The following is a 112933-nucleotide window of genomic DNA, read 5'->3' as shown; positions in this document are numbered from 1 at the left end:
GTCGAGTTGTTACGCGGCTTCTTCGAGCGCTGTCTTTCCGCCGCGTTCAAAAGCGGCGAGATCGAACGCATGATGTCCGCAACCGATGCCGCCACGAGTCTGCTCGCCGTGCTTCTCGGCGTGCGCGTGCTGGCGCGTATCGATCCTCAGCCGAAGCTGCTCGTGGCGGCTGTCGCTCCCACGCTCATGCTGCTGAAACTTCCGCCAATGCGTGCGAAGTTCGCCACGCGTTAGAACACACGTCACGCCATTCGCTCCGGGAGTCAACATCATGCAGGATCAAGCGTCGGCCTTACGCGCCGGTCAATCGGATTCACTCGACATGCGTTCCATCTACGCCATGCTCGCGGGCTTCTGCGCGAGTCTCGTCGCAATAGGTCTCGCACGCTTCGCTTATACGCCGCTCATTCCACCGCTTATCGAAGCGCATTGGTTCACGTCGTCGCAAGCCGTGACGTTGGGTGCAGCCAATTTCGCGGGCTATCTCGCGGGCGCGTTGTTCGGCAGGTCCATGGCATCGACGCTCGGCAACCGGCTCGCGTTGCGCCTGTTGATGGCCATTGCCACGGCCGCGTTTTTCGCATGCGCGTTTCCGTTGTCGATTGCCTGGTTCTTCGGCTGGCGCTTTCTTTCGGGACTTTCGGGCGGCGCGATCATGGTGCTCGTCGCAACCACGATCCTTCCGCATATCGCGCCCGCACGGCGCGGCTTTGCAAGCGGCATGATCTTCTTCGGGCTGGGCTTCGGCATCGCGGCATCGGGCACGCTCATTCCGCGGCTGCTGCATTACGGCTTGCAGGCGACGTGGATCGGACTCGGCGTGTTCTCGCTCGTGTTGACGGCTGTCGCTTGGTTCGGCTGGCCATCGACGAATCCTCCCGTGCCTGCCGTGACCAAGGAGGCGCATGGCGCGCGTCATGACGGCACGCGTCTGCGCCTGCTTTACGCGCAATACGCGGCGAACGCACTGGGTCTCGTGCCCGCGATGATTCTGCTCGTCGACTATATCGCGCGAGGGATCGGACGCGGCGCCGGCGTCGGTGCGAGCTATTGGGTGCTGTATGGCGTGGCGGCTATCTTCGGGCCGCTCATCTGCGGAAATCTGGGCGACCGGATCGGCTTTGGCCGCGCGTACCGCTACGCGTTGATCGTGCAGGCGGCTGCAGCCGCGCTGCTCGCGATGTCGGGCCATGCCTATGTGATCGGCCTTGCGACCGTGATTCTCGGGCTCTTCACGCCCGGTATCGTGCCGCTTGCACTGGGCCGAGTGCATGAATTGCTGCCGCACGATCACGCGGAGCAGCGCGCCTCATGGAGTCGCGCGACTTCGGCGTTCGCGCTCTTTCAGGCGGTCGGCGGCTATGGCTACTCGTTTCTTTTCTCGCATACGCATAACAACTACGCGCTGATCTTCGCATGCGGCGCGCTGGCATTGACTGCCGCATTCGTCGCCGATCTGTTCGTGAATCGTGACTAACGCGATGGGCCCGTGTCGTCCGATTCCATGTCGGGGTCGGATATGCGCAAGTCCTGGCGTCTGTGATTGATGACGATGAATACGCTCATCAGAATCAGAAAGCTCGCGACTAGCATGGCCGAGTTGAAGAACACGCGCTCGTAACCGAGTTCCGCCACGTTGATGAACCAGTAGGGATAGAAGTCGGATGCACTGCCGCGCCATAACGTAATGAAGAGATAGCAGAGCGGATAGACGAGCCATAAGGCGCAGCGCCGCAATGACAGATGAAAGCGCGGCACGAAGAGCACCCAGTAAAGCGCAGCGAGCGCGGGCACGACCGTATGCAGCGATTCATTGACGAGCGCACGATAACCCGATGGCGTCCATAGCCATCGCAACAACGCGTTATAGGCAATGCCCACGAACACGATATACACGACCACCGCCGTTACCACCGTCGGTTGACGAAAGAAGCGCGCAATGGGCGCGCTCGCGCGTATGGCCACGCAGGTGAAGCATAACGCCGTCAAGAACACCGTGAGGTTGGTGAGATAACTGGTGGTACGCGCAATGCCGTCGATCACGGTAAAGCCGCGTCCGACCATGCGCGCGATGGTGATATCCGTCTGCGCCGCCAGCGCGAGCCACGCAATCATGGCGATGGCCGCCGCCACGCCGAGCGATGCGGTGCTGGGCGTGTGCAGCGGCAGGTCGTGTTCGGGTGCGCGCGACGGCGTGCTCGAGGATTGTGAAGACGAGTCGGTCATGCACCCATTTTATCGACGCGCGTCGGCCCTTGCAGCGTTGCAAAAAGCGCGGCCGCCTGCCGTGTTCGTTGAAAACGGCAGGCGGCTCGTTCGTCGCTCGATTTCAATGATCCGCTAGCTTCCCGGAAATCGAACGCACCGCGAATGCGCCGATCACCATGAACACCGCAACCGCATAAAGTCCGATGCTGTTGTTATGCGTCGTGACATTGAGCCACCCGACCATATACGGCGACACGAAACCCGCGAGATTGCCTACGCAATTGATTCCTGCAATGCCCGCCGCCGCCGAGGTTCCCGCAAGAAACGCAGCCGGAATGCCCCAGAACAGCGACAGCGCCGACAAGATTCCAGCGGCCGCCACACTCAACGCAATGACCGCAAGCACGGGTTGCTGTCCCACGTATCCGCTTGCCGCAAAGCCTATTGCACCGATCACGAGCGCAATGGAGAAGTGCATGCGCCGGGAGCGGAACTTGTCGGCGCTGATGCCCGTGAGAATGATCGCGGGAATCGCGACGATATACGGAATCGCCGAGAGCCAGCCGATCACTTCGACGTTCTTGAGCCCTGTGTCCTTGATGATTGACGGCAGCCAGAAGCTGATGCCATAGAGGCCGATGATCTGGCAGAAGTACACGCCGGCAAGCTTCCAAATGTTGCGGTCGGAAAGGAACGCGCGGGCGTCGTGGTGCGCGGTCTTGTCGCCTTCCTCGCGCTCGACTGCTTGCGTCACGAGACGCTTCTCGTCGTCGGTGAGCCAGCGTGCCTTGCTTGGCTTGTCGACCATCATGAAGAGCACGGCGAAACCCACGATAAACGCTGGAATTGCTTCGATGAGGAAGAGCCATTGCCACGCCGACATCACGGCCGAATGCTTGAACGCGGTCAGTATCCAGCCCGACAACGGACCCCCCACGATGCCGGCAAGCGGAATGGCGATGTAGTACACACCATAGGCGAAGCCGCGTTTTCTCGCCGGGAACCAGTACGTCAGATACAGCATGATGCCCGGTGAGAAACCCGCTTCCGCGATGCCGAGAAAGAAGCGCACGAGATAGAACTGAAACGGCGTCTTGACCACGAGCGTGAGCGCCGAAACGATCGCCCACGTGATCATGATGCGCGCAATCCAGCGCCGCGCGCCCACGCGATGCAGGATGAGATTGCTGGGCACCTCGAAGATAAAGTAGCCGATAAAGAAGATACCGGCACCGAGGCCATACACCGCATCCGAAAAGCCGAGATCGGAAAGCATCTGCAGCTTCGCGAAGCCCACGTTGACGCGGTCCAGATAGTTGCAGAGATAGCAGAGCACGATGAACGGCATGATGCGCCACGTGATCTTGCGGTAGACGTCCGCACTGCCTGCTTGCGTAACGCCGAGAGTTTCGCTGATTTGGCTCATGTCTCCTCCGTCGCCCTTTGCCGGGCGTTTAGAGATGGCGAACGCCCGGACCATGAGATGGACCGGGCGTGCCGCGGATCAAAATGTCTTCATCGATGAACTAGCTCGCGAGCTTTTGCACCGGTAGTTCAAGCTTCATCTCGGCGCGAAAGAATTCTTCCATCTCGCGTCGTACCCGCACGGCTTCCTTGCTTGCGTCGAATGCCACATCGCTCCAGCGCACGGGTTGTCCCGCAGGCACGGCGCGTTGCAGCACCATGTTGTGCGCAAGGCCGATAGGCAACGCACCCAGCAGCAACGAGTCCGCAGCGGGCATCAGCTTGCCGTACACGGTGTGGCCGCCTTCGCCGTCGAGCCGCTCGCCCGCGCGCAGATCGCGCTTCGCGGTGGCGGCGACATCGCCATGAAAGCCAGTTGTCGCGCCGGTTGCTTCGCCACGCACGGCGATGCTCGCGATCGACTGGCCCAGTTCCAGGCCGATCAGGTGATACGGCTTGTACATGGCGGCGAAGCGCCCCGTGCTGTCGGTCTTGAGACCGTACTGCGAGAAGCAGTCGCGCACGTAGTCGGTGGGGGCTTCGATGACGACGTACACGCCCCAGCGCAGATCGCGGAACACGGGCCGCCCATCGCGTTCCAGCGACGACACTACTTCCACGCTACCGCGATGCGGCAGGATCCCGCCTTCCGATGCGGGACGCAGCACGCTTGGCAGATTGTCCACGCCGCACGCGGGGAACGCGAGGCCGTCGGCGGGCGGACGCAGATCGCATCCGTTGGAAACAGCGGCCATCTCGAGTGCGGACTTGGTGCCGTCGAGAAACGAGTTGAACATCTGCGCGTTGAAGTCGCCGGAGCCGACCTGTTCCTCGGTGAAGCCGTAATGGCCCCACACGGTATCGGGCGTCGACTGATGGTAGATTGGCAGATACTTCGTGCCCTTGCCCGCGCAAATCACATCGAAGCCGATGGTGCGTGCCCAGTCCACGAGTTCCGCGATGAGCGCGGGCTGATCGCCCGAAGCCATCGAATAGATGATGCCCGCCTCTTGTGCGCGGCGTGCGAGCAGCGGGCCTGCGAGCACATCGGCTTCCACGTTCACCATGACGATGTGCTTGCGATGCTTGCAGCACAGCAGCGCGTGATGAATGCCCGCGGCGGGGCTGCCCGTTGCATCGATCACGATATCGACATGGTCGCTTGCGATCATGGCATCGGCGTCGTCGGTGATATAGGTCGAGCCGTTGCCGATGGCTTCGTTCCACGATGCCGCCGAATAACGCGCCTCATCCCAGCCCACACGTTTGAGCGCGGCACGCGCGCGCTCGGGCGAGAGATCGGCCACGCCGGTGAGATGAATGCCGGGCGTGCGCGGCGCTTGCGAGAGATACATCGAACCGAATTTGCCCGCACCGATCAGGCCGACCTTGACCGGCTTGCCTTCCTGCGCGCGCGCCTTGAGTTTCGCAATGAGCGACATGCTGTTTGTCTCCATTCAGGCTTTAGTGTCGTGACGATCGAGCCGCATCGTCTGCTCCACGTTCGCAGAGTTGAAGAAAAGATAGCAGCGTGTTTCTTGCAATAGAATGGGCAAATCGGCAATCGCTCTGTGCAGAAATTCTCATGCGTGGTTTCGACTGGGACGACATTCAGGCATTTCTCGCCATTTCGCGCGCGGGCAGGCTCACCGTGGCCGCGCAGCAAATGGGCGTGGATCATTCGACCCTGAGCCGGCGTGTGGCCGCGCTTGAAGCCGCACTCGGTGTGCGACTGTTCGACCGCAGTTCCTTAGGGTTTGTGCTGACCCCCGAAGGCGAACGCGTACTAAGCGATGCGGAAGGCATGGAGAGTCTTGCATTGCACATGCGGCATCGTCTCGAAGATGCGTCCATTGGTCTGACGGGAAGCGTACGCATCGGCACGCCGGAAGGCTTCGGTACTTACTTTCTCGCGCCGCGTATTTCCAAGCTCTCGGCCATGCATCCGCAACTCGAGATCGAATTGATCGCGAATCCGCGCATGTTCAGTCTTTCGAAGCGCGAAGCCGATCTCGCTGTCAGCATGACGCGGCCGGCGCAAGGGCGCGTCTATGCGCACAAGCTCACGGACTATGCGTTGGGCGTCTATGCCGCGCGCGAATATCTCGCGACACATGCGGCAATCGTCACGCGTCGCGATCTGCTCACGCATCCGTGGGTCGGCTATGTCGAGGATCAGATGTGGTCCGCTGAACTGAACTATCTGCCGCAGGTATCGAGCACGCTCACGCCGACCATTCGCATCTCCAACGTGATCAGTCAGACGGCCGCCGTCGCGGGCGGCGTGGGTCTCGGCGTGCTGCCGTGTTTCATGGCGCGCAGGGAACCGAATCTGGTGCGGCTTTTTGCGGGTCAGATTGCGCTGAGTCGCTCTTACTGGCTCGTGACGCTTGCCGAAACGCGCGATGTCGCACGCGTCAAACTGCTTGCGGATTTCATTCGCACCGAGTGCCAAGGCACGTGGTTTCTCGAAGAATAAACGCCCGGCCGCACGCGCCAGGTGATGTATTCATCTAGACGTCTCATCAGCGTCACTTTCTCGTCATGTTGCCTTTCTAGAATTTGCCCAACGTTACAGCGGCAGACGAGGAAAGCCATGGACGCAATTCGTATCGAGCGTCTCACCAAGACGTTTCGCAATGGCCGCAAGGCGCTTGATGCCGTCGATCTGCGCGTGGAAGAGGACGAAATGGTCGCGCTCATCGGTGCGTCGGGCTCGGGCAAATCGACGCTCTTGCGCCATATCGCGGGCTTTATCGCATCGGATGCGGCGCCCTCGCATGTGACGCTGCTCGGCAGGCCGATTCAGCAGAACGGCAAGATCGTGCGTGAAGTGCGCGCCATTCGTCGCGATGTCGCCTTCGTGTTTCAGCAGTTCAATCTGGTGGGACGTCTTTCGGTAATCACCAACGTCCTCATCGGCGCGCTTACGCGTGTGTCGCTATGGCGGCGTCTCTCAAGGCGTTTTCCGCGCGACGAACGCGCGCTGGCGATGGACTCGCTTACCGCGATGGGTATTGGCGAACATGCGCTCGAACGCGCGAGCAACCTGTCGGGCGGACAGCAGCAACGTGCGGCGCTCGCGCGTGCACTCGTGCAGCGTGCGCGCATAGTGCTCGCGGATGAACCAATTGCCTCGCTAGATCCTGAATCTGCGCGGCGCGTGATGGAGCTCATGCAGTCGCTAAATCGCGATCACAAACTCACGGTGATCGTGTCGCTGCATCAGATCGACATAGCGATGAAGTACTGCACGCGCACGGTTGCCTTGCGCGATGGCCGCGTGGTCTACGACGGCGCATCCGCGAAGCTTACGCCCATGCTGTTGCGCGAACTGTACGGCGCGGCCGCCGCCGAATTGCTGGCCGATCACGACGAGCGTGAACATCCCTCCGCGACTTTTGCCTCTGTCGCCACATCCTGAATCGCAATCAAACTACGGACCGCATCTCCATGAAATCAGCCCGTACCTTCCTGGCCGGCGCGGCACTCGCGTCATGCCTCCTGAACTCGGTGGCCTTTGCCGATGCGCTCAGCTTCGGCATCATCTCGACGGATTCTTCGTCGGCGCTCAAGCAACGCTGGCAACCGCTCATCGACGATCTGAACAAACAGACCGGTCTTGATGTGAAGGCGTATTTCGCCACGGACTATGCGGGCATCATCGAAGCAATGCGCTTCAACAAGGTGCAGATCGGCTTCTTCGGCAATGCGTCCGCCATCGAAGCGGTGGACCGCTCCAACGGCGAAGTCTTTGCGAAGGTCAAGTACAAGAGCGGCGAGGCGGGCTACTACTCCGTGCTTATCACGAACGCCAACAGCAAGTGGAAGAGCGTCGATCAGGTGCTGAAGAACAGCCACGATATCAATTTGGGCTTCGGCGATCCGAACTCCACTTCTGGCACGCTAGTGCCTTCGTATTACCTCTTCGCGAAGAACGGGCTTTCGGCGAAGACCTCGTTCAAGAGCGTGTTGCCTTCGAGCCATGAAGCCAACATGCTCGCGGTCGTCAACGACAAGATCGATGTCGCGACCAACAACACCGACATGCTCGACACCATCAAGACGCAGCATCCCGAGCTATATCCGAAGGTGCGTGTGCTGTGGAAGTCGCCGCTCATCGCTTCAGACCCGCTCGTGTGGCGTCGCGATCTGCCGCAGACAACGAAGGACAAGCTGCTGAACTTCTTCGTTCACTACGGCGAAAAGGACCCGCGCGAACAGTCCGTGATGACGGCTATCTCCGGCTATTCGGGCTTCGCGGCATCGTCCAACGCGCAGCTCGTGCCCATTCGTCAGATGGCGCTCTTTCAGAAGAAGGAACAGGTGCAGAACAACGCTCATCTGGATGACGCCGACAAGAAAGCGCAAATCGCATCGCTCGATCAGCAGTTGTCCGCGCTCGATGGCTCGGCGGCGAAGTGATGAAGCCGCTCGATATCTCGACCTTTGCCGCGGGTGTGAGCAAGCCCGAGGAAGCGCCTGTGCAAGCGCCGCGCGGCAAGCGTAGCTGGGTGTCGATGCTCGGCTGGATCGTGCTTATCGCCGTACTCGGCGCGTCGTGGCAAAGCGCGGACATGCGTCCGCTCGATCTGCTCGGCGCATCCGGCAACATGAGTCAGTTCGCGCGCGACTTCTTTCCGCCCGACTTCACGGAATGGCGCACGTACGCGCACGAGATGATCGTGACGCTCGCCGTCGCTGTCTGGGGCACGGCGCTCGCGCTCATTTGCGCGGTGCCTTGCGGCTTGCTGTCGGCGCAGAACATCGCGCCGGTGTGGATCGCGCAACCAGTGCGGCGGCTCATGGACGCGTGCCGCGCGATCAACGAGATGGTCTTCGCGATGCTGTTCATCGTCGCGGTCGGGCTCGGGCCGTTTGCAGGCGTGCTCGCGCTGTGGGTGCATACCACGGGCGTGCTGGCAAAGCTCTTCGCCGAAGCGGTCGAAGCGGTGGATGCGCGTCCCGCCGAGGGCGTGCGCGCCACGGGGGCGAGCAGTCTCGACGAGATCGTGTATGGCGTGTTGCCTCAAGTGCTGCCGCTGTGGATTTCGTTCGCGCTGTATCGATTCGAGTCGAACGTGCGCTCGGCGATGGTCGTCGGCATGGTTGGCGCGGGCGGTATCGGTGTAGTGCTTTACGAAGCTATCCGCTCGTTCAACTATGCGCAGACCGCAGCGGTCATGCTGATCGTCGTGGTGATCGTATCGCTGATCGATCTGGCGTCGGGATGGGTGCGCGAGCGCGTGATCTAGAAGGCGTTATCGAAGCGACTTGAGCGCCTGCTTCATGCGGCGCTTTTGTTGCTTCTTCAAAGTACGCAAGGCTGGCTTCGCGGCGGCGGCATTGGGCAAGGCGTCGCTCTTGTCGAGGAGATCGCGGCTTGCAACGACATCGTTCAATGCGCCCAGATGCTTCTGCAGACGCTTCAGCTGTTTTAGTCCACCGCGTTCTCTTTCGGCAAGCAGGGGCATGAAGAACTCGATCAGGTAGCGCACTTTCTTGCCCGCTTTGCGCACTTCGTGCAGCGCGGCATATTCCGGGCGCTTCACTTGCCGCACGCGCTTGATGCGTTTCTTCAATTGTCTTCGCGCGTTTCGAACTCTGTCCGAAGCGAATCGCTCGATAGCCACGCGCTTTTTTGCAGTGTTGAGTTCGCGGTTGGCTTCCGCCACGGCTTCGCGCAAGACGCCCTTGATATCCGCGTTATTGAGTGTCGCTTTGCTGGTCCTCAATGCTGCATCGCGATGGCCGCGCAATGCCTGCGCGAGATCCGTGTCTTCATGCTCGCTCATCAATTCGATCAGGATGTCCCAATCGCGCGTGCTGCCGGCTGCCTGCGCGAGATAACGCAAGAGGGCGCGCTGCTTGTCGTCGAAGGCATCGTCGAGGATCGGGCGATACGCCCAAAAGAGACTGCGCAGACGCCGTAGCACTATCCTGAGCTTGTGCAGTGTTTCGGCATCATCGCTCTGTTCCAGTTCATGCGCGTGCTGCAGCGCTTCTTCAACGAGCGGTGAGGCATAGGTGCGAAACTGCGATTCGGCGGTGACGCCTGACAACGTGTCTTTCGATCGTCCGGATTTCATAGGTAATCTTTTATCGAAGGAATGTCGTGGGCGTTCGCAAGAAACGTTCCGGCGATTATGAGCCGGTCTCGTCTATGGCGCGGAGAAATTGCGTGCCCGCGTCGGCCAGAAGCCCAGAGTTGTCGATGTTCACCACGCGCGCATGCCTGGGCAGTTCGAGGGAAGGACGGCGCGCAAGACGCGCTTCGATCTGCCGGGCGTCTTCACGTCCGCGCCTTGCTAGCCGCGCGGCCAGCACGGCGGGCGCGGCATCGATATAAACAAAGCATGCATGCGGATAGCGGGCGAGGGCGGCATCCGCGTGTTGACGCGAACCGTTCACGACCACCGGTCTGCCGCGTTCGAGCCATGCATCTACTTCGATGCCAATGCCATAGCACAGGCCGTGACTTTCCCAATGCATCGAGAAAAGTCCATACGAAAGACGCGCCTTGAATTCTTCATGCGTCAACGCAATGTGGTTCTCGCCGTCGCCGACCGCACGCGTGATGTACCGATGCGCGAACATCACGCGTGCGCCGACGCGTTCGCGCGCGAAGCCGAGCAGCGAGTCCTTGCCCGCGCCCGACGGGCCCATGACATAGATGAGTCGTGCGCTATCGAGTGTGTCGTTCTGGCTCATGCCCCTTCCCGTACGTTGTTGAACGGCACCCGCTGCCACAAGGTGAACGGCGCGCCCGGTGCGCTTTCCACGAAAAGCGCCGCGCCACGCACAGGCAGCGCGCCGAGCGTGTCGATCTTGCGTGTCCATGCCGATACGACCGAACCGCGCGCGTGGGTGTCATCGAGCGAATCGCAGAGGGTCATGTGGAAGCGGTATTCATCGAAGACATAGGGATAGCCCCATTCACGTACGAGTGCGGTTTGCCGCTCGCTCATGCCATCGACAATGCGCCGCTCGATGTCCCCTGCCGATGGCATTGCGCGCACAGCTGCGAGCGCTTGCAGCGCGCTTGCGGCCATTGCGCGCAAGCGTTCGTCGTCGCTTTCCTCCGATGCGCGCAACGCCACGAAGCGGCCCATTTCCGCTACGCGCACCGGCATCTCAAAGCGCGTGACCGACGACGCCCAGGCTCGCGCGGCCGCAAGCACATCGGCGGGTTGCACGCCGCTCGCGCAATGGAACGGCGGCACGATGGTCGCATGCCAACCATAGCGGCGCGGCGCGCGTGTGATGTCGTGCGCTGCCGTTTCCATCGAGAGGCCGCTTTCCGCGTCGCGCCCGAGCCATTCGCAACCAGCACGCCACCATGCGGATGCGGCGGGCGGCGCGTAATACAGTGCGATGCGCGCTTCGTCACTCCATGCAGCGCTCATAGATCGTGCTCGACCATCAACTGCACGCGGTCTGCCGCGAAGTGAGTCACGCCGTACTTGACGGGCACGCCGCGTTCATCGACATCCACATTCTCGACCCACAGCACCGGCTGCTGCCGGTTGATCTGCAAGCGCCGCGCGACATCCGACGAAGGCAACACGCTGCCGATACGGCTCCACTTGCGCATATAGTCCTTGACGCCGAACTCCGCGAGCGCCGCAGTGATGCCGCCTGTCGCTTCGATTACCGTGAGGAGCTCGGGAAAACGCGCGGCGGGATACCAGTTGCGTGCGTAGGTCAGCGGCACGGCGTCGGAGTCGTGACGCGTTTCGAGCTGATAGACGAGCGTGCCCGCACGCAGAGTGAGCGCCTTCGCGACGGTAGGGTCGGCCTTCACGCGTTCGGAAGAGAGCACGACGCCCGTGGACGTCTGCTTCTGACGGCGAATGTTTTCCGTGAAGCGCGTGCGCCTGCCGATTTGATAGTCGATCGCTCCAGGCTGCACGAACGTGCCGCGTCCCTGTTCGACGCTCACGAGACCCGTTGCGGCAAGACGCAGCATGGCGCGGCGCACGGTATGACGATTCACGTCGAAGCGCCGCGCCAGTTCCGCTTCGCTCGGCAGGCGGCCTTCCTCGCCGAAGCTCTTCGAGGCGATCTCCGCCGAGAGTATCTGCTCGATCTGCCGCCAGACCGCGACCCCCGCGCCGCGTTCGACGGCGTGTCCCGGCGCCGCGTTTTCGTTCGATGTCATGTAGGTGTCATTCCCGTCGGTTTGAATATCGCTGTTGGGCATTGTAGTGCGCAAACGGTGATGGAAATGTGAAAGCCCACTTATCCAGACGTCTAGACGACCAGACGAAAGCCGCGTAGCTTAAGATGCCCGCAACGTTCAAATCATCAGGGAAAGCCATGAGTCAGAGAGAGGAGCCGCGCGACGAGGCTCGTTCGTTCGACCGCCGCGAATGGATGGCGGTGCTGGCGCGCACGCCGCGCGAGAGTTTGCAGGCGGCGCTCGAAGGCATGAGTGTGCCGCGCTTCGACTGGTTGCGCGCGCCGGATATCGGCTTGGCAATGGTGCGGGCGCGCATCGGCGGCTCGGGAGATGCCTTCAATCTCGGCGAGACTACCGTCACGCGCGCCACGCTGCGTTTGCATATGGAAGACGGCAGCGCGCCGGTCGGTGTCGCGGTGCATATGGGCCGCGACAAGGAGCGCGCGAAGCTCGCAGCGCTGATCGACGCGTTGCTGCAGACGCCCGCGCATGCGCAGCGCTTGCAGACGGAAGTGATCGCACCGTTGGCCGCGCGTCTCGCCGACGAACGGCGCCGCAAGGAAGCGGAAGCGGCTACGACCAAGGTCGAATTCTTTACGATGGTGAGAGGGGAATGATGCAGATCGACATGGCCGCTCTCGTGCCCGGCTTCAACGACCCGGTGCACGATGCCCAACGCGTCTTTCGCGCTTTGCTGGAAGCGTTGTCGCGTCCGGGCAGCATCGTCGCGATCGATGCCGCGTTGCCGAACAATCACGCCATGCGCGATGCGCTTGCACATCGCGTGCCGCTTGCAGCTTTCGCCTCGCTGCTCGCGCTCGCCGATTATTCGACGCCTGTATTCATCGACGGCGGGAACGCCGCATTCGGCGATGCCCTGCGCTTTCATGCCAGCGCGCCGCTCACGCCGAATCACAGCGAAGCCGCGTTCGCCTATCTCGGCGATGCAGCCGCGTTGCCCGCGCTCGATGCCTTCTCGTCGGGCGAACCGGAAACGCCGGAAGATGCGGCGACGCTTTTCATTCGCGTGCCTTCGTTGACCGAAGGCGAGCCGCTCGTGTGGCGCGGTCCGGGGATCGAAGACACGCGCAGTGTCGCCATTGCGGGACTTACGCGCGATTTCTGGCAACAGCGCGCGGCGCTAACCGCGCAGTCTCCATGCGGCATGGATTGTTATTTCGTGGCGGGCGGCGCGCTCGTCGGCTTGCCGCGCACGACGCAAGTGGAGGTGAACTGATGTACGTCGCGGTGAAGGGTGGCGAAAGAGCCATCGAACGTTCATGGGATGTGCTCGCCAAGCATCGGCGCGGTGACTTGCAGGTGCCCGAGCTGAGCGTCGCGCAGATTCGCGAGCAGTTGCGTCTCGCGGTGGCGCGCGTGATGACCGAAGGCTCGGTCTACGACGAAGAACTCGCGGCGCTCGCCATCAAGCAGGCGGCAGGCGATCTGGTCGAGGCGATTTTTCTGCTGCGTGCGTATCGCACGACGTTGCCGCGCTTCGGCTACACCTTGCCCGTGGACACGGCAGCGATGTGCGTGGAACGGCGCATCTCCGCTGCGTTCAAGGATATTCCGGGCGGGCAGATGCTGGGCGGCACCTACGATTACACCCAGCGTCTGATCGACTTCAGCTTGCTGGCCGAAGGGGAAGTGATTAGCGATGCAACGACTTCCAGCGACCACGCCGAAGCCACGAACGATATGCCGCGCGTGTTGTCGATGCTCAACAAGGAAGGGCTAATCGAGCAGGAACGCGCGCAGGAAGATTCACCGGAGCCGGGCGACCTCTCGCGCGAACCGCTTGCGTTTCCCGCTGATCGTGCAACGCGTCTGCAAAACCTTGCACGCGGCGACGAAGGCTTTCTGCTGGCAATGGGATACGCCACGCAGCGCGGCTACGCGCACAGCCATCCATTCGCAGGCGAGATTCGTCACGGTGAAGTGGCCGTGGAAATGCATATCGATGAACTCGGTTTTGCCGTGGAGATCGGCGATATCGACATCTCCGAATGCCAGATGATCAACCAGTTCGCGGGCAGCGGCGAAGTGCCGCCGAAGTTCACGCAAGGCTATGGTCTCGCGTTTGGGCATTCGGAGCGCAAGGCCATGGCCATGGCGCTCGTCGATCGTGCCTTGCGAGCGGAAGAGTTGGGCGAGAGCATCGGCTCACCCACGCAGGATGTCGAGTTCGTGCTCTCGCATAGCGACAACGTCGAGGCATCGGGCTTCGTGCAGCACTTGAAACTGCCGCATTACGTGGACTTTCAGTCGGAACTGGAATTGCTGCGGCGACTTCGTGCATCGCACGGCAAGGAGAAGACGGCATGAATAACGCGCTGACCGAAGGTTATAACTTCGCTTATCTGGACGAGCAGACCAAGCGCATGATTCGTCGCGCCTTGCTCAAGGCCGTTGCGGTGCCGGGGCATCAGGTGCCGTTCGCCTCGCGTGAAATGCCGCTGCCGTATGGTTGGGGCACGGGCGGTTTGCAGGTGACGTCGGCGATCATCGGCGCGGACGATACGCTCAAGGTGATCGATCAGGGCTCCGACGAAACCACCAACGCGGTCAACATTCGCCGCTTCTTCGCGCGCACGGCGGGCGTGGCCACGACCACGCGCACCGCGGACGCCACCATCGTGCAAACACGTCACCGCATTCCTGAAACGCCGCTCACGGAAGCGCAGATTCTCGTGTACCAGGTGCCGATGCCCGAACCGCTCTACAGGCTGGAGCCGCGCGTGACGGAGTGCAGGAAACTGCATGCGCTCGCGGACTACGGTCTCATCAACGTGAAATATTACGAGGATATCGTGCAGCACGGCAGCATTGCGACGACCTACGATTATCCAGTGCTGGTGAACGATCGCTACCTCGCGGCGCCTTCGCCTATTCCGAAGTTCGACAATCCGAAGATGCACATGAACGCGGCGCTGCAACTCTTCGGCGCGGGACGCGAGCGGCGCATCTACGCCATTCCGCCTTATACGAAGGTGAAGAGTTTGGATTTCGAAGATCATCCATTCAGCGTGCAGAAGTGGGACCATGCGTGCGCGCTGTGCGGGTCGCGTGAGAGCTTTCTCGATGAAATGATCGTCGACGACGAAGGCGCGCGCATGTTCGTATGCTCCGATAGCGACTATTGTCACAGCCGCCGCGACGAGCAAGAGGCAAAGGAGGCGGCGCAATGAAGACGCTCTTGAATGCGCGCGGACTCACCAAACGCTACGATGGACGCGGCGGTTGCGTCGATGTGGACCTTGCGGTCTATCCGGGCGAGGTGCTGTGCATCGTGGGCGAGTCGGGTTCGGGCAAGTCGACTCTATTGAACGCGCTTGCGCTCAGAAGCAGCATCGATGAAGGTGCGCTCGACTACACCACGCGTGAAGGCGAAACGCTGGATCTGCTCACGCTCAGCGAGCCACGCAAGCGACTTTTGTCACGCACGGAATGGGGCTTCGTGCATCAGAATGCACGCGATGGATTGCGGCGCAACGTGTCGGCGGGCGCGAACATCGGCGAGCCGTTAATGGCCATCGGCGCGCGCCACTATGGCCGTTTGCGCGAGACGGCTTCGGACTGGATGGGCCGTGTCGAGCTCGATGCGACGCGCATCGACGAATTGCCTTCGGCTTTTTCGGGCGGGATGCAGCAGCGCTTGCAGATCGCGCGCAATCTCGTGACCGGGCCGCGACTCGTCTTCATGGACGAACCTACCGCCGGTCTCGACGTATCCGTGCAGGCGCGTCTGCTCGACTTGCTGCGTACCTTGACGAACCAGCTGCATCTCGCCGCTGTAATCGTCACGCACGATATCGGCGTGGCACGCTTGCTCGCGCATCGGTTGATGGTGATGAAGGACGGGCGCGTGGTGGAGAGCGGTCTCACGGATCAGGTATTGGATGATCCGCAACATCCATATACGCAGACGCTGGTGGCGTCCGTGCTGCCGGTTTGAGGTGCAACAGATGACTATGACAGACGAAGAAGCGTTCGCCACGCGCACGGAGCTAATGCTGCGCGCACGCGACATAGAAAAGACCTTCACGCTGCATCAGCAGGGCGGTGTGCGCATCGTGGCGCTCGCGGGTGTATCGCTCGATGTGGAACGCGGCGAATGCGTGGTGCTCGCGGGCGCTTCAGGCGCCGGCAAAAGCACGTTTCTGCGTTGCATGTACGGCAATTATCTCGCGACGCGCGGCAGTATCGCCATTCGCGACGAAAGCCGCGCTTCGCGACATCTCGTGCTGACCGACGCCGAGCCGCACGACATCATCCGCTTGCGCAAAAGCACGCTCAGTTACGTGAGCCAGTTTCTCCGCGCCATCCCGCGTGTCTCTTCGCTCGATCTCGTCGCGGAACCGCTGGTCTCGCGCGGTGTCGATGAAGACGAAGCACGTGAGCGCGCGTGCGTCCTGCTTGCAAGGCTGAACGTACCGCGACGCTTATGGTCGCTCGCGCCCGCGACGTTTTCCGGCGGCGAGCAACAGCGTGTGAACATTGCGCGCGGGCTGATCGCGGCGCATCCTGTCTTATTGCTCGATGAGCCCACGGCGTCGCTCGATGCACAGAACCGCGATGTCGTGGCCGATCTCATCGTCGAGGCGCGCGAGCGGGGCGCGGCCATCGTCGGTATCTTTCACGACGAAGATACGCGTGAGCGCGTGGCAACCCGCATCGTGCGCCTTGCAACACCGGTAGTGGTCAACTCATCCGAAGACGGAGCATTGCAGACATGCTGATTACGAATGCGCGCATCGTCACGCGCAACGAGGAATTCACGGGCACGGTGCGCATCGAGGAGGGCTGTATCGCGGATGTATCGCCGGGAAATACGGCGACGCGCGATGCGTTGAACTGGGACGGCGACTATCTGCTGCCGGGCTTCGTCGAACTGCATACGGACAACATTGAAAAGCATCTCGCGCCGCGTCCCGGCGTGCTGTGGAATCACGAAGCGGCGATCATCGTGCATGACGCGCAAGTGGCTTCGGCCGGCATCACGACCGTGTTCGATGCGCTCGGTGTGGGCTCGCGTCCCGAAGACGGCGTGCGTGGCCGCGAACTTCAAGTGCGTTGCGCGCAGTCCATCGGCAAGTTCGTCGAACGCGGACTCTTGCGCGCCGATCACTTCCTGCACTTGCGTTGCGAAGTCGGCACGACGGACGTGGTCGAGGTATTCGATTCACTGAGCGCGCATCCGCTCTTCAGGCTCGCATCGGTGATGGACCATACGCCGGGTCAGCGCCAGTGGCAGGACCATGAAAAGTGGCGCAAGTATCAGGAACGTCACGGCAAGTGGAGCGACGAACACGCGAATGACGTGCTCGCGCAATTGGCCGAGCATCAGGCGCGTTACGCGGCGGCGCATCGTGCGGACATCGTCGCGCGTTGTCAGCGCTTGGGCATCTCGCTTGCAAGCCACGACGACACGCTCATCGAGCATGTGGAAGAAGCTGCGCGCGACGGCATTGCGCTCGCGGAATTCCCGACCACGCTCGATGCAGCCCGTGCCGCGCGCGAACATGGCATCGCCACGATCATGGGCGCGCCGAACGTCGTGCGTGGCGGCTCGCACTCGGGCAACGTGTCGGCGCTCGAACTCGCTCGCGAAGGGTTGCTCGACATCCTCTCGTCCGATTACGTGCCTTCGAGCCTGCTCATCGCGGTGTTCGATCTCGTCGAGAAGGCGGGATGGACCTTGCCGCGCGCGGTGGCCACGGTTTCTTGGGCACCCGCGCACGCGGCCGGACTCGCCGACCGTGGGGCCATCGTGACGGGCTTGCGCGCCGACTTCGTGCGCGTCGCGCTGGCGGACGGTCTGCCTGTGCCGCGCGAGACTTATCGCAACGGGCAGCGCGTTTCTTGAAACGCCGACAGCCCCGCGCAAGGCAACCGACATACACGGGTAAGCCCGCGTTGCGAAGGCATGCAGACTTCAGTACTCTCGCGCATGAATTAGTTCGCTATGTGAATCGCTGTTCGCCTGACGAACAATAGTCGAACGACGATTGCCAATCATCGACGAGGGAATGAAGTGAGCCGAAGTCCTGCTGTGAACGTGCAGACGTTCATCAACGAGCACCCGTTTTCGCCCTTCCAGTGGCTGATCTTCGTGATGTGCTTCGTCATCGTGCTGCTGGATGGTTTCGATACGGCGGCCATCGGATTCATCGCGCCATCGCTCGTATCCGAATGGCAGATCAGCCGGCCCGCGCTCGCGCCTGTTCTGAGCGCTGCGTTGTTCGGGCTCGCGGCGGGCGCGCTGCTTTCCGGGCCGTTGTCGGACCGGCTCGGACGACGGCTGATGCTGTTGTCCTCGGTACTGCTGTTCGGCGTGGCGTGCTTTGCATCGGCGTATTCGGCAAGCCTCACGCAACTCACGGCGTTGCGCTTCGTTACGGGCCTCGGCCTCGGCGCCGCCATGCCCAATGCCGTCACCATGATGAGCGAGTTCTGCCCGGACAAGCGCCGCGCGACGCTCATCAACCTGATGTTCTGCGGCTTTCCGCTGGGCGCGGCATTCGGCGGCTTTCTCGCGGCATGGATGATTCCGCATTTCGGCTGGCGCAGCGTGCTGCTGCTCGGTGGCGTGGCGCCGCTCGTGCTCGTCGTGCTGCTCTTCATCAGCCTACCGGAATCGGTGCGCTACATGGTCGCGAAGAACAAGCCGGCCGAGAAGATTCGTGCGACGCTTGCACGCATTTCATCGGCGGCGGCCAACGCAGGATCGTTCTTCATGACGGAGACGGCGCCCGCGGTGCAGGGGCAGGGCGGCGTGAGCGTGGTGTTGTCGCGCTCGTATATCGTCGGTTCGATCATGTTGTGGCTCGCATACTTCATGGGCCTCGTGATCTTCTATGCATCGATCAACTGGATGCCGATTCTCCTCAAGGAATCTGGCCTGAGTCCGCAGCGCGCGACGCTGATCTCCGCGTTGTTCCCGCTCGGCGGCGTGGGCGCTGTCTTGTGCGGCGTGTTGATGGACCGCTTCAACCCGAACCGCATCATTGCCGCGTGCTATGCGTTGACCGCGGTGAGCGTGTACTTCATCGGGCAGGCGGTGGGCAACGTGGGACTGCTCGTGCTGATCGTGTTCCTTGCTGGCGTGTTGATGAACACGGCGCAATCGTCGATGCCCGCGCTCGCGGCATCGTTTTATCCGACTCAGGGACGCGGCACCGGCGTGGCGTGGATGCTGGGCATCGGGCGCTTCGGCGGTATCGCGGGATCGTTTCTCGTGGCTGAACTGACGCGATTGCACTTCAGCTTCGGCGGCATCTTCGCGGTGATCGGCGTCGCGGGATTGATCTCGGCGGTGGCGTTGCTGATCAAGCAGGCCGCGCATCCGCAGGCCGCGTTGCCGAGCGATTTGAAGGCTACGGAGCCGGTCGGGCATTGAGGATGGGTTGTGCCTGGATGATGTCGAATCGCCCTGCGTGGACGTTGGTCGCGCGGGGCGATTTGTTTGGATGGTAGCCTTATCAACTCGACAGCACGAAGTTCTCGGACGACAACACCGACTCCCCGCTCCAACGATAAGCCACGAGCGGCCCATCTTTACCCGCGCTGTAGTCGACGCATGCCACATTCGGAGACAAGACTTCCGGCTTCCCCGTCATCCAGTAATGACCGACAAAGATCGGCTTCTCGGTCGGATAGTCGATCCTCGCTTCAGCAGGAATATCGCTATCAGGGAGTTGTTTTCGCGTTTGAGGAGGCACGAGCGCCGCTTGATGATAGGTGGTTGCCGTTCGATCCCACCATCGAATGCGAGCTTCGTGTCGAGTAACGCCCGACTTGTCGTGAAACGCGCAACCGGACGGAAGGCGAACTTCGACGCCTTTGAGCAAGCCTTCGACCGAACGATATTGCTCAGTGCCTTTGCGGCTGGCCGAGATGATCGTGACATCATTGAGCAGGCGTCCTGGTTTCAGTTGCGGCTCGAGCGTCGACATGAACTCGGGGTGCCAGCAAGCATGAATCACGCGCAACTCAGACAGGTCCAACCATAGCGGCAAAGAGAAGAACCATTCGATTATCTCCGCATGGAGCCTTGGCTTGTGCTCCACCTCAGCCAGAAACGCGGCATGCTGATGCCGATTCTTCTCGCCAATCTCGCCCTTGCGCGGACGCAGATACTCGTCACTTTGATCCGGGTCACGCAGATACCAGGCGATGGCGTTGAACTCGTGGTTTCCCATGACGGCAAGTGCGCTGCCGGTCTCGACCATGGAGCGAACGATGTCGATTGTTTCCAACTGATGCGGGCCACGATCGATGAAATCGCCAACGAATATGGCCGTTCGCTCGGGGTGTCGTAAGGCGCCATCACGCTCGATATAACCCAAACGTGTCAGGAGCGCTTCGAGCTTGCGCGCTTGCCCGTGAATGTCCCCGATGATGTCGTAATGCATCGCTGCGTGCTCCTTGTATCTTCGTTTCCGGGGGAGAAGTTACCAGAAACGCTTGGCGGGTATTGAGCACGGCCGCATCTACATTTTTCGGTCGCGCGCACCTTCGCGGATTTCAACCGACCTCGTATTCTCACCACCAGTCTTTCACTCATCGCACTCCTGTTTGCCAATCGTCAGACCGTGGCATGTCGTGTGCTGATGAAGAACATGCGACTTGCCGCTGCGTGTCAACACCGCAGCAGCAAGGAGGCACCACAAGCCGCACGACATCGCATCTTGCAACCGCAAAAAGGAGTTTTTCGATATGAAGCGTATCGCCATTTCATGCGCCGCTGGCGCACTCGCCCTGGTTTGCGCATCCGCATTCGCACAGGACAATCCTCCCAGTTCGAATACGGGCCTGCAAGCAGGCGACAACGCCCAAACGACCACGACGCACGCGCACAAGACTCATTCGAAGGCCACGCACAGCAGCCAGTCGTCGATGAAGCCCGGTCCGTCGACCACGCCTGGCGGCACGGCCACGCCGGGCACCGCAGGCGCACCGGTCAGCGCGAGCGGCTCGGGTAACTGAGGTCTGAAATAATCGGCGGAACAGCCGCTGGAAACATGAACGGGACGCTCAAGGGCGTCCCGTTTTACATGGTGATTCAATTCGAAGAGGAATCCGCCATCGAGAAGCGCGCGTATGAACGCGCTATGACAAATGCAAAACTGGCCATCATGTTGCGCGCTTCAGCTCACGCAAATCAAAGCCGTACCTTACTTTGCAAACAACGACGCCATATTGGCAAACGCCTTGATCTCGACCGCATTGCCCGAAGGGTCGAGGAAAAACATGGTCGCCTGCTCGCCCACTTCGCCCTTGAAACGGACATGCGGTTCGATGATGAAACGCGTGTTCGCCGCACGCAGCTTCTCGGCCAACGCTTCCCACTGCGGGATCGACAGCACGACGCCGAAGTGACGCACCGGCACGGCATCGCCATCTACGGCGCTCGTCGTGCGATGACCCACTTCCTCGGGCGCCAAATGCGCGACGATCTGATGTCCGTAAAAGTCGAAATCGACCCAGTCCGGTGAACTGCGGCCTTCGGGACAACCGAGTAGATCACCATAAAACTCGCGCGCGGACGCAAGGCTGTGAACGGGGAAAGCCAGATGGAAAGGCGGCATGGCGGCCTGAGTCGTGCTCATGGTGCAACTCCTTGTTGTGGGGTTCGACGGCGTTTGACCCAAATTCTATTCACAAATAAAAGTGCTGAAAAACGATATATTGCGGGAGTCAGCCCCAAATTTATCGATGAATGAATATGCTGCGCGAACTCACTACTTTCATTGCGGTCGCGCGCCACGGCACCTTTGCCGGCGCGGGTGCGCACATCGGGCTTACGCAGTCGGCGGTGAGCGCGCAGATGCAGCGTCTCGAAGCGCATTTGGGCTTCGCCTTGTTCGACCGCACCGGACGCTCCGCCACGCTCAACAAGGCGGGCCGCCGCACGCTAGAACTTGCCGATGAACTCATGGCGCTTTATACGCGCCTCGCCGAACCCGAGGGCGTCGACGGGCGTGGCGGCGCGTTGTCGGTCGGCGCGATCGCATCGGCGCATGCGGCGCTGTTGCCCGATGCCATCGGCGCGTTCAGACGCGTGCTGCCCGCGTGGCGCATCCGGCTCGTGCCGGGCGTGTCGCTGTCGCTGCTCGCACAGGTCGATGCCGGCGAAACGGACATGGCCGTCATCATTCGTCCGCCGTTCGCGATACCTTCCGAATTGCGCTGGCGCACGCTCGTCGCCGAACCGTTCGTGTTGCTTGCGCCCGCCGCCATGAAGCGCGCCGCCTGGCGCGAAGTAATCGAGACGGCGCCGTTCATCCGTTACGACCGGCGTTCGTTCGGCGGACGGCAAGTGGAAACGTTCTTGCGCAAGCAACGCATCGCGGTGCGCGACGCCATCGAAGTGGACGAGTTGCAAGGCATCGCGCAAATGGTCGCGCGCGGCTTGGGCGTTGCGCTCTTGCCCGTATCCGATGGCATCGGCCCGTGGCCTGCCGGCGTCGTCGCGCTCGGTCTGGGCGACGACACGTTCCATCGCGAGATCGGGCTGGTCGAGCGTTCGCGCAAGGGACGGCAGGACGCGGCGGCACAACTCGCGGATTGCATCGCCGATGCGGCCAGTCGCAAGCCGGAAACGCCGCTTCCGGCTCGCAAGCGCGCGCGTGTAAAAAACAGCGCCTAAAATGCGTTGCAGGCGCGGCCCTCGAGTCGTCTCCTTCGTTGTCCGCGCACGCTTTTCCTTTGTCCTTTCGTGGCGGATGTCCATGAGCGACGAGCAACACACTGACACCACTGACGCTGCACCCCTCGGCCTCTTGCGCGCGGGGCTTGCCTGGCTGGATCGCGTGGACCCGGGCACGCATCGGCGTATCAAGGGATTGCGGCTCGTGACCGCGTATGGGCTCGCGGCCGCGCTCGGCGGCTTGCACGACGTGACGCGCGACGTGCCTGCCAGCGTCTCCGTCGGCATGCTGGCCGCCGCCTTCGCGCTTTGGGCAAGCGTGTCAGAAGCGCGCAGCGCGCGCGCCGATTCGAGCCGCGATCTCGCCGTGTTGTGCATCGCGGCCGCGCTTGGCGCACTCAGCTTTGCGCTCTTCGGGCCGTGGCTGCACGAAATGGGGCGCGGCGGCGCGGAGTTCGTGCTCGTCACGGGCGCGTTCCTCGCGGGCTATCTCAAGCGTTTCGGCCTGCTCGGCGCGGGCGTCGGCTCACAGTTCTACATCGGTCAACTGGTCGCTTACTCGATGAAGCTGACACCGGGCGATTCATGGGCGATTACGCTCGCGCTCGTCATCGGCATGATCGCGGCAATCGTGCCGCGTGTGCTGAGCGGGCCGGCGGAGCATCCGGTGGTGTTGCCCGCGCTCGCGTCCGAGCCGGCTTACTGGCGGCAGCAGGTTTCTCCCGCGCTTGCCATGGGTCTGCAGGCGGCGAGCGGCGCGCTCGTCGTGGCGTTGTTGAACGCGGCGTTCGGTATGGCGGAATCGGCGTGGGCGATCACGGCCTGCGTCTACGTGGTTGCGACTTCGGCTGTCGGCACGGCACAGCGCGTGCGGCGGCGCATCTACGGCACGCTCGTGGGCGTGCCTGTCGGCCTCATTTGCCTGCCGCTTGCGGAACACGCGCCGCTCTTCATCTGGGCGATGGCCGCCCTCGCGATGATCGTCTACGCCATGGCGCTGCCCGAGCGCTATGACATTGCGTGCGGCGCTTTCGCCTTTACGCTCATCGTGACGATGGCCGCGAGCGGCATTCACTCGATACCGCTGCTCGCCGCGCGCGCGTGGGAGACGTTGCTGGGCGGCGCTCTTGGGCTCATTGCGGCGAAGTTGATCTTCCCGTTGCGCGAGGTCGGCTAACCATGCGCAGTGGCAGAACACAGCGACGAAGCGGCATGGCACGGGCCTCGCACGGCAAAGCGGTAAAGCACGGCAAAGCGGTAAAGCACGGCAAAGCATGAACCCGTCAGCGCTTACTCGCCTTCGCCACCACCTCGTCGAGCAATTGCAGGTCCACGGGCTTCACCAGATGCCCGTCGAAGCCCGCCTGCGCCGAACGTTCCTTGTCGCCTTCCTGACCGAAGCCCGTCATTGCGACGATCATCGCGCGGCCGACGAGCCGTTGCGAGCGTAGCGAGCGCAGCACCGCGAAGCCGTCGATATCCGGCAACGCCAGATCGAGCAGGATCAGCGCGGGCGGAAAATGCCGGATGACGTCGATACCTTCCGTGCCGTGATATGCAATGCGCACTTCGTGCCCCTTCATCTGCAGCAGCATGGCGAGGCTGTCGGCGGAATCGACGTTGTCATCGATCACAACGATACGCAATGTCCCCGATGCGGCCGGCGCTGCCAGCAAACCGGCAATGGGCACATCGTCGGCGGGCGCGTAGGGCAATCGCACGGTGAACGTGCTGCCGCGACCGGTGCCGTCGCTCGCGGCGGAGATGGTGCCGCCGTGCATTTCGACGATGGAACGGCACAACGTGAGACCAATGCCGAGCCCGGCTTCGCCCGGATTCAGGTAATGATCTTCCTGTACGAAGAGATCGAAGATAGCCGTCAAACCCTTCTGCGAAATGCCACGGCCGCGGTCGGACACTTTCAGCAGCAAGGCGTTGCGCTCGCGTTCCACGCAGATGTGGATGCTGCTGCCGTGCGGCGAAAACTTCGATGCGTTGTTGAGCAGATTCTGCACGACCTGAACGAGCCGCGTGCCATCGCCCAAGACGAAGATAGGCTCTTGCGGCAATTCGGTGGTGATGCTCTGCGCGCGGTCGTCGGTGAAAGGGCGCACGAGTTCCATGCTGCGTTCGACGATCTCGGTCACGCCCACGCGCGCCATGCGCAGTTCGATCTTGCCGGTGGTGATACGGCCCATGTCCAGCAGATCGTCGACCAGTCGGCCGAGATGCGAAGTCTGTCTGTCGATGATGTCGCGGCACGAAGCGAGTCTCGGCGAGATATCCGCTTCCATCTGCATCACGCCGACGGCATTGCGCACGGGCGCGAGCGGATTGCGCAACTCATGCGCGAGCGTGGCGAGAAACTCGCTGATGCGTCGCGACGATACTTCGAGTTGCTCCAGTCGCTTTCTTTCGCTCATGTCTCGCGTGACCTGGGAGAAGCCACGCAGCGTCCGGTGCTCGTCATACACCGCCGTGATCACCACGTTCGCCCAAAACAGCGACCCGTCCTTGCGCACGCGCCAGCCCTCGGTCTCGATGCGCCCCATGCGAATGGTGGTCTGCAATTGCAATGCGGGCACGTTCGCGGCGATGTCCTCGGGCGAATAGAAGAGGGAGAAGTGCTTGCCGAGAATCTCCGCCGGCAGATATCCCTTGATACGCACCGCGCCCATGTTCCAGCTTTCGATCTCGCCTTCCGGGCTCAGCATGCAAATGGCGTAGTCGCTCACGCTTTCGACGAGCAGGCGGAAGCGTTCTTCGGAAAGCCGCAGCTTGGTTTCCTCGGCGCGCTTCGCGGTGAGATCGCGCGTGTACTTTGCATAGCCGATGATCTCGCCACGCGTGTCGCGCGCCGCCGTGATGACGACATTGGCCCAGAAACGCGTGCCGTCCTTGCGAACACGCCAGCCTTCGTCCTCGAAACGGCCGGTGGCATACGCCTCCTTCAGCTCGTATTCGGGCCAGCCCCGCGCCACGGAATCCGCCGTATAGAAACGCGACAGATGCTGACCGATGATCTCGTGCGCCTCGTAGCCTTTGATCTTGCGCGCGCCCGTGTTCCAGGTCGTGATGCAGCCATTGAGGTCGAGCATGAAGATCGCGCAATCTTCGATGGCATCGACAAGCGTGTGATAGCGCTCGTCTTCGATAGTCGAGTCATTCGGCTTGTCGGACGCCGGTCCTGCTGGCCTGGCAGTGCGCAAGGTAGTCATGGTTCTGATGGGCGGCGCTCAGGTTGAGAAGTTGCAAACGCAACGACCGCGATGTGTTCGAAAATCCGCGTTCGTCATGCAGCGGTGTTTTCGACACATGAAAACGCCGCGTGCGCGCCAGCAGTTTAACCCTTCGTGTGCTGCTTCCGCTTCTTGTCGGGATTTCGTCCACCCAATATTATCCGCGCTTTAGAGGGGATTTCAGCACGGGCGTGCGCGCTTAGACTGCAGGCACATTTCAGGAGGCCGCGCGACCGTCAGGCAGTGAGAGAAGGCCCGTGAAGTGATTTCGGTAACCCTTCATGGAGCATTCACATGACTCGCAAACTCGGCATCATCTTTCTCATCGCGGCGTCGCTTGCCGCTTCTTATGCGCTCGCCAGGGGATTTGGCACGGCATCGCGGCAATGCGTCACCGTGCAGATGATCGCATCGGACGACGCACCCGCGGACAACGGCAATAGCGCGGGTACATCGCCCAAGGACAAGGAGGACAGTCCGCTCACTCGTGCACAGGACTGAGGACGGTTTCGCGCCGTGGGCTGATCTTCACGGCGGGCATGAAGAGCATGGAGACGACCGCGCCGAGCGCGACGAAGAACATCGCGGTGAAAGTCAGATGCAGCGCATGGTGCAGTGCAAGACGGATCTCGTTATTGCTTGCGAAGTCGCCCGGCACGCTCGTCAACAAACGCTTCAACTGATCCGCGTGGACGGCGGGCATGCCGGTCACATGCGTTAGACCGTAGTTCTGCACCGCGCCGAACACCGCCGCGCCGAGCGTGTTGCCGAGATTGCGCGCAAAGAGATTGGATGCCGTCGCGCTGCCGCGTTCGTGCGGCTTCACGATCTCCTGAATCAGGATGAGGCACGAGACGCTCGTCACGCCCATGCCGAAGCCGACGACCGCCGAGCCGATTCCCGCCCACACCGGGCTCATGTCCGGGTTGAGGAACACGAACGGCAGCGAGCCAAGCGGAATGAAGAACGCGCCGCCGATCAGAAGCCGCCTCAGGCCGATGCGCGCGAACGTCCGCGAGGTGAACGTGGCGCCGCTTGGCCAGCCGACCATCATCATGGTGAGCGTGAAGCCGGCTTCGACCGGTGAGCGATGCATCACGCCCTGCACGTACATCGGCAGGAAAGTGGTGAGGCCCATCATCGCCATGCCGGCGAGCAGGGTCGCCGCGTTGCCCGCTGCAATCGGGCGATGTGCCCAGAGGCCGAAGTTGATCATCGGGTCGGCGGCACGGCGTTCCTGCCAAACGAAGAGGAACGCGCTCGCAATCAGCACCGCCACTTCCACGGCCACACGCGTGTTGCTGGCGTGGCCGGCATCGGTCAGGGCCATCATCAGCGCGGCGACGGCGGCGGTGAAAAAGAACGCGCCAGCGAAGTCGATCGACGGGCGGCCGTGGCGTTTCTCTTCGTGCAGAAACATGACGAACAGCAGCGCGGCGAGAAAGCCGATCGGCACGTTGATCCAGAAGATCCACGCCCACGAGAACTGCCGGATGAGCAGACCGCCGACCATGGGTCCGAGCACGGCCGATACCGCCCACACGCTTGCCAAATAGCCCTGCACCTTGCCGCGTTCATGCGCCGGGTAAAGGTCGCCGACGATAGTCAGCACCACCGGCAAAATGGCGCCCGCGCCCACGCCTTGCAGCAAGCGGAACACGATCATTGCGGGCATCGACCAGGCAAAGCCCGCGAGCACCGAGCCGATCAAGAAGATGGCGATGCCCACGAGCACCGCGGGCTTGCGTCCATAAAGGTCGGCGAGCTTGCCGAACACCACGGTAAGCGCAGTCTGCGTGAGCAGAAACGACGAGAAAACCCAGCTGTAGAGATCGAGACCGCCGAGTTGCGTGGCGATTTGCGGCATCGCGGTGGAGACGATGGTGGCCTCGATCGCGACCATTGCCATCGACGCCATCACGGCGGCAATGACGAGCGGACGAACGGTTTGTCTGGCTTGTGGCATGCGTTTCCATGAAAGGAATGGCGCCGCCACGCGAGGCGGATACGGCGCGCGGCAACAGGCGGGCTTGCACGAAGAAGGCGATACGGCCAAGGCGAAGCTGCATCAGCCGTTGTGCGGCGGGGCGGCATCGCCGATGAAGTCGATGATGAAGCGGTCGACTGCAATGGTAGCGTCTGCTGAAAAAGCCTGCTCGCTTCGCCCGACTCTTCGTCCTCATTTTTCTCTAACTATCGGGGTATACGCTGGGTTCGTGGACAGAAGGTTGGTTCACATCCTCGTTCTCCTCAGCTTCGAGCGTCGGCTCCGACCCGGACCGGCGCTTCTTTTTTAGCACGTCGATGCCAGAACCCCGCGCCGAAAGATCGAAAAGTCCGAAGCCGCCGAAAGCCGCTAGTAGAATCGAGACGCCAGCCGGTCCGCGTCTTTTCATCTCGATGCGTCTTCACATGATCAAATCGCTGAGAAATCAACTGGTCGTCGCGCTCGGGCTGCTCGTCAGCGCGGTGGGCTTGCTGCAGGGCATCAGCTCGTATCATCTTTGCCGGACCGGCATGGACGCACTGCTCGACATGCGCCTCGAACAAGTGGCGACCCGCATGCGCGACGGTTTCGCCGAAGGCATTCCGCAGAATCCCGCGCGCGGCACGCAGGACGATCGCGATGTCGTGGTCGTCGTGTGGAAGCCGGACGAAGCCACGCCGTTTCGCACGACCGATCCTTCTCTGCGCTTTCCGCGCGATGCAACCGCGGGCTTCGGCAGCTATCAAGTCAACGACGAATCGTGGCGCGTCTTCACGCGTCAGGATCCGACCATGACCATTCAAGTGGCGCAGCGCAACGCCGTGCGCCGCGAACTCACGCGGGAGGCCGCGACGCAGACGCTCTGGCCCATCGTCGTGCTGTTGCCGCTCGTGTGGATCGCGGTCGCGCTCGTCGTGAGCCGCTCGCTGCGCAGGCTCAAACGCCTTGGCGCGAAAGTACAAGGCATCGATACCGCCAATCTCGAACCGTTGCCCACGTCCGGCGTGCCCGCCGAAATCGCGCCCTTCATCCATTCGATCAACACGATGATCGAGCGCCTCGCGCAATCCATCGAGTCGGAACGCAAGTTCATCGCCGATGCCGCGCATGAACTGCGCACGCCGCTCACGGCCCTGCAATTGCAGGCCGATAATCTCGCGCCGCACATCGCGCCGGGCAATCAGGAGCGTTTTCGCGAGTTGCGACGCGGCATTGGACGCGCGGGCAGCCTCATCACGCAGCTTCTGCGCATGGCGCGCGCCGATGCCCCGATGGGCGCGACGCCGCTCACGCGGGTGAATATCGCCACGGTCGTAACGAGCGCCGTGGCCGATGTCCTGCCGATTGCGCTGCAACGCGGCCTCGATATCGGCGCCGAAGAGATGGTCGAGGCCCACGTGCGCGCGGTGGAAACGGATATCGGCATGGCGGTGAAGAATCTCGTTTCGAACGCGGTGCGCTATACGCCGGATGGCGGCACCATCGACTTGCGTATGCGGCGCGAGCGCGACATGGTATGGGTCGATGTCGTCGATACGGGGCCGGGCATCGCGGAAACGCTATTGCCGCGCGTATTCGACCGCTTCTTCAGGGCTAACCCTGATATCGAGGGTAGCGGGCTCGGCTTGTCTATCGTGAAGGCGATCGCGCAGCGCTACGGTGGCGATGTGTCACTTCGGAATCGCGATGACGGGCGGTCGGGCATCGTCGCTTCGATTGGCTTTCCGGTCGAGGAAAGCGGCGTGGCTACCGAGGCAAACGCCGCGACAGCCACCGCTTAAAAGGAATGGCCGCGCTGTTTTGTGCCTATTACAATGGGATCGCGTGCTGCGCGTGGGTGATGACCGCGTCAGCTTGGTCGCGTCAACGCGGTGTGCGGACTCAACATGCGAATCCTACTAATCGAAGACGACGTACAGATCGGCACCAGCCTGATGCGCGCCCTCAAGGACGTCGATTACGCCGTGGACTGGGTGCGCGACGGCCAGGCGGGCCGCGAGGCCATGGACGCCGCCGAATACACGGTAGTACTGCTCGATCTCGGCTTGCCCGGCATGTCCGGCCTCGAAGTGTTGCGTGGTGCGCGCACGGCGGGCAACGCGACGCCCGTGCTGATCCTCACGGCTCGCGACGACCTCGACACGCGCGTGCAAGGGCTCGACCTCGGCGCGGACGACTACCTCCTCAAGCCCTTCGACACGCCCGAACTGCTGGCCCGCATCCGCGCGGTGCTGCGCAGAAAGGCGGGTTATGCCACCTCGCGTCTCGGCGACGAATCGATCAATCTCAACCTCGACCAGCGCACGCTTACGTGCGGCGAGACATCCGGCGTGCTGTCGGCGAAGGAGTTCGCGCTGATGCACGCACTCATGGAGCGGCCCGGCACCATCTTTTCGCGCGATCAACTCGAAGACCGGCTTTACGGCTGGGGCAAGGAAGTCGAAAGCAACGCTGTCGACGTGATCATCCATTCGGTGCGCAAAAAGTTCGGCGCAGCGGTGATCCGCAACGTACGCGGCCTCGGCTGGACCGTGATGCTGGGACAGGCGGGACGCGACGAAGCGAAGTGAGGGCGTGTCACGCGTAAGGGTCGTCGGGGCGACGGGGGATCGATCCGCAGAAGGTCATGCTGTACGCGTGGTCGCTTTCCTCGACCTGACGCATGCGGCGCTCGAGTTCGGCGTGATCGCCCGACGAGGCAAAGTAGTCGTCGTGCGAATGGTCGTCGGTGGCGGAAAAGAATCTGGAAAGACGTTCGAACATGATGCGCTCCTTAGGCGGACGGTTGGCGACGGCCTGCGCTCGGAATACAGTATGGCTCGTCGATGGAAACCAGAATAAGGCGCGCGAATTAGCGTTGAATGATGGCTCGCACATGCAGTCGCCAGCACAGAGTTGAGCCTGCGAAACATGTACGCCAGCGCACGCGAATGGGCTGCCGCGTCGCACCATCGCGTGGTATCTTCTTTCACACAGGTTTCACACAAGGATGGATGTACAGCAGCGCGTTTGCCCTTTCCGTCGAACGTCTCTCGTGAACGCCGCCATGAACGAAGTGCCTCGTACTCTCAGTGCCCGCGACCGCGTCGAACTGCTTTGCTGGCTGACGTGCGGCAGCCTCGGTGCGTACTATCTCAACGGCGACTGGCCCGCGCCGTCATTTCATGTCGAAGCCGCGCGCAAGTGGCTCGATCGGCATCAACGCGAAGCCGACTGGCTTGCTATCGCCAAACTCTCTGCCATTGCACGCGATCTTGCCGCGCGACATTGCGCTATCCTCGAATCCGACTGGGCGCGCGAAGCGGTCGAAGAGATTTTGGACAGCGAAGACCTCAACTTCAATTCGGGCGTGGTGCGGCCCATTCTGGAGGATTGCCGCCGGGCGTTGGCGGAGAAGCGGGTTTCGGAGTAGACGATTAACGTACGCGAGTCGTGAGGGCGGTCGCGCCGCCAACCGCAGGCCGCTAGCGCCACGTGCTCTATCTAGCGAAATATAGGAAAGTATAAGGTAGTCGAGATATACTACGCTATATATTGTTATAGAGTCATAGTCATGGATCCGGTTCGGAACCCATTTGCGCCCGGCGCCGGTAGCCAGCCGCCCGCACTCGCTGGGCGCGAAGCAATCATCGAGGACGCACGTATCGCCATTGAACGCGCGGTGCTCTGTAAGCCCAGCCGTTCGCAAATGTTTCTGGGCTTACGCGGCGTAGGCAAGACCGTGCTGCTCAACGCAGTCGAAGCGCTCGCTAATCAGCGTGGCCACGTCACTTCCATGATCGAGGCGCCCGAGAACAAATCGTTGGGTGAGCAACTGCTGCCACGCATGCATCAAGTGCTTCGAAAACTGTCAGTCGCCGCGAATGCCAAGGCGAAGACATACGACGCGCTGCGAGCGTTGAGGTCGTTTGCCTCCGCATTCAAGTTGGAATATGGCGATGTCTCAATCGCGGTGGATCCCGAAGTAGGAGTCGCGGACAGCGGCGACCTCGAGAATGATCTTCCAGAACTGTTCGTGCGTATCGGCGAGGCCGCTAAAGCTGCCGGTAAAGCCTGGACGCTCCTGATCGATGAAGTCCAGTACCTAAGCGAAAAAGACTTAGCCGCTCTCATCGTGTCATTGCACAAGATCAACCAGGCGCGCTTGCCCGTGCTGTTTTTCGGCGCCGGCTTGCCACAGGTCGCGGCCCTGTCGGGACAAGCCAAATCGTATGCGGAGCGGCTATTTCACTACCCGGAAGTCGGTGCTCTGCCTGAGGACGATGCCAAGGCCGCGATCCGTCAACCAGTGAACGACGAAGGCGCCGTTATCGACGATGCTGCTCTGAAAGAGATTTTCCTCAAGACGAGAGGCTATCCCTACTTTCTGCAGGAGTGGGGCCATCAGTCCTGGAATCTCGCCGTCGGCGACACGATTACCGTAAGCGACGCAAGGCGCGCCGAGTCGACAACGCTCAAGCGTCTGGACGAAGGGTTCTTCAAAGTTCGCTTCGATCGCCTGACGCCCAAGGAACGCGAATACGTCATTGCCATGGCGAAATTAGGCAGTGGCCCTTATCGTTCGTCCGACGTTGCGGACGCGCTCGGCGAAACCCCGCAGAGTCTCGGTCCTCGCCGCGCGCAGATCATTAACAAAGGCATGATCTACAGTCCGTCCCATGGTGATATCGCGTTCACCGTGCCGATGTTCAATGACTACCTGATTCGCAATTTAAGCATTCTTGGCTGACCGGGCTGCGGATTTGCGCCGAGCGCCGCTAGGGACATAAGGCAGACTAGCGCGAATCACTGTATGAATGTACAGTATGCGCATTTTCCGCGTTCTTCGCGCCCGCGCATGTTTAGCCACGTCCTTCGCACGTCGTCGTCTTCCGGCCTTGTCGGCACGCGTCCGTTCTAGGCAATGGACACGCCCGCCACGCCCACGACTCGCCGTATCGCGCATCTGGACATGGATGCGTTCTTCGCCTCCGTCGAATTGCTGCGCTATCCCGAACTGCGCGGTCAGCCGGTGGTGGTCGGCGGCGGACGCAATGCCATTCCCGAGACGCTGGCCGATGGCACACGCCGCTTCAGAAAACTGCGTGATTACGCGGGGCGCGGTGTCGTCACCACCTCCACTTACGAAGCGCGCAAGTTCGGCGTGTTCTCGGCCATGGGCATGATGAAGGCCGCGCAACTCGCGCCCGACGCCATTCTTCTGCCCACGGATTTCGAGTCGTATCGCCATTACTCGCGGCTCTTCAAGACAGCCGTCGCGGCGTTCACGTCGCAGATAGAGAATCGCGGCATCGACGAGATTTATATCGACGTGACCGACATGCCGGGCGATTCCGCAAGCATCGGCCGGCGCATGAAGGACGCGGTGCACGAAGCCACCGGGCTTACGTGCTCGATCTGCATCGCGCCGAACAAGCTGCTGGCGAAGATCGGCTCGGAGCTCGACAAGCCCGACGGCCTGACCATCCTGACGATGGACGATCTCCCCACACGCATCTGGCCGCTCGCGGCGCGCAAGGTGAATGGCATCGGGCCCAAGGCGAGCGAAAGGCTGGCGGCGCTCGGTATCGCGACGGTGGGTGACATTGCCGCCGCCGACCTGGGATTTCTGCAGACGCATTTTGGCGGCACTTACGCCGCATGGCTCGCGCGTATCGCGCAGGGACAGGACGATCGGCCCGTGGTCGTGAGTTCGCAGCCGAAGTCGATGAGCCGTGAGACCACGTTCGAGCGCGATCTGCATCCGAAGAACGACCGCGCGAAGCTCTCCGAGGCGTTCACGGGGCTGTGCAAGAAAGTCGCCGACGACCTACAGCGCAAAGGTTACGTAGGCCGCACGGTCGGCATCAAGCTGCGTTTCGACGACTTCCGCACGCTCACGCGTGATCTGACCATTCCCGTTTCCACCGACGACCCCGTCGAGATTCGCCGCGCCGCTACCGAATGCGTGAAGCGCATTACGCTGGATCGACGGCTGCGGTTACTCGGCGTGCGCGTGAGCGCGTTGAGCGTGCGCGGAGAGGACGGCGGCTTCATCGAACCGATTCAAGTGGAACTGCCGTTCGACTGAGGCGTTAAGCGCCAAAGGGAATAAGCAAATCGCGGATCGTTCGTTGGCGGCACGGCCGCGACGAAGTAGATTGGCTGTCTTTGCGCCGTTCAAGAACATCGTGACGACCCTCGCACCGACCCTCGAAAGTTCGACCCAAGCCGCCGATCGATCCATCGACGAATCCATTCAAATTCGCGCCTTCGACGCGCCGCTCGGCGCCGAGGTCATCGGGCTCGATCTGAGCAAGCCGCTCTCGCAAGCCGATTTCGCGCGCATTCATCGCGCGCATCTCGATCATCACGTGCTCGTGTTTCGCGACCAGCGCATCACGCCGGAACAGCAGGTCACGTTCAGCAAGCGCTTCGGGCCGCTGCAAATTCACGTGCTCAAGCAGTTCGCGCTCGCCGGGCATCCGGAAGTGCTGATCGTTTCCAACGTGCTCGAAAACGGCAAGCCGATCGGTCTCGGCGATGCCGGGCACTTCTGGCACTCGGACCTCTCGTACAAGGAAACGCCGAGTCTCGGCTCACTGCTGCATGCGCAGGAGTTGCCGAAAGTTGGCGGCGATACGCTGTTTTCGAATCAGCATCTTGCGTGGGATACGTTGCCCGAGCATCTGCGTCGCGCAGTCGAAGGACGCCGCGCGGAGCATACCTATCTTGCCAAATACGCCGAGTTGCAGAAACGCAGTCCGTGGCGCCCGAACCTGACGCCCGAGCAAATCGCGCAGGTCAAACCGGTGGTGCATCCCATTGTGCGGACGCATCCGGAGAACGGGCGTCGCGCGCTTTTCGTGAGCGAGCACTTCACCACGCGCATCATCGACATGCCGGAAGACGAGAGCCGCGCGCTCCTCGACGAAATCTTCGCGCATAGCGTGAAGCCGGAGTTTCTTTACCGCCACGAGTGGCGCAATCACGACATGGTGTTCTGGGACAACCGCTCGGTCATGCACTTGGCCGCCGGCACGCCCGACGACGAACGCCGCAAGCTGTATCGCACGACCATTGAAGGCGACGCGCCGTTCTGAGCGCTTATTTCACGGGGTTTTCTCACATGCATTCTCGTTTCGGGAAGCGTTCGTTGCGCGTGCTCGCCGCCGCGCTCGTCGTCTCGTTGGGCTGTTCGGCGACCGCGCAGGCGGAAGGCACGTTGCGCGTGGCCGAGCAATTCGGCGTGGTTTATCTGCTGCTCAACGTGGCGCGCGATCAGAAATTCATCGAGCAGGAAGGCAAGAAGCAAGGCGTCGATATCAAGGTCGATTGGGCCAAGCTCTCGGGTGGCGCGAGCATCAACGACGCGTTGTTGTCCGGCTCCGTGGATATCGCGGCGGCAGGCGTCGGTCCGTTGCTCACGATCTGGGATCGCACGCACGGCAAGCAGAACGTGAAGGGCGTGGCGTCGCTTGGCAATCTGCCGTATTACCTCGTATCGAACGATCCGCGCGTGAAGACCATCGCCGATTTCAGCGATAAAGATCGAATAGCGGTGCCGGCCGTGGGCGTCTCGGTGCAGTCGCGCATTCTGCAATTCGCGTCGGCCAAGCAATGGGGCGACAAGCAGTACGATCGCCTCGACAAGCTCACGCAAGCGGTGCCGCATCCGGACGCGGCGGCGGCCATCATCGCGGGCGGCACGGAAATCAACGCGCACTTTGGCAATCCGCCGTTCCAGCAGCAGGAACTCGCGGGCAATCCGAAAGCGCATATCGTGCTCAACTCGTATGACGTGCTGGGTGGGCCGAGTTCGGCCACCGTGCTCTATGCAACGGAGAAGTTCCGCAATGAGAACCCGAAGACGTATCGCGCTTTCGTCGATGGCCTCAACGATGCGGCGCGCTTCGTCACCGCCAATCCCGAGAAGGCGGCCGACATCTATTTGCGCGTGAACAACGCGAAGCTCGACCGTGATCTGCTCCTCAAGGTCATCAAGGACCCTGCTGTGCAGTTCAAGGTCCAGCCGCAGAACACCTTTCCGCTTGCGCAGTTCATGCATCGCGTGGGCGCGATCAAGAACGATCCCAAATCGTGGCAAGACTACTTTTTCGACGATCCCGTGACGCGCGGCGGCAGTTGATATCGAGTTGATATCGTGCTGACTGCTTTCCATATTCGCAAAGATTGGTTAGGCGAACGTGCCGCCCTGACTATGCTTGAGGATTGCATTCAGGCATAAGATCATGGCGGCGAATCCCCAAGCCATTTATCCGCGCGAACCCCAGCCCGAAGCCGGGACGAGCGACAAGCTGCTGTCGGCCAGAAACGTTTCTCTCGAATACCGCACGCCCGAAAGGCTCGTGCGGGCCACGCACGATGTCAGCTTCGACGTCTATGGCGCCGACCGCTTCGTGCTGCTCGGCCCTTCGGGCTGCGGCAAATCCACCTTGCTGAAGGCCGTCGCGGGCTTTATCGAACCGGTGTCGGGCAGTATCGAAATAGCCGGTGAGCGCGTGAAGGGGCCGGGCGCGGATCGTATCGTCGTGTTCCAGGAATTCGATCAGTTGCCGCCGTGGAAGACGGTGCTGCAAAACGTCGCGTTTCCGCTGCGCGTCGCGCGCAAGCTCAGTCGCGCCGAGGCACGCGAACGCGCGCTCCATTATCTCGACAAGGTAGGTTTGGCGCGTTTCGCGGATGCCTATCCCCATACGCTCTCGGGCGGCATGAAGCAACGTGTGGCGATTGCACGCGCGCTTGCCATGCAGCCGCGCATTCTGCTGATGGACGAGCCCTTCGCCGCACTCGATGCACTCACGCGCCGCCGCATGCAGGAAGAGTTGCTGCGTCTGTGGGGCGATGAGCGCTTCACACTCATGTTCGTCACGCATTCGATCGAAGAGGCGTTGATCGTCGGCAATCGCATCTTGTTACTGACGCCGCATCCGGGACGCGTGCGCGCCGAACTGAATAGCCATCAATACACGCAGGAAAGTCTGGGTCGCGGGGAGTTTCAGCAAAGCGTCGCGCGCATTCATCGCTTGCTGTTCGAAGAGGAGGCCGCGCAATGAGCACGCCGCATCTCGCTGCGCCGCCGGTACGCCCGGAATATGAAGTAGAGCCTGCCGCGCCCGCGGACATTCAGTATCAAAGCGAAGTCAAACTGCCGCTCGCGCGGCGGATCGCGGACATGTCGTGGCTGCGCAAGACGCTGATTGCGCTGGTGCTCATCGGCATTTGGGAAATCGCCGCGCGCTTCGTCGATAACGATCTTTTACTGCCGACGTTCAGCGCAACGGCCGTTGCGTTCGTGCAGGGGATCATCTCGGGCGAGCTCATCGACAAGGTTGCCATTTCAATGTCGGTGCTGTTGCGCGGTTATTTGCTCGGCGCGGCGCTCGCGTTCGTCTTGACGTCGCTTGCGGTCTCGACGCGCATTGGCCGGGATATCTTGTCGATGCTCACGGCAATGTTCAATCCGTTGCCGTCCATCGCGCTGTTACCGCTGGCGTTGTTGTGGTTCGGCCTTGGCACGGGCAGCTTGTTGTTCGTGCTGGTGCATTCGGTCTTGTGGCCGCTCGCGCTCAACACCTATTCGGGTTTTCAGGCGGTGCCTTCGACCTTGCGCATGACAGGGCGCAATTACGGGCTGACGGGCTTGCGTCACGTGGTGCTGATTCTCGTGCCTGCCGCGTTGCCGTCGATTCTTGCCGGCTTGCGAGTGGGCTGGGCATTCGCGTGGCGGACCTTGATTGCAGCGGAGCTTGTCTTCGGCGCGAGTTCAGGAAAGGGCGGGCTTGGCTGGTACATCTTTCAGAACCGCAACGAGCTTTACACGGATCGCGTTTTCGCGGGACTTGCAGCGGTGATCGTGATCGGTCTTGCTGTCGAGCATCTCGTGTTCGATACGGTCGAGCGTGTCACCGTGCGCCGCTGGGGCGTGCAGAATTAATTGGATTCGTGCATTTGAATGTCGGCCCCGCATGGCGCAGCCAGCGGGGCCGATTTGTCTTTAAAGCTTGGCCAATCCATGCTCGCGTGCCGGCATGAAGGCGCGCACCAGCATATAAATTCCGGCGATGCCAACCAGCACATAGACGATCCGCGATAGCGGCGAGGCCACGCCGAAGATCGCCGCCACGAGATCGAGCTGCAGCAGTCCAACCAGCCCCCAATTCAACGCACCGATGATGACAAGCGCGCCAGCGACCCAATCGATCGGGCTACGGTGAACGCGAACGGTTCCTTTCGATGAAACAGTAGACATTTTTGGTGATCCTAATGAATTACGAGGAAAAAAGAGCCGCAATCGAGCGGCTCTTTTCGTTCCGGTTCCGCACCGCATTAGCCGCAGAACCGGCGGTTACTACTTAATTAAGCTTAGTTCGAGGTTGCGGCCGTTGCCATGCCGGAGCCGAGATCGGCGCCGGTGGTCGGGTCGCTCGACGGGTCCGATGCAGTACGCGTAGCCATTGCCTGCAACGCATCCACTTCTTCCTTCGATACGCCGACGGTGGCCGTGCCATCGCCGCCATCGACTGCGGGTTGCGGATCTTCGACGAACTTCCAGTCGCCGCCTTCATTCCACGAACCGCGCGCGTCATCGCCCTTCGACATATTGAAGTACACGCTCGTGAATTCCGGCTGACCGGGCAACTTGCCTTGCGGGAAATTCGGCTGAATGGAATGCAGCGCCTTTTCGAAGGACTTCTGATGCGCGATTTCACGCGTCATCAAAAAGCCGAGCGCTTCCTTGATGCCCGGATCGTCGGTCACGTTGATAAGGCGTTCATAGACGATCTTCGCACGTGCTTCCGCCGCGATATTCGAGCGCAGGTCGGCAGTCGGTTCGCCGATCGTATCGATATAAGCCGCGGTCCAAGGCACACCGGCCGAGTTCGTAAGCGCCGGTCCGCCGCCATAGAGCAGAGCGGTCGTGTGCGAGTCGTTGCCGTGACCGGTCATCGAGCGATACAGCTCGGCTTCGGTCTGTACCGCTTCGGCGAGTTGGCCCTTTGCGCCCTTGTTGAGCATGGCCACGATCGAGCCGATGATTTCCAGATGGCTCAGTTCTTCGGTGGCGATATCGAACAGCAGGTCCTTGCGGCCCGGATCGTCTTCCGATACAGCTTGCGTGAAGTAACGGCATGCCGCCGCCAGTTCGCCTTGCGGCCCGCCGAACTGCTCTAGCAGAAGATTGGCAAGACCAGGATTCGGCGCAGCTACGCGGACGGTGTATTGCAGACGCTTATTGTGAACGAACATATCAGCCACTCCTTTGTAACAGCGAGCGCCGTCCTGCAGCGGACGAGCGCACGCATTCGGTTTTAGATGAGTTGTTGATCTCGCGGCGACCGAGAGGACGTTGTTGCGTCACTTGCGGTCATCTTGCTGCGAGCCTCAGCGCATGGTTCGCGCTGGCTGAACGGCCGGGGACAGGGCCGAATTGAGTCGTTGAATGGGGAACCAAGTTCATGCAGCCGCGTGGACGGGCGTGGTGTCGGCTTGTAAGTACTACAGCAACCGCCGTGCCATTGAATCCGTTGTGCAGCTTTTTCCTTCAGCGTCCAGCGAGAAAGACCGATCGCTCGAGAAGTACATGGATTTTCGCAATCGGTGTGCCGCGACCGGGCTGTCGACCAGAACTTACGGCACGCGGAATAGCCTTTGCTCTTGGCTAAAGACTCTCAAAGGAAAAAGTATGCATTCCAGATTAATTGAAACCTTGTCGCGCGCGATGTTCTCCGGCGCAAGCGCGGGTGTGGCGTCGGCGCTTGTCGCAGCGGCGGGCGCGTCGAAATCCGGGCATCGTCCTTATTCGGCGATGAACGCTGTCGCGCATTGCGTCTGGCCCGATCAGGCGCCAAAGGAGGAGGCGCCCAGCGTTCAATTTACCGCCGTCGGTTCTGGCATCCATCTGGGCAGCGCGGTTTTTTGGGGCGTGCCATTCGAAGCGCTGTGCACTTCGCGTGCGCGTCCGCGTGATGTCGTTGCTGCCGCGATTGCAACGTCAGTCACTGCTTATGTCGTGGATTACCATGTCGTCCCTAAACGCTTCACGCCGGGATACGAGGCGCGTTTGAGCAAGCGTGCCTAGGCATCGACTTACGTGGCACTGGGTGCGGGGTTTGCCATGGTGGCGTTGGCGCGCATGGGGCGATCGCGCTAAAGGATGGGAGTTGCGGGTCGTGATGCGTCGTACCAAATGCGTCGCGACGCCAAGGCAGCGCCGCGACAATTTACAGCATGGTCAGTCTTGCAAATCCGCCGGCACCTTGCCTCCGTTTTCCGCCAGCTTCTTCATGACTTGCTTATGAAGCCAGATGTTCATGGACGCGGAATCGTCGGTGTTGCCGGTGTAGTGCAACTCGGCGGCTAGCGACTTGCGCGCATCCAGGCTGCTGTCGAGATCGAGCAACTTAAGCAAGTCGACAATCGAAGTGCGCCAGTTCAGGGTCGCACCGCTCTGCTGCTGTTTCTGCGTGAGGATCGCTTCGACATCCACTTCGGGCATCGGCGTGACCGGCGGGCGCGCGGGTTCGGCGCTTGCCGTGCCTGCGGGCGTGCTCGTCGGCGTGCCCGATGCCGTCGGTGTCGCCGGCGCTGCGCCCGGTGAAGCGGGCGGAGTAGCGGCGCCGGATGCGCTCGCGGCTGGATGATCTTGCGGGAAAATCTTGTTCAGGATGCTTGAAAAGATGCTCATGGTTCCTCCGTTGGTTTCATTGGTGTTTTGCGATGAAGACTGTCATTTCTTCACCGGCCGTCGGACGAGGACGCATAAAGCAAGCCTGCTTCCGACAGACTCGTACGTGATGGTGAGCGAACCATCGGACAGATAGGTTCCAATGGTCGTTGTCGATGCCAATCTCGATCGCCCGCCCACTCGCAGCCATCGGCGTGACGGAGTGAAAGACCGCAAACATACATCGGTCGGTTGAACACATGACGCTCAAACAGCCTACGTTCAGCACTCCGGCTTTCCGAGCACATCCAGAAAAGCCCGCACCTTCGCACTCAACAAACGACGTGAGCTATACAGCGCCCAGATCGCGACGGCCGGACCTGCATCCTCCCCCAACGCGACCAGCCTGCCCGCAGCCACATCCGGCGCAACGAGCAACCCAGGCAGAAGCGCGGCGCCCGCACCATCCAGCACGGCTTCGCGTATCAATAAGAGCGACGACATACGCAACACCGTCCGTGCTTCGATGGTACGTGACTTGCCATTGGCGGTACGAATTTGCCAAGGCGTGTCGTTTGCGGTGGAAAGCGTGATCGCAGGCAGCGACGCGGGAAGTTCATCGCTGTCGATAAGCGAAGGCGCAGCAACCAGCACGCGCCGGTCGGTCGCGATCTGACGGCCCATGAGTAGTACGTCGGCCGCCGGATTCACGCGTATCACGAGGTCATAAGCGTCCTGCACGGGATCGACCAGACGGTCCTCGGCGACGAGCTCCAGTTCGACTTCGGGATAAGCAAGCGCGAACCGGGCAGCCACACGCGCAAGCACCGCATGTGTGAACACGACGGGCCCGCTTACGCGCAGCTTGCCGCGTGGCACGGGCGCACGCGAGGCGATCGATTCGCCGAGATCGGCGATATCCGCGAGCAGTCCGTGCGTTCCCTGATGCAGCGCCTGACCGTCCTCCGTGAGCCGCAACGTGCCCGAGCCGCGCTCGATCAGCCGCACGCCGAGCTCCTGTTCGAGTTCGGCGACGCGTCGCGAAAGCGTGGCTTTCGGCCGGTCGAGCTTGCGCGCGGCGGCCGCGAAACCGCCATGTTGGGCGACGGCGTTGAAATCGGCGAGAGCGATCAGGTTCATGGCGTTCCATCCGTGAGACGGGGCGTCTTGTTTTAAGGGCTTCCGACTCGAAAGCGGAACGCCTATCGTATCAACACCGGGCCTCTTGACGGCCCGATCAACTCGAAAACTGGAGAATCAACATGGCTATTCTCGTTACAGGAAGCACGGGCGTGATCGGCACGCAGGTCATCGAACAACTCGCGCGGCTGGATGGCGGCGTCGAGGTGAGGGCGCTGACGCGCAAGCCCGCGGACGCGAAGTTTCCGGCGCACGTCAAGCCGGTGCAGGGCGATCTCAGCGGCCTCTCTTCGTTTGCAGCGGCGCTCGCCGATATCGACACGCTGTTCCTGCTCGCGCCGAACGCTGCCGACGAACTCACGCAGGCCCTGCAGGCTTTGAGCCTTGCGCGCGAGGCGGGCGTGAAGGGCATCGTCTATTTGTCGGTATTCAAGGGCGACGAATATGCGGATGTGCCGCACTTCACGAGCAAGCACACCGTGGAGCGCATGATCGAGCGTGAGGCGCTGCCCGTCACCGTGCTGCGTCCGGCGTATTTCATGCAGAACGACGTGCGCCAGAAAGAGCCGCTGCTGAACGCGGGAATCTTCGGCATGCCTATCGGCGATAAAGGGATTTCGATGGTCGATGTGCGCGATATCGGCGAGGCGGCCGCGCGCGAATTGCTCAGACGCGAACACGCAACCGACGCGCTGCCTGCCGAAACCTACGACCTCGTCGGACCGGAGGCGATCACTGGGACGAGCGTCGCGGCTATCTGGACCGAAGCCTTGCAGCGCCCCATCCGTTACGCCGGCGACGACCTCGCTCCTTTGCAGGCAAGCCTCAAGGCGGCGCCCGAATGGCTCGCGTACGACATGCAACTCATGATGCGGCGCTATCAGCGGGAAGGCGCGGTGGCAACGGCCGCGCAGATCGAGCGCCTGAGCGCGCTGTTGCAGAGGTCGCCGCGGTCGTATCGCGACTTTGCGCGGGAGACGGCGAGCGGCTGGCTCGACGCTTGAGCGGACGGTTCAGGCGCGCAGATTCCACTTGATGATCGCGCGGGTGTCGCGCTCGAAGCCGAGCACGCTCATCGACGCGGTATCGAGCACGAGATGCGCGCCGAACGTGGCCGTGCCGGTGACCCACTGCGCCGCGAGCACGCGCAGAAAGTGCGCGTGCGAAAAGATGGCGATATGCGTCTTGCCGGAGCCAGTCAGCCGGTCGATCACGGATTGCGCGCGGCGTCCGATATCGGCGGCAATCTCGCCTTGGGGCATGGGGGAAGTCCAGACCGACCAGTCGGGAATCTCCTGGCGGATATCCACGGTCTTCCTGCCTTCGTAGATGCCGTAGTCCCATTCGTGCAGCGACGGCTCGACCTCGGCTTGATCGCCGAGACCCGCGAGCTTGCAGGTCTCCCGCGCGCGGCTCATTGGACTCGTGAGCACGAGATCGAACGACTGGGCGGCGAGCACGGGTGCGAGCGCCGATGCCTGCTTGCGGCCTTCGTCGGTCAAGGGGATATCGGTCGAACCGGTGTGCTGGCCCGACTTGCTCCATTCGGTTTCGCCATGCCGGATCAGCCAGATACGCATGCTGTCGTGGGGTTTGGAATCGGCCATGATGTGGGGAGAGTGGTTCGCGCACACGCGCGGCGTGGCTTGCATGGTAAGGGTTATGGGAGCGTTTGTCAGAGGCGGTGTAAAAGGAGGTGCCGCATGACTATCACGGCGCAGCATCCGAGCTCGTGCCGCCGTTGCTGCGCAAAAACACCCACGCATTAAACCCCGCCCCCATGAACATCAACACGCTCGTCATCGCGAACACCGAATGCATGCCCACGTGCGCCGCGATGAAGCCGCCCGCGAGCGGCCCCGTCACCTGTCCGATGTATTGGGCCGAAGTCGCATAGCCGAGGATATAGCCCGCCGCGCTGTCCGGCACGCTATGACGCACCACGCTAGTGATGGCGGGCAAAAGACCGCCGAGCGCAAGCCCCATTAGAAAGCGCAGCACGACGAGCTGCGTGCCGGTCGTGACGAAGATCTGCGGAATCAGCAGCACGCCGCATAACCCGAGACACGCGACGATCACCTTCGTCGCGCCGATGCGGTCCGCCAGCCGCCCGACGCGAGGCGCGGCGAGCACGCTACCCAGCGCGGCGGCGGACATCACGAGGCCCGCGACCAGCGTCACGTTCTTCTGGTCCTGCACCAGTTGCGACACATACACGGTGATGATCGGTTCGATCGACATGTTGGCGAACATCAGCAGCATGGCGCTCGCGAGCATCGCGATGACGGGCGTAAGCTTCGGCACGTCGCGCCAGCCGCTGCTGCGCGCGCGGCCCGGCGAACCCTTCGCGCCGTCGGGCACACGGCGCTCTTCCTTCACGAAGAGCGTCGTCATGATGAACGAGCAGAAAATAAGGCCGCCTGCAAGAAAGAAGGTCGAACGGATGCCGATCAGCCCAGGCAGCAGCCCGCCCACGAGCGGGCCGACGAGATTGCCCGCCATCATCCCCGACGCGTGCGTGCCGAGCGCCCACGCGGTGCGGTGCCGTGGCGTCTGCGTCGCGATCATCACGATGGCGCCGCTCGCATAGCCGCCGACGAGTCCCGCGAGAAAGCGGATCGCCACCAGTTGCCAGACCGTCTGCACGACACCGAGCAGCGACATGGTGATCGCCATGCCGAGACTCGCGCGGATCAAAATCGGCTTGCGGCCATATCGGTCGGCAAGACGCCCCCACAAAGGCGCGACGAGACCCGCCGCCAGAAAGGTCGCGCCGAACGCGACGCCCGACCATTGCACCGCGCTCTCCACGGAGGCCGCGCCTAACTGCTGCACGTAAAGCGGCAAAAAGGGCAGGAGGAGCGTCATCGCCATGATGGTGGTGAACGAACCGAACACGCAGACATAGAGATTGCGTTGCCAGTGCAGCGAGCCATCGGCGTGCGGCGGAACAGTAGCGGACATGTGGATGCGGACAGGAGAGTGAAGTCGAATCCCCGTGAATGTCGCAGATTTCATGGCGATGCGCTTGGCCACGACGACGCGGCATGCATCGTGCAACGGCCCTGGGCGCGTTACGATGAACGCGCCACGAGTCCACGACCGATGGAGAACGCCGAGTGAAGATCGCGACTTTCAACATCAACGGCATCCGCCCGCGCCTGTCCGCCCTGCTCGGGTGGCTCGAACGCGAGGAGCCGGATATCGTCTGTCTGCAGGAGCTGAAAGCCACCGATGCGCAGTTTCCCGCCGCCGATATCGAGAAAGCGGGCTACGGCGCGCTGTGGCACGGTCAGGCATCTTGGAACGGCGTCGCCATTCTCGCCAAGGGCGCGGAACCGATCCTCAGCCGGCGCGGATTGCCAGGTGGCGAAGACGACACACATAGCCGCTACATCGAGGCGGCAGTCAATGGTTTGCTGATCGGATGTCTTTATCTTCCGAACGGCAACCCGCAGCCCGGCCCGAAGTTCGACTACAAGCTCGCGTGGTTCGAGCGCCTCAACGCGCACGCGGCCGCTTTGTTGAAGAGTGGCCATCCTGTCGTGCTCGCGGGCGATTACAACGTCATTCCCACCGACGAGGATATCTACAACACCCGCTCATGGAAAAAGGACGCGCTATTGCAGCCCGAGAGTCGCGCGGCTTACGAGAAGCTGTTGGCGCAAGGCTGGACCGATGCATTGCGCAAGCATTATCCGAATGAGCGTATCTATACGTTCTGGGATTATTTTCGGCAGCATTGGCAGACGAACTCGGGTTTGCGCATCGATCATCTCTTGCTGAGCAAGGACCTCGCGCCGAAGCTGAAAGATGCGGGCGTCGACACGTGGGTGCGTGGCGAGCCGCATGCAAGCGATCATGCGCCAACGTGGATCGTGCTGAAGGAAGGGCGCGGAGGCGCGCGCCCGAAGAAGAAGGCGGCGGACGCTTGAGGCGCGTCAGCTCGATCTTTTCGATGCCGCGCGTGTTGCCTTCGTGACAGCGGTCTGCGCGCTCTGTGTGATCTCGCCGCTCGCATCGAGAATGACGCCGCTGGTTTGCTCCGCGGTTGTAGTCGCGGTGTCGGCGAGATCGGTGATGACGGCGCCCGTGGACTGCGCGGCTTCGGTGGCGTCGGTCGTGGCGGTATCGAAGAGACCCTTCAGTTTGATGCCATTTTGCTCATACTGACTGCGCACTTCGCCGACGACGTCAGCTTCCGTCGACGTGATGATCGACAACACATGCTGTCCGTACGATGCCGCTTTCTGCGGGAACTGCGCGAGCATGATCGACTGCCAGCCGAAGACATCGCCGGCGCTGGCTTCATCGCCCGCTTTCAGAAGCGCGTTGCTTTCCTTGACCATTTTATTGACGGTCTGCACGTTGAGTTCGGCGAGCGCCTGCATGGTGCTCGCGAATCGGCCGCTGATAGTGAGAAACGCCTGTAGATTGGCGCGAGCAAGCGATGGCATCTGGTAGGCGAATTGACCGGGGTATTGGAACATTTGGCGCTCCTTGCAGGATTGGTTATGTTCGCGGCGCTCGTGCCGCATGCGATCAATGAGACGTGACGGTGTAGCGCCGGTTCCCTCGATCCCGCGCGAAATTTTGCTGACACTCGTGCTTATGCGACAACGCGAAGAAGTGTCGCTGAACCGTCACTCCTCCCCCTGCCTCAAACTCAACGGCATTTCCCCCGCAATCTCGCGCTCGACATCCGCCGCCGCTCTGCCGCGATTGAAGAACGCATTGAGCAGAATCGCAAACACGGCAGCAAGCGTGATGCCGCTGTGCGTCAGCGGCCCGGCCCACGCCGGCATGTGCGCAAAGAACGTCGGCGCGACGAGCGGAATCACGCCCACGCCCAGACTGATCGCGATGATCAGCAAGTTGTTCTTGCTCTCGTAATCGACCTTGCCGAGTATCTTCACGCCCGTGGCCGCGACCATGCCGAACATCGCGATTCCCGCGCCGCCCAACACGACCACGGGAATCGATGCGATCAAATTCGACAGCTTCGGCAAGAGCCCGAGCAATATCAGGATCACGCCCGATACCGCGACCACCCAGCGGCTCTTCACGCCCGTAATCCCGACGAGTCCGATGTTCTGCGAAAACGAGCTATGCGGAAACGTATTGAAGATGCCGCCGATCACCGTGCCGAGGCCATCGGTGCGTAAGCCACGCGTCGCGTCGCCGCGCGATACCGGCCGCCCCGCGAGATCGCCCAGCGCGAGAAACATGCCGAGCGACTCCACCATGATGACGACCATCACGAGACACAGCGACGCAATCGCCGCGATATCGAAAGTCGGCCAGCCGAAAGCGAACGGCCGCACCGGAGAAAACCATGCCGCTTGAGCGGTGCCCGAGACATCGACGAGTCCGAGCGCCAACGCGACCGCGAAGCCAATCGCCATGCCGAGCAGCACGGAGATATTCGCGAGAAAGCCGCGCAGATACTTGTTGATGACGAGAATCGCCAGCAGCACGATGCCCGCGATCATCAAGTTCTTCGGATCGCCGAAATTAGGCGCGCCGCGCCCGCCGCCCGCCCAGTTGATCGCCACCGGAAAGAGCGTCATGCCTATGGTCAGGATGATCGTGCCCGTGACGATAGGCGGAAAGAAGCGCATCAGCCGCCCGAAAAATGGCGCGATGAGTATGGCGAACACGCCCGCCGCGATGGTCGCGCCGAAGATGGCGGTGAGCCCCGCGCCCGACGAAGCCATGGCGACCATCGGCCCGACCGGCGCGAAACTCACGCCCATGATGACCGGCAAGCGAATGCCGAATTTCCATACGCCGATGCACTGCACCAACGTCACGATCCCGCACGCGAAGAGGTCCGAGCTGATGAGAAACGCGACCTGATCCTTCGGCAGCTTGAGCGCCGCGCCAATGATGAGCGGCACCGCAATCGCGCCCGCATACATCACGAGCACGTGCTGTATGCCCACTGCAAGCATGGCGGGCAAAGGCAGCACTTCATCGACGGGATGGATCGTGTGGGCCATGTGTGCTCCGCAAGTTTCATGGTTGTCCTGCTCCGGGCGAGTATTGCACCGGCACGCTCCTGGAAAAATATTCGCGCCGCTATAGATGGCATGCAATGGCGCATCGACGCGCCGACTCAAGCGGCGAACGGCCAAACCTTCGCCGCTTTCGGTACGAATGTGCTGGCGCCAGAGTGGATGGACTACACTCTTTCTCGCGCGCGGCGTCATGGGTTGCTTGGAGTTTTTTTGCTTGCCGCTGGCGCATCGTTTCGGTCGTACCGGAGCCAGTCACGATGAACCTGTTGCTCGTCGACGATAATGAAGCCTGCATCGAGACTCTCGCCGATATCGCGACGAGTCTCGGGCACACCGCTGCCATTGCGTACGACGGCGCCGGTTGTCTGGCGCTCACGAGTCACACACGTTTCGACCGCATCTTTCTCGACATTTCCCTGCCCGACGCCGACGGCCGCGACATCTGCAGCCGGATTCGCGCCGCCGGTCTTTCGCGCGACGCCCGCATCATCGCAATGACGGGTCACTCCGATTTCGTCGATGGCAGCGGCGAAACGGAATTCGACGGTTATCTCCTCAAGCCCATCAGCCTCCAGGCGCTGGAACTGTTCCTGCTGACACGCTGACATGGTTTGATTGCATGGGATAGTTTTGACCGGCTTCTGTCCATCCCGGATCGAACGACCGGAAGCAATTGCCGATCGCTTGCGAATCGCTTTATCGAGCTATCGAAAATGCGCGGAAGGCACGCGCCAAAAGGCTTCGCAGACTGTCGATTTTTGAGACGACGTGCTACATTCCGAGCGCCTTTGCGTTGCTTTCGGTCATTCGCAGTTCTGCGTGGCCGATCGTTGCAGCGCAAAAGCGCTTTCGCCCGGCGCGGCTCGCCAGTCATCCTACGGACGCGCGCATAAAAACATTCGCACAGGAATCTCGGCATGGATATGGTCGGCGGAACTCGGCTAGCCCAATTGTTCAACAGCAACCAGGCGGGACTGCTCGCCGAGTGGATCACGCAGCAGCATGCAATCGCATCGCGGCGCGGACTGGTCGGCGAAGCGGAGTTGCGCAATCAGTTCGGACAGTTCGTCGAACTCATGGTGGCCGCGCTCGGCGCAAGCGACACGGTCGACTTCGAATCGAGCGCGTGGCAGGAAGTGCGCGCATTTCTCGCCGATATGTCCGGCCAACGCGCGCGTCAGGGTTTCTCGCCGGTCGAGACCGCGATGTTCGTGTTCTCGCTGAAGCAGCCGCTGTTCGCGCGTCTGCGCGCATCGCTCGAAGGCGAGCCCGCGACGCTTGCCGATCTCACCTGGACCATCAGCACGCTCTTCGACGCGCTTGGGCTCTACACCACCGAAGTGTTCCAGGCGAGCCGTGAGCAAGTGATCGTACGTCAGCAACAAGAGTTGCTCGAACTGTCCACGCCTGTCGTGCAACTGTGGGACGGCATCCTCGCGTTGCCGCTCATCGGCACGCTGGATTCGGCGCGCACGCAGGTGGTCATGGAAAACCTGCTGCAGAAGATCGTCGAGACCGGCGCCGCCATCTCGATCATCGACATCACGGGCGTGCCGACCGTCGATACGCTCGTCGCGCAGCATCTGCTGAAGACCGTGGCGGCGGCGCGTTTGATGGGCGCGGACTGCATCATCAGCGGGATTCGGCCGCAGATTGCGCAGACCATCGTGCATTTGGGCGTGAACCTGTCCAACGTCACGACGAAGGCGACGCTCGCGGCGGCGTTCGTGGTCGCGCTGCAGCGCACCGGCAAGTCGCTCTCCGTCGAAAACACGCAGCGCGGGGGCAAGAGCGGCGCATCCGGCACAGCAGGCCCGGCGGGTTCGTACGACGCGCTGCAAGCCGAATGACGGCGCGCGTCGACAACCGCCACGCACAACGCGATTAGAAAGACCGAACGGGGCCAGCGATGGAACGCATTCCGATTCTCACGATGGGCAAGCTGCTGCTCGTCACCATTCAAGTGGACATGCACGACCGTCTTGCGCTCACGCTGCAGGACGATCTGACGAGCCGTATCGTGAAAGATGGCGCGCGCGGCGTGCTGATCGACATTTCTTCACTCGACGTGGTCGATTCGTTCATCGGCCGCATGATCGGCAACACGGCGGCCATGGCGCGCGTGCTCGATGCGCAGACGGTGGTCGTCGGCATGCAGCCATCGGTTGCCATCACGCTCGTCGAACTCGGGCTCGCGCTGCCGGGCGTGCGCACCGCGCTGAACGTCGAGAAGGGCATGGCGCTGCTCAATCAGAGCATCTACTGACGGCCGCATGTGACGCCTTCCATGACGACCTTCACTTCATCAGCCGCGCAAGCCGCCTCGACGTCGCCCATCACGCTGCCGATCCGCTCCGACGAGCAGATCGTGCGCTTGCGTCAGCTCGTGCGCGAAAAAGCCGTCGCGCAGGGCTTGTCGCTCATCGATCAGACCAAGTTCGTGACGGCCGCAAGCGAGCTGGCACGCAACACGCTCATCTACGGTGGCGGCGGCGACGTGCATTGCTTACTCGTCGAGCGCAATGGGCGCCGTGGCCTCAAACTCGAATTCGTCGATCAGGGGCCCGGTATTCCGGATATCGCCCGCGCGTTGTCCGACGGCTTCACCTCGGGTCATGGTCTCGGGCTTGGTCTGGGCGGCGCAAAGCGCCTGTGCGACGAGTTTGAGATTCGCTCGGCGCCGGGCGAGGGCACTTACGTTTCGATCACCAAATGGAAACCGTTTTGAAGGAATCGATGGCCGCGCAGCAGCGCTTCGAAATCGCGGAGGCGAGTCAGATCGCCTTTGCCCGGCGCGCTATCGGCGAACTCGCGCGCGGCCTCGGTTTCAACGAGACGGTCGCGGGAAAACTGGCGATCGTCGTGACGGAATGCAGCACCAATCTGCTGAAGCATGCCGAGCACGGCGAGTTGCTGGTGCGGCCGCTCGAAGATAGCGGGCGTTACGGCATCGAAGTGCTGTGCATCGACAGCGGACCGGGAATCGCGGATCTTTACCGGTGCTTCGAGGACGGTTACACGACCGCCGGCAGCCCGGGCAACGGCATGGGCGCGATCAAACGTCTGTCCGACGAACTCGACATCTGGAGCCAGCCGGGACAAGGCACGGTGCTGCGCACGGTGTTCTGGAGCGGCGAAGCCAATCATGCGGCACCGGCGCGCGTGACGTATGGCGTAGTCAATCTGCCGCTCGAAACCGAAACCGTTTCCGGCGATGCCTGGTCCTGCCACATGGGCGAGAACGACTTCACCGTGCTCGTCGCCGATGGCCTCGGGCACGGTCCGCTTGCCAATCTCGCGGCAATCGAAGCGGCGAAAATTCTGGGCACGGACGGCGACGCATCGCTCGAACGCATCATGGAACTGGCCAACGGCGCGCTGCGCACCACTCGCGGCGCGGCAGTGGGCATCGCGCGCGTGCCGTTTGCCAGTGACTCGGCGGCGGTCGCGTTTGCGGGCATCGGCAATATTTCGGCGAGTGTGTGGTCGCTCGACACGCACAAGCATCTGGTCTCGCACAGCGGCATCGTCGGGCACGCGGCGCGGCGTGCGCAGCAATTCGCGACGCCTTATCCCGCGCACGCGCTCATCGTGCTGCATTCGGACGGGCTCACTTCGCGCTGGGATCTCGCGCGTTATCCGGGTTTGAATCTGCGCCATCCTTCGCTGGTCGCGGCGCTTTTGTATCGCGATTTCACGCGCGGCCGCGACGACGTCACGGTTTTTGTCGCGCGCATGGGCGTGCGTGCGCCATGACGACGCGCCTCTATTCGATGCGGCTCGAAAGCGAGCACGATATCGTCGCGGCGCGGCGCAAGTCGCGCGATGCGAGCGCGGGACTCGGTTTCTCGTCGCAGGATCAGACGCGCATCGCGACTTCGGTGCTGGAAGCGGCGCGCACGGTGCTGCTCGCGGGCACGGCCGCACGCGCCGATTTTCTCGTCGATACGGACACGCGGCCGGCCCGCTTCGTCGTGCGCTTTTTTGCAAGCGCCGGTGCGGGCGAACGTCTGCGCGCGGTCAGAACCGACGATTCGCAAGCCGCGCTCGGCCTGCTCGCGGCACAGCGATTGATGGACGAATGCGCCATCGCCGAGGAAGCCGACGGCGGCACGTCCATCTCGCTCGCGAAGGCGCTGCCGGACAACGCGCCCTTCGATGCAACGTCGGCCCGCTCGGTCGCCGACACGCTCTCCGCTTCCACGGACGTCGATTCCACCGCTGAATTGCAGCGTCAGAACCGCGAATTGATCGGCGCGCTGGCCGACTTGCGCGAGCGTCAGGAAGAACTCACGCATCTCACGCGCGAACTCGAAGATACGAATCGCGGCGTGGTGGCGCTTTATGCCGAACTGGATGCGCGCGCCGATCATCTGCGTCGCGCGGACGAGTCCAAATCGCGCTTTTTGTCGAACATGAGTCACGAGTTCCGCACGCCGCTTTCGTCGATCCGTGCGTTGTCCAAGCTCTTGCTCGAACGTATCGACGGCGAGCTGACCGAGGAGCAGGAAAAGCAGGTGCGCTTCATTCGCCGGGCGGCGGAAGACTTGTCCGAAACGGTCGATGACCTGCTCGACCTCGCCAAGATCGAAGCGGGCAAGATCGACGTGCGCCCCGTCGAATTCGAAGTCGATACGCTTTTTTCCGCGCTGCGCGGCATGCTGCGGCCGCTTTCGCCGGGCGGCGCGGTCGACTTGATTTTCGATTCGTGCGTGGGCCTGCCGCCCATTCGCACCGACGAAGCGAAGGTCGCGCAAGTGCTGCGAAACTTCGTGTCGAACGCGCTCAAGTTCACCGAGCGCGGCGAAGTGCGCGTAAGCGCGAGTTACGACGAAGCGCGGCGGCTGATTACGTTCGCGGTCGCGGACACGGGCATCGGCATCGCGGCCGAACATCAGCACGTGGTGTTCGAGGAATTCGGCCAGGTCGAGAACCGGCTGCAGCAATACGTCAAAGGCACGGGGCTCGGTTTGCCGCTGTGCCGCAAGCTCTGCAAGCTGCTTGGCGGCGATGTGTCGCTCACGAGCGAACCGGGGCGCGGCTCGACCTTCAGCGCGACCATGCCCGCTTATTACGGCGACGAACACGACATCGCGCATACCGAACATTCCGCCACCGACGACCCTCGTCCGATGGTGCTCGTCGTCGCGAGCAATCCGATCGAGCGACTCGATTGCGAAGCGGCCTTGCGGCAGTCGCCGTATCGCGCGATGACGGCCGCGACGCTCGACGAAGCGACCCGCGCGCTTACTCGCACACCGCCCGCCGCGCTTTTGTTGACCGTGCGGCCCGCGCCGGTCGAAGCGTGGACGTGGCTCGCCGCGTTGCGCGCGCAGGCGGCCATGCGCAACCTGCCGATCGTCGTGCTCGGCGAGGCCGAGGACCGTGGCGAGGCGGAAGCGTTGGGCGCGGCGGCGTTCATCGGCAAACCGGTGGCGGGCAGTGAACTCGCGAGTGTGCTCGCGGCGGTGACGGACGCGCACCGCGCTTACGGAACAGAGTCATGACGAGCGACTGGAGCGAGGTGCTGATCCTCAACGTCGACGACAACGACGGCGCGCGCTATGCGAAAACGCGCATTCTGTCGCGCGCGGGGTTCAATGTCATCGAAGCCGCTACCGGCACGACGGCGCTCGAACGCGTGCGCGCCGAATCGCCCGACCTCGTTTTGCTCGACGTGAAACTGCCCGATATCAACGGGCTCGAAGTGTGCAGGCTCATCAAGGCTTCGCCGGAGACGGCGGGCACGCTCGTGCTGCAGACATCGGCGGCGGCCGTGCATAGCCTCGATCGCATTCGCGGTCTGGAAGGCGGCGCGGACAGTTACCTCACCGAACCCGTCGAGCCCGCCGAACTGATCGCGCATGTGCGTGCGTTGTTGCGCGTGCGGCTTGCGGAAAGCGCGTTGCGCGAAAGCGAGGAGCGGTTTCGTCAGCTTGCCGAGAATATCGACGACATTTTCTGGATGCTCGATCCCGCGACCAATCAGTTGCTCTACGTGAGCCCCGCTTACGCGCGCCTGTGGGATACGCGCCAGGGCGCGCCGCTGCCCACGCCGGGCGTGGATCACTGGTCCAACGAAGTGCATCCGCTCGACCGCGAACATGTGGGCGCGGCGTACCGGGAACTGGCGGCGCACGGCACGCCTTATCAGGAAGAGTTTCGCGTCACGGGTGCCGAGGGCGGTCCGCGCTGGATGGCCGAGCGCGCGTTCCCGATACGCGGCGTGGGCGGCCGGCCGGATCGCATCGCGGGCATCGTCAACGATATTTCCGAGCGCAAGGCCGCGGAAATGCTGCTGCGCGACGCCGATCGCCGCAAGGACGAATTCCTTGCGATGCTCGCGCACGAGTTGCGCAATCCGCTCGCGCCGATACAAAACGCCGTCGATTTGCTCGATCCGAAGCGCAAGCCTTCGCCGCAGCACTTTGAAACGGTGCGTACGATCATCGACCGTCAGGTGCGGCATTTGAGCCGTCTTGTCGACGATCTGCTCGATGTCGCGCGCATCACGCAAGGCAAGATCACGCTGCGTCAGGAAGCGGTGGATGTGGCAATGGCGATCGAAGCGGCCATCGAAACCGCGCAGCCCGCACTGCAGAGAAAACGCCATACGCTCACGACCAAGCTCGGCGATTTGCCGTTATTCATCGTGGGCGATAGCGTGCGGATTGCCCAGGTGTTCGGCAACCTCTTGTCGAATGCATCGAAGTACAGCGTCGAGGAAGGCGAGATCGAGATCGAGACGGCGCGGGTCGGCGACCAGGCGCGCATCAGCGTGCGCGACAAGGGCATCGGAATTGCCGCCGACATGCTGCCGCATATCTTCGATTTGTTCGTGCAGTCGGAGACATCGCTGGAGCGTTCGGAAGGCGGGCTCGGCATCGGCTTGCCGCTTGCGAGGACGCTCGTCGAGTTGCAGGGCGGACGTATCGAAGCGTATTCGGCGGGACTGCAACAGGGCAGCGAGTTCGTCGTGTGGCTGCCGCTTGCGTGTGGACCGCAGGCGGTGCCGGTTCCGCGTGTCGAGATCGCGCCGGGATCGAGCGGCGGCAGACGCGTGCTGCTCGTGGATGACAGCGTGGACGCGGCAACCGCCATGGGTCTTCTGCTCGAAGCCGATGGCTACGATGTGCGCGTCGTCCACGATGCGACGGCTGCGCTCGAGATCAGCGAGACATTCGCGCCGCAGATCGTGCTGCTGGATATCGGCTTGCCGGGGATGGATGGATTCCGCCTCGCCTGCGAGATGCGCAAGCGTGCGGCGACCGCGGATGCGCTCTTGATCGCGGTGACGGGTTATGGACAGGCGCATGACCGGCAGCGGTCGAAGGAAGCCGGGTTCGATCATCATCTCGTGAAGCCGGTGGCGTTCGAGGAAATTCAGAAGGCGGTGGCGGGGCGGTTTGGGGCATAAGTCCTTTTAGAGGCTGCCTCAGCGTTTTCACCTATCAATCCCTCGTTGACTCCACGCCCATCACGTCCCACACTTCATTCCAAGCAAGTGTGATCACAGGTCACACAAACCATACGAAACCAAACCGGAGGCTGTGTTGGCGACTCGCACGACGACAGACCTTCCCGCGCTCGAAGTCGTGGCGCGCGAAACCATGGCCGGGCGCGTCTATGCGCAGTTGCGCGAGGCAATCATGACCGGCCGCTTCGCGCCCGGCCAGTTGCTGAGTCTGCGCAGCGTCGCGGAAGCGGTCGGGTCATCCACCATGCCGGTACGCGCCGCGCTCACGCGCCTGCAAGCGGAAGGCGCGCTGATCGACGGCGCCGGACGCGCGCTGATGGTCCCGCCCATGACGCTCGAATTGCTGGAGGAATTGCGCGACGTGCGCATCGCGCTGGAAGGCGCGGTCGCGAAACGCGCGGCATCGCGCATGAGCCGCGCGCATCTCACGCAATTGCAGGAAGTGTTCGACGAGATGGATGCCTACGTCGAAGCCGGCGATGCATCCGCTTATCTGCGCAGCAACTTCGAATTCCATATCGCGATCTACACGCACGGCGCAAGCGATCTCACGCTCGCGACCATTCAAAACTTGTGGATGCGCATCGGCCCGTTTCTGAACCTCGTCGCGCCGGACATTCCGCACATGCGCAAGTCGATGGCTGCGCATCGGCATATCGTCGATGCGCTTTGGCGCGGGGATGGCGAAGGCGCGCGCGCGGGCATCGAGGAAGATATCGGCGATGCGGCGGCCGATCTACAGGAACGGCTTCCGGCCTCTCATTCGGAAAGCGGCAACGGCGAGCAAAAGGCAAGCGCCTGAGTTTGTATTCAACGATAACAATGACGGAGACATGATGACGGTTCTTCAGATGCTGAAACCGCACGCGGGTTTGCGCGTGCTCGTGACAGGCGGCGCATCGGGCATCGGGCTCGTGATTGCGCGGGCCTTCGTCGATGCCGGCGCGCGCGTGCACGTGTGCGATGCGAGTCAGGAAGCCATCGACGCACTCGCCGAAGCCGAAGCCAGCACGGAACTCAACGCGATCACTTCGACGCTCGCGGATGTGTCGGATAAAGCGGCCGTGGAGCGCGTCTTCGCCGATGTCGAGCGCGAGCTCGGCGGTCTCGACGTGCTTCTGAATAACGCGGGAATCGCGGGACCGACAGGCGGTATCGACGAGCTCGACGAGAAGGATTGGGAAGACACGGTCGATATCAACCTCAACGCGCAGTTCTATTTCGCGCGTCGCGCGGTGCCGCTTCTGAAGCAGGCGCGCGATGGCGGCGCGATCATCGCGCTGTCGTCGGTTGCGGGCAGGCTCGGCTACGCCTTTCGCACGCCGTATGCCGCAACCAAGTGGGCGGTGGTCGGCATGACCAAGAGTCTTGCCATCGAACTCGGACCGTCGAACATTCGCGTCAATGCAATTCAGCCGGGCATCGTGAAAGGGCCGCGTATCGAGCGCGTGATCGCGGCGCGTGCGAAGCAACTGAATTTGCCTTACGAAGAGATGGAGAAGCAATATCTCGCGAAGATTTCGCTGCGCCGCATGACGACGCCCGAGGAAGTCGCAGCCACCGCCTTGTTCCTGTGTTCGCCGGGCGGCAGCGGCATCTCGGGGCAGGCCATTTCGGTGTGCGGCAACGTCGAAGTGCTCTAAACCAAGGAGACGACATGGCAACGAGACGCAAGGTCATCATCACGTGCGCGCCCACGGGCGCAATTCATACGCCGTCGATGTCGCCGTATCTTCCGGTCACGCCGCAAGAGATCGGCGATGCGGCGCTCGCCGCCGCCAAGGAAGGCGCCGCGATTCTGCATCTGCACGCACGCGATCCGAACGATGGTCATCCCACGCAAGACCCCGCCGTGTTCCAGGAATTTCTGCCGCGCATCAAGGCCGAAACGAACGCCGTCATCAATCTGACGACGGGCGGCAGTCCGCACATGACGGTGGCCGAGCGTCTGAAGCCCGCGCATCACTTCAAGCCCGAAGTGGCGTCGCTCAACATGGGTTCGATGAACTTCGGTCTCTACCCGATGCTGGACCGCTTCAAGGATCTGAAGCACGAGTGGGAGCGCAAGCATCTGGAGAACAGCCGCGATCTCGTGTTCAAGAACACGTTCGCGGATATCGAATACATCCTCACGTCGTGCGGTGCGAACGGCACGCGCTTCGAATACGAATGCTACGACATCTCGCATCTCTATAACCTCGCGCATTTCGTCGATCGCGGGCTCGCCAGGCCGCCTTTCTTCGTGCAAAGCGTGTTCGGTCTGCTCGGCGGTATCGGGCCGCATCCGGAAGACCTCGCGCACATGCGCCGTACCGCCGACCGTCTCTTCGGCAAGGACTATGTCTGGTCGATTCTCGGCGCGGGCCGTAACCAGATCACACTCGGCTCCATTGGTCTCTCGCAAGGCTCGAACGTGCGCGTGGGCCTGGAAGATTCGCTGTGGATAGAACCGGGCAAGCTCGCCGAATCGAGCGCGGCGCAAGTGCGCAAGATTCGTCAGGTTATCGAAGGACTGTCGCTCGACATCGCCACGCCTGACGAAGCGCGTGAGATGCTGAAGCTGAAGGGCGCAAGCGAAACCAACTTCTGAGCCAGAGGGCATCGTGAACGACAGGGCAAAGCTGAAAGTAGTCGCGATGCCGACGGGCTGGCTGACCGTCGATCGCTCGTCGCAAGTGTATGGCCGCTATTTCGGCCAGCAGATCAAGGTGCCGGTGTGGTCCACGGCAATCGTCGGGGCCGGCAAGAAGATCGTCGTCGATACCGGCATTCATGATCCGGGCTGGGTTTCGAACTTCGTGTGTCCGTGCGAGCAGGCGCCCGAAGAGAAGCTCGAACGCGCGCTCAAGGAGTACGTGGGATGGAGCGCGGATGACGTCGATATCGTCATCAACACGCATCTGCATTACGACCACTCGGGCGGCAACACGCTCTTTCGCAACGCACGCTTCATCGTGCAGGCAAGCGAATGGGAATACGCGGGGCATCCATTGCCGACGCAGGCCACGTATTACCAGGAGTTTCTGATCGGCCGCGAGCCGCTAGCGTATTTTCGGTGGCAGTTCGTGCATGGCGTGGCCGACATCGTGCCGGGCGTGCGCGTGGTGCCGACGCCGGGACATACGCCGGGGCATCAGTCCGTCGCGGTGGACACCGAAGACGGCGTCGTGCTGATCGCGGGCGACTGTGCGAACTGCATGGAGAACATCGTGGGTCTGGTGCCCGTTGGCATCGTGCATGAAACGCTGGCGGAGTTCAGCTCGCTTTCGCGGATTCGCCAGATCGCGGATTTCGTCATACCCGGACACGATCCCAACGTCGTGCCCGGCAGCGCGGGTATTGCACTGCCGGCGAGCGCTCGCTTGCCGCATGTTCCGAAGTAAAAGCGCGCAATAGCAGAAGCGGTAAAAACCATACGAAGACCCGGAGGAAGACATGAAAGCATTGACGCAGACAATTCGTCGTGCGAAACGCACGGCGTTCGGTTTGGCGCTCGCGACGACGCTCGGTATCGCGATGACAGGGCAGGCCGCAGCGGCGGACAAGTACAAGGTGTTTCTGTCGATGAGCTATGTCGGCAACGACTGGCAGACCGAAGCCGCGAACATGGTGAAGGCAATGGCCAACACGCCCGCGCTCAAGGACAAAGTCGATCTCGAAGTGCAGGTCGCGGGCACCGACGCACAGAAGCAGATTCAGCAGATCAACTCGATGGTGCAGGCAGGCGCGAAAGCCATCGTGATCTATCCGATCTCGCCGACGGCGCTCAATCGCGCGATCAAGAACGCGTGTTCCAAGGGCGTGGTGGTCGCGGCCTACGACGGCGAAGTGACCGAGCCGTGCGCGCATAACGTGACCATCGATCAGCATCAAGCAGGCACCGTCACCGCGGAATGGCTCGCGAAGACCATCAACGGCAAGGGCAATATCGTGGTCGTCAACGGCGTGCCGGGCACGTCGGTGGACCGCGCGCGCACCGAAGCGGCAAAGGCCGTGTTCGCGAAGTTCCCCGGCATCAAGATAGTCGCCGAAGGCACCGGCATGTGGAGCCAGGCGACGGCGCGCACGGAACTCTCGAAGATTCTCGCGACGAATAGCTGGGACAAGATCGACGGCCTGTGGATGCAGGTCGGCTGCTTCACGGCGGCGTCGATGCAGCTCGAAGCCGGTATCGCCGATGACAAGATCAAGCCGTGCGCGGGCGAATCGTCGAACGGGCATCGTGTGCAGATGCTGCCGCCGGGAACGGTCAAGGGCGAGGGCACGTATCGCTCGATCGGGTATCGCTCGATTTCGTATGGCGCGCCGCCGTACTCGGGCGCCATGGCGCTCAAGATGGCCGTGCAGAAGCTCGACGGCAAGGACTTTCCGCCGCGCGTGACGCTCAAGCTGCCGCTCGTGCTCACGCAGGATTCGAAGCTGTGCAAGACGGGCAGTATCGAGGAACTGAAGGCGGGCTGCACGGCCTTCATGCCGGACAAGGTGCCGCCGGGCTGGTTCGCCGACATCTATTCGGAAGACACGAAGGAAGTGGGCTTCAACGCGGCGCTCACCGGCAATCAGGACTGAGCGACATCTAAAGGTTAAGGGAGGCAAGCGATGACATCCCTTGCGATCGACCTGTCGAACGTGACGAAGCGCTTCGGCGCCACTGTCGCGCTCGACGGGGCGTCGTTCTCCGTCAAACGCGGCGCGGTGCATGCGCTGCTCGGCGAGAACGGCGCGGGCAAGTCCACCACGGTGAAGCTGCTGTCGGGTCTCATGCAGCCCGACGCCGGCAGCATTCGCGTGATGGGTCGGGACGTGGCGATGAAAGGCCCGAAGGACGCGCATCGGGCGGGCGTGCAGACCGCGTTTCAGGAGATGACACTCGTGCGCGATCTCACCGTCGCGCAGAATCTGTTGATGTCGTACGAGCCGACCGGCTTTCTCGGGCGCATCAGGAAGCGCGAAGCGCAACGCCAGGCGGCCGAATGGCTCGACAAGCTGGAACTGTCGGACGTGCGTCCTGGCGCTTATATACGCGACCTTTCCTTGCCGGTGCGGCAGAAGATCGAGATCGCCAAGGCCATCGTGCGCGCGCCGCAAGTGTTGCTGCTCGATGAACCGACGTCCGCGTTATCGGGCCGCGACGTGGCGTGGCTTTCGCGCCGTATCGACGAGATGAAGACGCAGGGCGTGACCTTCGTGTTCATCTCGCACCGGATGCAGGAAGTGCGCGAGTTCTGCGACAGCCTCACGGTGTATCGGAATGGCAAGGACGTCGGTGCTTTCGATACCGCCGATATCTCCGATGACGAAGTCATTCGTCTCGTGATCGGCCGCTCGATGGAAGCGAAGTATCCGCCGAAGGTCACGCCGCCGGTGCTGACGGAGAACCACGGCGCGCCTGCAATCGAAGCACGCGGCATACGTGTCGATGGCGTCGTGAGCGACTTCGTCCTCAAGCTGAAAGTGGGCGAAGTGCATGGCATCGCGGCGTTGCAGGGCATGGGCCAGCGCGAGATGTTCGAGGCGCTCTTCGGCGCGAGCTTCATCGACGATGGCGAGATTCGTATCGACGGCAAGCCGGTTACGTTGACGTCCACGGCGGATTCGCTCAAGGCCGGCGTCGCGACGAGCTTCCTGCCCGAAGACCGCAAGACCGAAGGCTTGTTCCTGCGCTTGCCGGGCGGCGAGAACGTATCGCTGCCGGTGATCGGACGCTACTCGCGTTTCGGTTTGATCGACCGCAAACGCGAACAGGCGGCCATACGCCGCTCGCTTGCGCAGATGGAAGTGAATCCGCGTGCGCTCTACAAGCCGTGTCTTTCTTTCTCGGGCGGCAATCAGCAAAAGATCGCGATGGCCAAATGGCTGCTCACGCAAAGCCGCGTGTGGCTCATGTTCGACCCGACGCGCGGTATCGACGTAGGCACCAAGCATCAGATCTTCGTTTTGATGCGTGCGTTCGCGGCGGCGGGCGGCTCCGTGCTGTTCTATTCGACGGACGTGCCCGAACTCGTCAACGTGTGCGACTGCGTGTCGGTGATGTATCGCGGCCGCAATGCGGGCGAGCTCGAAGGCGAGGCGCTTACCGAAGAGAACGTGATGCGCAAGATGCTATCCAGTTGAGGAGTTGCATATGAAAATAGCCATAGCGTCGCCAGAAAGCGAGATCGTGAGGCCCGGCGCGCGCGTGGGAATCGGCGCGCGCATCGACCATCATCGCGGGCTCATCATCGCGATCGGTGCGTTGCTCGCCATGCTCATTGCGTGGGTCGCGCTATCTGCCACGCCTGTCGGCATGTACGACATCGGTTCGGTCATATCGAGCAGCACGACGCTCGCGCTCGCGGCCATCGGGCAGACCATCGTCGTGCTGTCGGGCGGGTTCGATTTGTCGGCGTCGGCGGTCGTGTCGCTGGCCAACGTGCTCGCGGTGCGCTTCGTGCAAGGCTCGCCCGTCGAGCAGTGGGCGGGCGTCGCGCTCATCATCGCCATAGGCGGCGGCATCGGCCTCGTCAACGGCGCGCTGATCGCGTGGTTCCGCTTGCAATCCATTGTCGTTACGCTCGCGACGATGTTCATGGTGCAAGGCGTCACGCTGCTCATCCAGAACAAGCCGGGCGGCAGCATCGGCGAACAATTCGGCGGCTTTCTCACGGCCGACCTGATTCCCGACAAGATACCGATGTCGGCTGTCCTGCTCATCGTGGCTTTGCTCGTGTGGTCGTTCATCAAGCGCACGCGCTTTGGCGTCGGTCTCTATGCGCTTGGCAGCGACCCCGATGGCGCGTATGCCAACGGCATGCCGGTCACGCGTTATCGCATCGCGACCTATGCGCTCGCAGGCATGTTCTACGCGGCAGCGGGCCTATACGTGTCGGCGCAGACGGGCTCGGCCGATCCGCTCGTCGGCCGCCCGCTCCTGCTTTCCATGTTCACGGCGGTCGTGCTCGGCGGCACGTTGCTTGGTGGCGGTCGTGGCGGTTGCGTTGGAAGCGTGTTCGCCGCAATGACGCTGATGATCACGGTGAACATTCTGCTCGTCTTGAACGTATCGGCGTTCTTCACGACGATTGCCGAAGCCGTGATCCTGATTCTCGCGGTGCTCGGTTCTTCCATCGGCAAGCAGTCGGCGGCGCACGAGTGCGCGCGGCAGGCTTCGCAATGGCTCAAGGCCGTGCGAACGGGCACGCGTGCACGCGATGACGGCCATGCGCGGCACGTGGCGTTCGAAGTCGGCGATTATCGTCCCATCGAGAACAAGGAGTTGAAGGGCCGCGCGATCCCGGACTGGATCGAGCGCAATCGCGAATGGGTCAAGTACGTGATTCCCGCGTACCTGCTGTTCTTCGGCGTGGTCGTCATCACGGGCTTCGTCTATGGTCCGGGCGTGCTGATCAGCGCGAACTTCTATAGCAGCCTGCTCACGCTGACCTTGTTTCTCGCGGTCCTCGGTCTCGGTCAAGGCGCGGTCATTCTCACCGGCGGTCTCGATCTGTCGATGCCGTGGCTCATCACGCTATCGGGCGTACTGTTGACGGGACTCACGCATGGCTTGAACGGCGCCGCGGTCTGGGCGGCGCCGGTCGTGCTCGGCGTGGGCCTGCTCGTGGGCATCTTCAACGGCGTGGGCGTCGTCATGCTCGGCTTGCCGCCGATTGTCGTGACGCTGGCGGCGAACGGCCTGCTGCAAGGTCTCACGCTCATCTATTGCAATGGCTCGCCGCAAGGCTGGACGCCGTCCGTGATCAGCGAGTTCGTCAATGCTCGTCTCGGTCCGCTGTCGCTAGCCGCCTGGAGCGTGCCGCTGTTTCTTGCGATTGCCTTGTTGCTGTTGCATCGGACGCCGTTCGGCAGGCGCGTCTATGCGGTCGGCAATTCGCCGATTGCCGCGCGTCTTTCCGGCGTGCGCGTCGGCTCCACGTTGATCGCGGTGTATTGTCTTTCGGGTCTGTGTTCCGCGCTCGTCGGCTTGCTGCTCGCGGGCTTCAGTTCGCAGGCGTTTCTCGGCATGGGCGATCCTTATCTCTTGCCTTCCATTGCCGTGGTCGTGGTCGGCGGCGCGCTCATCACGGGCGGACGCGGTCACTATCTCGGCGTGTTCGGCGGAGCGCTTCTGCTTACCGCGCTCGGCACTTTGCTCGCGGGCACGACGGTGCCGCCAGCGGTCCGCGACATCATCAATGGCCTCGTCGTTCTCGCCGCGGTGATCACGTTGCGCGACAAGCGAGGTTGACGAGCCGCTCATAAAAACCGGAGGAGACACAAGAAATGAACCCAAGGCAAATAGCGATCATCGGTACCGGACGCATCGGCAGGGCGTGGGCCATCGTGTTTGCGCGCGCGGGTTTCAGCGTGAATCTGCATGATGCGTCGAAGGACATGCTGAACGGCGCGATCGCTTCGATACGGGAAAGCGTGGACGACCTCGCGTCGTTCAAGCTGACCGACGAGTCGACCGATGCCATCGTCGCGCGCATCAAGAGTTGCGAGTCGCTCGAAGAAGCCGTGTCCGACGCGGGTCTTGTGCAGGAGAACATCGCGGAGATGGTCGAACCCAAGCGCGAACTATTCGCGCAACTCGACCGCCTGACTCATCCCAATGCGCTGCTTGCCAGTTCGACCTCGGGCCTGCCTGCATCGACCTTTACGCAAGGCTTGAAGGGCGGCGCGCGCTGCCTCGTCGCGCATCCGGTGAATCCGCCTTCGCTTGTGCCGCTCGTCGAGCTATGCGGCGCGCCGTGGACCGCGCCCGAAGCGATCGAACGAGCGCGCGCCATCTACGAAGCGGCGGGACAAAAGCCCGTGACCGTGAATCGTGAAATTTCGGGCTTTCTGCTCAACCGCCTGCAAGGCGCGGTGCTCGACGAAGCGCTCAGTCTCTATGCGCAGGGTTACGCCACGGCGGCCGACCTCGATACGGTCATGCGCGATGGTCTCGCCATGCGCTGGTCGTTCATGGGTCCGTTCGAAACGATCGATCTGAACGCGCCAGGCGGCGTCGCGGATTACGCGGCGCGCTATGGCGGCACGTATCGCAACATCACGGCGACGCGCGTGCCTTTCGACTGGCCCGAAGAGATATTGACTAAGCTCGACGCCGAACGCCGCGCCGTTCTGCCGCGCGATCAGATCGAAAACCGCAGTAGCTGGCGCGATCGCAGGCTGATGGCGCTGATCGCTCACCGCCTCGCGGACAAGGACAAGGCGTAGCCACGCCACAACCAGGAAGGAGACGACGATGCCCGAAACCCGCTTGCTGGTCGATGCCAACAATCATCTGGGTGAAGGACCGCTTTGGGACGTGAAGGAGGAGAAGCTCTACTGGATCGACAGTACCGCCGCCGAAATCTATAGCTGCCGCGCCGATGGCAACGAGGTCGAACGCTACTTCGTGCCGCGTCATATCGGTTCCATGGCGCTGCGTGAACAAGGCGGCGCGGTGGTCGCGCTCGCGAACGGGCTGCATTTCTACGACTTCGACTCGCAGACGGTGCAGTTTATCGGCGACCCGGAAAGCGACGATCCCGAAACGCGCTTCAACGACGGCAAGGTGGATCGGCAAGGGCGGTTCATTGCGGGCACCATGTCTTACGACTTCGATCGCTACTTTGCGGATCGCGGCCAGCGTTCCACCAAAAGCGGCGGACTTTATCGGCTCGATACGGACGGCAAGATCGCGCATCTGGACAGCGGCATCAGTTGTTCGAACGGTCCATGCTGGAGCCCGGACAACCGCACTTTCTACTTCACCGACACGTATAGCAAGGAGATGTACACGTACGACTACGACATCGAAACGGGCGCGATATCGAACAAGCGGCTGTTTGCTTCCGCGCGCGATATGGCCGGCACATTCGATGGCGCGACGGTCGATTCCGAAGGCTACGTATGGTCCGCGCTGGTGTTCGGCGGGCGCATCCTGCGCTTCGCGCCCGATGGCTCACTCGACCGTGTCGTGCCGTTTCCGGTTCGCAATCTGACGAGCGTGATGTTCGGCGGCCCGAATCTCGACATTCTTTACGTCACGACGATGGGCCGCCCGATGTGGGGCATTCCGCAGAAAGAGCGCGACAAGGGTGGTCTTTTCGCGGTGACGGGACTCGGCGTGACAGGCCTTCCAGAGCCGCGTTTTGCGGGGTGAGATTCGAACGCCCGACGCTTAACTCTTTACGATCCACACCGAGTTGAGATCGTGGGCGTCGCCTTCCGTTACCGTCAACTTGCCTGCTTCGATGAGGCGGGCAAAGCGCCACTTGCAGAAGAGATCGCTGCGTCCCGAACGATGCATAGCCGCGCCAAGCATCTCGCTGCTTGCGAGCTTGGCCGGGGCGCCCGACGCGAGCGCGATGAAGTCCGCGTCGTAGTGATCGATAGGATGCGAAGCGAGCTTGCCGTCTTCCCACACACGCACGGCTTCGCCATCTTCCTTGAGCGCGGCCCATTCGTTCGCGAGTTGCGCGCGCAGGCCGGCGCTTGCGGGCTTGCGTGCCGCGACGAGCGCGGCGGCCGCGCCGACATCCAGCGCCAGCGCTTGTCCCTTGGGAATCGCGCGAGCCACGGCGCGCAGGCTCGCATCGATTTCGCTCACGGGCACGTCCGCGTCGCGCAGCCACCAGTGCGCGCGTCGACGCAGCGCTTGCTCCACATCGCCTGCCTCGGCCCAGATCACTACCTCGGACGCCTGAGTCGTCAGGTCGGCGAGGCGCCGGTTCATGTCGCGTAACTCGCCATACCAGTCCATCGACGCTTCGTCTTGCGGATCGAAGCCGCCGCACGCGTAGAGCGCCTTCATGAAGCCGACGCGCGCATCGGGCGAGCCGGTGTCGACATCGACGAGCGGGCCGATCGAGCCATCGTCGAGGATATCGATGACGGGATCGCGCAACGCCGTGCGCAACATGGCCGCGGCCGAGCCGCCCTGACATAGGTGATGGATGGTTTTCATCGGATTCTCCTCTTCAACGACTTACCTTCAACGACACATCGCCGACCCCTCCGGCGCGTGAAGCCGCAGACTATAGCGGAATTCGTATCTCGAATTTAGCGGTCGGTCCCGGTTTTCTTCCCGGACCGGGTCCCCGCTTTATTCCTCACCGCGCTCATGGGACTAAAGTCCAATACCGGTTCAAGAGCCGCGCGCCTATTCTCCAGCGAGAAATCAAGAGCCGGGGCGTGGACACAGCGCCTCGCGGTGCTGCCGAACTTCACGCCTGATCCAATGAGCGATGCGACGCCAACCGTGGCCGTGGTCGATGACGACGAATCGGTCTGCCGGGCACTCAAGCGGCTGCTGCGTGCGGCCGGCATGGCGTCGGCGAGCTTCGGCACGGGCGACGCGTTGCTCGCCGCACTCGACGAAAACGACGCCGCATGGCGGCCCGACTGCATCGTGCTCGACGTGCAGATGCCCGGCATCAACGGGCTGGAAGTGCAACGGCGTCTGGCGGGCAGCGATATGCCGATCGTCTTCGTCACGGCTCACGACGATCCCGCCGTGCGCGATACGGCGCTCGCTGCGGGAGCCGCGGCCTATCTGCATAAACCATTCGACGACGAAGTGTTCATCGGCGCGGTGCGCGCGGCCATTGCACGCGTGCGCGAGGCGCCATGACGTCCTTCCCGGCACCGCATAAAACGACGACACATGGAACGAGGGCCGGTTGCGTCACGCAGACGGTCAGGCATCGACGAAAACACTGAGAGGGAGTACCGAAATGAACAGCACGTTTCAAACCGCGCGGAGCCGGCGCGTGCGCCTGTCATCGAGCTTGGCGCTCATGCTTGCGACCGCGGTAACGCTCGAAGCAGCCGCGCAGCAGGCGATCTATTACCCCGCGCGCGGTCAAAGCCAGAGCCAGCAGGGCAATGACGTATCGCAATGCCAGCAATGGGCGAAGCAGAACACCGGTATCGATCCGATGTCACTCGCGCAGCAGGCTAACCAGCCACCGCCAACGCAGCAACAGGGCGGACGCGTGCGTGGCGCGGCGGGCGGGGCGGCAGCGGGCGCCGCGATGGGTGCGATAGCCGGCGACGCGGGCAAGGGCGCGGCAGCGGGTGCGGCGGGCGGTGCAGTGATGGGCGGGGTGCATCAACGGCAGCAGCGGCGTGCGGCCGCGTCGCAGCAGCAGGCCAATCAGCAACAGGTCTCGCAGGAGATGACGACCTTCAACCGGGCCGTGTCCGCCTGCATGACGGGACGCGGCTACACCGTGCAATAGACGCGAGCCACGCGAGCGGAGACACTTATGCCGACTTCACCTTTGCGGATCTTCAAAGCCCCCGCTCCGGCTTCGTCGGCGTTCGTGCGCTGGCGGCGCGCGGGCATGCGCTTCGTCGGCGTCTCGTTGATGTTCGCCATCGCGGCATGCGAGAAGCAAGCGAGCGCGCCCAAGCCCGCCGCGCCCGAAGTTACCGTGATGACCGTCGAAGGCCACGACACGCCCGTCACGTTCGAATTCGTCGCGCAGACGCAGAGCTCGCGCGAAGTGGAGATCCGCGCACGCGTGGAAGGCTTCCTCGAAAAGCGCCTCTACACCGAAGGCGCGCTCGTGAAAGCAGGGCAGGTGATGTTCCAGATGGATCGCAAGCCGTTCGAGGCTTCGCTGCAAACCGCGCGCGGCCAGCTCGCGCAACAGCAGGCGCGGCTCACCGTGACCAAGGCGAATCTCGCACGGGTGCGTCCGCTCGAAGCGCTGAACGCCGTCAGCAAGAAGGATCTCGACGACGCCATCGGCAACGAGAAATCCGCACAGGCTTCGGTGATCGCCGCGCAAGGCGAAGTACAGAACGCCGAACTCAATCTGGGCTACACCACCATCAAGAGTCCGCTCACCGGCTTGTCGAGCTATGCGCGCATGCAGGAAGGCAGCTATCTTTCGGCAGGCAATTCGAGCCTGCTGACTTCGGTCGCGCAACTCGATCCCATGTGGATCAACTTCAGCCTTTCGGAAAACGAGGTCTTGAGCTATCGCGATCAGATCGCGAAAGGACGCCTGACCGCGCCCGCTGACAAGCGTTATATCGTCGAAGTCATTCTCGCCGATGGCTCGCGCTATCCGGATACCGGCCCGGTCGATTTCTTCGCGCCTTCGTATAACAAGGACACGGGCACGTTCCTCGTGCGCGCGGTGCTGCCGAACAAGGCCGGGCAGTTGCGCCCCGGCCAGTTCGTGCGCGCGCTGGTGCATGGCCTCACGCGGCCGAACGCCATTCTCGTGCCGCAACGCGCCGTGTTGCAGGGCGCGAAAAGCCACTACGTATGGTTGCTCGACAAGGACGGCAAGACGCCGCGCGAGCAAGTGGTGGAGGTGGGCGACTGGCTCGGCGACAACTGGTTCATATCGGATGGTCTGCGCGCGGGCGACCGCGTGATCGTCGATGGCGCGATACGCGTGTCCGCGGGCGCGCCCGTCAACGTGAAGGGCGATGCCGCGCCCGTTGCGCCGCCAGGCGAAGCGACCATCAAGGTCGAGCCAGCCCAACAGGCGAAGTGAGCGAAGGCCGCCATGAAATTCTCTCACTTCTTCATCGACCGGCCGATCTTCGCGATGGTCGTGTCGATCGTCATCACGCTTGCGGGCGTCATCGCCATGCTCGCGTTGCCGATCGCGCAGTATCCGGACATCACGCCTGCGCAGGTCACGGTGACGGCTCAGTATCCCGGCGCAAGCGCGGATGTCGTCACCAACAACGTGGCCGCGCCGATCGAGCAACAGGTGAACGGCGCGGACAACATGATCTACATGAACTCGTCGAGCTCATCGACGGGACAAATGACGCTCAACGTGTTCTTCGATATCGGCACCAACCCGCAACTCGCGCAAGTGGACGTGCAGAATCGCGTGAACCTTGCACTGCCGCAGTTGCCGCAATCGGTGCAGGCGCAAGGGGTGCAGGTACAGAAGAAGTCGTCGGCGTTCATGATGGTGATCGCCATCTATTCGTCGAGCAACCGCTACGACGCGACGTATATCGCCAACTACGCGAACATCTACGTGCTCGATGCACTGAAGCGCATTCCCGGCGCGAATCAGGCGAGCATCTTCGGCTTTCCGGATTACGCCATGCGCATCTGGCTCAAGCCCGAACGCATGGCACAGCTCGGCGTGACGCCTTCTCAAGTGCAGAGTGCGGTGTCCAATCAGAACCAGCAGTTTGCGGTGGGCAGTATCGGACAATCGCCGACGGGCACGCCCGTGCAGCAGTCGTTCGCCGTCACCACCACGGGACGGCTCGCCACGCCTGCCGAGTTCGAGAACATCATCATTCGCGCGCAGAACGGAGGCGCCGCTATCGTGCGCTTGAAAGACGTGGCGCGCGTCGAACTCGGACAGAAGGATTATTCGATCCGCAGCCGCTTTCAGGGCAAGCCCGCAACGGTGATCGCCGTGTATCAGCAGCCGGGCGCGAACGCGCTCGATGTATCGAAGCAAGTGCGCGCCACGCTCGAACAGATGAAGAAGTCATTTCCGGAAGGGATCGACTATCGCGTTTCGATGGATACCACCGAGTTCACGCGCGCTTCGATCGCCGATGTGATCCACACCTTCTTCGAAGCACTCGTGCTCGTGGTGATCGTCGTGTATCTGTTTCTGCAGAGCATACGCGCGACGCTCATTCCGGTGCTGGCGGTGCCGGTGTCGATCGTCGGCACTTTCGTGGGCATGTCGCTGCTCGGCTTTTCCATCAACATGCTCACGTTGTTCGGGATGGTGCTGGCGATAGGGATCGTGGTGGACGATGCCATCGTCGTGATCGAGAACGTCGAGCGCAACATGACGGTCTTCAAGCTGCCGCCGAAAGAAGCCGCGAAGCGCGCAATGGACGAAGTCTCGGGACCGGTCGTCGCTATCGTGCTCGTGCTGTGCGCGGTGTTCGTGCCCGTGGCGTTTCTCGGTGGCATCACCGGGCAGTTGTACAAGCAGTTCGCCATCACGATCGCCATATCCGTGGTGTTCTCCGGGATCGTTGCGTTGACCTTGTCGCCCGCGCTCGCGGCGCTGTTGCTCAAGCCCGAGCATGGCAAAAAGGCGCGCTTTTTCGTATGGTTCGACAACGGCTTCGCGAAGATGACGCGCGGTTATTCGCGCTCGGTGGCGTTCGTCATCAAGCGCTCGGTCCTCATGTTGCTGATCTTCGCGGGCATGATCGGCCTTTCGATCTGGATGGTGAAGTCGATACCCACGAGCTTCTTGCCGCCCGAGGACCAGGGGTATCTGCTCGGTGCGGTGATCATGCCCGATGCCGCGAGCCTCGACCGCACCGGAGAAGTCTCGGAACGCGTAACCGATTACTTCATGAAGCAGCCAGGCGTGGACAGTATCACCACGGTGGATGGCTTCAGCCTGCTCGACAGTCAGACGAAGAACAACGCGGGTACGTTCTTCGTCGGCTTCAAGAGTTTCGATGAGCGCTATTCGTCCGCGAACATTCGCACGCAAAATGCGCGCGCCGTGCTGCTCGGCGCGTACAAGAATTTGTCCACGGTGAGTCAGGGTATCGTGCTGCCCGTCAATCCGCCTTCCATTCCGGGCCTTGGCACGACAGGCGGTTTGGAGATGTGGATACAAAGTAAGGGCGATGCGGGCAGCGCGCAGATATCGGCCAGGGTGCAGGATTATCTGGCGAAAGCGAAGCAACGGCCCGAATTGCAGGGCGTGACATCCACGTTCAACGCCAACGCGCAACAGCTTCAGGTCGAAGTGGATCGTGCCAAGTCCGAAACGCTCGGCGTTCCGGTGCAGGATGTCTACAGCGCGATGCAGACCATGTTCGGTTCGCTCTACGTCTCGCAGTTCAACAAGGACAGCCGTCTGTGGCAGGTGATCCTGCAGGCGGAATCGTCGGAGCGTCGCACGCCCGAGGACCTGAATCGCATCTTCGTGCGCGGCAGTTCAGGCGAAATGGTGCCGTTGAAATCCGTGGTCACGTACAAGTACGTGACCGGTCCCGATCTGATCACGCGCTTCAACAATTTTCCCGCAGTGAAGATCACGGCCAACGCCGCGCCCGGTTACAGCACGGGGCAGGCCATGGCCGCGCTGCAGGACATTGCGACGAGCACGTTGCCGCAGGACTACGGCATTGCGTGGAGCGGTCAGGCATACGAGGAACAGAGCTCGGGCAGTTCATCGGCGATGGTGTTCGTCTTCGGCCTCGTCATGGTGTTCCTGATTCTCGCCGCGCAATACGAGAAGTGGTCGTTGCCGATGGGCGTCTTGCTCGCCGTGCCCTTCGCCTTGTTCGGCGCACTGCTCGCCATTCTGCTGCGCGGGCTCGACAACAACGTGTACTTTCAGATCGGCCTCACCATGCTCGTTGCGCTCGCGGCGAAGAACGCCATTCTGATCTTCGAGTTCGCGGTGCTCAACCGCGAAGCGGGCAAGTCCATCTACGAGTCCGCGATGACCGCCGCATCCGAGCGCCTGCGCCCGATCGTGATGACATCGCTCGCGTTCATTCTCGGCTGCGTGCCGCTCGCGATTGCGACGGGGGCATCGGCGAATAGCCGGCATTCCATCGGCACGGGTGTGATCGGCGGGATGCTGGGCGCCACGCTCATCGCCGTGTTCTTCATCCCGATGTTCTATTACGTCATCGAGACCATGAGCGCCAGGTTCGGGTCGAAGAAGAAAGGCGAAGGCAAGGGCGAAGCGGGTTCATCGCCCGCGGCGGACCATGACGGGCCCGCGACGCACGGAGGCGAATGACATGCGCTCAAACATAGCCATGAAACCGTCATCGCGTGTGATCGTGCTGATCGTGTCGTCGATGCTCGGCGGTTGTCTGCTCGGGCCGAATTACGAGCGTCCCGCCATCGAAACGCCCGATAGCTTTCGCTTCGCCGCACAGCAATCGAACGAGATCGCCAACACGGCATGGTGGGAGCAATTTCAGGACCCCGCGTTGAATCAGTTGATCGCCATTGCGTTGCAGGAGAACAAGGATGTGAAAATCGCGGCGGCGCGCGTCGATGAATTCCTCGGGCAATTTCAAGTCACGCGTTCGCAGCTGTTTCCGCAAGTGGGATTGGGCGCGAATGCCGAGCGCGAGCGCTTACCCATCGGGTCCGCGCAATTGCCGCCGGGCGTAGGCACGGTCATCAATCAGTATCAACTCGCGTTGAATGCTTCGTGGGAAATAGACGTGTTCGGGCGCTTGCGGCGTCAGACGGAAAGCGCACGCGCTAGTCTGCTTGCAAGTGAGGAAGGCCGCCGAGCGACTATTTTGTCGTTGGTGGCTTCGGTGGCATCGACCTACATCACGCTCGTTTCGCTCGACCGGCAACTCGATATTGCGCGAGCCACGGTCAAGAGCCGGCAGGAGTCCGTGATCGTGTTCGGCCTGCGCTTTCAATACGGCGAAGTCTCGCAGATGGAACTGGCGCAGTCGCAGTCGGAGTATCAGGCCGCGCTCGCGACGATTCCGCAACTCGAACAGCAGATCGCCACGCAAGAAAACGCGTTGTCCATTCTGCTGGGCCGTAATCCGCAAGGCATCGCACGCGACCGCGAACTCGACGACCTGGCCACGCCGCAAGTCCCAGAAGGTCTGCCCTCGGAGTTGCTCACGCGGCGGCCGGATCTGCGTCAGGTGGAGCAGAACCTGATTGCGGCGAATGCGCAGATTGGCGCGGCGCGGGCGCTGTATTTTCCGTCGATATCGCTCACGGGCCTCTTCGGCACTGCAAGCACGCAATTCTCGCAACTCTTCACGGGAGCGGCGCGCGCGTGGTCGTTCGCGGGTGCCGTGACGCAGCCCATCTTCACGGGCGGAGCGATCAGCGGACAAGTCAAGGCGGCGGAAGCGCAGCAGCAACAAGCGCTTTTCTCCTATGAAAAAGCGATTCAAGTGGCCTTTCAGGATGTCGACGACAGTCTCATCACGCTAACCAAGAGCCGCGAAGCACGCGATGTGCAGGGCCGTCAGGTCGATGCCTTGCGCACCTACGCCAATCTCGCGCGGCTGCGTTACGAGGGTGGCTACACGAGCTATATCGAAGTGCTCGATGCGGAACGCAGCCTCTTCCAGTCGCAGTTGAGCTATACGCAGACGCAGGCCGCCGCGCTCAATGCCATGGTTTCGCTCTACAAGGCGATGGGCGGCGGCTGGGTCGCGGAAGCCGAGCAACGCACGGCAGTGGTTTACGACACGCGCGGCGCGGTGGTCAAACGCGATGCGAAGGACGAGCCATCGCCATGAACGCGCACGTCAACATGCGTTTGATCGCCTGTCACGAATGCGATCTCCTGCAACATGAAACCGTGCTGCAAAGAGGCGGCGTCGCGCGCTGCGCACGTTGCGGCGCGCCACTGTATCGCAATCGTCCCGATGGACTGAATCGCGCGCTTGCCTGCACGCTCGCCGCCCTCACGATGTTCTGCATCGCCAATGCGTTTCCTATCGTGGGACTCGAAGTGAGCGGCACGGTGGTTCAAACCACCCTGCTCGGCGCGGTGCGTGTGCTTTACGCCGATGGCATGTGGCCCATCGCGGGGCTCGTGCTCGCGACCACGTTCATCATGCCGCTTGCCGAGATGTGCGCCATGGCGTGGCTGCTCGTTCCACTGAGCAGGGGCTACGCGCCGCGTGCCGGACGTGCCGCCTTTCGTGCGTTGCATACGGTGCGGCCGTGGGGCATGACCGAGGTGCTGATCCTCGGCTTTCTCGTGGCGCTCGTGAAACTTGCGCATATCGCGAGTGTCGTGCCTGGCCTTGCGCTCTTTGCATTCGGCGGCGTCATGCTGCTGATCTCGGGCGCTTCGGCATCGTTCGATCCGCGCGAGGCATGGGCATTGATCTACAAAAGCAGCCTCGCCGATGCCCCTGCTTATCGCGGCCACGCGCGCACCGCGAAACAAGCGGGCTTCTTCGTCTGTCACGATTGCGCGCTCGTCTCCAAGGCGCCGCCGCATGCACACGACGGAAACTGTCCGCGTTGTCACGCACGGCTGCACTTTCGCAAGCCCGACAGCATCGAGCGAACGTGGGCGCTGCTGATCGCCGCGATGGTGCTCTACGTGCCCGCCAACGTGCTGCCCGTGATGGATACGAGTTCGCTCTTCGGCGCGCAGAAGGACACCATCATGAGCGGTGTCGCCTATCTGTGGACTTCGGGTTCATGGCCGCTCGCGGTGCTGGTGTTCATCGCGAGCATTGCCGTGCCCATGCTCAAGATACTCGCGCTGCTCATGCTCGTCGTCAGCACGCAGATGCGCTCGCGCTGGCTGCCCGCGCGGCGCACGAAGATCTATCGCATCGTCGAGTTCGTCGGTCGCTGGTCGATGCTCGATATTTACGTGATCACCGTGCTCGTCGCGCTCGTGCAGTTCAATGCGCTGGCGACGATACGCGCGGGCGCCGCCGCCATTGCTTTCGGTGGAGTCGTCGTGCTGACGATGTTCGCGGCAATGGCATTCGACCCGCGTCTCATCTGGGACGCCGCGGACCAAGGACATGGCTGAACCTCCCGACATCAAGCGAGCGCCTCCGGATGAATTTCCCGAAGCCTTGCCCGCCCGCCGCCCGCGCTTCGGCATTTCGCTGATCTGGCTCGTGCCGTTCATCGCGGTGCTGATCGGCGGATGGCTCGCGGTGCAGGCCATCCTCGAGAAAGGTCCGACGATCTCCATTACTTTCAACACGGGCGAGGGGCTCGAAGCGGGCAAGACCAAGCTCAAGTACAAGAACGTGGATATCGGCACGGTGAAGAGCGTGGTGCTCGCGCCGGATCACAAGCGCGTGATCGCATCGGCGGAAATGGCGAAGGATGCGGAACACATGCTCGTCGACGACACACGCTTCTGGGTCGTGCGCCCGCGCATTTCAGGCGGCACGGTGTCGGGCCTCGGCACGTTGATCGGAGGCGCGTTCATCGGCGTGGATGTGGGCGTGAAGAGCGCGAAGCGTCACGACTATACCGGGCTCGAATCGCCGCCTGTCATCACGGCGGACGTGCCGGGGCGCGAGTTCGTGTTGAAGAGCCCGACCATGGGTTCGCTCGATGCCGGTGCACCGATCTACTTCAGGCGTCTCCAGGTGGGACAGGTGACCGCCTATGAGCTCGATGCGGACGGCATGGGCGTGACCATCCACATCTTCGTCAACGCCCCTTACGACAAGTACGTCAAGCTCGATACGCGCTTCTGGCAGGCGAGCGGCGTGGACGTCAAGCTCGACTCGACCGGTGTGAAGATGGACACGGAATCGCTCGTCGCGATACTCGTGGGCGGGCTCGCATTCGAAACGCCGGCGCCCTTGAAAGAGCTCGCCGATAGCTCGGATCATCAGGATTTGGCGGAAGCGCCTGCGAGCAGCGTGTTCCAGCTCTTCGGAACACGCCCCGAAGCGATGAAGCGGCATGATCGTATCGTCGATACCTACGTGTTCAATTTCAAGGAATCGGTGCGCGGTCTGTCGGTCGGCGCGGAAGTGGATTTTCGCGGTATCGTGCTCGGCGAAGTGACGGCGATCAATACGCAATACGATCCGGTGCGGCGGGAATTCAGCATCCCCGTACGCGTGAACTTCTATCCAGAACGCTTCACCATGCGCATACGGGCAGGCGACAAGACGGGACGTCTCGTGCCCGACCGGCATCAGCTCTTGCAATACATGGTCGAGCACGGCTTTCGCGGGCAATTGCGTACCGGTAGCATCCTGACGGGACAGCGCTATATCGCGGTCGATTTCTTCCCGAACACGCCGAAAGAAAAGATGGACACAAGCGGCGATCCGCCGGAAATCCCGACCGTGCCGGGCGGCTTGCAGTCATTGCAGGACTCCGTGCAGGCACTCGTGGCGAAGTTCAACAAGATTCCGATCGAAGGGATCAGCAATGACCTGCGCGATACGCTCAAACAGGCGCAGGTGCTTATCAAAACGCTCGACACCGACGTCGCGCCACAAGCGAAAGCAACGCTCGCGGCTGCACGCGATGCGCTCGGCGCGACGAGCCGCGCGTTGCAGAGCGACTCGCCGTTGCAGACCAGCACCGCCGAAACCATGCGTGAGTTGTCGCGCACGGCCGCTGCATTCCGCAATCTCGCGGAGTATCTCGAACAGCATCCGGAAGCGATTCTGCGCGGCAAGCCGGAGGATAAAAGGTGATATACCGTTTCTTCGTTCCAGCGCTCATCGTCATGGTCGGCGCGTGTGGTGCATCGCCCAAGGCCGCGTTCTATACGTTAAGTCCCGAAGCCACACTGCAACCTGCCGCGAATGTCAGGCCCGTTCGCGTGACCGTGGGGCCCGTGACGGTTCCCGACCTTGTCGACAAGCCGCAAATGATCACGCGAACCATGCCGAACGAAGTGACCGTGAACGAGTACGCGCGCTGGGGCGAGCCGTTGAAAGAGAATATCGCGCGTACGTTGGCAGCGGATTTGTCGCGCGTGCTTGGCGTGGACAATGTGTCGATTTATCCGGCGAGTGCGGACATCAAGACCTATCAGCTACGCGTCGATGTGATGCATTTCGAATCCGTCATCGACGAATCCGTCACGCTCGATGCACTCTGGAGCCTTCGCGCCCCCGATGGTGTATCGCATTTCGACGGGCACACGCTCGTGCACGAAAACACGAAAGGCGATGGTTTCGCCGCCATCGCCGCGGCGCATAGCCGCGCGCTCGCGCAGATGAGCCGGCAGATCGCGGCCGCGCTCGGCGAGATGCGGCAATGAACGAGGAATCATGCCGTAATTGAATCGCCTTCGGGCGCTTCGTGCGGCAGCGTCCAGCCGAAGAATACCTGCGCGTCGTGCAGCTCGCCGGCTCGTATCGAGAGAATCTCCGTGTTGCGAAAGGCCTTGCCGTCGAGCATGCGCGCATCGTACGTGACGAACACATGTTCACCGTCCTGCCTCATGTGAACGAAGTCGAAGGTGGCGATTGCGTTCGCGTTCGGCCAGCAACGCGCGAAGTAAGTCGCGCGGTCGAGACGGTTATCGCGAGGACTCGTGAAATGGAAGTCTTTCGCGATGAGCGCTTCGATAGCGGCACGATCCTTCCTCACATACGCTTCATAAACACGTCGCGCGACTTCAACCGGGCCGAGAGTTTCGTCGGGCATGAGTTTCTCCTTTGCGATAGGCTTCGGGTTGCGTGCGCGATTCATCGTCACGTCTCATACGACGTTCGAGCGATCGCGGAATCGACGTATGGTCACGCGTCGTGCGCAAAATCCAACAATAGCTTCGCATGAGACTTGAGTCGGAGGCGTGTGTTCCGGCTCTTGTCGACAGGAGACGGTTACATGCCAGCAAGACGCCTTATTTCCGCGCTGCTCAGCGCTGCATTGCTCGCCTCACTTCCCATTCAATCCGCCCTCGCGGACGATACCCCCACTGAAACGATCACCGTGGCAGGACTTTCCGAGCCTTCGGACATCCTGGTGGATCGCTGGGGCGTGCCGCATATCTACGCGGCCAACGACAGCGACGCGTTCTTCGTGCAAGGCTTCAACGCCGCGCGCGATCGTCTGTTCCAGATCGATCTATGGCGTCGTCGCGGGCTTGGCGAACTCGCCGAAGTCTTCGGGCCCGCGTATGTCGAGCAAGACAAGGCCACGCGGCTCTTTCTCTATCGCGGCGACATGGAGACCGAATGGAAGCGCTATGGACCCGATGCCAAGCCGGCCGCGACGCGCTTTGCAGCAGGCGTCAACGCGTATATCGACTGGCTTGCCGCACATCCGGACCGCATGCCTTATGAGTTTCGCAAAGTCGGTTACTGGCCCGCGAAGTGGGGCGCGGACGATGTCGTGCGTATCCGCAGTCATGGCCTGACGCGTAATTTGACGAGCGAAGTGGCGCGTGCGCGCGTCGCATGCAAGAGTTCGCTCGATGCCGATTCGGTGCGCTTCGGTTTGCAGCCACAGTGGAAGCCGCAGATGCCCGCGGGTCTCGATCCATGCCTGCCCGACGATGTTCTCAAGGTCTTCACGCTGGCGACGCAAGGCGTGCGCGTGACGAAGGAATCGCTCAAGAGCGCGGATGCATCGACTTCGATGATGGCCGCTGCCGACAATCCCGAGGAAATCACCGAGGGCAGCAACAACTGGGTGGTCGCGCCGGGCAAATCGGCGACGGGCCGCGCGATCATGGCGAACGATCCGCATCGCGCTTATGCCGCGCCGAGCCTGCGCTATATCCAACAAATCAGCACGCCGACGCTCGATATCATCGGTGGCGGCGAGCCTTCCTCGCCGGGCATATCCATTGGTCATAACGGGTTCATTGCGTACGGTCTCACGATCTTCAACATCGATCAGGAAGATCTCTACGTCTACGAGTTGAACCCCGCCGATGCGCGGCAGTACCGCTACAAAGGTGCATGGGAGCCGATGCATGTCGTGCACGAGACGATCAACGTACGCGGCGCGGCGCCCGTCAAAGCGGACCTACTGTTCACGCGTCATGGTCCCGTCATCTACACGGAAGACAGCAAGCATCGCGCATTCGCCGTGCGTACCGCATGGCTCTCGCCGGGTATGTCGCCTTACTTCGATTCCATGCGCTACATGCGCGCGAAGAACTATGCGCAGTTCAAGTCGTCGCTTGCGACCTGGGGCGCGCCCACGGTGAATCAGGTCTATGCGGACACGCAAGGCAACATTGCTTGGGTGCCGAGCGGCCTTGCGCCTGTTCGTCCGAACTGGGATGGCCTCATGCCCGTTCCCGGCGATGGCCGCTATGAATGGTCCGGGTTCTGGCCGCGCGACGCAATGCCTTCGGTCTATAACCCGTCGCAAGGGTACTTCACCACGTCGAATGAAATGAATCTGCCGGCGGGCTATCCCTATGCCGAACGCAAGCTCGGATTCGAATGGACCAACGGCTCGCGGCATCAGCGTATCGACGAAGTGTTGAAGTCGCTGGACAAGGTCTCGATCGAAGATTCCGAGCGCTTGCAAAACGATGATGTGTCTATACCCGCACGTCGTCTCGTCGCATTGTTGCAGCCTCTTTCCAGCGACGATGCCGACACGCGCGCGGCGCTCGGCATGCTCAAGGGCTGGGATGCGCATATGCGCGCCGATTCGGCACAGGCCGCGCTCGAAGAGGTCTGGCTCTCGCGACATCTCGGCCGCGCATTCAAGCAAGCTGTCTTGCCGAAGGACGCGGCGGCTTCATTCGGTGCGCCGGACACGGCCGTGATGCTCGACTCGCTCGAACATCCGGCCGCGCGTTTCGGTGACAACGCTGAAGCGAAACGCGATGCCGTGTTGCTGTCGAGCCTGCGCGACGCTTATGCGGAGATGTCGCGCTTGCAAGGCAACGACGCCACGCGCTGGCAGTGGGGCGGGCTTCAAACCAATCTCAACGCGCATCCACTGGCCGATGCCGTCGATGCCGACACGCGCGCAAAGCTCAACGTCGGCCCCATGGGCAAGGGCGGCAGTGCTTATACGCCGAATCAATCGACGTATCGCGCAAGCGATTTCCGCGAGACCAATGGACCATCGTTTCGCGTGATCGTCGATGTCGGCAATTGGGATGCATCGCGCGCGGTGAATCTGCCGGGCGAATCGGGCGATCCGGATAGCCCGCATTACCGCGATCTCGCGCAGATGTGGCTCGATGGCGAGTACTTCCCGCTGCTCTATTCGCGTGAGGCCGTCGAGGCCGCGACCGAGAAGCGCGTGCACCTTGTTCCAGAGACGCGTTGATCGCGCTTGAGTTTTTAGCAGGACGATGGGAATAGATTCCGGCATGGGCGGGTTTACGAATTGAAGCCTCAGCGCTCGAAGATTCAAGAGAGTCGAGCGTGTTCGATGAGGTTCCTGGGTCGTCATCGATCCAGCCAAACCCTTTCTTGCCGGAGTCTTGCATCATGAACATTATCGCCAAGGTTGTCGTGTCGCTCGTCGTTGTCGCTGCGCCTGCGCTTTCCTTTGCTCAAGGGTCGAGCGAACCGCTCACGCGCGCGCAGGTGAAAGCCGAGCTCGTGCAGATCGAGCAAGCGGGTTATTCAGTCGGGTCGGGCGACAGTACGAACTATCCGGCCGACATTCAGGCTGCGGAAGCAAAGGTCGCCGCGCAGCAGAACACCAATGAAACGAATGAGGCATACGGCGGCATGCATGAGAGCGGCGCGGCGTCAGGGACTGTGCATCGTGGGGCTGCGTCGCCTTCGTCATCGTCATCGTCGAATGCTTGTGTCGGCCCTGCGGACTTTTGCGTTCCGTTCTTTGGAAGTTAACTTTCTAAGCCGACCAGCCATGCACTTTGCTTTCGTCTTTCGAATAACTTGCTAAAGGCTGCAAACATCGCTTAGTGGCTGCCCGAAAATTATTTTCGAAAAGGGGGTTGCCACGCTGTCTTTCGCCAGTCATAATTCGCCTCCCGTTGAATGACGGCGCGCAAGAAAGCAAGCAGACAAGCGAAGCGATCAAAGCGCAATGCTCTTTAAAAACTAACAGCCGATAAGTGTGGGCGCTTGATGGCGCGAGCGGTTCTGACCTTTCGGGGTTGGGACGTTTAGCGAAAGTTATCAAGTCTCACACAGTATTAGAGGAAGGTTTATCTGTCGAAAGACGGATTAATCATCGTCAGTACGTTGAGTGAGCGACCGGTTGGTAAAACAACCGAAAACAGTAACAGGAATTGAACTGAAGAGTTTGATCCTGGCTCAGATTGAACGCTGGCGGCATGCCTTACACATGCAAGTCGAACGGCAGCACGGGGGCAACCCTGGTGGCGAGTGGCGAACGGGTGAGTAATACATCGGAACGTGTCCTGTAGTGGGGGATAGCCCGGCGAAAGCCGGATTAATACCGCATACGATCTACGGAAGAAAGCGGGGGATCCTTCGGGACCTCGCGCTATAGGGGCGGCCGATGGCAGATTAGCTAGTTGGTGGGGTAAAGGCCTACCAAGGCGACGATCTGTAGCTGGTCTGAGAGGACGACCAGCCACACTGGGACTGAGACACGGCCCAGACTCCTACGGGAGGCAGCAGTGGGGAATTTTGGACAATGGGGGCAACCCTGATCCAGCAATGCCGCGTGTGTGAAGAAGGCCTTAGGGTTGTAAAGCACTTTTGTCCGGAAAGAAAACCTACCTGTTAATACCGGGTGGGGATGACGGTACCGGAAGAATAAGCACCGGCTAACTACGTGCCAGCAGCCGCGGTAATACGTAGGGTGCGAGCGTTAATCGGAATTACTGGGCGTAAAGCGTGCGCAGGCGGTCTGTTAAGACCGATGTGAAATCCCCGGGCTTAACCTGGGAACTGCATTGGTGACTGGCAGGCTAGAGTATGGCAGAGGGGGGTAGAATTCCACGTGTAGCAGTGAAATGCGTAGAGATGTGGAGGAATACCGATGGCGAAGGCAGCCCCCTGGGCCAATACTGACGCTCATGCACGAAAGCGTGGGGAGCAAACAGGATTAGATACCCTGGTAGTCCACGCCCTAAACGATGTCAACTAGTTGTTGGGGATTCATTTCCTTAGTAACGTAGCTAACGCGTGAAGTTGACCGCCTGGGGAGTACGGTCGCAAGATTAAAACTCAAAGGAATTGACGGGGACCCGCACAAGCGGTGGATGATGTGGATTAATTCGATGCAACGCGAAAAACCTTACCTACCCTTGACATGGACGAAACCCGGGTGAGAGCCTGGGGTGCTCGAAAGAGAATCGTCGCACAGGTGCTGCATGGCTGTCGTCAGCTCGTGTCGTGAGATGTTGGGTTAAGTCCCGCAACGAGCGCAACCCTTGTCCTTAGTTGCTACGCAAGAGCACTCTAGGGAGACTGCCGGTGACAAACCGGAGGAAGGTGGGGATGACGTCAAGTCCTCATGGCCCTTATGGGTAGGGCTTCACACGTCATACAATGGTCGGAACAGAGGGTTGCCAAGCCGCGAGGTGGAGCCAATCCCAGAAAACCGATCGTAGTCCGGATCGCAGTCTGCAACTCGACTGCGTGAAGCTGGAATCGCTAGTAATCGCGGATCAGCATGCCGCGGTGAATACGTTCCCGGGTCTTGTACACACCGCCCGTCACACCATGGGAGTGGGTTTTACCAGAAGTGGCTAGTCTAACCGCAAGGAGGACGGTCACCACGGTAGGATTCATGACTGGGGTGAAGTCGTAACAAGGTAGCCGTATCGGAAGGTGCGGCTGGATCACCTCCTTTCTCGAGCTTAAACGCTCGCCCACTCAAGTGTTCACGCTTATCGGCTGTCAGAAAGACAGGCTAAGGGTCTGTAGCTCAGTCGGTTAGAGCACCGTCTTGATAAGGCGGGGGTCGTTGGTTCGAATCCAACCAGACCCACCACCCGAGCAAGCGGTGCTTAAAACGACCAAGCGAGCAGACTGAGTCAGGCACACACGGGGGGATTAGCTCAGCTGGGAGAGCACCTGCTTTGCAAGCAGGGGGTCGTCGGTTCGATCCCGTCATCCTCCACCAATCCTCAATGCACAGCGCTGAACGCGGGGTTCAACGTTGCGCATTGGCGATTGAGCCAGTCAGCGCGGGTAGGTGATCGAATTGATCACGCTATCGGCTGTCGTTCTTTAACAATCTGGAAGAAGTAGTAAAGAGATTATTCGAAAGCACTTAGAGATGGGTGTGAGTAGGGTAATCAGGGTTGTGATTGTATCAAGTATGAAAAGGTGATCGAAAGATTGCTTTGGAATACGGCACAACGCGAATACTCAACCTATGACGGTGGGCTTGAAGGCAGCAATGCTGGCAGACACACTCGTTATAGGGTCAAGCGAACAAGTGCATGTGGTGGATGCCTTGGCGATCACAGGCGATGAAGGACGCGGTAGCCTGCGAAAAGCGGTGGGGAGCTGGCAAACGAGCTTTGATCCACCGATATCCGAATGGGGAAACCCGGCCCGAATGGGTCATCCTAAGCTGAATCCATAGGCTTAGTGAAGCGAACGCGGTGAACTGAAACATCTAAGTAACCGCAGGAAAAGAAATCAACCGAGATTCCCAGAGTAGTGGCGAGCGAAATGGGATCAGCCTGTACTCTTTATCTGTGTTGTTAGCTGAACGCTCTGGAAAGTGCGGCCATAGCAGGTGATAGCCCTGTAAGCGAAAACAGCGTGGAAGAACTAGGGGTACGACAAGTAGGGCGGGACACGTGAAATCCTGTCTGAAGATGGGGGGACCATCCTCCAAGGCTAAATACTCGTGATCGACCGATAGTGAACCAGTACCGTGAGGGAAAGGCGAAAAGAACCCCGGGAGGGGAGTGAAATAGATCCTGAAACCGCATGCATACAAACAGTCGGAGCCTCGCAAGGGGTGACGGCGTACCTTTTGTATAATGGGTCAGCGACTTACGTTCAGTAGCGAGCTTAACTGATTAAGGCAGGCGTAGCGAAAGCGAGTCCGAATAGGGCGATCAGTTGCTGGGCGTAGACCCGAAACCAAGTGATCTATCCATGGCCAGGTTGAAGGTGCGGTAACACGTACTGGAGGACCGAACCCACTAACGTTGAAAAGTTAGGGGATGAGCTGTGGATAGGGGTGAAAGGCTAAACAAACTTGGAAATAGCTGGTTCTCTCCGAAAACTATTTAGGTAGTGCCTCGTGTATCACCTTCGGGGGTAGAGCACTGTCATGGTTGTGGGGTCCATTGCGGATTACTACGCCATAGCAAACTCCGAATACCGAAGAGTGCAATCACGGGAGACAGACATCGGGTGCTAACGTCCGGTGTCAAGAGGGAAACAACCCAGACCGCCAGCTAAGGTCCCAAAGATTGGCTAAGTGGGAAACGAAGTGGGAAGGCAAAAACAGTCAGGAGGTTGGCTTAGAAGCAGCCACCCTTTAAAGAAAGCGTAATAGCTCACTGATCGAGTCGTCCTGCGCGGAAGATGTAACGGGGCTCAAGCCAGTCACCGAAGCTGCGGATGCATATTTATATGCATGGTAGGAGAGCGTTCCGTAAGCCTGCGAAGGTGCGTTGAAAAGCGTGCTGGAGGTATCGGAAGTGCGAATGCTGACATGAGTAGCGATAAAGGGGGTGAAAAGCCCCCTCGCCGTAAGCCCAAGGTTTCCTACGCAACGTTCATCGGCGTAGGGTGAGTCGGCCCCTAAGGCGAGGCAGAAATGCGTAGCTGATGGGAAGCAGGTCAATATTCCTGCACCATTGTTAGATGCGATGGGGGGACGGATCGCGGAAGGTTGTCCGGGTGTTGGACGTCCCGGTCGCTGCATTGGAGAAGGTGCTCAGGCAAATCCGGGCACATAATTCAAGGGTGTGGCGCGAGCTTCCTCGGAAGCGAAGCAATTGGAAGTGGTTCCAAGAAAAGCCTCTAAGCTTCAGTCTAATAGTGACCGTACCGCAAACCGACACAGGTGGGCGAGATGAGTATTCTAAGGCGCTTGAGAGAACTCGGGAGAAGGAACTCGGCAAATTGGTACCGTAACTTCGGGATAAGGTACGCCTCTGTAGCTTAACCAGCCTGCGCTGGAAGGGTGAAGAGGTTGCAATAAACTGGTGGCTGCGACTGTTTAATAAAAACACAGCACTCTGCAAACACGAAAGTGGACGTATAGGGTGTGACGCCTGCCCGGTGCCGGAAGATTAAATGATGGGGTGCAAGCTCTTGATTGAAGTCCCGGTAAACGGCGGCCGTAACTATAACGGTCCTAAGGTAGCGAAATTCCTTGTCGGGTAAGTTCCGACCTGCACGAATGGCGTAACGATGGCCACACTGTCTCCTCCCGAGACTCAGCGAAGTTGAAGTGTTTGTGATGATGCAATCTCCCCGCGGCTAGACGGAAAGACCCCATGAACCTTTACTGTAGCTTTGCATTGGACTTTGAACCGATCTGTGTAGGATAGGTGGGAGGCTATGAAACCGGAACGCTAGTTTCGGTGGAGCCGTCCTTGAAATACCACCCTGGTTTGTTTGAGGTTCTAACCTTGGTCCATGATCTGGATCGGGGACAGTGCATGGTAGGCAGTTTGACTGGGGCGGTCTCCTCCCAAAGTGTAACGGAGGAGTACGAAGGTACGCTAGGTACGGTCGGAAATCGTGCTGATAGTGCAATGGCATAAGCGTGCTTAACTGCGAGACCGACAAGTCGAGCAGGTGCGAAAGCAGGTCATAGTGATCCGGTGGTTCTGTATGGAAGGGCCATCGCTCAACGGATAAAAGGTACTCTGGGGATAACAGGCTGATACCGCCCAAGAGTTCATATCGACGGCGGTGTTTGGCACCTCGATGTCGGCTCATCTCATCCTGGGGCTGTAGCCGGTCCCAAGGGTATGGCTGTTCGCCATTTAAAGAGGTACGTGAGCTGGGTTTAAAACGTCGTGAGACAGTTTGGTCCCTATCTGCCGTGGGCGTTGGATATTTGAAGGGGGCTGCTCCTAGTACGAGAGGACCGGAGTGGACGAACCTCTGGTGTACCGGTTGTCACGCCAGTGGCATCGCCGGGTAGCTATGTTCGGAAGAGATAACCGCTGAAAGCATCTAAGCGGGAAACTCGCCTTAAGATGAGATATCCCCGGGGCTTCGAGCCCCTTGAAGGGTCGTTCCAGACCAGGACGTTGATAGGTCAGGTGTGTAAGTGCAGTAATGCATTGAGCTAACTGATACTAATTGCCCGTAAGGCTTGATCCTATAACCAGTGTGTTTGAACCACTGGCGAGTTATGCGTGTGCGACAATCGCCACCCAACATTTACTGCTTCTTCCCGGATTGGTTGTGTGCCCACCCGGCGCACGACAACAAGTCATGCCTGATGACCACAGCGAGTTGGTACCACCCCTTCCCATCCCGAACAGGACCGTGAAACGACTCCACGCCGATGATAGTGCGGATCTCCCGTGTGAAAGTAGGTAATCGTCAGGCTCCTCATGCAGCAACAAAAACCCCACCCCCAACCAGGTGGGGTTTTTGCATTTCTGCAGCATTGGGCGCGAGAAAACACGACGTCAACGCATCCATCAGAGTCAGGCACGTTATAACCTTCGAAGGCTGTGATTCTGTCGGTAGAATGGCAACGCAAGGTTGTCCATGCCGAACGATTAGGCTGACCTCTGGAGCGCATATGAGAACGAGTCTATTGATCGCCGCCGTGAGCGTCTCGCTGCTATTCGCAGCCTGCGGCAAGAAGAACGATGCGAGCGAGTCCAGTCTGGGCGACGCCATTTCCGCCGATATGAAAACAGATCGCGGGCTTCTGTGTCTGAATCGCAGTGGACGTGGCCCGTACACATTTCCATCGGCCTATACGAGTCGCGATCTCAACGAATATTCCGGCGCCGCGCTGCGTGAGCAACTCGCGGCGCTCGAAAAAAGCGGACTTATCGCGCGCTCCGCGGCGACGCCCGCCAATGCCAATGCCAAGCAAAACGGCATTGCATATAGCCTGACGGGCGAAGGGCAAAAGTACGCGGTTGAAACCACGCGTCCGGCTGGCGACCCGAACGCCACCAGCGATTCCCGTGTCTGGATGCTGTGCTACGCGCACGTCAAGCTCGACAAGGTCGTCAGTTGGACAGAGCCTGATCCCACCGCGCATCGTTCGGACGTCACCTACACCTATAAGCTCGATAATCCCGCGTCGTGGGTCGACGACCGCGACATCAAGCGCGCTTTCCCCGACCCGACCGCCGCCGATCGCGAAGCGGGCGAGACCAAGCTGCACGTCACGCTCGAACAGCGTACCGATGGCTGGGTGCGCGTGGATTGAGGAACTTCGCGCAAGCCAGGCCGAGCGACGACGCGCCATCGGGTCCGCCCCGCATGTCCGATGTAGCGGCGCTCGCGGGCGTCTCGAAAATGACGGTATCGCGCGTGCTCGCGGGACACAGCGTTGCCCTGGCGACTCGTGAGCGCGTGCAGAAAGCCATCGAAGAACTCGGCTATGTAGCGGATGCCGCCGCCGGTGCGCTTTCATCCGGGCGGTCGGAATTCGTTGCCGTGCTCGTGCCGTCGCTCGCAAGCTCCAACTTCTCCGATACGGTGCGCGGTCTGTCCGCGTCGCTCGAACCGCATGGCTTGCAACTGCTGATCGGCGATACCGACTACGACTTGCAGCGCGAAGAACGCATCGTGCGTTCGATGCTGCGTCACCAACCACGCGCCATCGCTCTGACCGGCTCACGTCACACGGACGCCGCCCGCGTTTTGTTGCGCCGCTCAGGCGTACCTGTCGTGGAAATGTGGGATGCGCCCGCCGAGCCGATCGATTCCGCCGTCGGTTTCTCCAACGTCAGCGCCGCGCGCGCGATGGTGCGTCATCTCGCGGAACGCGGCCATCAACGCATCGGATTTCTGGGTGGCGCGAGTGAGCTGGACAGGCGCGGCCTCGACCGGCTCAAGGGCTTTCGTTCGCAGATGAAGGCGTTCGGTCTCGACGATACCCGCGTCATCCGGCTAGGCGACTCGCCGATCACGATGAGCCACGGCGGCCCTGCAATGGCCGCGCTGCTCGAAGCATGGCCGGATACGCAAGCCGTGATGTGCGTGAGCGACATGTCCGCGTTCGGCGCGATAATGGAATGCCACAGGCGCGGGCTTCGCGTGCCGCAGGACATCGCCATTGCGGGCTTCGGCAACTTCGAAGTCGCCATGTGCTGCACGCCGTCGATCACAACCGTTTCCGTCGATGCTTACGGCATCGGTTCGCGCACGGGCGCGACGCTGCTCGAAGCGATCGAAGCGCGCGATCGCGGAGTGATGGAGGGGATGGGCAAGAAGGTACGCGTCGGTTATTCAGTATTGGCGCGCGAGAGTGCCTAGGCGCATATCGAAGTAACTCGAACGCTGCGATAAACAACCCGCCCGTGTTACCGGTAACATAACGCAATCGAAAACCACGGAGACAACCCCATGCCCCAGCATCCAACTCGCCGTCTACGTAGCCAGGAATGGTTCGACGATCCCTCGCACGCCGACATGACCGCGCTCTATGTCGAGCGCTTCATGAACTACGGCCTTACGCGCGAGGAACTGCAATCGGGCAGGCCGATCATCGGTATCGCTCAGACGGGTAGCGATCTCGCGCCATGCAATCGCCACCATATCGAGCTTGCCGAGCGCACGAAAGCCGGTATTCGCGATGCGGGCGGCATTCCCATGGAGTTCCCCGTGCATCCGCTCGCGGAGCAAAGCCGCCGTCCGACCGCCGCGCTCGATCGCAACCTGGCCTATCTGGGCCTCGTCGAAGTGCTGCACGGCTTCCCGCTCGATGGCGTCGTTCTCACGACCGGCTGTGACAAGACCACGCCCGCATGTCTGATGGCAGCGGCGACCGTCGATCTGCCGGCCATCGTGCTGTCAGGCGGGCCGATGCTCGACGGCTGGTACGAAGGCAAGCGCGTCGGCTCGGGCACGGTCATCTGGCATGCACGCAATCTGCTTGCGGCAGGCGAGATCGATTACGAAGGCTTCATGCAACTCACGACCGCATCGTCGCCGTCCATCGGCCATTGCAACACCATGGGCACCGCGCTCTCCATGAACAGCCTCGCCGAAGCGCTCGGCATGTCGCTGCCGACTTGCGCGAGCATTCCTGCCGCATATCGCGAGCGCGGTCAGATGGCGTATGCGACGGGCAAGCGCATCGTCGACATGGTGCGCGAGGACTTGCGGCCATCGCAGATTATGACGCGTGAGGCTTTCGAGAACGCGATCGTCGTGGCGTCGGCGCTGGGTGCATCGACCAATTGCCCGCCGCATCTGATCGCGATTGCGCGTCATATCGGTATCGAATTGAGTCTGGAGGATTGGCAGCGTTATGGCGAAGACGTGCCGCTGATCGTGAACTGCATGCCTGCTGGAGAGTATCTCGGCGAGAGTTTTCATCGCTCGGGCGGGGTGCCGGCCGTGCTCAGGCAACTCGATGCGGCCGGTCTCATCGAGCGCGCGTGTCGGACGGTATCGGGCCGCAGCATCGGCGAAATCGCGGACGACGCACCCGCCGCCGACCGCGAAGTCATCCGCACGGCCGACGATCCGCTCAAGCACGGCGCGGGCTTCATGGTGCTGTCGGGCAATTTCTTCGACAGCGCGATCATGAAGATGTCCGTGGTCGGCGAGGCCTTCACGAAGACCTATCTCAGCAAGCCGGGCGAAGAGAACGTGTTCGAAGCGCGCGCCATCGTTTTCGATGGACCGGAGGATTACCATCGGCGCATCAACGATCCCGCGTTGAACATCGACGAGCATTGCATTCTCGTGATTCGCGGCTGCGGCACGGTGGGTTATCCGGGCAGCGCGGAAGTGGTCAACATGGCGCCGCCTGCGGAAATGATCAAGCGCGGCATCGATTCCTTGCCTTGTCTCGGCGACGGCAGGCAAAGCGGCACGTCGGCGAGTCCGTCCATTCTCAACATGTCGCCGGAAGCGGCCGTCGGCGGCGGTCTCGCGCTCTTGCGCACGGGCGACCGGATTCGCGTGGACCTGAATGCGCGTTCGGTGAACGTGCTGATCGAGGAAGGCGAACTCGAAAGCCGCCGCACGCATGCCGCGTTCGCCACGCCGCCCGCGCAAACGCCGTGGCAGGAGTTGTATCGGCAGACGGTGGGGCAGTTGTCGACGGGCGGGTGTCTCGAGCCCGCGACCTTGTATTTGAAGGTGATCGAGACGCGCGGCAATCCGCGTCATTCGCACTGAAGAGGAGACGCTCATGGCCTATGCAATCTATCCGAGCCTCGTAGACCGACATGTCGTCGTGACGGGCGGCGGCAGCGGAATTGGCGCATCCATCGTCGAGGCGTTCGCGAAGCAAGGGGCGCGCGTGTCGTTCATCGATGTCGCCGAAACCGACGCGCGCGAACTCGAACAGGCGCTCGCCAACGAGAAGCACGCGCCGAAGTTTTACCGTTGCGATCTGCGCGATACGGCCGCCATCGAAGCCATATTCGACGACATGATCGCGGCGGCGGGACCGCTCGATGCGCTCGTCAACAACGCCGCCAACGACGACCGCCATCGCTGGGACGACGTGAGCGCCGCGTATTGGGACGAGTGCATGGCCGTGAATCTGCGGCATCAGTTCTTTTGCGCGCAGGCGGCGGGCAAGAGCATGCGCGCGAACCGGCGCGGCTCGATCATCAACATGGGTTCGATTTCGTGGCATCTCGCGCTGCCGGAACTCACGCTCTACATGACGGCGAAGGCGGCTATCGAGGGCCTCACGCGCGGATTGGCGCGCGATCTCGGCGCGCACGGCATTCGCGTGAATACCGTGATTCCGGGCGCCGTGCGAACGCCGCGTCAGATGAAGCTGTGGCAGTCGCCCGACAGCGAGGCCGCGCTTCTCGCGCAGCAGTGTCTGCACGAGCGGATCGATCCGGAACACGTCGCGCGGATGGTGCTCTTTTTGGCATCCGACGATGCGGCGCGCTGCACGGGGCGCGATTATTTCGTCGATGCGGGATGGTTCGGAACCTGAGCGTTACGGCAAGGACGTCCCATGTGTCGTCTGCCCGTAACGTAACGTACACGGCACCTCACACCCGCGCGTCGCGCCCACGCATTGCACGCGGCGTCGCCTTCACCTTCGGCACGCTGCTGGTTTCGATGTAATGCTGCACGCGTTCGGCCGCGTCGTAGTAGCCGCGTTCATCGAGCCAATGCCAGACTGCCGCGAGGAAGAGCCCGAGGCCCGTATGGCCGCAATGGGCGATGAAATCCGCGACGCCTTCGGCCAGCGCGGCATCGCGCCCGGGCTCCTGCAGTGCGCTCGCCACGTGAGAGGCGCTGCGCGACACGAGCATGGCGTGCATCGAGAAAAGTTGCGGATTGAACGTGCGTGCAGCGTGACTGCGTTGTTTACTGCCCATCATCGGGCCCCCGGTTTCGAAAGTGCGGTGTACGGCGCGCTCGGTCCTGAACGGCTAGATGAGAAACGAGCGCGCGCCACCGATGGTCTATTTGGATTGTTCGTGACGCCTGTGCCGACGTTCGGAGCGGTTTATCGCAAGAAGCGGGCCTACTTTGTCGATTTCGTTGTCCCGCCTTGTGGGATAAGGCAGACGAATACATGCGGCTTTATCCAGACAGCACCTGCCTGAGCGAAAAGACAAGTTTTTCTACATTCCGTAGAATCAATTGCCCGGCGTGCTTAATTCATAGCGAAGCCTAAGAAGCCGCCAACCGCGCATGGCCTGGCCTAAAGCCCGATGCGCTCAACCGGTCAACTCATGCGCCGTATCCTTGCGAGTCTGTTCAATGCAGGACAGCACGGCCCGCGCGCCGTCGTATGTGCCTTCGCCATGCTGGCCGGCTGCTCCGGCAACACGGTCGCGCAGAGTGAGGAGCCAGCGAGCGCGAGCACCGCGAAGACCGATGCGCAAACCCAGCCGCAGCCGTTGCATCACGCGAAGCACACCGCGTCCGGTTTCGAGAACGACTACGGCCAGTTACCGCACGAGTCGCTTCTGAAGTGGCGCTGGGAGCGCTTGCGGCAGGGTCTGCCCAAGCCGCCCGCGAACGGCTATCGGTTTCCGATGGCGCATCCCGACATCGCCTGGCTCAAGGCCAATCGCACGGAGAACACGCTCACGTGGATCGGCCACGCGAGCGCGCTGCTGCAAATCAACGGCGTGAACATCCTCGCCGATCCGGTGTTCTCCGAACGCGCGTCGCCGTTCTCGTTCGCGGGTCCGAAGCGCAAGACGCCGCCCGGTCTCACACTCGACGAGTTGCCGCACATCGATATCGTGCTGATTTCGCATAATCACTACGACCATCTGGATAAGGCGAGCGTCGAAGCGCTCAACCGGCAGGCGGGCGGCCCGCCGCGCTTTCTGGTGCCGCTCGGCGTGAAGAAGTGGATGAACGACGACGGCATCCAGAACGCGGAAGAACTCGACTGGAGCGACGAAACCCATGTTGCCGGCCTCGATATCTGGTTCGTGCCGAGCCAGCACTGGTCGGCGCGCACGCCCTTCGACCGCGCGGAAACGCTGTGGGGCGGCTGGGTGGTGAAAACGCCGGCGGGCGCGGCGCATCCGTATTCGCTTTACTTCGCGGGCGACACGGGCTATTCGCCGGACTTTCGCGATATCGGCGCGCGCTTCGGCGGCTTCGATCTCGCGCTCATTCCCATTGGCGCGTACGACCCGCGCTGGTTCATGCACGGCCAGCACGTCGACCCGGAGGAAGCCGTGCGCATCTTCCAGGACGTGCATGCGAAGAAGGCGATTGGCATCCACTGGGGCACGTTCGAACTCACCGACGAGCCGCTCGACGAGCCGCCGCGCCGTCTCGCCGATGCCGTGCGCCGCGCGGGCCTGCCCGCCGATTCCTTCACCGTGCTCAAACACGGCGAAATGATCCGTCTCGATTCCTCCCCCTCAAGCGCCGCCGCAATCAGCCGTTAACCCAGTCAACTGCACTGGCATATACCGTGCATGGTGCGTGGGACGCCGCGCGCAGTCAGAACGCGCGCGCCGCAAACGATTCAATGCTCGTGACGCCTTCCGACGCGGTTTCATACGGTCCGCGCCGATCGATTACACATGAGGGTTCATCGCGTGAAGCATCTGTCCATCCGGCATCGCATACTGGCGAGTTTCGGCGTCATTCTCTTCCTGATGCTGGTCATGGCCGCGCTGTCCTATACGCTGCTCGGCGGTATCGACCGCGAGGCGAAAAGCCTCGAAGAAGATTCGATGGTCGGTCTTTCGCTGTCCAACGATCTGCGCGCGGCCTGGCTCGAAAGCTACGCCGTGACGCAACGCCTGGTCTTCGCCGATAGCGACGAGGCACTCATTCGCCGCGATAGCGACCGTCTGACGCAAACGCGCGCGACGCTCGACAAGCTCATCGAGAACTACGCGCCGACCGTCCACGAAGAAGACGAGCGCCGCATCTTCGACGAATTCAGGCATCAGCGCGCGCTCTACGCGCCGCTGCAGGACGAAGCGCTGCGCGGTCTCATCGATTCGAAACAAGCCGGCGCCACGGTGTTCAACACGCGCCTGACGCCAGTCTGGGAAGCGGGGCAAAATGCGGCGCGCGCGCTCGTCGACTACAACGAGGCGAGCAACGCGAGTTCGGTCAAGAGCATCCGTCATTCGGTGGGCAAGTCGGAGACGACGCTCGTCGTCATCATGCTGGTGGCGTTGGCCACGGCCGCCGTGCTCGGCTTTCTGCTAATGCGCGCGCTGACCGTGCCGATGCTGCGTCTCGTCGATGTCGTCGACAAGATGCGTACGGGCGATTTCACGCAGCGGCTCGACCTCGCGCGCGCCGATGAGTTCGGCACGCTCGAAGCAGGTTTCAACCGCATGACGGACGAACTCACGGGGCTCGTCGGGCAGGCGCAGAAGTCTGCGCTGCAAGTGACGACATCGGTCTCCGAAATCGCCGCCACCGCACGCGAGCAGCAAGCGACCGCGAGCGAGACTGCGGCAACCACGACGGAAATCGGCGCGACGTCACGCGAGATCTTCGCGACGGCGCGCGATCTCGTACGCACGATGAACGAAGTGTCGGGCGTCGCGGAGCAGTCGGCGACGCTCGCGGGCACGGGTCACGCCGGACTCACGCGCATGGAGGAAACCATGCGGCACGTGATGGAAGCGGCCGGTTCGGTGAACGGCAAGCTCGCGATCCTCAACGAGAAGGCGGGCAACATCAATCAGGTCGTCGCGACCATCACGAAGGTGGCGGACCAGACGAACCTGCTTTCGCTGAACGCGGCCATAGAAGCGGAAAAAGCCGGCGAGTACGGACGCGGCTTCGCGGTGGTGGCCACCGAGATTCGGCGTCTTGCGGATCAAACCGCGGTCGCGACCTTCGATATCGAACAAATGGTCAAGGAGATTCAGTCTTCCGTCGCGGCGGGCGTGATGGGCATGGACAAGTTCTCGGAGGAAGTGCGGCGGGGCATGCTCGACGTGCAGCAAGTGGGCGGGCAACTGTCGCAGATCATCCATCAAGTGCAGACGCTTGCGCCGCGCGTGTCGATGGTCAACGAAGGCATGCAGACGCAGGCAGCCGGCGCGGACCAGATTTCTCAGGCGCTCTCGCAATTGTCGGAAGCCGCGCAGCAGACGGCGGAGTCGTTGCGTCAATCGACTCAGGCCATCGACGACCTGACGCATGTCGCCAACGGTCTGCGCACCGGCGTATCGCGCTTCAAGGTGGCCGCGTAAAGCGGCGCGCGCCATGCTCTTCGTCCAGTTCACGCTCGGCTCCGATCGCTATCTGCTCGACAGCGCGCAGATCGAGCGCATGTTGCCGCTCGCGCCGTTGAAGGCGCTGCCTGGCGCGCCGGAGTGGGTTGCGGGCCTGTTCGATTACGAAGACGCACCCGTGCCCGTGATCGATGTCGCGGCGCTGGCGCTCGGGCGCGCGTCGCGCGAACGCTTGTCGACGCGGCTCGCGCTCGTCGCATACAAGCGCGACGGCGCGCACGATTCGACGACGCATCGACTGGGTCTCGTGCTCGAACAGGCAACCCGCACCGTCAAGCTCGATACCGCCGCGTTCGCCGATGCGGGCATCGACACGCCGCACGCACGCTATCTCGGTCCCGTCGCGCGCGATGAAGCGGGCCTGCTGCAATGGGTGCGCATGGAACATTTGTTGCCGCTCGACGTGCAGGCGTTGCTCTTTGCCGAGAGCACATCATGAACGAAGACAACACGCGCCGCTTTACCGAGCTGCTGCATCGGACGATCGGGCTCGACGCCGAGTCTATCGGCACGAACGCGGTGATGCGCGCGGTGCGCGAGCGCTTCGATGCATCGCGCGCGGTGACGCTCGACGACTACTACCACGCCGTATCGAACGATCCCGCGCTGATGCAGGAACTGATCGAAGCGGTCGTCGTGCCGGAGACGTGGTTCTTTCGCGATCCCGAGGTCTATACGGCGCTCGCGCGGCTAGCGCGCATTCGTCTGTCGGAGCGCCCTTCGAACCCCGTGCGCGTGCTGAGCCTGCCCTGCTCGACGGGCGAGGAAGCCTATTCGGTGGCGATGGCCTTGAGCGATGCAGGCATCGCGGCGGACCGCTTCGTCATCGAGGCTATCGACGTAAGCGAACGCGCGTTGTCGCATGCGCGCCGCGCGCACTATGGACGCAATGCGTTTCGTGGCCGCGCGCTGGGTTTTCGTGACCGGCATTTTCGCGCGACCGAAGACGGCTGGCAGCTCGACGAGCGCATGGCGCGCTGTGTGCGCTTCACGCAAGCCAATCTGTTTCAACTCGATGCGCGCATGTTCGAACGCTTCGACTTCATTCTGTGCCGCAACGTGCTGATCTACTTCGATCGCGAGACGCAGAGCGCCGCGTTGCGCGTCCTCGACAGCTTGCTGGCCGACGGCGGCATGCTCTTCATCGGACCTGCTGAAACGGGTCTCCTGATGCGCGAAGGCATGAGTCCCGCGAACATTCCGCTGGCTTTCGCGTTCAGAAGGCCCGAGCGCGAGATCGTGAATGCCGCTCCTCCGCTAAAGCCCGCGGCATCCGGCGAATTCGTCATGCCTGCATGGGCGCGAGGCGCTACGCGTGTGGACTCGTCGAAGATCTCCGTGTCGAAGCCGATGGCGTTTGCAGCGCCTGCAATGGCGTTGCATCGAACCTCGACACCGGTGAGCGTCAATCCGGCGCCGGCCTCGACGCCAACGCCAACGCCAACGCCAACGCCAACGCTCGCGCAAGCCCACGCTCTCGCCGATGCCGGTTCGCTGATCGAAGCCGAATCCATCGCGCGCGGGTGGTTGCACAAGCACCCGGCAAGCGCGGATGCGTACTATCTGCTCGGCGTGATCGCCGATGCCCGCAACGCGCACGACGAATCGCGCGCGCATTATCGCCGCGCGCTTTATCTCGATCCGACGCATCGCGAAGCGCTCACGCATCTTGCCGCGCTGCTTCAACTCGATGGCGACACGGACCGCGCGCGCATCATGCTGGCTCGCGCCGAACGCAGCGCCGAGAGCGCGCGATGAACGCCCGCACGCCGCTCATTCCCGATGTCATCGACGACTGCTGGAACCGCATCGGCGTGCGCGGCGACGGCTCGTGTCCGAAGCTCGAACGGTACGTGCATTGCCGTAATTGCCCGGTCCATGAGTCGGCGGCGGCGCGCGTGCTCGATCGTGTCGATGCGGTTTCGGTCGTCGAGCGCTTCAAGGGCGACGCAAAACGAACGCGCGACGCAGCCGATGCCGTTTCGTATCTCGTGTTTCGCATCGGCGGCGAATGGCTCGGCTTGCCGACCGCGTGTTGTGCGCAGGTCGCGCAACTTCGGCCGGTGCATACGTTGCCGCATCGGCGTAACCGCGCGGTGCTCGGCGTCGTGAACGTGCGTGGACGTTTGCTGGTATGCGTGTCGCTGGCGCGTCTCTTCGGTATCGAGGAAAGCGTGGCGAAAGCGGTTTCGAAATCGCAAGTTGTCGATGCACGCGAACTCGGCCGTCTGCTCGTCGTTCAGCGGCGTCGGGATGACGCGCACGCGGATGGCGAAGGGCCGCTCGCTTTTCCCGTCGATGCCGTCGATGGCGTGCATCGCTTTTCGGCCGCGCGTTTGCAGCCGGTACCCGCGACGCTCGCGCAACGTCATGCGTCGCATACGCAGGCGCTTGCGCCATTCAAGGATACGACCGTCGGCTTGCTCGATGCCGAACGTCTCATCGACAGTCTCGACGGGAGTCTCGGATGACGAGTGCCGATCCCGGACGCCGCTCGCTGCTCGACCTGTTTCAGGAGGAAGCGCGCGCGCAGGCGCAGATTCTTTCCGATGGCCTTATCGCGCTGGAACGCGCGCCGAACGATCCGGTCACGCTCGAAGCGTGCATGCGCGCGGCGCATTCGCTTAAGGGCGCGGCGCGCATCGTCGGTGTGCCGGTCGGCGTGACGCTCGCGCATGTGATGGAGGACTGCTTCGTCGCGGCGCAGGAAGCGCGCGTGACGCTCGACGCGGTCTATATCGACATGCTCTTGTGCGGCGTGGATATGATCGTGCGGATCGGTCAGGCGGAAGAAATCGACGCGCAGACGACGCTGGAATGCGAGGTGAATGCGTTTGTCGAGGGGTTGAATGCGCGTTTGATGGGTGATTCGGATGGATCGCGCGAGTTGGCGTTGGCAACGTCCACGGCGGATGAGACGGACATGCTTCACCTAGGCGCAACGTATGATGTTTCGTCGCGCCATCGTGCAAACGATGAGCCTCGTTCGCACACACCGCGTCATACGCATTCCGCAATGCGCTCGAACGAAGCTCACGCGCTTCACGCAAGCGATGAATCGAATCTCACATCGCGTTCTGACGAAGCCCACACGCTGCGCGCAAGCGCCGAAACGCATCGTTCACGAGCGTCGCAAGAAGCATCACGCCCAACCGAAGCCCGCATGCTTCGCGTGCGCGCCGAAACTCTCGACCGCCTGTTGAGTCACTCCGGCGAGACGCTCGTCGAATCGCGCTGGCTCAAGCCTTTCTCGCAATCGATGCTGCGCGTGAAGCGCATTCAGCACGACGCGAGCCGCGCGCTCGAACGCCTGCACGACACCTTCGCCGACAGCGCGCCACTCGACGCGCGCGCACAGGCCGCGCTCGACGTAGCCCGGCGCCTGACGAACGAAGCGCACCGGCAACTGAGCGAGCGGCTCGCCGAACTCGAAAACTACGACCGCCGCTCGACGCATCTCGCGCAACAAATCTACGACGAAGCGCTCGCTTGCCGCATGCGTCCCTTCGTCGATGCAACCGGCGGCTTTGCGCGCATGGTCCGCGACGTGGCACGCTCGCTCGGCAAGGAAGTACGCCTCGTGATCGCCGGCGAAACCACGCAAGTGGACCGCGATATCCTCGATTTGCTCGACGCGCCGCTCGGCCATTTGCTGCGCAACGCGGTCGATCACGGCATCGAAGCGCCATCGCTGAGACGCGCGCTCGGCAAGCCGGAAATCGGCACTATCACGCTCGAGGCACGGCATAGCGCGGGCGCGCTTTTCATCAGCGTATCCGACGATGGCGGCGGTATCGACCTCGATGCATTGCGCCGCACCGTCGTGCAGAAACGCCTTGCAAGCGAAGACACTGCCGCGCGACTTTCCGAGGCGGAACTGCTCGAATTCCTCTTTCTGCCAGGCTTTACCATGCGCGACGCCGTCACCGATGTATCCGGCCGCGGCGTCGGGCTCGACGCCGTGCAAGACGTCGTGAGGCAAGTGCGCGGCAGTCTGCGCGTGACGCAGGACGCCCACGCCGGCACACGCTTCGTGCTGCAGTTGCCGATCACGCTGTCGGTCATTCGCAGCCTGATCGTCGAAGTCGCGGGCGAACCCTATGGCTTGCCGCTTGCGCATGTCGTGCGCACGCTCGTGCTGCCGGTGAACGCTATCGATACGCTCGAAGGTCAGCAGCATTTCGCCTTCGACGGCAAGCGGCTGGGTCTTGTGACGGCGCATCAAATCTTGCAGACGCCGAGCTTCGAAGCCGCGAACGACGCGCTCGATGTCGTCGTGATCGGGCAGGGCGCGTCGAGTTACGGCATCGTCGTGGACCGCTTTCTCGGCGAACGCATGCTCGTCGTGCAACCGCTCGACAAACGGCTTGGCAAGGTGCGCAACATCGCGGCGGGCGCGTTGATGGAAAACGGCGACCCGCTGCTCATCGCCGATCTCGACGACTGGCTGCGCTCCGTCGAAAAGCTCGTCGCGGGCGGCGAACTCGGCCGTGTCGATAGAAGCGCGTCACGCACGACGACAGCAAGCGCGAAACGTGTGCTCGTGGTCGACGATTCACTCACCGTGCGTGAGCTCGAACGCAAGCTGCTTGCATCACGCGGCTACGAAGTCGCCATCGCGGTGGACGGCATGGACGGCTGGAACGCGGTGCGCGGCGAGCACTTCGATCTCGTCATCACGGATATCGACATGCCGCGTCTCGACGGCATCGAGCTCGTGACGCTCATCAAACGCGACGTGCAGCTCGCGCGCACGCCCGTGATGATCGTGTCGTACAAGGACCGCGCGGAAGATCGCCAGCGCGGTCTCGATGCGGGCGCGGATTACTATCTCGCCAAGGGCAGTTTTCACGATCAGGCGCTGCTCGACGCGGTGCGCGATCTCATCGGCGAGGCGAAGCCATGACCACGGAGCGCGCGCGATGAAGATCGGTATCGTCAACGACATGCAGCTCGCGGTTGAAGCGTTGCGGCGCGCGCTTGCCATTCGCCCCGACTTCGAGATCCTGTGGGTTGCAAGCGACGGCCGGCAGGCCGTGGACCTGTGCGCCTCGCAGACGCCGGATGTCGTGCTCATGGATCTCGTCATGCCGAACATGGATGGCGTGGCGGCCACGCGTCACATCATGGCGAAGTCGCCGTGCGCCATTCTCGTTGTCACGGTGGATATCGGCGCGAACACGTGGCGCGTGTATGAGGCGATGGGCGCGGGCGCGCTCGATGCCGTCGATACCCCCGCGCTCGCCGGTGCCGATGCGCGGCGCGGTGCAGCGGCGCTCATCGCGAAGATCGATCAGATCGGCGCACGGATCGCACCTTCGATGACCATGACGGCCGCGCCCAAGAGCCAATCGCGGCTGCTTGCAATCGGCGCATCGGCGGGCGGCCCGGCGGCGCTCGCGACATTGCTCGGCGCATTGCCTGAAGACTTCTCCGCCGCGACCGTTATCGTGCAGCATGTGGACCGCGCCTTCGCCGAAGGCATGGCGGACTGGTTAAGCGGTCAATCCGCGCTGCCGGTGCGCATTGCGCGCGAAGGCGACGTGCCCGCGCCCGGCGTCGTGCTGCTCGCGGCGACCAACGATCATCTGCATTTCACGGATGCCACGCATCTCGGCTACACCGCGCATCCCGAAGCGTTGCCGTACCGGCCATCCGTCGATGTGTTCTTTCAGAGCGTGGTCGAACGCTGGACCGGACGCGCGGTCGGCGTACTCTTGACAGGCATGGGACGCGACGGCGCCATCGGTCTCAAGGCGATGCGCGCCAAGGGTTATCACACGATCGCGCAGGACGAAGCAACGTCCGCCGTCTACGGCATGCCGAAAGCGGCCGCCGCGCTCGATGCCGCCGTCGCGATCCTGCCGCTGCCGCGCATTGCGGGCGCACTCGCGCATGCTTTCGACAAAGAAAAAGAAGCGCGTATAACGACATTTCCGAGGACACGTTTATGAAGCTCCCTCATCCCGATCCGCTCGCCGAACGCGTGAAGCGCGCAACGGCCGCCGCGGCTCAGAGCATCGAGCAGGCGAGCGCGCGCTCGCTGGCCCATGAACGCGCCGTATCCGAACTGCTCGCGGTGGCGCTCAATGCGCCGCCCGCCGCCGACTTGCCGGTGATGGTGCTGCTCGTGGACGATCAGGCGATCATCGCCGAGGCACTGCGCCGCGCGCTCGCCGACGAACCGAATGTCGATCTGCACTATTGCGCCGATCCCGCCAGCGCGCTTGCCGTCGCGCGCGAAACGCGGCCGACGGTGATTCTGCAGGATCTCGTGATGCCCGGCGTCGATGGACTCACGCTCGTGCGCCAGTACCGCGAACATCCGGCTACGCGCGACATTCCCATCATCGTGCTTTCGACGAAGGAAGAGCCGCGTATCAAGAGCGCGGCGTTCGCGGCGGGCGCGAACGACTATCTCGTGAAGCTTCCCGATACCATCGAACTGGTGGCGCGCGTGCGATATCACTCGCGTTCGTATCAGAACCTGCTGCAGCGCGACGAAGCGTATCGCGCGTTGCGACAGTCGCAGCAAAAGCTCCTGGAAACGAATCTGGAATTGCAGCGCCTTACGCATTCGGACGGTCTCACGGGACTCTCGAATCGTCGACGACTCGACGATTATCTCGATGCCGAATGGCGTCGTGCGGCGCGCGATCGCGCATCGGTCGGCTTTCTCATGATCGATGTCGACAACTTCAAGTCGTATAACGATACCTACGGACACGTCGCCGGCGACGATGTGTTGAAGCTCATCGCGCATGCCATCGAAACCAGTCTGAATCGTCCGGCGGATCTCGCCGCGCGCTTCGGCGGCGAGGAATTCGCGGTGGTGTTGCCATCGACATCGGCGCCGGGTTTGCGGCTGCTCGGCGAGAAGATTCGCATCGCGGTCGAGGCGTTGCAAGTGCCGCATGCGGGATCGGCCACGGACTTCGTGACCGTGAGTGTCGGCGGCGCGACGCAGGACGTGATCGACGAAAACGCTTCGAAACAACTGGTCGAATCGGCCGATCTCGCGCTCTATCGTGCGAAGCGCGATGGACGCAATCGCGTGATCATCGGTTGACTGGTGCAAAAAGCAAAGCCGGAAACAAAAACGCGCGGTCCGAAGATCCGCGCGTTTTCGTTTGGGCTCACGCTTTCGTCATCGCCTGAACACGCCGAGCAAGAGCGTAGCGAGGAAGATCACGATAAAGATGAAGAACAGGATCTTGGCGATTTCCGCCGCGCCCGTTGCGATCCCGCCGAAGCCGAAGAAAGCCGCGATGAGCGCAATGATGAAAAAAATGACAGCGTAACGGAGCATGAAGCCTCCCACGGGGACACGATTGGTTGGTTTTTGATTCGCATGCGGACTGACATCGTCGCCGCCATCGCTCATCGGTTCATGCCGCGCTTTTGTTCAATGTTCGACGCGGCACGAGGACCTGAGCAACCAATGTGCCTAAGGCTATAACTGTGTGTAAATGCAACAACGCCGCGAGCACTGCTCGCGGCGTCGAGTAACGCGCTTCCATATGTGAAATGTCGATGCGCTCTAGCTGCCTGGCGCGCGATTGGAATCGGCTTCGTCCTGGAGATCGTCTTCGTCGTCGACTTCGTTTAGCGCATCCGGCAGGTTGTTCTCCATTTCGTCGCGCTCGATCTGATCGGCCAGGTCGAGAGATTTACGCGTGGCGGGACCGGATGGGCGGTTGGCTCCAGACATGGCATGACTCCTTGAACGGATTTCGAAGCCGCGCCGGGAATTGGCGCGAGTGAACGGTGCCAGTCGAGGCACGTGCACGCCGGCAAGAGCCGCCTTAACGAATCGCTTAAGGGTGAATGCGCGATCGCTCGAAACGGCAATGGGTCGATGTCGACCGATGTCGACCACCGGGAAAAGACGCAGTCCCAAACTTGCAAGGGGGACGGCAAGAATTGCGCGGCCGGCGCGTCGGACCAGTATGCACCGGTCCGGCGGCGCGGCAAAGAGGCAATTAAAAGATCATCGGATGTTTAGCGCCGCGCTCGAAAAGCAAATCTTAGGCGAAGAAATGCGCGACGATGGGATACAGCGAGCACACGAGCAGCACGGCCATGGTGATATTGAACGCGCGCAACCAGCGCGGTCTCGAAAGAAAGCGCCGCAGCGACATGCCGAAAGCCGCCCACGCCACGATGCACGGCATGCCGATCACGACGAACAGGAGCGCCATCAGCCCGGCATTGAGCGAGAGACTCGAATGCAGATGGATGGTCGTCGCGGCGGTGAGGACCATCATCCACGCTTTGGGATTGACCCATTGGAACGCGACGGCTTCGTAAAAGCGCATGGGGCGGCGCTCGCCGTCGCGCATCTGCACGTACGACGACGTTCCGATCTTCCACGCCAGATACAGCAGATAGACCACGCTTGCGGTTTCGAGCACCGTATAGAGCCACGGCAGCCGCTCGAAGGCTTGCGCAAGCCCGAGCCCCACTGCAAGCATCAGGAGCGCGACGCCCGCACTGATGCCGAGTACATGCGGCACCGTGCGCTTCAGGCCGAAGTTGACGCCTGACGCGAGCAGCATGGTGTTGTTGGGACCGGGCGTGATGCTCGTGACCATCACGAAGAGGGCAGCGGCGGGCAAGGCGTTCAGGAAGTCGATTGGCATGGTGCAGTCCGCAAACAAAAAATCTATTGCACCAAGTGTAGGGAAAGACGGCAGTACAGTACCGGTACAAAACGTCAGAGGCTTTCCGGTACGGTACGAGCGCCTTCAATGAGAGCTATCAGACAGGAAACGGATTGCGCTCCGCAAATCCTTGCTGATGCCAGTACGGATACGGCGGCTTCACCGTGCTCGCTTCGTCGAGCTTCTTCACCTGCTCCGCCGTGAGGTTCCAGCCGACCGCACCGAGGTTCTGCCGCAACTGTTCTTCATTGCGCGCGCCGACCAGTACGGTCGCCACCGTCGGTCTTTGCAGCAGCCAGTTCAGCGCGATTTGCGGAATGGTCTTGCCGGTTTCCTCGGCGATGGCGTCGAGCGCGTCGATCACGCGATACAGATGTTCTTCCGGCACCGGCGGCCCCATGTCGGCGGTCTTATGCAGACGGCTCGACGCGGGCAGCGGCTGACCGCGCCTGATCTTGCCCGTGAGACGCCCCCAGCCGAGCGGACTCCACACCACCGCGCCCACGCCTTGATCGATACCGAGCGGCATCAGTTCCCATTCGTAGTCGCGCCCGATCAGCGAGTAGTAGGTCTGATTGGCGACATAGCGCGGATAGCCGTAACGGTCCGCGACATCCAGCGACTTCTGCAGATGCCAGCCCGAGAAATTCGACACGCCGGTATAGCGGATCTTGCCCGCGCGCACGAGATCGTCGAGCGTGGAGAGCGTTTCCTCGACGGGCGTTTTCGCATCGAAACCATGTAGCTGGAAGATGTCGATGTAGTCCGTCTGCAAGCGCTTCAATGCATCGTTCACGGCATGGATGAGATGGAAGCGCGACGAGCCCACGTTGTTCGGCTCGTCTTTATCGAAGCGAAAGGTCGCCTTGGTCGAGACGATGACTTTGTCGCGCCGGCCCTTGAGCGCTTCGCCGAGGATGGCTTCCGATGAGCCGCCCGAATAGATGTCGGCGGTGTCGAACATGGTCACGCCCGCGTCGAGGCAAATGTCGACGAGCCGCTGCGCTTCGCTGACGTCGGTTTCGCCCCAGGCCTGAAAGAACTCGCCCTTGCCGCCGAACGTTCCCGTGCCGAAACTCAGCACGGGAACCTTGAAGCCCGAAGCGCCTAGATGTCGATATTCCATTGTTGCGTGTCCTCATTCGGTTGTCGGTCTGTCCTGCCGCATGCATCGCGGAAGGGGGATCGTCGAGACTACCGCAATGCGCACGTATGCGCTGAGACTGCCGCCGTGCGCTTTCGCGAGGCTAACGCCGCTTTGCCGCGCGCTCGCCGAGCGAATCGTATATGGGCGGACAGCGCAGCAGCATGGGCACGAGCATGGCGGTGAAGCACGCGGTGAGCATCGGCAGGAGCAGCGTGAAGCTCGCGGTCATTTCGGTGACGAGCACGATACCCGTCATCGGCGAACGCACGACTGCCGCGAAGAACGCGGCCATGCCGACCGCCGCGAAGGTGCCGATATCGCCGGTGGATGCGGACATGCCGGGGAACCAGTCGAAGCAGATGCGGCCGAACACGAAACCCGTCTGCGCGCCGAGCACGAGCATGGGCGCGAAGAGACCGCCCGGCGTGCCGGCCGCATACGATACCGAGCCGAGCACGAAGCGCAGCGCAAGAATGGCCGTGACGCCCGCGATGCTGCCCGCGCCCACCAGCGCACGTTGCGTGAGGACATCGCCGCCGCCCGCCAGATCGGGCGCGAACCACGCGAGCAAACCGACCGCCGCGCCAATGACAGCCGCGCGCGCGAAGGCTCTGCGCGTCGGCGATGCAATCAACGGATGACGCGTGAGCCAGTCGGATGCGTCGAGCGTCCAGAGAATCGTGCGTGAATAAGCGGTGCCCAACAGGCCGAGCGCCACGCCGAGCACGAGATGCGCGGCCGTCATGCCGAAGCCTGGAAACGGCTGCGCGGGCAGATGGAAGTCGGGCAGATCGCCGTGCATGAGACGCGCCATGGCAATCGCACTTGCCGATGCGCCGAGCGCGGCCACGGCGGTGCGCGTATCGAAGCGGCGCATCAGTTCTTCGAGCACGAACACCGCGCCCGCGATGGGCGCATTGAACGCGGTGGCGAGCCCCGCGCCCGCGCCGGCCGCGAGCAAGACGCCGCGATCGCTGGCGCTACGTCCAAGCAAGGTGCCGATGCGATGCGCGATGCTCGCGCCCATCTGCACCGTCGGTCCTTCGCGTCCGAGCGCGAGTCCTGCACCGATGGCGAGCACGCCGCCCACGAACTTGACCGGGATGAGGATGAGCGAAGCGGGCGGCGCCTTGCCATGCAAGACTGCCTCGACATGGGGAATGCCGCTGCCGCTTGCTTCGGGCGAGAAGCGCGCGACGAGCCATGCCGCCAACGCAGCGGCGAAAGCCGCCGCAAGCACCACGACAATGCTTGCCGCGCCATGCCCCGAATGCGCCCATGCAACGAGCGCGTAGCGCAGCGCATCGGCGCGTTCGAGCGAAAAGCGGAATAACGCACCGAGTGCGCCACTCGCCGCCCCGACGATGACCGCGGCTACGGCGAGCGGAATGAGTCCGCGTGGCGAGTCTGCTTCGACTTCGGCTTCGGGCTTGTAGTCGGTCATGGCGCTCGTTCGTTTGAAGGATGCGCGCCAAGCGTAGCACCGAACGCGGCGGCATCGCGGGCACGGCACTTGCAAACTTGGATTCGATGCAAATGCCGCGCTTGAATTTGGCGCGGCGAGCGAAACCATTACGGAGAAACCGGCATGAGTCTCACCCACGAACGCACGACGTCTGACGAAGCTGCATAACGCATGACGCACGTCGATGCCCCTTTCTTCGAGCCGGACCGCAATTGCGCGAACGTGCGCCATGCGGATCGCTTCAGCCTGCTGATAGACGGCGCGGATTATTTTCGCGTGCTGCGCGAAGCGATCACGCGCGCGGAGCGCACCGTGTTCATTCTCGGTTGGGATATCGACAGCCGCATGCAGCTGACGCCGGAAGGCGCGGACGATGGTTTCCCAGCTGCGCTCGGCGACTTCCTGCATGAGATCGCGGCGAACAAGCGCCGTTTGCGCATCTACATTCTCGCGTGGGATTTCGCCATGCTGTATGCGTTCGAACGCGAATGGCTGCCGGTCTACAAGATGGGCTGGCGCACGCATCGGCGTATCGCGTTCCAGATGGACGGCAAGCATCCGATGGGCGGATCGCAACATCAGAAGGTCGTCGTGATCGACGATAAGCTCGCGTTCGTCGGCGGTCTCGATCTCACGCGTTCGCGCTGGGACACGACCGCGCATGCACCCGACGATGCGCTGCGCCGCGATGCGAACGGTGCGCCGTATCAGCCTTTCCACGATGTCCACACCATGTTCGATGGCGATGCCGCGCGCGAAATGGGTATCCTGGCGCGCGAACGCTGGGCGCGCGCGTGCGGAAGACGGCTTGCGATACGCGCACATCGCGCGGCCGCCGACAGCGATCCGTGGCCGCCCGCGCGCGCGGTCGATATCGACGATGTGCGGATCGCCATCTCGCTCACCGAACCTGCTTACGGCGGACGTCAGCCCGTGCAGCAGATTCGCACGCAATATCTCGATGCCATCGCGAGGGCGCGCCGCTCGATCTATATCGAGAACCAGTACTTCACGTCGGGTTCCATAGGCGCGGCGCTCTCGGAGACGCTCGCGCGCGAGGACGGGCCGGACGTGGCTATCGTGGTGCCGCGCAATCAGAGCGGCTGGCTGCAGGAGGTGACGATGGGCGTGTTGCGCGCGCGGCTCAACACGCTCTTGAAAGGCGCGGACCGGCATGGGCGATATCGTCTGCTGAGCCCGGATGTGCCCAATCTCGGCGAGCAGATCGTCAACGTGCACAGCAAACTGATGATCGTCGATGACGAATTGTTGATCGTTGGCTCCGCGAATCTGAACAATCGCTCGATGGTGCTCGACAGCGAATGCAACGTATCCATCGACGCTGGCGCCGATCAGCGCATTCGCCGCGCGATTGCGAAGATGCGCGATACGCTGCTCGCGGAACATCTCGGTTGCGAAGTCGCGGATGTCGTGCGCGAGCGCGATGCACGTGGCGGCCTCAATGCCGCGATCGAAGCGTTGCAACGCAATCGCGATGAACATCGCACGTTGATTGCGCTCGACCCGGAAGTATCGGCGGAACTGGATCAGCTCATTCCGCCCGATGCGCTGATCGACCCTGAAACGCCTATCGCCGCCGATCAGCTCGTCGAACAATTTCTGCCCAAGGAAAGGACGCGTCCGCTGATTGGCCGCTTCGCGCTTCTCGGCGTGCTCGTGCTGATGGTGGTCGGCGTGGCCGCGCTTTGGCACTGGACGCCGCTTGGCGACTACGCCAATCTGAAGTCGTTGACCAACGCCACACGCCACATCGAAGCACTGCCGTTCGCGCCGCTGTTGATCATTCTGTGCTACGTGGCGGCCGCCGTGCTCTCGGTGCCGGTGACGTTACTGATCGCGACGACGGGCATCGTGTTCGGCGGTCTATGGGGCGGCGTCTATGCGTTCGCCGGCACGCTGGCAGCGGCGGCGATCACCTATTCGCTCGGCAACTGGCTTGGGCGCGATGCCGTGCGCAAGGTCGCGGGCGCGCGCGTCAACCGGCTATCCGAACGCGTGGCGAAGCGCGGCATCGTAGCGGTCGTCGTGTTGCGGTTACTGCCGGTGGCGCCGTTTGCCATCGTCAATCTCGTGGCGGGCGCCTCGCATATCCGCATGCGCGACTTCATGATCGGCACGGCGCTCGGCATGGGACCGGGCATCGTCCTGACAGTGGCGTTCGCGCATCAACTGGTGGCGTCGTTCCGGCATCCGACGGTCGGCTCGTTCGCGGTGCTGATCGGCATCGGCGCGGCGTTACTCGGCGTGTCGCTGCTGTTGCAACGCTTCCTCGGAAGTGGCGAAGAAGAAAAAGTCCACGAAGGCGCACCGAGCGATGCCGACAAACCGCGCGCCAGCGACGAGGCGCAACGCGCGAGCCGTCTGCGCGAAAGCGGTGCGATGCCGCGCGAAACCGGCCATGCCGCAAGCAACGGCGCGAACAAGGGCGCGCCTACACGCCATGACGAGGTCAACCCATGACGATGATGCACGAAGCGGGAATGGATATCGGCAATCAATCGAAGCACGTGGCGCGTGCGAGAGAGTTGCGTATCGCGACTTACAACCTGCATGGTGCGGTTGGCATCGACGGACGTTTCGCGCCGGAGCGTATCGGTGAAGTGCTCAACGAAATCGATGCCGATATCTTCGCGCTGCAGGAAGTGCCGCTCGGCGGCAGTGCATCGTCCGATGTACTCGAAGTGCTGCAGCGCATGACGGGTCTGCACGCGGTCGCGGGCCCGACGCTCGATACACCTGCGCGCCGTTATGGCAACGCGGTCCTTACGCGCTATCCGGTGCAGGCCGTGCGCACGCTCGATCTTTCGTTCAGAAGCCGCGAACCGCGTGGCGCGCTCGATGCCGACATCGACTGTGGCGGTGAAGTGTGGCGCGTGGTCGCGACGCATCTCGGGCTTGCATCGAGCGAACGTCGCATGCAGGTCGAACAAGTGCTGCAAAAATTCGATACACCTGCCTTGCCCGTGATCCTTCTCGGCGACCTGAACGAATGGTTCGTTCATGGCCGCACCTTGCGCCGGCTCGTTACGCACTTCCATCGCGCGAGTGCGCTGCGCACGTTTCCGACGCGCTATCCGCTCTTCGCGCTCGATCGCATCTGGGTGCATCCCGGTGAACGTCTGATGAGCGTGAACGTGCATCGCACGCGCTTGTCGCGGGTTGCATCGGATCACTATCCGCTCATTGCGCATATCGCGCATCGTTCATGACTGGCTCTTCATGAGCCTTTCAACTCGACGCATAAGCATCGATTCGATGCTCATCACTCGATCGTCGACTCGCATGTCAGCGCGACGCCACGAAAAAGCCCTGGAAAAACGATATAAAAACGCAAAAGACTCGCACGAACTCGCTTGGCGTATGTAGAATCCGGCCTGATACGAACGCATTACCGCGAACGTATTCCGATATCACTGACCAAAAACACAGGTAGGAGAAACATGCCGACTTCCGCAAAAACCGCTGCCAAGAAAGCCACGGCCAAAAAGGCCACGGTAAAGACCGCCGCACCGGCTAAGAAAGCAGCATCGAAGGTTGCCGCGAAGAAAGTACCCGCCAAGAAGGCCGTCGTTGCCAAGAAGGCAGTCGCCGCCAAGAAGACCACTGGCGCGCTGGCTCCGATCAAGGACACCTTCACCAAGGCATCGCTTGCAACGCATCTGTCCGAGCGTGCAGCCGTGGATGTGAAGGCGGTCAAGGCCGTGCTGGTCGCGCTGGAAGACACCATTCTCGGGTCCATCCACAAGAAGGGCGCAGGCGAGTTCACGCTCTCCGGTCTTCTGAAGATCACGGCGCAAACCGTTGCCGCGAAGAAGAAGCGCTTCGGCAAGGACCCGTTCACGGGCACGGAGCGCTGGTTCCCGGCCAAGCCCGCAAGCGTTCGCATCAAGGCGCGCGCGTTGAAGAAGCTGAAGGATGCCGCAGCGTAAGGTTTAAAGCCTGAACTGATTGGCTGATTTTCGGTGATCGGGAATCGAGAGGCCAGCGTTCCTTTTAATCGAGGACGTTGGCCTCTCGTGCTTTGATTTCAAACGTCGGCTTTCGCAAAGATATCGCTCAACCAGTCCACGAAAACCCGTACGCGCGCTGAAAGCTGCCGCGCATGCGGATAAAGCAGCGATACCGGCATGGGCGGAACAATCAAATCAGGTAACACGCATTGCAGCCTGCCATCGGCGAGTTCGCTTTCTATGCGATAACGCGGCACTTGCACAATACCGAGTCCCGCGAGCGCAGCTTGCGTATATAGCTCGACGCCGGTAACGGAAATCGCGCCCGGCAGTTCTATGCTTTGCACGCCGTCGGCCATTTCGAATTCGAGGGCAACGTTGCGCCCGCTCGCACTCGATACATAATTCACCGCGCGATGCGCCGCAAGCGAATCGATATTTTCCGGCGTGCCCATTCGCGCGAGATAAGTGGGACTCGCCACCGTCACTTGTTCGAGCGTGGCGACGCGTTTTGCGATCATCGACGAGTCCTGCAGAGTGCCCGCGCGCAACACGCAATCCACGCCTTCACGCACGAGATCGACGAAGCGGTCGTCTTCGCCTACATGCAGTTCGATCTGCGGATAGCGTTCGAGAAACGCCGGCAACCCAGGCACGATGAAATGGCGTGCAAGCGTTCCTTGCAGGTTGACGCGCAGCAAGCCCTTCGGCTCCGCATGCCTGAACGAACCTTCCGCTTCCTCCATGTCCGCGATGAGCCGCACGCAACGGCGATAATGCGCGTCGCCATCGGGCGTGAGGCGCACGGTGCGTGTCGTGCGTTCGAGCAGGCGCGCACCGAGCCGTTCTTCCAGGCGCTTCATCAGATTGGTGACGGTTGCGCGCGGCATCTGCAAGTCGTCGGCGGCTTGCGTGAAGCTGTGGCGCTCGGCAATGCGCACGAACACCTGCATTTCCTGAAAGCGGTCCATGTCGGCTGAAGTTCGAGGTCTGAGATTGTTGAGGCAACTGGAACGATGATACTAATCCGCAAGCGATGATCGCGAAAACGAAATGATCCATCATGGCGCTCATCGATTAACGAACATGAGGAGCGAACCATGAATCAATCGCACGCGAACAAGGTTGCCATCGTCACGGGCGCATCGCGCGGAATTGGCGCGCAGATTGCGAGACGTCTCGCGCAGGAAGGTTTTGCGGTAGCGGTGAACTATGCATCGAGCGCGAAGGAAGCGGACGCGCTCGTCGCGGAACTGGAAGCCGCGGGAAGCCGCGCGCTCGCGGTAAAGGCGGACGTGGCTAGCGCCGACGACGTGCGACGCATGTTCGATGCGGTCGAAGCGCAACTCGGCCCCGTCGATGCGCTCATCAACAACGCAGGCGTGCTCAAGGCCACGCCGCTCGCCGACACGAGCGACGCGCTCTACGACCAGACTTTCAACATTAATGTGCGCGGCACGTTCAACACGCTGCGCGAGGCGGCGAAGCGTTTGAACGAAGGCGGGCGTATCGTCAATTTTTCGAGCACGACGCTCGTGCTCAACATGCCGGGATACGCCATTTACAACGCCACGAAAGCGGCCGTCGAAGCGTTCACGCATGTCTTCGCGAAGGAGTTGCGCGGACGAAGCATTACCGTGAATGCGGTGGCGCCGGGGCCGGTTGCGACTTCGCTCTTTTTCGACGGCAAGACCGACGAACAGATCGCGAACTTTTCGAAGATGCCGCCGCTGGAGCGGCTCGGCCAGCCGGAAGATATCGCGTCGGTGGTTGCGTTTCTTGTCGGCAAGGATGCGGGATGGGTCAACGCGCAGGTATTGCGGGCGAACGGCGGGTTGGCTTGAGTTGGGCGCTCGATCGCGCCGCGTCGTTAGGGCGCCGTCTTCGCGTCAGAAACTCAATGCGAATTGATCTTCGACGTAACGCGTCTTCATGCGCTTCGTCTTCGTTTGGGTCGGCGCCGGCGTCTTCATCGGCGCCGCCACGATTTGCGCGATCTGCGCGACGAGACTGAACGCAGGTCGCGCATCGCACGCGATCCATTCGAACTGACCGGCCGACAGGCGTTTCGCGATCAGCGCGTACACATCCGGGTCGAACGGACGTATCTCCGGCGCACTGGCAAGCAACGATGCAATTTCATCGCGCGCGGCGCATGTGCCGAGATAGCACCATCGATCGATGACATGCCACGCCTCGCGATTCGTCGATGCATCGCGTTCGCTGATCGCGATGGCGCCTTCATGCGGCCAGCGCACGAGGCGCGCATTGCCGAGCGCTTCGAGCGCACGCGCCGCATGGTCCGCGAACGGCTCCGCGCCGGCGCACGAACCGAGACAGCGCTTCACCTGATAGCCGAAGCAACCGCGCGCGGGTCCCGCTTTTTCCAGGCCGAGCGTGGCGTGGCAGAGTCGATGTTCATCGGCGAGATGGCGCAGATACGCATGCGCCTTGGCGCGCGATTCGAACACGCCGAAGAGATGCGCCTCGCGCGACAGATCGCGCTTGCTCGCGCGCAGCAGCACGGGCGCAGGCGCGCCCGGCAGCCATTGCCACGCGCACGCCGCCGACGCGCGCTTGAGCAGCCGGTTATGCAGCGGCTGCAAGTCCTTCACGAGCTTCGCTTCGAGCAACAGCGCGCCGAGTTCGCCCACGGTCTCGCGGTATTCGATTTTGCGGATGGCCTGCGATATCGACAAATCCTTCGCCAACCGATGGTCCCCAGCGAAATGCGCGCTCACTCGCTGCTTCAGATTCACGCTCTTGCCGACGTAGAGCGTAATGTCGTCCGCGCCGTGGAAGAGATAGACGCCGGGCGTGGCAGGCAACGCGTCGAGCGCGCCCTCGGGCAACGCGGCGGGCAGGCTCGCGCGCCTGACGAGCGCTTTCACGGCGGCATCGACGAGTTCTTGCGAATAGAGCGCGTGAATCTTCTGCCAGAACTGCCAGAGGAGGTCGGCATCGGCGAGCGCGCGGTGGCGTCCTTCAGGCGCGAGATTGAAGCGCGCGATGAGCGCATCGAGCCCATGACGTTCGACCGATGGAAAGAGCGAGCGCGACAAGCGCACCGTGCACAACGTATCGGCGCGAAACGCAATGCCCGCGCGACGGAACTCGTTCTTGAGGAAGCCGTAGTCGAAGCGCGCGTTATGCGCGACGAAAAGCTTGCCCTGGAGACGCTCGGCAAGCGCCTGCGCGAGCGATTCGAAAGTGGGCTGACCGCGCACCATGCTGTCCTCGATGCCCGTCAGACGCGAGATGAACGGGGGCACCGGCATGCCCGGATCGACGAGCACGCTATAGCGTTCGATGCCCGCTTTGCTCACTTCTATGACGCCGATTTCAGTGATGCGATCCACCGTGGGATTGCTGCCGGTGGTTTCCAGGTCGACGAACACGATGGGACGCGCGAGGCCTGCGAGCAGCGTGTCCGCTGCGAATTCATCGAGGTCGTCCGTGAGATCGTGCATGAATATAGGTGCTGGAAGTGCGCGCTGGTGACGCTCTCAAGCAGCGCGGAT

Annotated in this window: 102 protein-coding genes, 2 tRNA genes and 3 rRNA genes (1 of these 107 running past the window's edge); 77 read left to right on the top strand and 30 right to left on the bottom strand. The window is 61.9% G+C overall.

Going from position 1 to position 112933, the window contains the following annotated elements:
- Together LDZ28_RS19795 and LDZ28_RS19790 are read left to right on the top strand one after the other, a co-directional pair.
- Positions 1–234 carry the 3' end of a TetR/AcrR family transcriptional regulator gene (locus LDZ28_RS19795; RefSeq protein WP_244828792.1) on the top strand. The gene continues 381 nt to the left of window position 1, outside the view, so the window shows 234 of its 615 coding nt (coding positions 382–615); its start codon lies beyond the left edge, outside the window; it ends in the stop codon at positions 232–234.
- 37 nt (positions 235–271) lie between these two features.
- Positions 272–1477: a YbfB/YjiJ family MFS transporter gene (locus LDZ28_RS19790; RefSeq protein ID WP_244828791.1), complete on the top strand. Its 1206-nt coding sequence runs from the start codon at positions 272–274 to the stop codon at positions 1475–1477.
- Here LDZ28_RS19790 and LDZ28_RS19785 read toward each other — a convergent pair.
- The 3 genes from LDZ28_RS19785 to LDZ28_RS19775 all read right to left on the bottom strand — a co-directional run bounded on the left by LDZ28_RS19785 (position 1474) and on the right by LDZ28_RS19775 (position 5114).
- Positions 1474–2226 carry a Pr6Pr family membrane protein gene (locus LDZ28_RS19785; protein ID WP_244828790.1) on the bottom strand — a complete coding sequence of 251 codons (753 nt, stop codon included), beginning with the start codon at positions 2224–2226 and terminating at the stop codon, positions 1474–1476. The genes LDZ28_RS19790 and LDZ28_RS19785 overlap by 4 nt on opposite strands.
- A gap of 103 nt (positions 2227–2329) precedes the next feature.
- Positions 2330–3634 (bottom strand): MFS transporter, encoded by a 1305-nt coding sequence (locus LDZ28_RS19780; protein ID WP_244828789.1) that lies wholly within the window; start codon positions 3632–3634, stop codon positions 2330–2332.
- A gap of 100 nt (positions 3635–3734) precedes the next feature.
- Positions 3735–5114, bottom strand: coding sequence for an NAD(P)H-dependent oxidoreductase (locus LDZ28_RS19775; RefSeq protein WP_244828788.1), 1380 nt, complete (start codon positions 5112–5114; stop codon positions 3735–3737).
- Between the two features lie 143 nt (positions 5115–5257).
- Here LDZ28_RS19775 and LDZ28_RS19770 point away from each other — a divergent pair, with 143 nt between their 5' ends.
- The 4 genes from LDZ28_RS19770 (at position 5258) to phnE (ending at position 8927) form a co-directional block, all read left to right on the top strand.
- On the top strand, positions 5258–6151 hold the full coding sequence (locus LDZ28_RS19770) for a LysR family transcriptional regulator (protein ID WP_244828787.1): 894 nt from the start codon (positions 5258–5260) through the stop codon (positions 6149–6151).
- Between the two features lie 117 nt (positions 6152–6268).
- A complete protein-coding gene (gene phnC, locus LDZ28_RS19765) occupies positions 6269–7096 on the top strand; it encodes a phosphonate ABC transporter ATP-binding protein (protein ID WP_244828786.1) in 828 nt (275 codons plus the stop codon).
- 29 nt (positions 7097–7125) lie between these two features.
- Positions 7126–8097 (top strand): phosphonate ABC transporter substrate-binding protein, encoded by a 972-nt coding sequence (gene phnD, locus LDZ28_RS19760; RefSeq protein ID WP_244828785.1) that lies wholly within the window; start codon positions 7126–7128, stop codon positions 8095–8097.
- Positions 8098–8192: 95 nt separating this feature from the next.
- Positions 8193–8927 (top strand): phosphonate ABC transporter, permease protein PhnE, encoded by a 735-nt coding sequence (gene phnE / locus LDZ28_RS19755; protein WP_370652221.1) that lies wholly within the window; start codon positions 8193–8195, stop codon positions 8925–8927.
- 6 nt (positions 8928–8933) lie between these two features.
- Here phnE and LDZ28_RS19750 read toward each other — a convergent pair whose 3' ends face one another.
- The 4 genes from LDZ28_RS19750 to phnF are packed head-to-tail and all read right to left on the bottom strand — an operon-like array spanning position 8934 to position 11833.
- Positions 8934–9761: a CHAD domain-containing protein gene (locus LDZ28_RS19750; RefSeq protein WP_244828783.1), complete on the bottom strand. Its 828-nt coding sequence runs from the start codon at positions 9759–9761 to the stop codon at positions 8934–8936.
- Positions 9762–9816: 55 nt separating this feature from the next.
- A complete protein-coding gene (gene phnN / locus LDZ28_RS19745; protein WP_244828782.1) occupies positions 9817–10383 on the bottom strand; it encodes a phosphonate metabolism protein/1,5-bisphosphokinase (PRPP-forming) PhnN in 567 nt (188 codons plus the stop codon).
- Positions 10380–11078, bottom strand: coding sequence for a DUF1045 domain-containing protein (locus tag LDZ28_RS19740; protein WP_244828781.1), 699 nt, complete (start codon positions 11076–11078; stop codon positions 10380–10382). Before LDZ28_RS19740 ends, phnN begins: the two co-directional genes overlap by 4 nt.
- Positions 11075–11833, bottom strand: a complete 759-nt coding sequence (phnF, locus tag LDZ28_RS19735) for a phosphonate metabolism transcriptional regulator PhnF (protein WP_244828780.1) — start codon at positions 11831–11833, stop codon at positions 11075–11077. Before phnF ends, LDZ28_RS19740 begins: the two co-directional genes overlap by 4 nt.
- Positions 11834–11991: 158 nt before the next feature.
- Here phnF and phnG point away from each other — a divergent pair, with 158 nt between their 5' ends.
- The 8 genes from phnG (at position 11992) to LDZ28_RS19695 (ending at position 19256) form a co-directional block, all read left to right on the top strand.
- Positions 11992–12471 carry a phosphonate C-P lyase system protein PhnG gene (gene phnG, locus LDZ28_RS19730; RefSeq protein ID WP_244828779.1) on the top strand — a complete coding sequence of 160 codons (480 nt, stop codon included), beginning with the start codon at positions 11992–11994 and terminating at the stop codon, positions 12469–12471.
- Positions 12468–13091, top strand: coding sequence for a phosphonate C-P lyase system protein PhnH (phnH, locus tag LDZ28_RS19725; RefSeq protein WP_244828778.1), 624 nt, complete (start codon positions 12468–12470; stop codon positions 13089–13091). Before phnG ends, phnH begins: the two co-directional genes overlap by 4 nt.
- On the top strand, positions 13091–14182 hold the full coding sequence (locus LDZ28_RS19720) for a carbon-phosphorus lyase complex subunit PhnI (RefSeq protein WP_244828777.1): 1092 nt from the start codon (positions 13091–13093) through the stop codon (positions 14180–14182). The genes phnH and LDZ28_RS19720 overlap by 1 nt, the downstream gene beginning before the upstream one ends.
- Positions 14179–15045 (top strand): alpha-D-ribose 1-methylphosphonate 5-phosphate C-P-lyase PhnJ, encoded by an 867-nt coding sequence (locus LDZ28_RS19715; protein WP_244828776.1) that lies wholly within the window; start codon positions 14179–14181, stop codon positions 15043–15045. Before LDZ28_RS19720 ends, LDZ28_RS19715 begins: the two co-directional genes overlap by 4 nt.
- The gene (gene phnK / locus LDZ28_RS19710; RefSeq protein WP_244828775.1) at positions 15042–15812 is read left to right on the top strand and encodes a phosphonate C-P lyase system protein PhnK; all 771 of its coding nucleotides are present in this window, start codon (positions 15042–15044) and stop codon (positions 15810–15812) included. The genes LDZ28_RS19715 and phnK overlap by 4 nt, the downstream gene beginning before the upstream one ends.
- Positions 15813–15822: 10 nt before the next feature.
- Positions 15823–16596, top strand: coding sequence for a phosphonate C-P lyase system protein PhnL (gene phnL / locus LDZ28_RS19705; protein ID WP_370652163.1), 774 nt, complete (start codon positions 15823–15825; stop codon positions 16594–16596).
- The gene (locus LDZ28_RS19700; protein WP_244828774.1) at positions 16590–17723 is read left to right on the top strand and encodes an alpha-D-ribose 1-methylphosphonate 5-triphosphate diphosphatase; all 1134 of its coding nucleotides are present in this window, start codon (positions 16590–16592) and stop codon (positions 17721–17723) included. The genes phnL and LDZ28_RS19700 overlap by 7 nt, the downstream gene beginning before the upstream one ends.
- 168 nt (positions 17724–17891) lie before the next feature.
- The gene (locus LDZ28_RS19695; protein WP_244828773.1) at positions 17892–19256 is read left to right on the top strand and encodes an MFS transporter; all 1365 of its coding nucleotides are present in this window, start codon (positions 17892–17894) and stop codon (positions 19254–19256) included.
- An 82-nt stretch (positions 19257–19338) separates the two neighbouring features.
- Here LDZ28_RS19695 and LDZ28_RS19690 read toward each other — a convergent pair whose 3' ends face one another.
- On the bottom strand, positions 19339–20271 hold the full coding sequence (locus tag LDZ28_RS19690; protein ID WP_244828772.1) for a metallophosphoesterase: 933 nt from the start codon (positions 20269–20271) through the stop codon (positions 19339–19341).
- Positions 20272–20575: 304 nt separating this feature from the next.
- Here LDZ28_RS19690 and LDZ28_RS19685 point away from each other — a divergent pair, with 304 nt between their 5' ends.
- On the top strand, positions 20576–20845 hold the full coding sequence (locus tag LDZ28_RS19685) for a hypothetical protein (RefSeq protein ID WP_244828771.1): 270 nt from the start codon (positions 20576–20578) through the stop codon (positions 20843–20845).
- A 188-nt stretch (positions 20846–21033) separates the two neighbouring features.
- Here the strand turns inward: LDZ28_RS19685 and LDZ28_RS19680 are convergent, their stop codons facing one another.
- On the bottom strand, positions 21034–21468 hold the full coding sequence (locus LDZ28_RS19680) for a VOC family protein (RefSeq protein ID WP_244828770.1): 435 nt from the start codon (positions 21466–21468) through the stop codon (positions 21034–21036).
- Between the two features lie 116 nt (positions 21469–21584).
- Here LDZ28_RS19680 and LDZ28_RS19675 point away from each other — a divergent pair, with 116 nt between their 5' ends.
- Entirely contained in the window at positions 21585–22508 is a 924-nt protein-coding gene (locus LDZ28_RS19675) for a LysR family transcriptional regulator (protein WP_244828769.1), read from the top strand.
- A gap of 82 nt (positions 22509–22590) precedes the next feature.
- Positions 22591–23685, top strand: coding sequence for an FUSC family protein (locus tag LDZ28_RS19670; protein WP_244828768.1), 1095 nt, complete (start codon positions 22591–22593; stop codon positions 23683–23685).
- 106 nt (positions 23686–23791) lie between these two features.
- Here LDZ28_RS19670 and LDZ28_RS19665 read toward each other — a convergent pair whose 3' ends face one another.
- Positions 23792–25726, bottom strand: coding sequence for a PAS domain S-box protein (locus LDZ28_RS19665; protein ID WP_244828767.1), 1935 nt, complete (start codon positions 25724–25726; stop codon positions 23792–23794).
- A gap of 315 nt (positions 25727–26041) precedes the next feature.
- Between LDZ28_RS19665 and LDZ28_RS19660 the strand changes: the two genes are divergently transcribed.
- Complete coding sequence (locus LDZ28_RS19660) at positions 26042–26248, top strand: hypothetical protein (protein ID WP_244828766.1); 207 nt, start codon at positions 26042–26044, stop codon at positions 26246–26248.
- Here the strand turns inward: LDZ28_RS19660 and LDZ28_RS19655 are convergent.
- Positions 26229–27713: an MDR family MFS transporter gene (locus tag LDZ28_RS19655; protein WP_244828765.1), complete on the bottom strand. Its 1485-nt coding sequence runs from the start codon at positions 27711–27713 to the stop codon at positions 26229–26231. The genes LDZ28_RS19660 and LDZ28_RS19655 overlap by 20 nt on opposite strands.
- A gap of 446 nt (positions 27714–28159) precedes the next feature.
- Here LDZ28_RS19655 and LDZ28_RS19650 point away from each other — a divergent pair, with 446 nt between their 5' ends.
- Both LDZ28_RS19650 and LDZ28_RS19645 read left to right on the top strand, forming a co-directional pair.
- Positions 28160–29515 (top strand): HAMP domain-containing sensor histidine kinase, encoded by a 1356-nt coding sequence (locus LDZ28_RS19650; RefSeq protein WP_244828764.1) that lies wholly within the window; start codon positions 28160–28162, stop codon positions 29513–29515.
- 105 nt (positions 29516–29620) lie between these two features.
- Entirely contained in the window at positions 29621–30304 is a 684-nt protein-coding gene (locus tag LDZ28_RS19645) for a response regulator transcription factor (protein ID WP_244828763.1), read from the top strand.
- Between the two features lie 7 nt (positions 30305–30311).
- Here the strand turns inward: LDZ28_RS19645 and LDZ28_RS19640 are convergent, their stop codons facing one another.
- Positions 30312–30497 carry a transcriptional regulator gene (locus tag LDZ28_RS19640; RefSeq protein ID WP_244828762.1) on the bottom strand — a complete coding sequence of 62 codons (186 nt, stop codon included), beginning with the start codon at positions 30495–30497 and terminating at the stop codon, positions 30312–30314.
- Between the two features lie 283 nt (positions 30498–30780).
- Here LDZ28_RS19640 and LDZ28_RS19635 point away from each other — a divergent pair, with 283 nt between their 5' ends.
- The 7 genes from LDZ28_RS19635 (at position 30781) to LDZ28_RS19605 (ending at position 37671) form a co-directional block, all read left to right on the top strand.
- The gene (locus LDZ28_RS19635) at positions 30781–31146 is read left to right on the top strand and encodes a hypothetical protein (RefSeq protein ID WP_244828761.1); all 366 of its coding nucleotides are present in this window, start codon (positions 30781–30783) and stop codon (positions 31144–31146) included.
- A gap of 141 nt (positions 31147–31287) precedes the next feature.
- Entirely contained in the window at positions 31288–32463 is a 1176-nt protein-coding gene (locus LDZ28_RS19630; protein WP_244828760.1) for an ATP-binding protein, read from the top strand.
- A 174-nt stretch (positions 32464–32637) separates the two neighbouring features.
- The gene (dinB, locus tag LDZ28_RS19625) at positions 32638–33804 is read left to right on the top strand and encodes a DNA polymerase IV (protein ID WP_244828759.1); all 1167 of its coding nucleotides are present in this window, start codon (positions 32638–32640) and stop codon (positions 33802–33804) included.
- Positions 33805–33958: 154 nt separating this feature from the next.
- Positions 33959–34816 carry a TauD/TfdA family dioxygenase gene (locus LDZ28_RS19620; protein WP_244829726.1) on the top strand — a complete coding sequence of 286 codons (858 nt, stop codon included), beginning with the start codon at positions 33959–33961 and terminating at the stop codon, positions 34814–34816.
- 26 nt (positions 34817–34842) lie between these two features.
- On the top strand, positions 34843–35862 hold the full coding sequence (locus tag LDZ28_RS19615) for an ABC transporter substrate-binding protein (protein ID WP_244828758.1): 1020 nt from the start codon (positions 34843–34845) through the stop codon (positions 35860–35862).
- 103 nt (positions 35863–35965) lie between these two features.
- On the top strand, positions 35966–36790 hold the full coding sequence (locus LDZ28_RS19610; protein ID WP_244828757.1) for an ABC transporter ATP-binding protein: 825 nt from the start codon (positions 35966–35968) through the stop codon (positions 36788–36790).
- Positions 36787–37671 carry an ABC transporter permease gene (locus LDZ28_RS19605; RefSeq protein WP_244828756.1) on the top strand — a complete coding sequence of 295 codons (885 nt, stop codon included), beginning with the start codon at positions 36787–36789 and terminating at the stop codon, positions 37669–37671. The genes LDZ28_RS19610 and LDZ28_RS19605 overlap by 4 nt, the downstream gene beginning before the upstream one ends.
- A gap of 60 nt (positions 37672–37731) precedes the next feature.
- Here LDZ28_RS19605 and LDZ28_RS32690 read toward each other — a convergent pair whose 3' ends face one another.
- Positions 37732–37986, bottom strand: a complete 255-nt coding sequence (locus tag LDZ28_RS32690; RefSeq protein WP_250467503.1) for a DUF378 domain-containing protein — start codon at positions 37984–37986, stop codon at positions 37732–37734.
- 113 nt (positions 37987–38099) lie between these two features.
- Complete coding sequence (locus LDZ28_RS19595) at positions 38100–38984, bottom strand: manganese catalase family protein (protein WP_244828755.1); 885 nt, start codon at positions 38982–38984, stop codon at positions 38100–38102.
- Positions 38985–39177: 193 nt separating this feature from the next.
- Here LDZ28_RS19595 and LDZ28_RS19590 point away from each other — a divergent pair, with 193 nt between their 5' ends.
- Positions 39178–39816 (top strand): hypothetical protein, encoded by a 639-nt coding sequence (locus LDZ28_RS19590; protein WP_244828754.1) that lies wholly within the window; start codon positions 39178–39180, stop codon positions 39814–39816.
- 153 nt (positions 39817–39969) lie between these two features.
- Here the strand turns inward: LDZ28_RS19590 and LDZ28_RS19585 are convergent, their stop codons facing one another.
- Both LDZ28_RS19585 and LDZ28_RS19580 read right to left on the bottom strand, forming a co-directional pair.
- Complete coding sequence (locus tag LDZ28_RS19585) at positions 39970–40422, bottom strand: DUF3597 domain-containing protein (RefSeq protein ID WP_244828753.1); 453 nt, start codon at positions 40420–40422, stop codon at positions 39970–39972.
- Between the two features lie 261 nt (positions 40423–40683).
- Positions 40684–41541 (bottom strand): LysR family transcriptional regulator, encoded by an 858-nt coding sequence (locus LDZ28_RS19580; RefSeq protein WP_244828752.1) that lies wholly within the window; start codon positions 41539–41541, stop codon positions 40684–40686.
- A 122-nt stretch (positions 41542–41663) separates the two neighbouring features.
- On the opposite strand from LDZ28_RS19580, the gene LDZ28_RS19575 reads away from it, so the two are divergent.
- On the top strand, positions 41664–42545 hold the full coding sequence (locus LDZ28_RS19575; protein WP_244828751.1) for an SDR family oxidoreductase: 882 nt from the start codon (positions 41664–41666) through the stop codon (positions 42543–42545).
- A gap of 9 nt (positions 42546–42554) precedes the next feature.
- Here LDZ28_RS19575 and LDZ28_RS19570 read toward each other — a convergent pair whose 3' ends face one another.
- Both LDZ28_RS19570 and LDZ28_RS19565 read right to left on the bottom strand, forming a co-directional pair.
- On the bottom strand, positions 42555–43148 hold the full coding sequence (locus LDZ28_RS19570; protein ID WP_244828750.1) for a histidine phosphatase family protein: 594 nt from the start codon (positions 43146–43148) through the stop codon (positions 42555–42557).
- A 103-nt stretch (positions 43149–43251) separates the two neighbouring features.
- Positions 43252–44505 carry an MFS transporter gene (locus LDZ28_RS19565; RefSeq protein WP_244828749.1) on the bottom strand — a complete coding sequence of 418 codons (1254 nt, stop codon included), beginning with the start codon at positions 44503–44505 and terminating at the stop codon, positions 43252–43254.
- Between the two features lie 155 nt (positions 44506–44660).
- Between LDZ28_RS19565 and LDZ28_RS19560 the strand changes: the two genes are divergently transcribed.
- A complete protein-coding gene (locus LDZ28_RS19560) occupies positions 44661–45476 on the top strand; it encodes an exodeoxyribonuclease III (protein ID WP_244828748.1) in 816 nt (271 codons plus the stop codon).
- A 6-nt stretch (positions 45477–45482) separates the two neighbouring features.
- Here the strand turns inward: LDZ28_RS19560 and LDZ28_RS19555 are convergent, their stop codons facing one another.
- Positions 45483–46031, bottom strand: a complete 549-nt coding sequence (locus tag LDZ28_RS19555; protein ID WP_244828747.1) for a phasin family protein — start codon at positions 46029–46031, stop codon at positions 45483–45485.
- Positions 46032–46184: 153 nt separating this feature from the next.
- The gene (locus LDZ28_RS19550; RefSeq protein WP_244828746.1) at positions 46185–47543 is read right to left on the bottom strand and encodes a nucleobase:cation symporter-2 family protein; all 1359 of its coding nucleotides are present in this window, start codon (positions 47541–47543) and stop codon (positions 46185–46187) included.
- 275 nt (positions 47544–47818) lie between these two features.
- Here LDZ28_RS19550 and LDZ28_RS19545 point away from each other — a divergent pair, with 275 nt between their 5' ends.
- The 16 genes from LDZ28_RS19545 to LDZ28_RS19470 all read left to right on the top strand — a co-directional run bounded on the left by LDZ28_RS19545 (position 47819) and on the right by LDZ28_RS19470 (position 65170).
- Positions 47819–48166, top strand: a complete 348-nt coding sequence (locus LDZ28_RS19545) for a response regulator (protein WP_244828745.1) — start codon at positions 47819–47821, stop codon at positions 48164–48166.
- 312 nt (positions 48167–48478) lie between these two features.
- The gene (locus LDZ28_RS19540) at positions 48479–49411 is read left to right on the top strand and encodes an STAS domain-containing protein (protein WP_244828744.1); all 933 of its coding nucleotides are present in this window, start codon (positions 48479–48481) and stop codon (positions 49409–49411) included.
- Positions 49412–49470: 59 nt separating this feature from the next.
- Complete coding sequence (locus LDZ28_RS19535) at positions 49471–49827, top strand: STAS domain-containing protein (RefSeq protein WP_244828743.1); 357 nt, start codon at positions 49471–49473, stop codon at positions 49825–49827.
- A gap of 21 nt (positions 49828–49848) precedes the next feature.
- A complete protein-coding gene (locus tag LDZ28_RS19530) occupies positions 49849–50289 on the top strand; it encodes an anti-sigma regulatory factor (RefSeq protein WP_244828742.1) in 441 nt (146 codons plus the stop codon).
- Positions 50274–51317, top strand: coding sequence for an ATP-binding SpoIIE family protein phosphatase (locus LDZ28_RS19525; protein ID WP_244828741.1), 1044 nt, complete (start codon positions 50274–50276; stop codon positions 51315–51317). Before LDZ28_RS19530 ends, LDZ28_RS19525 begins: the two co-directional genes overlap by 16 nt.
- Entirely contained in the window at positions 51314–53068 is a 1755-nt protein-coding gene (locus LDZ28_RS19520; RefSeq protein WP_244828740.1) for an ATP-binding protein, read from the top strand. Before LDZ28_RS19525 ends, LDZ28_RS19520 begins: the two co-directional genes overlap by 4 nt.
- Positions 53065–54978 (top strand): response regulator, encoded by a 1914-nt coding sequence (locus LDZ28_RS19515; protein ID WP_244828739.1) that lies wholly within the window; start codon positions 53065–53067, stop codon positions 54976–54978. The genes LDZ28_RS19520 and LDZ28_RS19515 overlap by 4 nt, the downstream gene beginning before the upstream one ends.
- A gap of 193 nt (positions 54979–55171) precedes the next feature.
- Complete coding sequence (locus LDZ28_RS19510) at positions 55172–55840, top strand: GntR family transcriptional regulator (RefSeq protein ID WP_305038184.1); 669 nt, start codon at positions 55172–55174, stop codon at positions 55838–55840.
- Between the two features lie 34 nt (positions 55841–55874).
- A complete protein-coding gene (locus LDZ28_RS19505; RefSeq protein ID WP_244829725.1) occupies positions 55875–56681 on the top strand; it encodes an SDR family oxidoreductase in 807 nt (268 codons plus the stop codon).
- Between the two features lie 14 nt (positions 56682–56695).
- A complete protein-coding gene (locus LDZ28_RS19500; RefSeq protein ID WP_244828737.1) occupies positions 56696–57628 on the top strand; it encodes a 3-keto-5-aminohexanoate cleavage protein in 933 nt (310 codons plus the stop codon).
- Between the two features lie 46 nt (positions 57629–57674).
- On the top strand, positions 57675–58421 hold the full coding sequence (locus tag LDZ28_RS19495; RefSeq protein ID WP_370652220.1) for an N-acyl homoserine lactonase family protein: 747 nt from the start codon (positions 57675–57677) through the stop codon (positions 58419–58421).
- Positions 58422–58473: 52 nt separating this feature from the next.
- Positions 58474–59607 carry a sugar ABC transporter substrate-binding protein gene (locus LDZ28_RS19490; protein ID WP_244828735.1) on the top strand — a complete coding sequence of 378 codons (1134 nt, stop codon included), beginning with the start codon at positions 58474–58476 and terminating at the stop codon, positions 59605–59607.
- A gap of 30 nt (positions 59608–59637) precedes the next feature.
- On the top strand, positions 59638–61152 hold the full coding sequence (locus LDZ28_RS19485; RefSeq protein WP_244828734.1) for a sugar ABC transporter ATP-binding protein: 1515 nt from the start codon (positions 59638–59640) through the stop codon (positions 61150–61152).
- Positions 61153–61162: 10 nt separating this feature from the next.
- On the top strand, positions 61163–63262 hold the full coding sequence (locus LDZ28_RS19480; RefSeq protein ID WP_244828733.1) for an ABC transporter permease: 2100 nt from the start codon (positions 61163–61165) through the stop codon (positions 63260–63262).
- Between the two features lie 35 nt (positions 63263–63297).
- Entirely contained in the window at positions 63298–64239 is a 942-nt protein-coding gene (locus tag LDZ28_RS19475; RefSeq protein ID WP_244828732.1) for a 3-hydroxyacyl-CoA dehydrogenase, read from the top strand.
- A gap of 28 nt (positions 64240–64267) precedes the next feature.
- Entirely contained in the window at positions 64268–65170 is a 903-nt protein-coding gene (locus LDZ28_RS19470; protein ID WP_244828731.1) for an SMP-30/gluconolactonase/LRE family protein, read from the top strand.
- An 18-nt stretch (positions 65171–65188) separates the two neighbouring features.
- Here LDZ28_RS19470 and LDZ28_RS19465 read toward each other — a convergent pair whose 3' ends face one another.
- The gene (locus LDZ28_RS19465; RefSeq protein ID WP_244828730.1) at positions 65189–65974 is read right to left on the bottom strand and encodes a DUF3658 domain-containing protein; all 786 of its coding nucleotides are present in this window, start codon (positions 65972–65974) and stop codon (positions 65189–65191) included.
- 273 nt (positions 65975–66247) lie between these two features.
- Here LDZ28_RS19465 and LDZ28_RS19460 point away from each other — a divergent pair, with 273 nt between their 5' ends.
- The 8 genes from LDZ28_RS19460 to LDZ28_RS19425 all read left to right on the top strand — a co-directional run bounded on the left by LDZ28_RS19460 (position 66248) and on the right by LDZ28_RS19425 (position 76712).
- The gene (locus tag LDZ28_RS19460; RefSeq protein WP_244828729.1) at positions 66248–66640 is read left to right on the top strand and encodes a response regulator transcription factor; all 393 of its coding nucleotides are present in this window, start codon (positions 66248–66250) and stop codon (positions 66638–66640) included.
- A gap of 103 nt (positions 66641–66743) precedes the next feature.
- Positions 66744–67250 (top strand): glycine zipper domain-containing protein, encoded by a 507-nt coding sequence (locus tag LDZ28_RS19455; RefSeq protein ID WP_244828728.1) that lies wholly within the window; start codon positions 66744–66746, stop codon positions 67248–67250.
- Between the two features lie 105 nt (positions 67251–67355).
- Complete coding sequence (locus LDZ28_RS19450; protein ID WP_370652218.1) at positions 67356–68525, top strand: efflux RND transporter periplasmic adaptor subunit; 1170 nt, start codon at positions 67356–67358, stop codon at positions 68523–68525.
- 12 nt (positions 68526–68537) lie between these two features.
- Positions 68538–71741 (top strand): efflux RND transporter permease subunit, encoded by a 3204-nt coding sequence (locus LDZ28_RS19445; protein WP_244828727.1) that lies wholly within the window; start codon positions 68538–68540, stop codon positions 71739–71741.
- 19 nt (positions 71742–71760) lie between these two features.
- The gene (locus LDZ28_RS19440; protein ID WP_244829723.1) at positions 71761–73233 is read left to right on the top strand and encodes an efflux transporter outer membrane subunit; all 1473 of its coding nucleotides are present in this window, start codon (positions 71761–71763) and stop codon (positions 73231–73233) included.
- Positions 73230–74495, top strand: coding sequence for a paraquat-inducible protein A (locus tag LDZ28_RS19435; protein WP_244828726.1), 1266 nt, complete (start codon positions 73230–73232; stop codon positions 74493–74495). The genes LDZ28_RS19440 and LDZ28_RS19435 overlap by 4 nt, the downstream gene beginning before the upstream one ends.
- Complete coding sequence (locus LDZ28_RS19430; RefSeq protein ID WP_244828725.1) at positions 74488–76140, top strand: intermembrane transport protein PqiB; 1653 nt, start codon at positions 74488–74490, stop codon at positions 76138–76140. Before LDZ28_RS19435 ends, LDZ28_RS19430 begins: the two co-directional genes overlap by 8 nt.
- Positions 76137–76712 (top strand): membrane integrity-associated transporter subunit PqiC, encoded by a 576-nt coding sequence (locus tag LDZ28_RS19425; protein ID WP_244828724.1) that lies wholly within the window; start codon positions 76137–76139, stop codon positions 76710–76712. Before LDZ28_RS19430 ends, LDZ28_RS19425 begins: the two co-directional genes overlap by 4 nt.
- Positions 76713–76720: 8 nt before the next feature.
- Here LDZ28_RS19425 and LDZ28_RS19420 read toward each other — a convergent pair whose 3' ends face one another.
- Positions 76721–77101, bottom strand: a complete 381-nt coding sequence (locus LDZ28_RS19420) for a nuclear transport factor 2 family protein (RefSeq protein WP_244828723.1) — start codon at positions 77099–77101, stop codon at positions 76721–76723.
- Positions 77102–77284: 183 nt separating this feature from the next.
- Here LDZ28_RS19420 and LDZ28_RS19415 point away from each other — a divergent pair, with 183 nt between their 5' ends.
- The 11 genes from LDZ28_RS19415 (at position 77285) to LDZ28_RS19365 (ending at position 90412) form a co-directional block, all read left to right on the top strand.
- Positions 77285–79699 (top strand): penicillin acylase family protein, encoded by a 2415-nt coding sequence (locus tag LDZ28_RS19415; protein ID WP_244828722.1) that lies wholly within the window; start codon positions 77285–77287, stop codon positions 79697–79699.
- Positions 79700–79863: 164 nt separating this feature from the next.
- Positions 79864–80232, top strand: a complete 369-nt coding sequence (locus LDZ28_RS19410) for a DUF4148 domain-containing protein (RefSeq protein ID WP_244828721.1) — start codon at positions 79864–79866, stop codon at positions 80230–80232.
- A 406-nt stretch (positions 80233–80638) separates the two neighbouring features.
- Positions 80639–82171, top strand: a 16S ribosomal RNA gene (locus tag LDZ28_RS19405).
- A gap of 64 nt (positions 82172–82235) precedes the next feature.
- Positions 82236–82312: transfer RNA gene (locus LDZ28_RS19400), tRNA-Ile, on the top strand.
- Between the two features lie 56 nt (positions 82313–82368).
- Positions 82369–82444: transfer RNA gene (locus tag LDZ28_RS19395), tRNA-Ala, on the top strand.
- A gap of 304 nt (positions 82445–82748) precedes the next feature.
- Positions 82749–85629: ribosomal RNA gene (locus LDZ28_RS19390) — 23S ribosomal RNA — on the top strand.
- Between the two features lie 117 nt (positions 85630–85746).
- A 5S ribosomal RNA gene (rrf, locus tag LDZ28_RS19385) occupies positions 85747–85860 on the top strand.
- The 16S, 23S and 5S rRNA genes sit together here with 2 tRNA genes alongside, the layout of an rRNA operon.
- A 199-nt stretch (positions 85861–86059) precedes the next feature.
- Positions 86060–86704: a hypothetical protein gene (locus tag LDZ28_RS19380; protein ID WP_244828720.1), complete on the top strand. Its 645-nt coding sequence runs from the start codon at positions 86060–86062 to the stop codon at positions 86702–86704.
- A 53-nt stretch (positions 86705–86757) separates the two neighbouring features.
- Entirely contained in the window at positions 86758–87756 is a 999-nt protein-coding gene (locus LDZ28_RS19375) for a LacI family DNA-binding transcriptional regulator (protein WP_244828719.1), read from the top strand.
- A gap of 90 nt (positions 87757–87846) precedes the next feature.
- A complete protein-coding gene (locus LDZ28_RS19370; RefSeq protein WP_244828718.1) occupies positions 87847–89631 on the top strand; it encodes an IlvD/Edd family dehydratase in 1785 nt (594 codons plus the stop codon).
- Positions 89632–89644: 13 nt separating this feature from the next.
- A complete protein-coding gene (locus LDZ28_RS19365; protein WP_244828717.1) occupies positions 89645–90412 on the top strand; it encodes an SDR family NAD(P)-dependent oxidoreductase in 768 nt (255 codons plus the stop codon).
- A gap of 58 nt (positions 90413–90470) precedes the next feature.
- Here LDZ28_RS19365 and LDZ28_RS19360 read toward each other — a convergent pair whose 3' ends face one another.
- Entirely contained in the window at positions 90471–90806 is a 336-nt protein-coding gene (locus LDZ28_RS19360) for a hypothetical protein (RefSeq protein WP_244828716.1), read from the bottom strand.
- Between the two features lie 357 nt (positions 90807–91163).
- On the opposite strand from LDZ28_RS19360, the gene LDZ28_RS19355 reads away from it, so the two are divergent.
- From LDZ28_RS19355 to LDZ28_RS19320, 8 genes are all read left to right on the top strand, one after another.
- Complete coding sequence (locus LDZ28_RS19355; protein ID WP_244828715.1) at positions 91164–92345, top strand: MBL fold metallo-hydrolase; 1182 nt, start codon at positions 91164–91166, stop codon at positions 92343–92345.
- Between the two features lie 138 nt (positions 92346–92483).
- Positions 92484–94124 carry a methyl-accepting chemotaxis protein gene (locus tag LDZ28_RS19350; RefSeq protein ID WP_244828714.1) on the top strand — a complete coding sequence of 547 codons (1641 nt, stop codon included), beginning with the start codon at positions 92484–92486 and terminating at the stop codon, positions 94122–94124.
- 13 nt (positions 94125–94137) lie between these two features.
- Entirely contained in the window at positions 94138–94605 is a 468-nt protein-coding gene (locus LDZ28_RS19345) for a chemotaxis protein CheW (protein ID WP_244828713.1), read from the top strand.
- Positions 94602–95924 (top strand): protein-glutamate O-methyltransferase CheR, encoded by a 1323-nt coding sequence (locus LDZ28_RS19340; RefSeq protein WP_244828712.1) that lies wholly within the window; start codon positions 94602–94604, stop codon positions 95922–95924. Before LDZ28_RS19345 ends, LDZ28_RS19340 begins: the two co-directional genes overlap by 4 nt.
- Entirely contained in the window at positions 95921–96637 is a 717-nt protein-coding gene (locus tag LDZ28_RS19335) for a chemotaxis protein CheW (protein ID WP_244828711.1), read from the top strand. The genes LDZ28_RS19340 and LDZ28_RS19335 overlap by 4 nt, the downstream gene beginning before the upstream one ends.
- Positions 96634–99072, top strand: a complete 2439-nt coding sequence (locus LDZ28_RS19330) for a hybrid sensor histidine kinase/response regulator (RefSeq protein ID WP_244828710.1) — start codon at positions 96634–96636, stop codon at positions 99070–99072. The genes LDZ28_RS19335 and LDZ28_RS19330 overlap by 4 nt, the downstream gene beginning before the upstream one ends.
- A gap of 16 nt (positions 99073–99088) precedes the next feature.
- Positions 99089–100120 (top strand): chemotaxis response regulator protein-glutamate methylesterase, encoded by a 1032-nt coding sequence (locus tag LDZ28_RS19325; RefSeq protein ID WP_244828709.1) that lies wholly within the window; start codon positions 99089–99091, stop codon positions 100118–100120.
- Positions 100117–101235, top strand: coding sequence for a diguanylate cyclase (locus LDZ28_RS19320; RefSeq protein WP_284503312.1), 1119 nt, complete (start codon positions 100117–100119; stop codon positions 101233–101235). Before LDZ28_RS19325 ends, LDZ28_RS19320 begins: the two co-directional genes overlap by 4 nt.
- A 78-nt stretch (positions 101236–101313) precedes the next feature.
- On the opposite strand, the gene LDZ28_RS19315 is transcribed toward LDZ28_RS19320, so the two are convergent.
- The 5 genes from LDZ28_RS19315 to clcA all read right to left on the bottom strand — a co-directional run bounded on the left by LDZ28_RS19315 (position 101314) and on the right by clcA (position 105420).
- Positions 101314–101475: a DUF1328 domain-containing protein gene (locus LDZ28_RS19315; protein WP_035967564.1), complete on the bottom strand. Its 162-nt coding sequence runs from the start codon at positions 101473–101475 to the stop codon at positions 101314–101316.
- Positions 101476–101706: 231 nt separating this feature from the next.
- Positions 101707–101877: a hypothetical protein gene (locus LDZ28_RS19310; protein ID WP_244828708.1), complete on the bottom strand. Its 171-nt coding sequence runs from the start codon at positions 101875–101877 to the stop codon at positions 101707–101709.
- 316 nt (positions 101878–102193) lie between these two features.
- Positions 102194–102808: a LysE family translocator gene (locus tag LDZ28_RS19305; RefSeq protein WP_244828707.1), complete on the bottom strand. Its 615-nt coding sequence runs from the start codon at positions 102806–102808 to the stop codon at positions 102194–102196.
- A 118-nt stretch (positions 102809–102926) separates the two neighbouring features.
- Positions 102927–103955, bottom strand: a complete 1029-nt coding sequence (locus LDZ28_RS19300; RefSeq protein ID WP_244828706.1) for an aldo/keto reductase — start codon at positions 103953–103955, stop codon at positions 102927–102929.
- A 121-nt stretch (positions 103956–104076) separates the two neighbouring features.
- Positions 104077–105420 carry a H(+)/Cl(-) exchange transporter ClcA gene (gene clcA, locus LDZ28_RS19295; RefSeq protein WP_244828705.1) on the bottom strand — a complete coding sequence of 448 codons (1344 nt, stop codon included), beginning with the start codon at positions 105418–105420 and terminating at the stop codon, positions 104077–104079.
- 192 nt (positions 105421–105612) lie between these two features.
- Here clcA and LDZ28_RS19290 point away from each other — a divergent pair, with 192 nt between their 5' ends.
- The 3 genes from LDZ28_RS19290 to LDZ28_RS19280 all read left to right on the top strand — a co-directional run bounded on the left by LDZ28_RS19290 (position 105613) and on the right by LDZ28_RS19280 (position 109391).
- Positions 105613–107922 carry a VTT domain-containing protein gene (locus LDZ28_RS19290; protein ID WP_244828704.1) on the top strand — a complete coding sequence of 770 codons (2310 nt, stop codon included), beginning with the start codon at positions 105613–105615 and terminating at the stop codon, positions 107920–107922.
- A complete protein-coding gene (locus tag LDZ28_RS19285) occupies positions 107919–108671 on the top strand; it encodes an endonuclease/exonuclease/phosphatase family protein (protein WP_244828703.1) in 753 nt (250 codons plus the stop codon). The genes LDZ28_RS19290 and LDZ28_RS19285 overlap by 4 nt, the downstream gene beginning before the upstream one ends.
- A 231-nt stretch (positions 108672–108902) precedes the next feature.
- Entirely contained in the window at positions 108903–109391 is a 489-nt protein-coding gene (locus LDZ28_RS19280) for an HU family DNA-binding protein (RefSeq protein ID WP_244828702.1), read from the top strand.
- 98 nt (positions 109392–109489) lie between these two features.
- Here LDZ28_RS19280 and LDZ28_RS19275 read toward each other — a convergent pair whose 3' ends face one another.
- A complete protein-coding gene (locus LDZ28_RS19275) occupies positions 109490–110383 on the bottom strand; it encodes a LysR family transcriptional regulator (protein ID WP_244828701.1) in 894 nt (297 codons plus the stop codon).
- A gap of 129 nt (positions 110384–110512) precedes the next feature.
- Between LDZ28_RS19275 and LDZ28_RS19270 the strand changes: the two genes are divergently transcribed.
- On the top strand, positions 110513–111256 hold the full coding sequence (locus tag LDZ28_RS19270) for an SDR family oxidoreductase (protein WP_244828700.1): 744 nt from the start codon (positions 110513–110515) through the stop codon (positions 111254–111256).
- A gap of 45 nt (positions 111257–111301) precedes the next feature.
- Here LDZ28_RS19270 and LDZ28_RS19265 read toward each other — a convergent pair whose 3' ends face one another.
- Complete coding sequence (locus LDZ28_RS19265) at positions 111302–112882, bottom strand: 3'-5' exonuclease family protein (protein ID WP_244828699.1); 1581 nt, start codon at positions 112880–112882, stop codon at positions 111302–111304.
- Between the last annotated feature and the right edge of the window lie 51 nt (positions 112883–112933).

Origin of the sequence: Caballeronia sp. TF1N1 (assembly GCF_022878925.1) — a bacterium.
Lineage (GTDB): Bacteria > Pseudomonadota > Gammaproteobacteria > Burkholderiales > Burkholderiaceae > Caballeronia.
This window is presented reverse-complemented; position numbering and strand designations above follow the sequence as displayed.

Bases quoted from the DNA above. Each gene is read 5' to 3' on its own strand.
- LDZ28_RS19790 (WP_244828791.1), top strand. From the start codon at position 272: ATGCAGGATCAAGCGTCGGCCTTACGCGCCGGTCAATCGGATTCACTC.
- LDZ28_RS19785 (WP_244828790.1), bottom strand. From the start codon at position 2,226: ATGACCGACTCGTCTTCACAATCCTCGAGCACGCCGTCGCGCGCACCC.
- LDZ28_RS19780 (WP_244828789.1), bottom strand. From the start codon at position 3,634: ATGAGCCAAATCAGCGAAACTCTCGGCGTTACGCAAGCAGGCAGTGCG.
- LDZ28_RS19775 (WP_244828788.1), bottom strand. From the start codon at position 5,114: ATGTCGCTCATTGCGAAACTCAAGGCGCGCGCGCAGGAAGGCAAGCCG.
- LDZ28_RS19770 (WP_244828787.1), top strand. From the start codon at position 5,258: ATGCGTGGTTTCGACTGGGACGACATTCAGGCATTTCTCGCCATTTCG.
- phnC (WP_244828786.1), top strand. From the start codon at position 6,269: ATGGACGCAATTCGTATCGAGCGTCTCACCAAGACGTTTCGCAATGGC.
- phnD (WP_244828785.1), top strand. From the start codon at position 7,126: ATGAAATCAGCCCGTACCTTCCTGGCCGGCGCGGCACTCGCGTCATGC.
- phnE (WP_370652221.1), top strand. From the start codon at position 8,193: ATGCTCGGCTGGATCGTGCTTATCGCCGTACTCGGCGCGTCGTGGCAA.
- LDZ28_RS19750 (WP_244828783.1), bottom strand. From the start codon at position 9,761: ATGAAATCCGGACGATCGAAAGACACGTTGTCAGGCGTCACCGCCGAA.
- phnN (WP_244828782.1), bottom strand. From the start codon at position 10,383: ATGAGCCAGAACGACACACTCGATAGCGCACGACTCATCTATGTCATG.
- LDZ28_RS19740 (WP_244828781.1), bottom strand. From the start codon at position 11,078: ATGAGCGCTGCATGGAGTGACGAAGCGCGCATCGCACTGTATTACGCG.
- phnF (WP_244828780.1), bottom strand. From the start codon at position 11,833: ATGACATCGAACGAAAACGCGGCGCCGGGACACGCCGTCGAACGCGGC.
- phnG (WP_244828779.1), top strand. From the start codon at position 11,992: ATGAGTCAGAGAGAGGAGCCGCGCGACGAGGCTCGTTCGTTCGACCGC.
- phnH (WP_244828778.1), top strand. From the start codon at position 12,468: ATGATGCAGATCGACATGGCCGCTCTCGTGCCCGGCTTCAACGACCCG.
- LDZ28_RS19720 (WP_244828777.1), top strand. From the start codon at position 13,091: ATGTACGTCGCGGTGAAGGGTGGCGAAAGAGCCATCGAACGTTCATGG.
- LDZ28_RS19715 (WP_244828776.1), top strand. From the start codon at position 14,179: ATGAATAACGCGCTGACCGAAGGTTATAACTTCGCTTATCTGGACGAG.
- phnK (WP_244828775.1), top strand. From the start codon at position 15,042: ATGAAGACGCTCTTGAATGCGCGCGGACTCACCAAACGCTACGATGGA.
- phnL (WP_370652163.1), top strand. From the start codon at position 15,823: ATGACTATGACAGACGAAGAAGCGTTCGCCACGCGCACGGAGCTAATG.
- LDZ28_RS19700 (WP_244828774.1), top strand. From the start codon at position 16,590: ATGCTGATTACGAATGCGCGCATCGTCACGCGCAACGAGGAATTCACG.
- LDZ28_RS19690 (WP_244828772.1), bottom strand. From the start codon at position 20,271: ATGCATTACGACATCATCGGGGACATTCACGGGCAAGCGCGCAAGCTC.
- LDZ28_RS19685 (WP_244828771.1), top strand. From the start codon at position 20,576: ATGAAGCGTATCGCCATTTCATGCGCCGCTGGCGCACTCGCCCTGGTT.
- LDZ28_RS19680 (WP_244828770.1), bottom strand. From the start codon at position 21,468: ATGAGCACGACTCAGGCCGCCATGCCGCCTTTCCATCTGGCTTTCCCC.
- LDZ28_RS19675 (WP_244828769.1), top strand. From the start codon at position 21,585: ATGCTGCGCGAACTCACTACTTTCATTGCGGTCGCGCGCCACGGCACC.
- LDZ28_RS19670 (WP_244828768.1), top strand. From the start codon at position 22,591: ATGAGCGACGAGCAACACACTGACACCACTGACGCTGCACCCCTCGGC.
- LDZ28_RS19665 (WP_244828767.1), bottom strand. From the start codon at position 25,726: ATGACTACCTTGCGCACTGCCAGGCCAGCAGGACCGGCGTCCGACAAG.
- LDZ28_RS19660 (WP_244828766.1), top strand. From the start codon at position 26,042: ATGACTCGCAAACTCGGCATCATCTTTCTCATCGCGGCGTCGCTTGCC.
- LDZ28_RS19655 (WP_244828765.1), bottom strand. From the start codon at position 27,713: ATGCCACAAGCCAGACAAACCGTTCGTCCGCTCGTCATTGCCGCCGTG.
- LDZ28_RS19650 (WP_244828764.1), top strand. From the start codon at position 28,160: ATGATCAAATCGCTGAGAAATCAACTGGTCGTCGCGCTCGGGCTGCTC.
- LDZ28_RS19645 (WP_244828763.1), top strand. From the start codon at position 29,621: ATGCGAATCCTACTAATCGAAGACGACGTACAGATCGGCACCAGCCTG.
- LDZ28_RS19640 (WP_244828762.1), bottom strand. From the start codon at position 30,497: ATGTTCGAACGTCTTTCCAGATTCTTTTCCGCCACCGACGACCATTCG.
- LDZ28_RS19635 (WP_244828761.1), top strand. From the start codon at position 30,781: ATGAACGAAGTGCCTCGTACTCTCAGTGCCCGCGACCGCGTCGAACTG.
- LDZ28_RS19630 (WP_244828760.1), top strand. From the start codon at position 31,288: ATGGATCCGGTTCGGAACCCATTTGCGCCCGGCGCCGGTAGCCAGCCG.
- dinB (WP_244828759.1), top strand. From the start codon at position 32,638: ATGGACACGCCCGCCACGCCCACGACTCGCCGTATCGCGCATCTGGAC.
- LDZ28_RS19615 (WP_244828758.1), top strand. From the start codon at position 34,843: ATGCATTCTCGTTTCGGGAAGCGTTCGTTGCGCGTGCTCGCCGCCGCG.
- LDZ28_RS19610 (WP_244828757.1), top strand. From the start codon at position 35,966: ATGGCGGCGAATCCCCAAGCCATTTATCCGCGCGAACCCCAGCCCGAA.
- LDZ28_RS19605 (WP_244828756.1), top strand. From the start codon at position 36,787: ATGAGCACGCCGCATCTCGCTGCGCCGCCGGTACGCCCGGAATATGAA.
- LDZ28_RS32690 (WP_250467503.1), bottom strand. From the start codon at position 37,986: ATGTCTACTGTTTCATCGAAAGGAACCGTTCGCGTTCACCGTAGCCCG.
- LDZ28_RS19595 (WP_244828755.1), bottom strand. From the start codon at position 38,984: ATGTTCGTTCACAATAAGCGTCTGCAATACACCGTCCGCGTAGCTGCG.
- LDZ28_RS19590 (WP_244828754.1), top strand. From the start codon at position 39,178: ATGGGGAACCAAGTTCATGCAGCCGCGTGGACGGGCGTGGTGTCGGCT.
- LDZ28_RS19585 (WP_244828753.1), bottom strand. From the start codon at position 40,422: ATGAGCATCTTTTCAAGCATCCTGAACAAGATTTTCCCGCAAGATCAT.
- LDZ28_RS19580 (WP_244828752.1), bottom strand. From the start codon at position 41,541: ATGAACCTGATCGCTCTCGCCGATTTCAACGCCGTCGCCCAACATGGC.
- LDZ28_RS19575 (WP_244828751.1), top strand. From the start codon at position 41,664: ATGGCTATTCTCGTTACAGGAAGCACGGGCGTGATCGGCACGCAGGTC.
- LDZ28_RS19570 (WP_244828750.1), bottom strand. From the start codon at position 43,148: ATGGCCGATTCCAAACCCCACGACAGCATGCGTATCTGGCTGATCCGG.
- LDZ28_RS19565 (WP_244828749.1), bottom strand. From the start codon at position 44,505: ATGTCCGCTACTGTTCCGCCGCACGCCGATGGCTCGCTGCACTGGCAA.
- LDZ28_RS19555 (WP_244828747.1), bottom strand. From the start codon at position 46,031: ATGTTCCAATACCCCGGTCAATTCGCCTACCAGATGCCATCGCTTGCT.
- LDZ28_RS19550 (WP_244828746.1), bottom strand. From the start codon at position 47,543: ATGGCCCACACGATCCATCCCGTCGATGAAGTGCTGCCTTTGCCCGCC.
- LDZ28_RS19545 (WP_244828745.1), top strand. From the start codon at position 47,819: ATGAACCTGTTGCTCGTCGACGATAATGAAGCCTGCATCGAGACTCTC.
- LDZ28_RS19540 (WP_244828744.1), top strand. From the start codon at position 48,479: ATGGATATGGTCGGCGGAACTCGGCTAGCCCAATTGTTCAACAGCAAC.
- LDZ28_RS19535 (WP_244828743.1), top strand. From the start codon at position 49,471: ATGGAACGCATTCCGATTCTCACGATGGGCAAGCTGCTGCTCGTCACC.
- LDZ28_RS19530 (WP_244828742.1), top strand. From the start codon at position 49,849: ATGACGACCTTCACTTCATCAGCCGCGCAAGCCGCCTCGACGTCGCCC.
- LDZ28_RS19525 (WP_244828741.1), top strand. From the start codon at position 50,274: ATGGAAACCGTTTTGAAGGAATCGATGGCCGCGCAGCAGCGCTTCGAA.
- LDZ28_RS19520 (WP_244828740.1), top strand. From the start codon at position 51,314: ATGACGACGCGCCTCTATTCGATGCGGCTCGAAAGCGAGCACGATATC.
- LDZ28_RS19515 (WP_244828739.1), top strand. From the start codon at position 53,065: ATGACGAGCGACTGGAGCGAGGTGCTGATCCTCAACGTCGACGACAAC.
- LDZ28_RS19510 (WP_305038184.1), top strand. From the start codon at position 55,172: ATGGCCGGGCGCGTCTATGCGCAGTTGCGCGAGGCAATCATGACCGGC.
- LDZ28_RS19505 (WP_244829725.1), top strand. From the start codon at position 55,875: ATGACGGTTCTTCAGATGCTGAAACCGCACGCGGGTTTGCGCGTGCTC.
- LDZ28_RS19500 (WP_244828737.1), top strand. From the start codon at position 56,696: ATGGCAACGAGACGCAAGGTCATCATCACGTGCGCGCCCACGGGCGCA.
- LDZ28_RS19495 (WP_370652220.1), top strand. From the start codon at position 57,675: ATGCCGACGGGCTGGCTGACCGTCGATCGCTCGTCGCAAGTGTATGGC.
- LDZ28_RS19490 (WP_244828735.1), top strand. From the start codon at position 58,474: ATGAAAGCATTGACGCAGACAATTCGTCGTGCGAAACGCACGGCGTTC.
- LDZ28_RS19485 (WP_244828734.1), top strand. From the start codon at position 59,638: ATGACATCCCTTGCGATCGACCTGTCGAACGTGACGAAGCGCTTCGGC.
- LDZ28_RS19480 (WP_244828733.1), top strand. From the start codon at position 61,163: ATGAAAATAGCCATAGCGTCGCCAGAAAGCGAGATCGTGAGGCCCGGC.
- LDZ28_RS19475 (WP_244828732.1), top strand. From the start codon at position 63,298: ATGAACCCAAGGCAAATAGCGATCATCGGTACCGGACGCATCGGCAGG.
- LDZ28_RS19470 (WP_244828731.1), top strand. From the start codon at position 64,268: ATGCCCGAAACCCGCTTGCTGGTCGATGCCAACAATCATCTGGGTGAA.
- LDZ28_RS19465 (WP_244828730.1), bottom strand. From the start codon at position 65,974: ATGAAAACCATCCATCACCTATGTCAGGGCGGCTCGGCCGCGGCCATG.
- LDZ28_RS19460 (WP_244828729.1), top strand. From the start codon at position 66,248: ATGAGCGATGCGACGCCAACCGTGGCCGTGGTCGATGACGACGAATCG.
- LDZ28_RS19455 (WP_244828728.1), top strand. From the start codon at position 66,744: ATGAACAGCACGTTTCAAACCGCGCGGAGCCGGCGCGTGCGCCTGTCA.
- LDZ28_RS19450 (WP_370652218.1), top strand. From the start codon at position 67,356: ATGCGCTTCGTCGGCGTCTCGTTGATGTTCGCCATCGCGGCATGCGAG.
- LDZ28_RS19445 (WP_244828727.1), top strand. From the start codon at position 68,538: ATGAAATTCTCTCACTTCTTCATCGACCGGCCGATCTTCGCGATGGTC.
- LDZ28_RS19440 (WP_244829723.1), top strand. From the start codon at position 71,761: ATGAAACCGTCATCGCGTGTGATCGTGCTGATCGTGTCGTCGATGCTC.
- LDZ28_RS19435 (WP_244828726.1), top strand. From the start codon at position 73,230: ATGAACGCGCACGTCAACATGCGTTTGATCGCCTGTCACGAATGCGAT.
- LDZ28_RS19430 (WP_244828725.1), top strand. From the start codon at position 74,488: ATGGCTGAACCTCCCGACATCAAGCGAGCGCCTCCGGATGAATTTCCC.
- LDZ28_RS19420 (WP_244828723.1), bottom strand. From the start codon at position 77,101: ATGCCCGACGAAACTCTCGGCCCGGTTGAAGTCGCGCGACGTGTTTAT.
- LDZ28_RS19415 (WP_244828722.1), top strand. From the start codon at position 77,285: ATGCCAGCAAGACGCCTTATTTCCGCGCTGCTCAGCGCTGCATTGCTC.
- LDZ28_RS19410 (WP_244828721.1), top strand. From the start codon at position 79,864: ATGAACATTATCGCCAAGGTTGTCGTGTCGCTCGTCGTTGTCGCTGCG.
- LDZ28_RS19380 (WP_244828720.1), top strand. From the start codon at position 86,060: ATGAGAACGAGTCTATTGATCGCCGCCGTGAGCGTCTCGCTGCTATTC.
- LDZ28_RS19375 (WP_244828719.1), top strand. From the start codon at position 86,758: ATGTCCGATGTAGCGGCGCTCGCGGGCGTCTCGAAAATGACGGTATCG.
- LDZ28_RS19370 (WP_244828718.1), top strand. From the start codon at position 87,847: ATGCCCCAGCATCCAACTCGCCGTCTACGTAGCCAGGAATGGTTCGAC.
- LDZ28_RS19365 (WP_244828717.1), top strand. From the start codon at position 89,645: ATGGCCTATGCAATCTATCCGAGCCTCGTAGACCGACATGTCGTCGTG.
- LDZ28_RS19360 (WP_244828716.1), bottom strand. From the start codon at position 90,806: ATGATGGGCAGTAAACAACGCAGTCACGCTGCACGCACGTTCAATCCG.
- LDZ28_RS19355 (WP_244828715.1), top strand. From the start codon at position 91,164: ATGCGCCGTATCCTTGCGAGTCTGTTCAATGCAGGACAGCACGGCCCG.
- LDZ28_RS19350 (WP_244828714.1), top strand. From the start codon at position 92,484: ATGAGGGTTCATCGCGTGAAGCATCTGTCCATCCGGCATCGCATACTG.
- LDZ28_RS19345 (WP_244828713.1), top strand. From the start codon at position 94,138: ATGCTCTTCGTCCAGTTCACGCTCGGCTCCGATCGCTATCTGCTCGAC.
- LDZ28_RS19340 (WP_244828712.1), top strand. From the start codon at position 94,602: ATGAACGAAGACAACACGCGCCGCTTTACCGAGCTGCTGCATCGGACG.
- LDZ28_RS19335 (WP_244828711.1), top strand. From the start codon at position 95,921: ATGAACGCCCGCACGCCGCTCATTCCCGATGTCATCGACGACTGCTGG.
- LDZ28_RS19330 (WP_244828710.1), top strand. From the start codon at position 96,634: ATGACGAGTGCCGATCCCGGACGCCGCTCGCTGCTCGACCTGTTTCAG.
- LDZ28_RS19325 (WP_244828709.1), top strand. From the start codon at position 99,089: ATGAAGATCGGTATCGTCAACGACATGCAGCTCGCGGTTGAAGCGTTG.
- LDZ28_RS19320 (WP_284503312.1), top strand. From the start codon at position 100,117: ATGAAGCTCCCTCATCCCGATCCGCTCGCCGAACGCGTGAAGCGCGCA.
- LDZ28_RS19315 (WP_035967564.1), bottom strand. From the start codon at position 101,475: ATGCTCCGTTACGCTGTCATTTTTTTCATCATTGCGCTCATCGCGGCT.
- LDZ28_RS19310 (WP_244828708.1), bottom strand. From the start codon at position 101,877: ATGTCTGGAGCCAACCGCCCATCCGGTCCCGCCACGCGTAAATCTCTC.
- LDZ28_RS19305 (WP_244828707.1), bottom strand. From the start codon at position 102,808: ATGCCAATCGACTTCCTGAACGCCTTGCCCGCCGCTGCCCTCTTCGTG.
- LDZ28_RS19300 (WP_244828706.1), bottom strand. From the start codon at position 103,955: ATGGAATATCGACATCTAGGCGCTTCGGGCTTCAAGGTTCCCGTGCTG.
- clcA (WP_244828705.1), bottom strand. From the start codon at position 105,420: ATGACCGACTACAAGCCCGAAGCCGAAGTCGAAGCAGACTCGCCACGC.
- LDZ28_RS19290 (WP_244828704.1), top strand. From the start codon at position 105,613: ATGACGCACGTCGATGCCCCTTTCTTCGAGCCGGACCGCAATTGCGCG.
- LDZ28_RS19285 (WP_244828703.1), top strand. From the start codon at position 107,919: ATGACGATGATGCACGAAGCGGGAATGGATATCGGCAATCAATCGAAG.
- LDZ28_RS19280 (WP_244828702.1), top strand. From the start codon at position 108,903: ATGCCGACTTCCGCAAAAACCGCTGCCAAGAAAGCCACGGCCAAAAAG.
- LDZ28_RS19275 (WP_244828701.1), bottom strand. From the start codon at position 110,383: ATGGACCGCTTTCAGGAAATGCAGGTGTTCGTGCGCATTGCCGAGCGC.
- LDZ28_RS19270 (WP_244828700.1), top strand. From the start codon at position 110,513: ATGAATCAATCGCACGCGAACAAGGTTGCCATCGTCACGGGCGCATCG.
- LDZ28_RS19265 (WP_244828699.1), bottom strand. From the start codon at position 112,882: ATGCACGATCTCACGGACGACCTCGATGAATTCGCAGCGGACACGCTG.